At 57.6% G+C, this 115,343-nt stretch carries 101 protein-coding genes (2 of these 101 cut by a window edge); 70 read left to right on the forward strand and 31 right to left on the reverse strand.

Features of this window, described 5'->3' with window-relative positions; genetic code table 11:
- Nucleotides 1-168: the start of a hypothetical protein gene (locus PZA18_RS08965; RefSeq protein WP_284100487.1), read on the reverse strand. Its footprint begins 390 nt before the window's first position; only the first 168 of its 558 coding nucleotides appear in the window; its start codon is at nucleotides 166-168; its stop codon lies off the left edge, out of view.
- 9 nt (nucleotides 169-177) lie between these two features.
- On the reverse strand, nucleotides 178-1,608 hold the full coding sequence (locus tag PZA18_RS08970; RefSeq protein ID WP_284100488.1) for a coniferyl aldehyde dehydrogenase: 1,431 nt from the start codon (nucleotides 1,606-1,608) through the stop codon (nucleotides 178-180).
- 278 nt (nucleotides 1,609-1,886) lie between these two features.
- Here PZA18_RS08970 and PZA18_RS08975 point away from each other — a divergent pair, with 278 nt between their 5' ends.
- Complete coding sequence (locus PZA18_RS08975) at nucleotides 1,887-2,930, forward strand: AraC family transcriptional regulator (protein ID WP_284100489.1); 1,044 nt, start codon at nucleotides 1,887-1,889, stop codon at nucleotides 2,928-2,930.
- A gap of 6 nt (nucleotides 2,931-2,936) precedes the next feature.
- Nucleotides 2,937-4,118, forward strand: a complete 1,182-nt coding sequence (locus PZA18_RS08980; protein ID WP_284100490.1) for a vWA domain-containing protein — start codon at nucleotides 2,937-2,939, stop codon at nucleotides 4,116-4,118.
- A gap of 187 nt (nucleotides 4,119-4,305) precedes the next feature.
- Here the strand turns inward: PZA18_RS08980 and PZA18_RS08985 are convergent, their stop codons facing one another.
- From PZA18_RS08985 to sat, 3 genes are all read right to left on the reverse strand, one after another.
- Complete coding sequence (locus PZA18_RS08985; protein ID WP_284100491.1) at nucleotides 4,306-4,953, reverse strand: adenylate/guanylate cyclase domain-containing protein; 648 nt, start codon at nucleotides 4,951-4,953, stop codon at nucleotides 4,306-4,308.
- Entirely contained in the window at nucleotides 4,916-5,659 is a 744-nt protein-coding gene (locus PZA18_RS08990; RefSeq protein ID WP_284100492.1) for a substrate-binding periplasmic protein, read from the reverse strand. Before PZA18_RS08990 ends, PZA18_RS08985 begins: the two co-directional genes overlap by 38 nt.
- Before the next feature lie 100 nt (nucleotides 5,660-5,759).
- Complete coding sequence (gene sat, locus PZA18_RS08995) at nucleotides 5,760-6,977, reverse strand: sulfate adenylyltransferase (RefSeq protein ID WP_284100493.1); 1,218 nt, start codon at nucleotides 6,975-6,977, stop codon at nucleotides 5,760-5,762.
- 204 nt (nucleotides 6,978-7,181) lie between these two features.
- Between sat and PZA18_RS09000 the strand changes: the two genes are divergently transcribed.
- The 3 genes from PZA18_RS09000 (at nucleotide 7,182) to PZA18_RS09010 (ending at nucleotide 11,900) form a co-directional block, all read left to right on the forward strand.
- The gene (locus PZA18_RS09000) at nucleotides 7,182-8,033 is read left to right on the forward strand and encodes an HDOD domain-containing protein (RefSeq protein WP_284100494.1); all 852 of its coding nucleotides are present in this window, start codon (nucleotides 7,182-7,184) and stop codon (nucleotides 8,031-8,033) included.
- A gap of 183 nt (nucleotides 8,034-8,216) precedes the next feature.
- A complete protein-coding gene (locus PZA18_RS09005) occupies nucleotides 8,217-9,344 on the forward strand; it encodes an ABC transporter substrate-binding protein (protein ID WP_284100495.1) in 1,128 nt (375 codons plus the stop codon).
- Between the two features lie 69 nt (nucleotides 9,345-9,413).
- On the forward strand, nucleotides 9,414-11,900 hold the full coding sequence (locus tag PZA18_RS09010) for a heavy metal translocating P-type ATPase (RefSeq protein ID WP_284100496.1): 2,487 nt from the start codon (nucleotides 9,414-9,416) through the stop codon (nucleotides 11,898-11,900).
- A 167-nt stretch (nucleotides 11,901-12,067) separates the two neighbouring features.
- Here the strand turns inward: PZA18_RS09010 and PZA18_RS09015 are convergent, their stop codons facing one another.
- Nucleotides 12,068-12,415, reverse strand: coding sequence for a hypothetical protein (locus PZA18_RS09015; RefSeq protein WP_284100497.1), 348 nt, complete (start codon nucleotides 12,413-12,415; stop codon nucleotides 12,068-12,070).
- 391 nt (nucleotides 12,416-12,806) lie between these two features.
- Between PZA18_RS09015 and PZA18_RS09020 the strand changes: the two genes are divergently transcribed.
- The 4 genes from PZA18_RS09020 to PZA18_RS09035 all read left to right on the forward strand — a co-directional run bounded on the left by PZA18_RS09020 (nucleotide 12,807) and on the right by PZA18_RS09035 (nucleotide 17,996).
- A complete protein-coding gene (locus tag PZA18_RS09020; protein WP_284100498.1) occupies nucleotides 12,807-15,083 on the forward strand; it encodes a nitric-oxide reductase large subunit in 2,277 nt (758 codons plus the stop codon).
- Between the two features lie 91 nt (nucleotides 15,084-15,174).
- On the forward strand, nucleotides 15,175-16,614 hold the full coding sequence (gene nirK / locus PZA18_RS09025) for a copper-containing nitrite reductase (protein WP_284100499.1): 1,440 nt from the start codon (nucleotides 15,175-15,177) through the stop codon (nucleotides 16,612-16,614).
- A gap of 6 nt (nucleotides 16,615-16,620) precedes the next feature.
- The gene (locus PZA18_RS09030; protein ID WP_284100500.1) at nucleotides 16,621-17,427 is read left to right on the forward strand and encodes a formylglycine-generating enzyme family protein; all 807 of its coding nucleotides are present in this window, start codon (nucleotides 16,621-16,623) and stop codon (nucleotides 17,425-17,427) included.
- On the forward strand, nucleotides 17,424-17,996 hold the full coding sequence (locus PZA18_RS09035; RefSeq protein WP_284100501.1) for an SCO family protein: 573 nt from the start codon (nucleotides 17,424-17,426) through the stop codon (nucleotides 17,994-17,996). Before PZA18_RS09030 ends, PZA18_RS09035 begins: the two co-directional genes overlap by 4 nt.
- 188 nt (nucleotides 17,997-18,184) lie before the next feature.
- Here the strand turns inward: PZA18_RS09035 and PZA18_RS09040 are convergent, their stop codons facing one another.
- Nucleotides 18,185-19,189, reverse strand: a complete 1,005-nt coding sequence (locus PZA18_RS09040; RefSeq protein WP_284100502.1) for a hypothetical protein — start codon at nucleotides 19,187-19,189, stop codon at nucleotides 18,185-18,187.
- Nucleotides 19,190-19,760: 571 nt separating this feature from the next.
- On the opposite strand from PZA18_RS09040, the gene PZA18_RS09045 reads away from it, so the two are divergent.
- From PZA18_RS09045 to PZA18_RS09055, 3 genes are all read left to right on the forward strand, one after another.
- Complete coding sequence (locus PZA18_RS09045) at nucleotides 19,761-20,501, forward strand: ribonuclease T2 (RefSeq protein WP_284100503.1); 741 nt, start codon at nucleotides 19,761-19,763, stop codon at nucleotides 20,499-20,501.
- 89 nt (nucleotides 20,502-20,590) lie between these two features.
- Entirely contained in the window at nucleotides 20,591-22,141 is a 1,551-nt protein-coding gene (locus PZA18_RS09050; protein ID WP_284100504.1) for an ankyrin repeat domain-containing protein, read from the forward strand.
- A 185-nt stretch (nucleotides 22,142-22,326) separates the two neighbouring features.
- Entirely contained in the window at nucleotides 22,327-23,757 is a 1,431-nt protein-coding gene (locus tag PZA18_RS09055; RefSeq protein ID WP_284100505.1) for an alkaline phosphatase family protein, read from the forward strand.
- A gap of 53 nt (nucleotides 23,758-23,810) precedes the next feature.
- On the opposite strand, the gene PZA18_RS09060 is transcribed toward PZA18_RS09055, so the two are convergent.
- Nucleotides 23,811-24,725, reverse strand: coding sequence for a LysR substrate-binding domain-containing protein (locus tag PZA18_RS09060; RefSeq protein ID WP_284100506.1), 915 nt, complete (start codon nucleotides 24,723-24,725; stop codon nucleotides 23,811-23,813).
- An 88-nt stretch (nucleotides 24,726-24,813) separates the two neighbouring features.
- On the opposite strand from PZA18_RS09060, the gene PZA18_RS09065 reads away from it, so the two are divergent.
- From PZA18_RS09065 to PZA18_RS09075, 3 genes are all read left to right on the forward strand, one after another.
- On the forward strand, nucleotides 24,814-25,746 hold the full coding sequence (locus PZA18_RS09065) for a DMT family transporter (RefSeq protein ID WP_284100507.1): 933 nt from the start codon (nucleotides 24,814-24,816) through the stop codon (nucleotides 25,744-25,746).
- Nucleotides 25,747-25,960: 214 nt separating this feature from the next.
- On the forward strand, nucleotides 25,961-26,707 hold the full coding sequence (locus PZA18_RS09070; RefSeq protein WP_284100508.1) for a hypothetical protein: 747 nt from the start codon (nucleotides 25,961-25,963) through the stop codon (nucleotides 26,705-26,707).
- Nucleotides 26,708-26,792: 85 nt separating this feature from the next.
- The gene (locus PZA18_RS09075) at nucleotides 26,793-28,187 is read left to right on the forward strand and encodes a DUF1615 domain-containing protein (protein WP_284100509.1); all 1,395 of its coding nucleotides are present in this window, start codon (nucleotides 26,793-26,795) and stop codon (nucleotides 28,185-28,187) included.
- 143 nt (nucleotides 28,188-28,330) lie between these two features.
- Here the strand turns inward: PZA18_RS09075 and PZA18_RS09080 are convergent, their stop codons facing one another.
- Complete coding sequence (locus PZA18_RS09080; RefSeq protein ID WP_284100510.1) at nucleotides 28,331-31,699, reverse strand: tetratricopeptide repeat protein; 3,369 nt, start codon at nucleotides 31,697-31,699, stop codon at nucleotides 28,331-28,333.
- 132 nt (nucleotides 31,700-31,831) lie between these two features.
- Nucleotides 31,832-33,331 carry a multicopper oxidase family protein gene (locus tag PZA18_RS09085; protein ID WP_284100511.1) on the reverse strand — a complete coding sequence of 500 codons (1,500 nt, stop codon included), beginning with the start codon at nucleotides 33,329-33,331 and terminating at the stop codon, nucleotides 31,832-31,834.
- A 279-nt stretch (nucleotides 33,332-33,610) separates the two neighbouring features.
- On the opposite strand from PZA18_RS09085, the gene PZA18_RS09090 reads away from it, so the two are divergent.
- The 8 genes from PZA18_RS09090 to PZA18_RS09125 all read left to right on the forward strand — a co-directional run bounded on the left by PZA18_RS09090 (nucleotide 33,611) and on the right by PZA18_RS09125 (nucleotide 39,314).
- Nucleotides 33,611-34,825, forward strand: a complete 1,215-nt coding sequence (locus PZA18_RS09090; protein WP_284100512.1) for a GNAT family N-acetyltransferase — start codon at nucleotides 33,611-33,613, stop codon at nucleotides 34,823-34,825.
- A gap of 55 nt (nucleotides 34,826-34,880) precedes the next feature.
- A complete protein-coding gene (locus tag PZA18_RS09095) occupies nucleotides 34,881-35,675 on the forward strand; it encodes a type 2 periplasmic-binding domain-containing protein (RefSeq protein WP_284100513.1) in 795 nt (264 codons plus the stop codon).
- A gap of 66 nt (nucleotides 35,676-35,741) precedes the next feature.
- On the forward strand, nucleotides 35,742-36,278 hold the full coding sequence (locus PZA18_RS09100; RefSeq protein ID WP_284100514.1) for a chorismate--pyruvate lyase family protein: 537 nt from the start codon (nucleotides 35,742-35,744) through the stop codon (nucleotides 36,276-36,278).
- The gene (ubiA, locus tag PZA18_RS09105; RefSeq protein WP_308447358.1) at nucleotides 36,275-37,156 is read left to right on the forward strand and encodes a 4-hydroxybenzoate octaprenyltransferase; all 882 of its coding nucleotides are present in this window, start codon (nucleotides 36,275-36,277) and stop codon (nucleotides 37,154-37,156) included. Before PZA18_RS09100 ends, ubiA begins: the two co-directional genes overlap by 4 nt.
- A 121-nt stretch (nucleotides 37,157-37,277) precedes the next feature.
- Nucleotides 37,278-37,733, forward strand: coding sequence for a hypothetical protein (locus PZA18_RS09110; protein ID WP_284100515.1), 456 nt, complete (start codon nucleotides 37,278-37,280; stop codon nucleotides 37,731-37,733).
- Between the two features lie 6 nt (nucleotides 37,734-37,739).
- Nucleotides 37,740-38,117 (forward strand): DUF2784 family protein, encoded by a 378-nt coding sequence (locus tag PZA18_RS09115; RefSeq protein ID WP_284100516.1) that lies wholly within the window; start codon nucleotides 37,740-37,742, stop codon nucleotides 38,115-38,117.
- A gap of 177 nt (nucleotides 38,118-38,294) precedes the next feature.
- Entirely contained in the window at nucleotides 38,295-38,837 is a 543-nt protein-coding gene (locus PZA18_RS09120) for a peroxiredoxin (RefSeq protein WP_284100517.1), read from the forward strand.
- 9 nt (nucleotides 38,838-38,846) lie between these two features.
- Entirely contained in the window at nucleotides 38,847-39,314 is a 468-nt protein-coding gene (locus PZA18_RS09125) for a DUF2721 domain-containing protein (protein WP_284100518.1), read from the forward strand.
- On the opposite strand, the gene PZA18_RS09130 is transcribed toward PZA18_RS09125, so the two are convergent.
- The 4 genes from PZA18_RS09130 to gpmI all read right to left on the reverse strand — a co-directional run bounded on the left by PZA18_RS09130 (nucleotide 39,271) and on the right by gpmI (nucleotide 44,508).
- The gene (locus tag PZA18_RS09130; protein ID WP_284100519.1) at nucleotides 39,271-40,050 is read right to left on the reverse strand and encodes a HesA/MoeB/ThiF family protein; all 780 of its coding nucleotides are present in this window, start codon (nucleotides 40,048-40,050) and stop codon (nucleotides 39,271-39,273) included. The two genes, PZA18_RS09125 and PZA18_RS09130, sit on opposite strands and share 44 nt — an antisense overlap.
- A gap of 134 nt (nucleotides 40,051-40,184) precedes the next feature.
- Nucleotides 40,185-41,663 (reverse strand): S41 family peptidase, encoded by a 1,479-nt coding sequence (locus PZA18_RS09135; protein ID WP_284100520.1) that lies wholly within the window; start codon nucleotides 41,661-41,663, stop codon nucleotides 40,185-40,187.
- Between the two features lie 17 nt (nucleotides 41,664-41,680).
- Complete coding sequence (locus PZA18_RS09140; RefSeq protein WP_284100521.1) at nucleotides 41,681-42,979, reverse strand: peptidoglycan DD-metalloendopeptidase family protein; 1,299 nt, start codon at nucleotides 42,977-42,979, stop codon at nucleotides 41,681-41,683.
- Complete coding sequence (gene gpmI / locus PZA18_RS09145; RefSeq protein ID WP_284100522.1) at nucleotides 42,976-44,508, reverse strand: 2,3-bisphosphoglycerate-independent phosphoglycerate mutase; 1,533 nt, start codon at nucleotides 44,506-44,508, stop codon at nucleotides 42,976-42,978. The genes PZA18_RS09140 and gpmI overlap by 4 nt, the downstream gene beginning before the upstream one ends.
- A gap of 269 nt (nucleotides 44,509-44,777) precedes the next feature.
- Here gpmI and PZA18_RS09150 point away from each other — a divergent pair, with 269 nt between their 5' ends.
- Nucleotides 44,778-45,098: an ArsR/SmtB family transcription factor gene (locus PZA18_RS09150; RefSeq protein ID WP_284100523.1), complete on the forward strand. Its 321-nt coding sequence runs from the start codon at nucleotides 44,778-44,780 to the stop codon at nucleotides 45,096-45,098.
- 73 nt (nucleotides 45,099-45,171) lie between these two features.
- Here the strand turns inward: PZA18_RS09150 and PZA18_RS09155 are convergent, their stop codons facing one another.
- The 3 genes from PZA18_RS09155 to cutA form a co-directional block, all read right to left on the reverse strand.
- Entirely contained in the window at nucleotides 45,172-45,699 is a 528-nt protein-coding gene (locus tag PZA18_RS09155) for a TlpA family protein disulfide reductase (protein ID WP_284100524.1), read from the reverse strand.
- 66 nt (nucleotides 45,700-45,765) lie between these two features.
- The gene (dsbD, locus tag PZA18_RS09160) at nucleotides 45,766-47,544 is read right to left on the reverse strand and encodes a protein-disulfide reductase DsbD (protein ID WP_284100525.1); all 1,779 of its coding nucleotides are present in this window, start codon (nucleotides 47,542-47,544) and stop codon (nucleotides 45,766-45,768) included.
- Nucleotides 47,545-47,572: 28 nt separating this feature from the next.
- A complete protein-coding gene (gene cutA / locus PZA18_RS09165; RefSeq protein ID WP_284100526.1) occupies nucleotides 47,573-47,929 on the reverse strand; it encodes a divalent-cation tolerance protein CutA in 357 nt (118 codons plus the stop codon).
- Between cutA and PZA18_RS09170 the strand changes: the two genes are divergently transcribed.
- Nucleotides 47,928-48,353: an FxsA family protein gene (locus tag PZA18_RS09170; RefSeq protein ID WP_284100527.1), complete on the forward strand. Its 426-nt coding sequence runs from the start codon at nucleotides 47,928-47,930 to the stop codon at nucleotides 48,351-48,353. The two genes, cutA and PZA18_RS09170, sit on opposite strands and share 2 nt — an antisense overlap.
- An 8-nt stretch (nucleotides 48,354-48,361) precedes the next feature.
- Here the strand turns inward: PZA18_RS09170 and PZA18_RS09175 are convergent, their stop codons facing one another.
- Both PZA18_RS09175 and PZA18_RS09180 read right to left on the reverse strand, forming a co-directional pair.
- Nucleotides 48,362-48,643 (reverse strand): DUF167 domain-containing protein, encoded by a 282-nt coding sequence (locus tag PZA18_RS09175; protein WP_284100528.1) that lies wholly within the window; start codon nucleotides 48,641-48,643, stop codon nucleotides 48,362-48,364.
- Entirely contained in the window at nucleotides 48,640-49,290 is a 651-nt protein-coding gene (locus PZA18_RS09180) for a YggT family protein (protein WP_284100529.1), read from the reverse strand. The genes PZA18_RS09175 and PZA18_RS09180 overlap by 4 nt, the downstream gene beginning before the upstream one ends.
- Nucleotides 49,291-49,574: 284 nt before the next feature.
- On the opposite strand from PZA18_RS09180, the gene PZA18_RS09185 reads away from it, so the two are divergent.
- Nucleotides 49,575-49,790 (forward strand): hypothetical protein, encoded by a 216-nt coding sequence (locus tag PZA18_RS09185; RefSeq protein WP_284100530.1) that lies wholly within the window; start codon nucleotides 49,575-49,577, stop codon nucleotides 49,788-49,790.
- Between the two features lie 85 nt (nucleotides 49,791-49,875).
- Here PZA18_RS09185 and PZA18_RS09190 read toward each other — a convergent pair whose 3' ends face one another.
- Both PZA18_RS09190 and PZA18_RS09195 read right to left on the reverse strand, forming a co-directional pair.
- Nucleotides 49,876-50,547, reverse strand: coding sequence for a GntR family transcriptional regulator (locus PZA18_RS09190; protein WP_284100531.1), 672 nt, complete (start codon nucleotides 50,545-50,547; stop codon nucleotides 49,876-49,878).
- 919 nt (nucleotides 50,548-51,466) lie between these two features.
- Nucleotides 51,467-52,606: an ABC transporter substrate-binding protein gene (locus PZA18_RS09195; protein ID WP_284100532.1), complete on the reverse strand. Its 1,140-nt coding sequence runs from the start codon at nucleotides 52,604-52,606 to the stop codon at nucleotides 51,467-51,469.
- A 573-nt stretch (nucleotides 52,607-53,179) separates the two neighbouring features.
- Between PZA18_RS09195 and PZA18_RS09200 the strand changes: the two genes are divergently transcribed.
- The 3 genes from PZA18_RS09200 to PZA18_RS09210 all read left to right on the forward strand — a co-directional run bounded on the left by PZA18_RS09200 (nucleotide 53,180) and on the right by PZA18_RS09210 (nucleotide 55,463).
- On the forward strand, nucleotides 53,180-53,734 hold the full coding sequence (locus PZA18_RS09200; protein WP_284100533.1) for a glycine zipper 2TM domain-containing protein: 555 nt from the start codon (nucleotides 53,180-53,182) through the stop codon (nucleotides 53,732-53,734).
- Nucleotides 53,735-54,205: 471 nt separating this feature from the next.
- The gene (locus PZA18_RS09205) at nucleotides 54,206-54,796 is read left to right on the forward strand and encodes a DNA-3-methyladenine glycosylase I (RefSeq protein WP_284100534.1); all 591 of its coding nucleotides are present in this window, start codon (nucleotides 54,206-54,208) and stop codon (nucleotides 54,794-54,796) included.
- Nucleotides 54,789-55,463, forward strand: coding sequence for an alpha/beta hydrolase (locus tag PZA18_RS09210; protein ID WP_284100535.1), 675 nt, complete (start codon nucleotides 54,789-54,791; stop codon nucleotides 55,461-55,463). Before PZA18_RS09205 ends, PZA18_RS09210 begins: the two co-directional genes overlap by 8 nt.
- A gap of 351 nt (nucleotides 55,464-55,814) precedes the next feature.
- Here PZA18_RS09210 and nadB read toward each other — a convergent pair whose 3' ends face one another.
- Nucleotides 55,815-57,392, reverse strand: a complete 1,578-nt coding sequence (gene nadB, locus PZA18_RS09215; RefSeq protein ID WP_284100536.1) for an L-aspartate oxidase — start codon at nucleotides 57,390-57,392, stop codon at nucleotides 55,815-55,817.
- 499 nt (nucleotides 57,393-57,891) lie between these two features.
- Between nadB and rpoE the strand changes: the two genes are divergently transcribed.
- The 17 genes from rpoE to PZA18_RS09300 all read left to right on the forward strand — a co-directional run bounded on the left by rpoE (nucleotide 57,892) and on the right by PZA18_RS09300 (nucleotide 73,777).
- On the forward strand, nucleotides 57,892-58,497 hold the full coding sequence (gene rpoE, locus PZA18_RS09220) for an RNA polymerase sigma factor RpoE (RefSeq protein WP_284100537.1): 606 nt from the start codon (nucleotides 57,892-57,894) through the stop codon (nucleotides 58,495-58,497).
- Nucleotides 58,498-58,499: 2 nt separating this feature from the next.
- Entirely contained in the window at nucleotides 58,500-59,012 is a 513-nt protein-coding gene (locus PZA18_RS09225) for a sigma-E factor negative regulatory protein (protein WP_284100538.1), read from the forward strand.
- A gap of 15 nt (nucleotides 59,013-59,027) precedes the next feature.
- Entirely contained in the window at nucleotides 59,028-60,011 is a 984-nt protein-coding gene (locus tag PZA18_RS09230; RefSeq protein ID WP_284100539.1) for a MucB/RseB C-terminal domain-containing protein, read from the forward strand.
- Between the two features lie 268 nt (nucleotides 60,012-60,279).
- Nucleotides 60,280-61,803 (forward strand): DegQ family serine endoprotease, encoded by a 1,524-nt coding sequence (locus tag PZA18_RS09235; RefSeq protein WP_284100540.1) that lies wholly within the window; start codon nucleotides 60,280-60,282, stop codon nucleotides 61,801-61,803.
- Nucleotides 61,800-62,051, forward strand: a complete 252-nt coding sequence (locus tag PZA18_RS09240) for a glutaredoxin family protein (protein ID WP_284100541.1) — start codon at nucleotides 61,800-61,802, stop codon at nucleotides 62,049-62,051. Before PZA18_RS09235 ends, PZA18_RS09240 begins: the two co-directional genes overlap by 4 nt.
- 75 nt (nucleotides 62,052-62,126) lie before the next feature.
- Nucleotides 62,127-63,920, forward strand: coding sequence for a translation elongation factor 4 (gene lepA, locus PZA18_RS09245; RefSeq protein ID WP_284100542.1), 1,794 nt, complete (start codon nucleotides 62,127-62,129; stop codon nucleotides 63,918-63,920).
- The gene (gene lepB, locus PZA18_RS09250) at nucleotides 63,921-64,895 is read left to right on the forward strand and encodes a signal peptidase I (protein WP_284100543.1); all 975 of its coding nucleotides are present in this window, start codon (nucleotides 63,921-63,923) and stop codon (nucleotides 64,893-64,895) included.
- Nucleotides 64,896-64,919: 24 nt separating this feature from the next.
- Nucleotides 64,920-65,888 carry a signal peptidase I gene (gene lepB / locus PZA18_RS09255; protein ID WP_284100544.1) on the forward strand — a complete coding sequence of 323 codons (969 nt, stop codon included), beginning with the start codon at nucleotides 64,920-64,922 and terminating at the stop codon, nucleotides 65,886-65,888.
- A gap of 15 nt (nucleotides 65,889-65,903) precedes the next feature.
- Nucleotides 65,904-66,266, forward strand: coding sequence for a DUF4845 domain-containing protein (locus PZA18_RS09260; RefSeq protein ID WP_284100545.1), 363 nt, complete (start codon nucleotides 65,904-65,906; stop codon nucleotides 66,264-66,266).
- A gap of 8 nt (nucleotides 66,267-66,274) precedes the next feature.
- Entirely contained in the window at nucleotides 66,275-66,961 is a 687-nt protein-coding gene (gene rnc / locus PZA18_RS09265; RefSeq protein ID WP_284100546.1) for a ribonuclease III, read from the forward strand.
- A gap of 26 nt (nucleotides 66,962-66,987) precedes the next feature.
- Nucleotides 66,988-67,887, forward strand: coding sequence for a GTPase Era (era, locus tag PZA18_RS09270; protein WP_284100547.1), 900 nt, complete (start codon nucleotides 66,988-66,990; stop codon nucleotides 67,885-67,887).
- Entirely contained in the window at nucleotides 67,874-68,596 is a 723-nt protein-coding gene (gene recO / locus PZA18_RS09275; protein WP_284100548.1) for a DNA repair protein RecO, read from the forward strand. Before era ends, recO begins: the two co-directional genes overlap by 14 nt.
- A gap of 228 nt (nucleotides 68,597-68,824) precedes the next feature.
- The gene (gene pdxJ, locus PZA18_RS09280) at nucleotides 68,825-69,556 is read left to right on the forward strand and encodes a pyridoxine 5'-phosphate synthase (protein ID WP_284100549.1); all 732 of its coding nucleotides are present in this window, start codon (nucleotides 68,825-68,827) and stop codon (nucleotides 69,554-69,556) included.
- A gap of 4 nt (nucleotides 69,557-69,560) precedes the next feature.
- A complete protein-coding gene (gene acpS / locus PZA18_RS09285; protein WP_284100550.1) occupies nucleotides 69,561-69,956 on the forward strand; it encodes a holo-ACP synthase in 396 nt (131 codons plus the stop codon).
- Nucleotides 69,953-71,047: a beta-N-acetylhexosaminidase gene (nagZ, locus tag PZA18_RS09290; RefSeq protein WP_284100551.1), complete on the forward strand. Its 1,095-nt coding sequence runs from the start codon at nucleotides 69,953-69,955 to the stop codon at nucleotides 71,045-71,047. The genes acpS and nagZ overlap by 4 nt, the downstream gene beginning before the upstream one ends.
- Before the next feature lie 92 nt (nucleotides 71,048-71,139).
- A complete protein-coding gene (locus tag PZA18_RS09295; protein ID WP_284100552.1) occupies nucleotides 71,140-71,520 on the forward strand; it encodes a SpoIIAA family protein in 381 nt (126 codons plus the stop codon).
- A 619-nt stretch (nucleotides 71,521-72,139) separates the two neighbouring features.
- Nucleotides 72,140-73,777, forward strand: a complete 1,638-nt coding sequence (locus tag PZA18_RS09300; protein ID WP_284100553.1) for a hypothetical protein — start codon at nucleotides 72,140-72,142, stop codon at nucleotides 73,775-73,777.
- Between the two features lie 399 nt (nucleotides 73,778-74,176).
- Here the strand turns inward: PZA18_RS09300 and PZA18_RS09305 are convergent, their stop codons facing one another.
- Together PZA18_RS09305 and PZA18_RS09310 are read right to left on the reverse strand one after the other, a co-directional pair.
- Entirely contained in the window at nucleotides 74,177-76,654 is a 2,478-nt protein-coding gene (locus PZA18_RS09305) for an ABC transporter permease (protein WP_284100554.1), read from the reverse strand.
- Nucleotides 76,654-77,358 (reverse strand): ABC transporter ATP-binding protein, encoded by a 705-nt coding sequence (locus PZA18_RS09310; RefSeq protein ID WP_284100555.1) that lies wholly within the window; start codon nucleotides 77,356-77,358, stop codon nucleotides 76,654-76,656. The genes PZA18_RS09305 and PZA18_RS09310 overlap by 1 nt, the downstream gene beginning before the upstream one ends.
- Here PZA18_RS09310 and PZA18_RS09315 point away from each other — a divergent pair.
- From PZA18_RS09315 to PZA18_RS09350, 8 genes are all read left to right on the forward strand, one after another.
- Nucleotides 77,357-78,082 (forward strand): arylesterase, encoded by a 726-nt coding sequence (locus tag PZA18_RS09315; protein WP_284100556.1) that lies wholly within the window; start codon nucleotides 77,357-77,359, stop codon nucleotides 78,080-78,082. The two genes, PZA18_RS09310 and PZA18_RS09315, sit on opposite strands and share 2 nt — an antisense overlap.
- Nucleotides 78,083-78,155: 73 nt before the next feature.
- Nucleotides 78,156-78,908 (forward strand): SDR family oxidoreductase, encoded by a 753-nt coding sequence (locus tag PZA18_RS09320; RefSeq protein WP_284100557.1) that lies wholly within the window; start codon nucleotides 78,156-78,158, stop codon nucleotides 78,906-78,908.
- A 30-nt stretch (nucleotides 78,909-78,938) separates the two neighbouring features.
- Complete coding sequence (locus PZA18_RS09325) at nucleotides 78,939-82,769, forward strand: M48 family metallopeptidase (RefSeq protein ID WP_284100558.1); 3,831 nt, start codon at nucleotides 78,939-78,941, stop codon at nucleotides 82,767-82,769.
- 325 nt (nucleotides 82,770-83,094) lie between these two features.
- On the forward strand, nucleotides 83,095-83,658 hold the full coding sequence (locus PZA18_RS09330; protein ID WP_284100559.1) for a GNAT family N-acetyltransferase: 564 nt from the start codon (nucleotides 83,095-83,097) through the stop codon (nucleotides 83,656-83,658).
- A 174-nt stretch (nucleotides 83,659-83,832) separates the two neighbouring features.
- Nucleotides 83,833-84,516 (forward strand): class I SAM-dependent methyltransferase, encoded by a 684-nt coding sequence (locus PZA18_RS09335; protein WP_284100560.1) that lies wholly within the window; start codon nucleotides 83,833-83,835, stop codon nucleotides 84,514-84,516.
- A gap of 377 nt (nucleotides 84,517-84,893) precedes the next feature.
- Nucleotides 84,894-86,072, forward strand: a complete 1,179-nt coding sequence (locus PZA18_RS09340) for an alpha/beta hydrolase (protein ID WP_284100561.1) — start codon at nucleotides 84,894-84,896, stop codon at nucleotides 86,070-86,072.
- Nucleotides 86,073-86,573: 501 nt separating this feature from the next.
- Nucleotides 86,574-87,008: a hypothetical protein gene (locus tag PZA18_RS09345; RefSeq protein ID WP_284100562.1), complete on the forward strand. Its 435-nt coding sequence runs from the start codon at nucleotides 86,574-86,576 to the stop codon at nucleotides 87,006-87,008.
- An 81-nt stretch (nucleotides 87,009-87,089) separates the two neighbouring features.
- Nucleotides 87,090-89,387, forward strand: a complete 2,298-nt coding sequence (locus tag PZA18_RS09350; RefSeq protein WP_284100563.1) for a M14 family zinc carboxypeptidase — start codon at nucleotides 87,090-87,092, stop codon at nucleotides 89,385-89,387.
- Nucleotides 89,388-89,499: 112 nt separating this feature from the next.
- On the opposite strand, the gene PZA18_RS09355 is transcribed toward PZA18_RS09350, so the two are convergent.
- From PZA18_RS09355 to PZA18_RS09370, 4 genes are all read right to left on the reverse strand, one after another.
- Complete coding sequence (locus PZA18_RS09355; protein WP_407951178.1) at nucleotides 89,500-90,234, reverse strand: substrate-binding periplasmic protein; 735 nt, start codon at nucleotides 90,232-90,234, stop codon at nucleotides 89,500-89,502.
- Nucleotides 90,235-90,304: 70 nt separating this feature from the next.
- Nucleotides 90,305-91,117: a pyrroline-5-carboxylate reductase gene (gene proC / locus PZA18_RS09360; protein WP_284100564.1), complete on the reverse strand. Its 813-nt coding sequence runs from the start codon at nucleotides 91,115-91,117 to the stop codon at nucleotides 90,305-90,307.
- A gap of 92 nt (nucleotides 91,118-91,209) precedes the next feature.
- A complete protein-coding gene (locus PZA18_RS09365) occupies nucleotides 91,210-91,785 on the reverse strand; it encodes a hypothetical protein (RefSeq protein WP_284100565.1) in 576 nt (191 codons plus the stop codon).
- Between the two features lie 78 nt (nucleotides 91,786-91,863).
- Nucleotides 91,864-92,562 carry a YggS family pyridoxal phosphate-dependent enzyme gene (locus tag PZA18_RS09370; protein WP_284100566.1) on the reverse strand — a complete coding sequence of 233 codons (699 nt, stop codon included), beginning with the start codon at nucleotides 92,560-92,562 and terminating at the stop codon, nucleotides 91,864-91,866.
- A gap of 349 nt (nucleotides 92,563-92,911) precedes the next feature.
- On the opposite strand from PZA18_RS09370, the gene PZA18_RS09375 reads away from it, so the two are divergent.
- The 11 genes from PZA18_RS09375 (at nucleotide 92,912) to bamC (ending at nucleotide 103,988) form a co-directional block, all read left to right on the forward strand.
- The gene (locus PZA18_RS09375; RefSeq protein WP_284100567.1) at nucleotides 92,912-93,952 is read left to right on the forward strand and encodes a type IV pilus twitching motility protein PilT; all 1,041 of its coding nucleotides are present in this window, start codon (nucleotides 92,912-92,914) and stop codon (nucleotides 93,950-93,952) included.
- Nucleotides 93,953-94,175: 223 nt separating this feature from the next.
- Nucleotides 94,176-95,312: a PilT/PilU family type 4a pilus ATPase gene (locus tag PZA18_RS09380; RefSeq protein ID WP_284100568.1), complete on the forward strand. Its 1,137-nt coding sequence runs from the start codon at nucleotides 94,176-94,178 to the stop codon at nucleotides 95,310-95,312.
- A gap of 150 nt (nucleotides 95,313-95,462) precedes the next feature.
- A complete protein-coding gene (locus tag PZA18_RS09385; protein WP_284100569.1) occupies nucleotides 95,463-95,831 on the forward strand; it encodes a VOC family protein in 369 nt (122 codons plus the stop codon).
- Nucleotides 95,832-95,953: 122 nt separating this feature from the next.
- Complete coding sequence (locus tag PZA18_RS09390; RefSeq protein WP_284100570.1) at nucleotides 95,954-96,718, forward strand: histidine phosphatase family protein; 765 nt, start codon at nucleotides 95,954-95,956, stop codon at nucleotides 96,716-96,718.
- Nucleotides 96,719-96,741: 23 nt separating this feature from the next.
- Nucleotides 96,742-98,562, forward strand: a complete 1,821-nt coding sequence (recQ, locus tag PZA18_RS09395; protein ID WP_284100571.1) for a DNA helicase RecQ — start codon at nucleotides 96,742-96,744, stop codon at nucleotides 98,560-98,562.
- Nucleotides 98,563-98,579: 17 nt separating this feature from the next.
- The gene (gene tsaB, locus PZA18_RS09400) at nucleotides 98,580-99,263 is read left to right on the forward strand and encodes a tRNA (adenosine(37)-N6)-threonylcarbamoyltransferase complex dimerization subunit type 1 TsaB (RefSeq protein WP_284100572.1); all 684 of its coding nucleotides are present in this window, start codon (nucleotides 98,580-98,582) and stop codon (nucleotides 99,261-99,263) included.
- A complete protein-coding gene (gene rimI, locus PZA18_RS09405; protein ID WP_284100573.1) occupies nucleotides 99,260-99,697 on the forward strand; it encodes a ribosomal protein S18-alanine N-acetyltransferase in 438 nt (145 codons plus the stop codon). The genes tsaB and rimI overlap by 4 nt, the downstream gene beginning before the upstream one ends.
- Entirely contained in the window at nucleotides 99,694-100,635 is a 942-nt protein-coding gene (locus tag PZA18_RS09410) for a uracil-DNA glycosylase (protein WP_284100574.1), read from the forward strand. Before rimI ends, PZA18_RS09410 begins: the two co-directional genes overlap by 4 nt.
- Before the next feature lie 256 nt (nucleotides 100,636-100,891).
- Nucleotides 100,892-101,569, forward strand: a complete 678-nt coding sequence (locus PZA18_RS09415) for a glycerophosphodiester phosphodiesterase (protein ID WP_284100575.1) — start codon at nucleotides 100,892-100,894, stop codon at nucleotides 101,567-101,569.
- A gap of 316 nt (nucleotides 101,570-101,885) precedes the next feature.
- Complete coding sequence (gene dapA, locus PZA18_RS09420) at nucleotides 101,886-102,764, forward strand: 4-hydroxy-tetrahydrodipicolinate synthase (protein WP_284100576.1); 879 nt, start codon at nucleotides 101,886-101,888, stop codon at nucleotides 102,762-102,764.
- A gap of 33 nt (nucleotides 102,765-102,797) precedes the next feature.
- On the forward strand, nucleotides 102,798-103,988 hold the full coding sequence (gene bamC, locus PZA18_RS09425) for an outer membrane protein assembly factor BamC (RefSeq protein WP_284100577.1): 1,191 nt from the start codon (nucleotides 102,798-102,800) through the stop codon (nucleotides 103,986-103,988).
- A gap of 383 nt (nucleotides 103,989-104,371) precedes the next feature.
- Here the strand turns inward: bamC and PZA18_RS09430 are convergent, their stop codons facing one another.
- Nucleotides 104,372-105,004 carry a tetratricopeptide repeat protein gene (locus PZA18_RS09430; protein WP_284100578.1) on the reverse strand — a complete coding sequence of 211 codons (633 nt, stop codon included), beginning with the start codon at nucleotides 105,002-105,004 and terminating at the stop codon, nucleotides 104,372-104,374.
- Nucleotides 105,005-105,134: 130 nt separating this feature from the next.
- Nucleotides 105,135-105,503, reverse strand: a complete 369-nt coding sequence (locus PZA18_RS09435) for a cupin domain-containing protein (RefSeq protein ID WP_284100579.1) — start codon at nucleotides 105,501-105,503, stop codon at nucleotides 105,135-105,137.
- Nucleotides 105,504-105,691: 188 nt separating this feature from the next.
- Here PZA18_RS09435 and PZA18_RS09440 point away from each other — a divergent pair, with 188 nt between their 5' ends.
- Nucleotides 105,692-107,335: an electron transfer flavoprotein-ubiquinone oxidoreductase gene (locus PZA18_RS09440; RefSeq protein ID WP_284100608.1), complete on the forward strand. Its 1,644-nt coding sequence runs from the start codon at nucleotides 105,692-105,694 to the stop codon at nucleotides 107,333-107,335.
- A gap of 75 nt (nucleotides 107,336-107,410) precedes the next feature.
- On the opposite strand, the gene PZA18_RS09445 is transcribed toward PZA18_RS09440, so the two are convergent.
- Nucleotides 107,411-109,714 carry a glycogen debranching protein gene (locus PZA18_RS09445; protein ID WP_284100580.1) on the reverse strand — a complete coding sequence of 768 codons (2,304 nt, stop codon included), beginning with the start codon at nucleotides 109,712-109,714 and terminating at the stop codon, nucleotides 107,411-107,413.
- 561 nt (nucleotides 109,715-110,275) lie between these two features.
- Between PZA18_RS09445 and PZA18_RS09450 the strand changes: the two genes are divergently transcribed.
- From PZA18_RS09450 to flhB, 4 genes are all read left to right on the forward strand, one after another.
- Nucleotides 110,276-112,576: an NADP-dependent malic enzyme gene (locus PZA18_RS09450; RefSeq protein WP_284100581.1), complete on the forward strand. Its 2,301-nt coding sequence runs from the start codon at nucleotides 110,276-110,278 to the stop codon at nucleotides 112,574-112,576.
- A gap of 182 nt (nucleotides 112,577-112,758) precedes the next feature.
- Entirely contained in the window at nucleotides 112,759-113,028 is a 270-nt protein-coding gene (locus PZA18_RS09455) for a PhaM family polyhydroxyalkanoate granule multifunctional regulatory protein (RefSeq protein WP_284100582.1), read from the forward strand.
- A 213-nt stretch (nucleotides 113,029-113,241) separates the two neighbouring features.
- A complete protein-coding gene (locus tag PZA18_RS09460; RefSeq protein WP_284100583.1) occupies nucleotides 113,242-114,285 on the forward strand; it encodes a hypothetical protein in 1,044 nt (347 codons plus the stop codon).
- Between the two features lie 185 nt (nucleotides 114,286-114,470).
- On the forward strand, nucleotides 114,471-115,343 hold the 5' portion of the coding sequence (gene flhB / locus PZA18_RS09465) for a flagellar biosynthesis protein FlhB (RefSeq protein WP_284100584.1). It continues 267 nt past the right edge of the window; the window shows 873 of its 1,140 coding nt (coding positions 1-873); it begins with the start codon at nucleotides 114,471-114,473; the stop codon falls past the right edge of the window.

The following is a 115,343-nucleotide window of genomic DNA, read 5'->3' on the forward strand; positions in this document are numbered from 1 at the left end:
GATCGCCGCCATGGCCGAGCGGCTGGCCGCATCAAGCACTTTGAAACGAGCCGGGTCTACCACGGCGTAGACGGGGTCTGCCTCAAGTGGGCCATAGCCAAAGCGGGCAACCCCTAGCAAAGCCCCACCCAGCACCCCTGTTTTGATTAACTGTCTGCGCGTCAGCACGATAGCTCCTTAGCGCAACATGAACTTGATCATGGTTTCAATCGTCTTGCCGTAGGGTGGGCGTAGCAAAGACAGGCCATTGACTCTGGACTGGGCAAACACCCCCTTCTTCTTGGAAAACGTGTCGAAACCCTCCTTGCCGTGGTAGGCCCCCATGCCGGAAGGCCCGACACCGCCGAATGGCAGATCATCCTGCGCGACATGCACCACCGTTTCATTCAAGGCAACGCCACCAGAAATCGTGTGGCTCAGCACATATGAAATACGTTCACGGTCGTAGTCGAACAAATACAGCGCCAGCGGCCGAGGATGAGCGTTGACATATGCAATCGCCTCATCGAAGTTGCGGTAGGTCATCACCGGCAGTAGCGGGCCAAAAATCTCATCCTGCATGATTTTCATGGCGTCGCTGACACCCGTGACAATCGTCGGGGCCATCTTGCCGGTATGGCTGCAATCGCCTTCAACCAACGGGATGATGGTGGCACCTTGCGCCTTGGCATCAGTCAGATACCCCTCCAGCCGATGTCGATGCCGCTCGTTGATCACTGCACTGTAATCAGGATTCGCAGGCAGATTGGGATACCAGCCATTGACGGCAACTTTGGCAGCCTCGACAAACTCAGCCAGCCTCGCCTCTGGCACAAAGACATAGTCCGGCGCCACACAGGTCTGGCCAGCATTCAGGCACTTGCCGTGCAGAATCCGCTCTGCCGCCGTTTTGACGGAAAACTCAGGTCCGACCAGGGTTGGGGACTTCCCGCCCAGCTCCAGCGTCACCGGAGTCAGATGTTCACTGGCCGCACGCATGACATGCTTGCCGACCGATGTTGAACCCGTAAACAGGATGTGATCGAACGGTTGAGACGAAAACACCTGTGCGACTTCGACGCCACCATTGAAAGCCACCACCTGATCTTCGTGGAAGCATTCGCTCAACACCCTTGCCAGCAATTCTCCGGTGCGTGGTGTGAACTCGGACATCTTGAGCATGACCCGGTTGCCCGCTGCCAAGGCGCTGGTCAGCGGCCCGATGGCTAAATACAACGGGTAATTCCAGGGGACAATGATGCCTACCACCCCCAGCGGCTGGGCAATCAGCGTGTTACTGGCTGGCATGAACCACTTTGATACCGGCCGACGCTCTGACTTCATCCACTTCTTCAGGCTTTTCTCCGCGTGGCGAATGCCTTCGATACAGGGAAACAATTCCAGCACCCTTGTCTCGTGGGCCGACCGATGACCGAAATCCGCGCTGATGGCCGCACAGAACTCATCGGCATGGCGCAGCAGCGCTTCGCGCAAAGACACCAAAGCCTGCCGCCGCTCCTCGCGACCTGGATAAGGTGCAGCAGCCCAGGCTGCGCGTTGCCTGGAAAAAACCGCCTGCAGGCGCGCTACCTGCGCCTCGGCCTGGTGCGGTTGAAATCCGGGTTCCATGGTGTTTGCCCTCAAATCAAAATAGAGTAACGACTCTAAACAAACAAGATTGTACCAGCAAGCGTCTGCAGGCCGCTAATTGGTGGTCAGGCAACCAAGCAAGCGTCCGATCAGACAGGGTTTGCGGCGTTGTATTGCTACAACAGCGCACGGCAAATCACTCGGCCATCCCTACTTCTCCGTGTACGCACGCGTCAACAGAGCCTAGACATTCTGGTTTGCTGTTGCCGGCCACAGCAGTGTAATCTAGGCCATCAATCGGTCATTTCACGCCAATCATGCAATCTTCAGTCACGCCGGACCACTCAGAGCGGCAGGTTCGCATCCCTGCCAGCTACACCCGCCTGATGGCCCGCGAGCTGAAACTCGACAAGGACGGCATGGTTCGGCTGTTGGCAGGCAGTGGCGTCAGGCCGGATGACTTGCAACATGCCGACGCCACCCTGACGCTAGCGCAGCATGAGGTCACCGTCCGCAATGCCAAGGCGCTCAGCGGTGATGCCGGTTTGGGGCTGATCGTCGGCAGTGCACTGAGTCTATCCAGCCACGGTGCGGCCGGTTATGCCGCCACTACCAGCGCCGATCTGGGCGAGGCCCTGCGCACCGTCACTCGCTATTTGCCCTTGCGCGCCCCCTATCTCAGCGCACAGTTCGAAGTGACGGAAGATCTGGCCATCTGGCGGGTCGAACCTGCGATCGAACTGGGCGACAATCTGTTGTTTCTGCTGGAAGTGGTCTTTCTGGCCTTGCAGTCACTGCTGGAATTCACGGCTGGGGGATTACCCCCAGGCTGCAAAGTCACATTGGGGTTACCAGCCCCACGCTATGCCGAGCGCTATCGGCAGGTCTTCAGGATGCCGATTCAGTTTGGTGCCAGTCAGCATAGTCTGATTTTGCCAGCCGCCTGCCTGAACATTCCCTGTGCCAGTGCCGACGCCCCGTCTCATCGCGGTCTGCGCTTGCAATGCGAGCAGGCGCTGCAAGCCCTCAATCAACCCGGTGGTGGGCTGGCACAACAAGTGCGGGCTTATCTGGCCGAACGGCTGCAGGACTCGCCTTGTATTGATCAGGCCGCCCGGCACTTTCACCTTTCCAGCCGCACGCTGGTGCGCCGCCTGGCCGCAGATGCCACAACGTTTCAAACCTTGCTCGACGAAGTCCGGCGCGGCCAGGCCAGCGAGTTGCTGGCGGTCCGGCTGCCGATCGACAGCATCGCCGAACTGCTTGGTTATCGAGACCCCTCCAACTTTGGCCGGGCATTTCGCCGTTGGTTCGGCATGTCACCCAGCGCCTACCGTAATCAGCATCACCAGAATGGATAAGTCCCCATGTTGATCGACTTTTTTTATGAACTCCGCGACGCTGGTTTGCCCGTCGGTACGCAGGAGCTGCTCACTCTGCTCGAAGCGCTGGATCAGCGCGTAGTCAGCGGTAGCCTTGATGACTTTTATCATCTGGCGCGGCTGGTACTGATCAAGGACGAGAAACACTACGATCGCTTCGATCAAGTGTTTGGCCACTACTTCAAGGGGCTGGAGTCGCTGGACGAGGTGCTGCAGGCCGATATCCCCGCCGACTGGTTGCAAGCCTTGTTTGAGCGCCATATGAGCGATGAGGACAAGGCCAAGATACAGGCCATGGGCTGGGAACAGCTGATGCAGACACTGAAAGAGCGGCTGGCCGAACAGAAGGAGCGGCATGAAGGCGGCAATAAATGGATCGGCACCGGCGGCACCAGCCCGTTCGGTGCCTATGGCTACAACCCCGCCGGCATCCGCATTGGCCAGAAGGAATCACGGCATCGGCGGGCGGTAAAGGTGTGGGATCAGCGCGAATTCCGTAATTTCGATGACAGCGTTGAACTAGGTACCCGCAATATCAAAGTTGCCTTACGGCGCCTGCGCCAATTTGCACGGGATGGCGCCGAGGAGATTCTGGATCTGGACGCCACCATCCACGCTACCGCCGCCAATGCCGGCCATCTTGATCTCAAATTGGTACCCGAGCGCCACAATACGGTGAAGGTGCTGCTGTTTCTGGATGTCGGCGGCTCAATGGATGATCACATCAAGGTTTGCGAAGAGCTGTTTTCTGCCGCCAAGACCGAGTTCAAGCACCTTGAGTATTTTTACTTTCACAACTTCGTGTATGAGTCGGTCTGGCGTGACAACGCCCGACGGCATGGCGAGCGCTTTCCAACCTGGGATGTCATCCACACCTTCGGCAGCGACTACAAACTGATCTTTGTGGGAGATGCCACCATGAGTCCTTATGAGATTCTGTATCGGGGAGGGAGCGTCGAGCACAACAATGATGAACCAGGCAAAGTATGGCTGGAGCGGCTGCTAGACCAATTCAGCCACGCCGTGTGGCTTAACCCGGTACGACAGGAGATCTGGGATTACACCGAATCCGTGATCATGACTCGGCAAATGCTTGGCGAGCGCATGTTTCCGCTAACCGTCGAGGGCATTGAACAAGCCATGCGCAGTCTCACGCGTGGCCGCTAAACCCTGGAACCGGCAAGCAGGGCTTGCCATTTTCAGTAATAAGAATTATTCTCAAAAACGAAGCCAAGCCAACCCATTGGCTTCGAATTTGCTCCAGTCCAGATAGCGGGCTCGCAACCCGGACCTGTAGCCAGCCCGGCGGGAAGACGGAGCCCGCCCAGCCAGCCAGGGTCAAACTCGTATCGGCTCAGACCGTCACCAGCCGGAATACCTCTCGTCTGCCAAACAGGCGATCTGCGCACAATTCGAAACGATAGCCCGGTGGTGCGGCCGTCGCCGCCACCAGATCGGTCACCAGAATTTCCCCGGCCTTGGCGGTGTCTTCACCCAATTTGCTGGCGGCGTTGACCTCAGCGCCATAGACATCTTCATCACCAATCACCAACATGGGCCCAAAGCCCAGTCCCAGACATAACCTGACGCGGTTTTCCTCCAGCTGGTTCTGGTTGTAGGCATCTGCGGCCAATCCCATTGCAATCGCACAATGCAGCATGCTGTCGGTATCAGGAAAAATTACCAGCATGCTATCGCCATCGCGCTTCAGGCACTTGCCCTGATGCTGGGAAAACAATGCCTCGAACAGGCGTTCTGATTCGCAGATCACCTGCAGGAACTGGATGATGCCAAACTCCTCGACTTGTCTGGAAAAACCAGCAAGATCGGTAAACATCACCGCCCGTGTCTGGCCAAAACGCTGCCAGATTTCGGCGTCTATTGCGGCGAGGTCAGCGCCGGGCTGGGTACGCCGGCAGATTAATTCAGACAGGTGATACCGGGCAGTCGGAGCAGATGTGGGGCTATTGCCAGCGGGCGAGGATACGGGCGAGTGTGCCATCTTCTGTAATTCGCTTCAGTCCAACGGCAAAGCGCTCAGCTTTGCCGACAGCGTCCTTGGGAAACCCGACATAACGAGGCACCACAGCCAAGGGCTGGGACAAAATGCGCAGATCCTGCTCAGCGCCACGCTTACGGGCAAGATAAAGAAACTGGGCTTTATCGCCCACGATCAAATCTACTCTGCCTGCCAGTAACTTTGCCAGCAATTGCTCGGGGTTGGTCGCTCCATTGTCCTTTTTCAACGGCGCACGATCGAACGCATCGGTATAGGCATAGCCAAACACCGTACCGATCACATGCGGCGTCAGGTCTTCCAGCTTTCGGTATTCAATGGGGTGATCCGCCCGACTGGCAAATACGGTAATACCGGGGCGAATCGGACCGATCAGCCGGTACTGCGCCTGCCGCTCGGGCGTGCCAACAAACTGATAGGCCAGATCAATCTGTTTGGCATCCAGCATTTTCTTGACCCGCTCCCAAGGGTAGAGCCGGATCTCGAACGGCTGATTGATCGCCCGTAGCGCAGCGGCAACGATCTCGGTATCCATTCCGGCCGGGTTGCCCAGTTCATCGATAAAGCTGTAGGGCGGATAACTGATATCTCCGGCAACCGTCCAACCTGCCTCCACAGCAGCCGTGGCACGAAAGCCGGTGAGATAGCCCCCGAGCAGACCGAGCAGCAGACGACGGCGAACGGGTTCCATTGGCGCAACCTCCAAAAAGAAACCGGCAACGAGTGCCGGTTTCAGTATAGGTTGCTTCAGTCGAGATACTTCAGGACGGCTGGAAATCTACCGCCTGAGGTCAGCGGGCCGAGTGGCCACTCAACTTCACTTCCACCTTCTCGTGCTCTTCAAGGCTGGCGTAATACTCCCGCAGAATCTGCAGTACCTCGGGCCGGCTGAACTGCGGAGGCACCTCACCCCCTTCCGACAGCAGCTTGCGCAGCTTGGTGCCAGACAACAACAGGCGGTACTTCTCGTCGTGCGGGCAAGTCCGGGCTGAGGCCATGCCATCGCACTCACTGCAATAGAAGGTCCAGTCAATTTTCAACGGTTTGATTTCGAGCGCATTGGCAGGGATTTCATCAAAGATATGCTGCGCATCAAACGGCCCGTAATAGCTCCCCACACCGGCATGATCACGCCCCACGATCAGGTGTGAGCACCCGTAGTTTTGCCGGAACAGCGCATGCAACAACGCCTCGCGTGGGCCGGCATACCGCATGTCGAGCGGGTAGCCCGCCTGGATCACGGTGTTCTTGACGAAATATTTTTCAATCAGCGTCGAAATCGCCTTCGACCGGACCGGGGCCGGAATGTCGCCTGCCTTCAACTTGCCCAGCAGCGAATGCACCAGCACGCCATCGGTCGTCTCAATGGCAATCTTGGCCAGATACTCGTGCGAACGGTGCATCGGGTTACGGGTCTGGAAAGCCGCAATCGTCTTCCAGCCCCGTTGTACAAACTGTTCACGGGTTTGCGCTGGCGTCAGGAACTGATCGCCGTATTCTTCAGGGAAGCCCCCCGTAGTCAGCACCTTCACAGGGCCGGCAAGGTTCACCTCGCCCTGCTCCATGACCATCTTGACGCCCGGATGCTCCGGGTCGGTCGTACGGAACACCTGCTGACACTCGTGGGCCTTGTCGATCTGGTACTTTTCGGTGAGCTTGAGTGTGGCGACGATCTCATCGTTTTCCGGATCGTACAGCGCAACATCCTGGCCTACGGACAGGCCATCGGCCAGTTCGCGACGGGTAGACAAAGTAATCGGAATCGGCCAGAACAACCCATTGGCCAGGCGATACCCATCGCAGACACCCGCCCAATCGGCGTGGGTCATGAATCCATCCAGCGGAGTAAAACCGCCAATGCCCAGCATGATCAGGTCGCCCTTTTCACGCGAGCTGACCGGGATGCGGGGCAACCCCTGGGCGCGCTCGCGTTCCGCCACCAGGGCAGCGCCTTCTAGCAACAGGGGTTTCAGATCACCACCGCCGTGGGGAGACACGAGTTTACTCATGGCAGACAAAGCCTCGTCAAACAGTAAAGCGCCGACTATAACATTGGCTAAAGAACCATTTACTGGCCGTTTCTGCTATTCAAATAGCGTGCCGGAATATTGAAAGCGTCTGTCGATTCAAACAGTGTGAAACTGTCACAACCTGCACGACAGTCAGACAAAAAGGTAGCATTGATGGCATCGAGTGAAACGGGAGCGTCGCCAATGCTCCGCCAGATATCTGAAAACGAAGCACAAAACCTGCTGAAAAGCCTGACGATACCAGCAAGACCGCAGATTCTGGCCGACCTCGCCGCCGAGCAGGCCAGACCTGCAGCAGACCTGCGCAAGGTTGCCGAACTGATCAGTCAGGACGTATCCCTGGCGGCCGCAGTGTTGAAAATTGCCAACTCATCGGCGTTTGCCCGAGGGCAGGTCAGCACGATTCCCGAGGCGGCCACCTATCTGGGGCTGACGAATCTGGGCAATGTCGTAGCCAGCGTTTCACTTCGTAAAGCCTTGCCCAAACCACACAACTTCGATATCGGGCAATTCTGGACTCACACCCTTGGCATCGCCGCCCTCGCAGCATTGGCGGCCAGTCAGTTCCGCCTGTGCAGCGCCGATCAGGCCCATCTGTTCGGTTTGCTCAGGGATAGCGGCATGCCGGTGCTGGCCCAGCGTTTTAGCCACTATGGCAAAACGCTCCAGCAAGGCGCAGAGCAGCCGGACAACCTGCCTGCTCTGGAAGAGGCCATACATCGCGTGGGTCACGATGTGGTGGGTTACCTGCTCGCTCGTAGCTGGAATCTGCCGGTGACACTGCAACAGGCAATTCTGCATCATCATGCTTTCAGCCTGTTGCAGACGGAGGACGCAAGTCTGGAACCTCAGGCACTGACCCTGATCGCGCTGGCACGACTGGCCGAGCACCTGGTCATCACCCGCAGCAAACTCAGCCGCGACCCCGGCTGGTCTGCCGTGGGCGGGATTGTCGTGGGCTATCTGGGCCTGCACTCGGATGACATCGAGCACCTGGCGGAAGAAGCCAGTCAGCTTGAGTCGGTTATGGAATAAACACCACGGGGCCAGACCCTGCGAACGGGTCCTGTTGAAGCAATCCCCATGCGTCGCCTGCGCCATCTGTTCTGCCATCGGCAAAACGGATCCGGCGGTCATGGCCCGCCGAGGCGCGGTCACAAGACGATCGGCCACCTCGCGACGGACGCACCAATACAATTTCTGGAGACAGTAGCAACCATGCGCAACATCGCACTACGGCTGACCACAGCGGTCATCGCCGCAAGCTTCCTGCTTACGACGCCAGCGCAGGCCGCTGGCAAGGTTTATCTGGGCCGCGTGGGCGCCCTGAGCAGCAAGATCAAAGAGAAAGTGGAAAGCAGCAATGCCACGCTGACGAAGTTCTTCGAGGAGATCAATCGCAAAGGAGGCATCCATGGCAATCAGATCGAACTGGTTTTTGGTGATGACGGATTCGACTCGAATCGCCACGTTGAAGAGACCAAGCGCATCATCGCCAAGCACCAACCGATAGCTTTTATCGGTTCTTCCGGCTCGGGCGGACCGCAGGAACTGATCAAGCAAGGCATTCTGGCCGAAGCCAGAATACCGCTGATTGCACCGATCACCGGGGCAATTCCCTTGCGCAACGACCCCTATATCTTCCCGATCCGTGCCAGCTGGGTTGATGAGCTGCAAAAGCTGTCCCAACAGGTGCAGGCATTGGGCCATCAACGGGTTGCGGTGTTGTATCAGAACGATAGTGACGGCAAGTTCGGCGTGTTTGCTGCACGGCAGGAATTCAAGAAGCTGAACATGGACCTCGTGGCCACGGCCGCCTACGATCGCAACACCATGGACGTCGCACCTGCGGTCAAAACCCTGCTCGAAGCCCAGCCTACCGCCATCCTGCTCGCCGGGGTACAGGAAGCTTTGGCCGAATTTCTCAAGCAATACCGGCTGGCCGGGGGAACGGCCCAGATGTACACCATCTCGGTCGTCGATGCCCAGGAGCTGATCCAGGTTGCAGGCATCAACGCGGCCCGAGGCACCGGTATCAGTCAGGTATTGCCGTTCATTTTTGCTGACTCCACGCCGATTTCGAAGGAGTACCGGGCCTTTGCCAAGCGCAACAAGCTGAACATCGGCTACACCGAGTTCGAGTTTTATATTGCAGGCAAACTGGTGGCCGAAGCCCTGCGCAAAGCAGGGAGCGAGCCCACCGGGGAAAAGCTCATCAAGGCTCTCGAATCCCTCGATAACTTCAACGTTGGTGGATACCGCCTCTCCTTCGCCCCAGACCGCCACGCCGGCTCGAAGTTTGTCGAAGTCACGGTCATCGGCCAAAGCGGGCAGCTGGTGCGCTAGTTGTAACCTTCACCGCCAGGCTTGCGCGCAATCAAGCCTGGCTGGCCACTCTGCCCTACAATTGCGCCTATGCAAACCGATACCTCCTCTCCAAACAGCCAGTGTTTTCACTGTGGCCTGCCCGTACCGGCAGATGCCCAGACGCCACCGACCTACCCCATCCAGTACCGACAGCAAACCCGGGCAGCCTGTTGTGCGGGTTGTCAGGCCGTTGCCAGCACCATCATCGAATCGGGGCTGGATCAGTACTACGCCCAGCGAGACACCCTGCCCTCGCGGAGCGACCCTCTGCCCGCCGAGCTGACCAATACGCTGAAGCTCTACGATCAGCGCGAAGTACAAGCCAGCTTTGTGCGCGATGAAGGCAATGCCCGCGAAGCCGCGCTGATTCTCGAAGGCATCACCTGTGCCGCGTGCGTCTGGCTCAATGAGCGACACCTGACCAGCCTGCCGGGCGTATTGGAAGTCGGCATCAACTACAGCACCCATCGCGCCCGCATCCGCTGGGATGAAAACCAGATCAAGCTGTCCGACATCCTGGCGGCTGTGGCCAGTATTGGCTACCGCGCCCACCCCTACGACCCCGGCCGCCACGAGCAGCTGGCCCAGCAAGAGCGCCGTAGCGCGCTCAACCGCTTGTGGATAGCCGGCCTGTCGATGATGCAGGTCATGATGTACGCCGTCCCGGTCTATCTGGCCGGTGCCGGGACCATCGAAGCCGACATGGAGCGCCTGATGCGCTGGGCCAGCCTGATTCTGACCCTGCCAGTCGTCGTCTACTCATGCTGGCCGTTCTACCTCGGCGTCTGGCGCGACGCCAAAGCACGCCGGGTTGGTATGGATGCTCCCGTCACCCTGGGCGTGCTCGCCGCCTTCATCGCCAGCGTGCATGCAACGGTGGTCGGGCGGGGCGAGGTGTACTTCGACTCCGTGTCGATGTTTGTCTTTCTGTTACTGGGGGGGCGCTATCTGGAAATGGTTGCCCGTCGCAAAGCCGGCGCTGCAGCCGAGGCGCTGATCAAACTCATACCGGCCTTTGCCCACCGTCTGCTGGGCTTTCCCGCCAATCGCGAGCCGGATACCGTCACCGTTGCCTCGCTCAAGGCCGGCGACATCCTGCTGGTCAAACCGGGCGAGACATTTCCGGCAGATGGCGAAGTGCTGGAGGGCCGAAGCTCGGCCAATGAATCGCTACTAACCGGCGAAAGCCGGCCGATTGCCAAGACAGAAGGCGCCAGCGTGATTGGCGGCGCCATCAATCTCGACTCGCCCCTGATCATTCGTGCCACACAGGTAGGCCAGGACACCCAGCTCTCTGCCATCGTGCGCCTGCTCGACCGTGCGATGGGCGACAAACCCAGGCTGGCACAGCTGGCAGACCGGGTCGCAGCCCATTTTGTGCTGGTATTGCTGATCATTGCAGCGATTGGCTACGGGTATTGGCACGGTGTCGCACCCGAGCACGCCCTGCCGATTACCGTCGCGGTGCTGGTCATCTCCTGCCCTTGCGCCCTCTCCCTGGCAACGCCAGCGGCACTGACAGCGGCAACAGGGTGGCTGGCCGGAGAAGGCTTACTGGTAACACGAGGCCATGCGCTCGAATCGCTGGCGCATGTCACCGATGCGGTCTTCGATAAAACCGGAACCCTCACCCACGGTGAACCCCGTGTGCTGGCGACCTTGCCGCTGGCCATGCCGGAAGGCCCCGCCCGTGAACTCGCCGCAGCCCTGGAAGCCGCCTCTGAGCACCCGCTGGCCAAGGCTATTCGCCACGGCATAGAAGTCCCCGCCCTGGCAATTTCCGATGTTGCCAACCACCCCGGCGCCGGCATCGAAGCGTGCCTGGATGGTCAGCGATTGCGCATTGGCCACCCGCGCTTTGTGGCAGACGGTTGCGCCGAAGCGCCGCCGCCTGCCTTGTCAGGCTGGCAGACCGCCCACACCATCGTTGCACTGGCCAATGAAAGTCAGTGGCTGGCTGCGTTCGCACTCGGCGACGGCATTCGCCCCGAGGCGGCCGATGCCCTGCAACGCCTGCGCACCATTCACCCCGGCATCACCCTGCATCTGGTCAGTGGCGATGCCAGCGGCCCGGTCTTAGCCGTTGCAGGCGAGCTGGGCATCCCCCATCAACGGGCAGAGCAGACCCCGGCCGGCAAACTCGAGTATGTACAGAATCTGCAGGCGCACGGGCGTCGCGTCTTGATGGTTGGGGATGGCATCAACGATGCGCCGGTGCTGGCCGCCGCCGATGTTTCGATTGCCGTCGCCGGAGGGGCCGACCTCGCACAAACCACGGGTGATCTGGTTCTGATAGGGCATCTGGGTGCAATCGCCGATGGCGTCACACTCGGCCGCCGCACCCGCACTATCATCGCCCAGAATCTATGGTGGTCACTCGGTTACAACCTGGTCGCCATCCCCTTTGCCCTCAGCGGTCTCGTCACCCCCTGGCTTGCCAGCCTCGGCATGGCGGGCAGCTCACTACTGGTAGTTGTCAACGCATTACGGCTGGCCAAACCCGGCTATTCCACCACCAAGCCCAGGTCGGGCTAGGTTCTGTTGACGCAAGGTGTACAGTCGCGCCGGATCGAGTTTTGGGGCGAGGCAGGGTAAACGCGGTTTAGCGAGCGAAATAAGCGATCCCTAACGACGCTCTGCGCCTTGTTCCAGGCCGCTTTCCGGCGCAACGCGATCTACAAACCTTAGTCAACAGAACCTAATCACCCCATTCCATTCACAACCGTCACTCTGTCTCGTTTCCCCATCTTCAGCTCAAGCCAATAGCCTCCCATATGCCCCAGCCCGGGCCAGACGGGATTGGGTGCTACCAGCAATTTGCCGGAAATACGAACGACCGAACCGTCATCCTGCCAGGGTAGCAGCCGGCCTTTATAGGTCGAAATCCAGACTGCTGGCGCAAAAAGAACTGCAGGGTCCGGTGCAAAGTCATCCAGAGCCCATAGCTCCTGCTGTTCAATGCCGACGCGCAAGCGTCCGACCACCACAATATGCTGGCCATTTAGCGGTCTGGCCTGACTGAATAGCTGACTGACGGTTAGAGGGTTCATTCCGGCACCTCAAGTTCGTTGCCTTCAATCATCCCGATAATTCTTGCGGCCGCACAGAGCAGGCCATTTGTCCTGCCGCCCCGCAATGCGGACTACCCCATCCAGCACCCCGGCCTAGTACTTTAGGCCAGTTATTTATTCAGTCCATTCGTATCACTATTTCATCTGAAGCGGCCCGGTGCTGCGACGCCTTTACAACAGTTTGCACTTGCCAAGGCAGGGGTGGATGGCTTGTTTTTTTTGTATTTATTTAGCATTGACCGAAATCAAGCTTTTGAATTTTGTTGCTGCCCTCGCAACCAGACCTGCGTTTCCTCAAACCTGCCGGATCGATAATTTAAAAAACATTCAAATTTCTTCTTAACAGTTTTATCTGTAATGGAGCCTGGCAATGAAATCGAATCGACGCATCTGGCAAGGGCTGGCGCTGGTATTTGCGCTGTCCTTTGCCGCCCTGCTCTGGATGGGGCGGGAAATCTGGCTGGCGGCACCGCCGATACCGCAGCAGGTGCAAACAGCAAGTGGCAAACCGCTGTTCAGTGGTGAGCAGATTGATATGGGCCAGCGGGTATGGCTGGCATCTGGCGGACAGCAGCTGGGCACCGTCTGGGGGCATGGCAGCTATGTCGCCCCGGACTGGAGCGCAGACTGGCTGCATCGTGAAGCCGTCGCCCTGCGCGAATTGCTGGCGCAAACCGTGGCAGGCAAGCCATTCGCGCAACTCGATGCCGATCAGCAGGCCGTGGTGTCGAAGCGACTGGTCAGCGAAATGCGGTACAACGGGTTCAATGCCGATCGCAACGTGATTGTGGTCTCAGACCTGCGGGCCCAAGCCATCGCCAGTGTCGCCAGCCACTATCTGGCGCTCTATGGCGCCGACCCGTCGCTGAATGGGCTGCGCGAGCAATACGCGATGAATGCGAATCTGCTGCCGAATGAAGCCGACCGCCAAGCCCTGACCGCGTTTTTCTTCTGGTCGGCTTGGTCTACCGCAGCCGATCGCCCAGGTGAAGCACTGCATTCCTACACCAACAACTGGCCGCACGAGCCGCTGGTGAACAACACGCCAACCACCGCCAATGGCTTGTGGTCGGTTGCCAGCATCATCCTCTTGCTGGCGGGCATTGCCGCCATGGTGTGGTTCCACGCTGCGCGCGGCGATCACGATGAGTCGCCACGTACCCCGGACAAAGACCCGCTGTTCTCGCTCAAACCCACCCCGTCGATGCTGGCGACCCGCAAGTATTTTGTGGTGGTGATCGGCCTGTTTCTGGTTCAGATCGGCATGGGGGCCGTCACGGCGCACTTTGCTGTCGAAGGATCGGGCTTTTTTGGGATTCCGCTGGCGGAAGTACTGCCTTTCGTCGTCAGCCGTACCATTCATACCCAGTTTGGCGTGCTGTGGATTGCCACGGCCTGGCTGGCAACTGGTCTGTTCATTGCACCGCTGCTCGCAGGCTACGAACCCAAATATCAAAAACTGGGGGTCGATGTACTGTTCTGGGCACTGATCTTCATTGTGGTCGGCTCTACCGCCACCGGCTGGCTGGGTACCTTGCAACGGCGCGGCGTGGAGTTCGCGTTCTGGGTGGGTAACCAGGGGCTGGAATTCACCAGCATGGGCCGGGTCTGGCAGCTTCTGCTGTTCGTCGGCTTGCTGTTCTGGCTGCTCTTGATGGGCCGTGCGCTGATCCCCGCCATCCGTAAGGCGCAAGAAGGCCGTGGCCTGATTGCGATGGTCTTCCTATCAGCCAGCTGTATTGGTCTGTTCTACGCCTCATCGCTGGCATGGGGTCAGCACAGCCATTATTCGATGATCGAATACTGGCGCTGGTGGCTGGTGCACCTGTGGGTGGAAGGCTTCTTCGAAGTCTTTGCCACCGCCGTGATTGCGCTGATCTTCGCCCGCCTCGGCTTAATCAAGATGGAGAGTGCCAACCGCGCCATCGTGCTCGAAACCATTGTGTTTCTGGGCGGTGGCATTCTGGGTACCTTGCATCACCTGTACTTCACCGGTGCCTCGACGGGCGTGATTGCGGTCGGTGCCGTGTTCTCGGCCTTTGAAGTGGTCCCGCTGAGCCTGATCGGTCTGGAAGGCTGGCAAACCTACCGCCGCAGCAAAGCCGCGCCGTGGGTAGCCGCCTGGCGCTGGCCCATCCTGTGTTTTGTCTCGGTGGGCGTCTGGAACACGGTCGGCGCTGGTCTGCTTGGCTTCGCCATCAATCCACCCATTTCGCTCTACTACGTGCAGGGTCTGAACATGACGGCCGCACATGGTCACGCCGCCTTGTTCGGGGTCTATGGCATGCTGGGCATCGGCCTGATGCTGTTCTGTCTGCGCAGCCTGTCGGCCCGCGCTGCCTGGTCGGATCGCTTGGTGGGGGCAGCCTTCTGGCTGCTCAATATCGGGCTGGCAATGATGGTGTTCATGTCGGTACTGCCATCGGGCATCTATCAGGCGTGGGCCAGTGTCAGCGAGGGGCTCTGGTATGCCCGTTCGCCGGAAATCATCCATTCGGGGCTGATGCACGCCTTCGTCTGGGCCCGCGTACCGGGTGATGTGGTGTTTGCGCTGGGTGCCCTGTGCCTCGCCTGGTTTGCGATTCGCCTGCTGTTGGTACCACGTCCGATTGAGCCGGCGGTATCGCCCCTACCCAACCGGGCCTGACGTTAGCTGGTCCGCGCAAGGGCGTACTGGCGTCGGACCAGCCACTTTTGCCTGATCGCCGCGATCAGGTTTCCCTGTGGAATATTCAAAGATGAAAAATCTGCTGAAAGTCACTGCCGTCGCCACACTCACTGCCTTGGCCTCGTTAACGGTTTCTGGCGCGGTCAACAGCCAGAAAGCACCGGCAGCCGTCAAAGCCGAAAATCTGCCGGTCATTCACCAGACGCTGGTGGCGCCACCAGCGTTGCCCCCGCAAATCACCCGCAAGACACCGGCCCGGGTTGTGGTCGAGCTGACGATTGAAGAAGTCGAACGCGAAATCGCCCAAGGCTCCACCTACACCTTCTGGACCTTCGGCGGCACCGTGCCGGGCAAGATGATCCGGGTGCGGGAAGGCGATACCGTCGAATTGCATATCAAGAATCTGGCCAGCTCTAAGCTGCCGCACAACATCGATTTGCACTCGGTCACCGGCCCTGGCGGTGGGGCACCGCAAACACTGCTGGCCCCCGGACAGGAAGGCGTCTTCAGCTTCAAGGCGCTCGACCCCGGCCTCTATGTTTACCACTGCGCAACTGCGCCAGTTGGCATGCACGTCGCCAATGGCATGTACGGCATGATCATGGTCGAGCCCAAAGAAGGCATGAGCAAGGTAGACCGCGAGTACTACGTGATGCAGGGGGATTTCTACACCACCAGCGGCTATCGGGCGGGCGGTCTGCAACCCTTCGATATGCAGAAGGCCATTGATGAGAAGCCTACCTATGTGGTGTTCAACGGCGCCGACCGGGCACTGACCGGCAAGAACGCGCTGAAAGCCAATGCGGGCGAAAAAGTGCGGATCTTCTTCGGTGTCGGTGGCCCCAACCTCACGTCCAGCTTCCATGTGATCGGCGCCATTTTCGACAAGGTGTACTTCGAAGGCGGCAGCCGTTATCAGGAACACGTCCAGACCACGCTGGTACCGGCAGGTGGGTCGGCCATTGTCGAGTTCGTGCCGAAAGTACCGGGCAACCTGACCCTGGTTGACCACTCACTGACCCGTGCCTTCAACAAGGGCGCGGTGGGCCTGCTGGCCGTGACCGGACCGGACCGGCCCGACATCTATAGCAAGGGCATCATCAAGGCAAGCTCGGCTGCCGCGACCTTGCCTGCGCACGGTGAAGAAGGCGGTAACGCCGAACCGCCCCCACACGATAAGGCCCCTAGCCACAACATCGGCCAGGCTGTCTTCGAGAAGAACTGCGTTGCCTGCCATCAGGCCAATGGTCAGGGCGTACCGGGCGTCTTCCCGCCTGTCGCCAACTCCGACTTCATGCAGAAAAATCCGGAAGAAGCCGCACGTATTGTGCTGGGTGGCCGGGCTGGCGAGATTACGGTCAATGGCATCAAGTACAACTCGGTGATGCCGCCACAGGATCTATCGGACAACGAAGTGGCCGAGGTGCTCAACTACATCAACGTCAAATATAACAATGGCAAACCGGTACTGACCCCGGAACAGGTGAAGAAGCTGCGCGCCACCAAGTAAAAGACCATGCGGCACCCTCTTTACCTACTGGGCGGGCTCCTGCTCGCCCTTATCAGCCTTCCGGGCCACGGTGCAGACTATCTGCCTGTGCCCGGCGGGCGTTTTCGCAGCGCTTTACCGGTCGATGACAAGCCGGTCACCGTTGCGCCATTCCTGCTGCGCAGCCAGCCGGTTACCAATGCCGAATTCCAGGCTTTTGTCAGCCGCCAGCCCCAATGGCAACGTGGCAAGGTACCCAGCCTGTTGGCCGGTGGCAGCTATCTATCACATTGGGCGGACCCGGTTCGACCGGGCGACATCGCGCCGAACATACCGGTGACGCATGTCAGCTGGTTTGCCGCCAGCGCCTTCTGCGAGAGCGAAGGAGCCCGACTGCCGCGCTGGCATGAATGGGAACTTGCCGCCGCCGCAGACGCCCAGCGCGCCGATGCCCGGCAAGACCCCGCCTGGCGGGCCCGCATTCTGCGCTGGTACGAGCGGCCAGCCACTGGCAGCCTGCCCCCAGTGGGGCGCGATGCCAACCTGTGGGGCATTACCGATCTGCACGGCGCCATTTACGAATGGGTAGAAGACTTCAATGGCCTGTTTGTCACCGTCGATAGCCGGTCGCAAGGCGAACAGAAAACGCTGGAAACCTGTGGCGCGGCCGCGCTCTCGCTCGACGACCGCGAGAATTACGCCATCCTGATGCGGATTGCCATGCTGTCCGCGCTAGCGGGCCGCGACACCTTAAGCACCCTGGGCTTTCGCTGCGCCCGCGATGTCCCGGCTACACCGCCCGCAGCCGCCCCCATCAAACGAGAGACATCATGAAAATCACCCGTTTTGCCAGCCTGCTGGCTGGTCTGCTTGTCAGCAGCCAACTGCTGGCAGCCCCAACCCTGCCTACCGATTCATTGTTGCAACTGAAAATGCCACTGACTTCGCAACGCAACGAAGCCGTTGAACTACCCGCCCTTGCCGGCAAACCCCTGCTGATCACCATGTTCTACGGCAACTGCAAAACCGCGTGCCCCGTCATCCTGCACAGCGTCAAAGCCACCGTCGATGCCCTGCCTGCTGCACAGCGCGAACGCATCACCGCCCTACTGGTGAGCCTTGATCCCGAACATGACACCGCGCAATCGCTTGGCCACATGGCCCACGAACAGGGCATGAGTGCCGCGCCCTGGCTATTTGCCGTCAGCGATAGCGACACCCACACCCGGCAACTGGCCGCCTCGCTCGGCATTCGCTACCGCAAGCTCGAAAACGGCGAGATCAACCACTCTTCCAAGCTGATCGTCACCGACCGCCAGGGCCGCATCGTGGCCAGCAGCGACAAACTCGGCAACAAAGCCGATCCGGCCATCGTGGCTGCATTGCAGGCCCAGCTGAAATAAAGCGACTCACAAGGCGGGGGATGGGGCGGTAAACAGGGCAACCTCGGGCCGGAAGACAGCAATGGTCGCAAGGACTCTTGCCCCCGCCGCTACCCGCCGAAGAGTGTCACGGAACGTTGATAACAGATTGCCACGATCAGACGGGCGCATGAAGCAAGAGAATTGAAATGGAACGATCTCTCCTTAAATCAGGTTTGATCTTCCCTGGCGTCTAGATTAAATGGATGGAAACGGAACGGTATTTCATCGTGGGCAAAATAGCTGTCGGTGCTGTGGCACGTCAGATATAGCCGGCCAAGTCTAAATTCACCTTCATAGTGCGCAATGACTTTATTTGAAATTAACAAATCAAACGACACAACATTTCCAGACTGTCTTACCACTCCTTGGGCCAAATCAGGGCCCCATATCTTGTTCCTCGCCGAGGATAAACGCCCCTGTATAGATGCCTGACCCAGAAGCGTATCTGATTCAGGAGACGTCATCAATTCAGGGCCTAACCGATTATTTATAGCGCGGCAACATCTTACAAATCCATCCCGATAAAAACGGAGATAAATTCGAAAATCCCACTTTCTCATTGGCAATCGACCTGATTTGAATAATCCATTAAAACAAATATTGCTTAATTCGACACTTGCCAATAATGAACAGCTGGCGGTTGCCGGGCTATCCGCGCTTACCCGGCTGCGGAGACCTGCGCGTAAGTCAGCGACATAGCGCCCAACGTCCGGGTCATTCCACTGTTTGCCAATGAAATCACCCCAAAATTGTCCCTCATCCAAATTTCCGTACCGAATAGGTATATGGCAATTACAGAGCCGCACCCCCTTGGAACTGACTCCGGTCATTCCGAAGCGTTTGGACATCCCATTTTTGCCAGAAATAAAAAATATATCCCCTTTCACAAACCATCGATGATTCTCCTTTGCCACCCAAATTTCGTCATCCACAGCTATAATTAAAAAAGTTGGCGTGCGAGCATTCATCACACTCCGCTGCGCACTGATCCACCCACGGAAGTCCGGTGTAAAGAAACCCAAGTCCACCATATCTCCTAAACGCTTTGGCGGCGGATCGGGCCTGTCGCCCTTCCAACGGGTTCTATATAAAAAGTCGTAATACTCAATCGTTCTTTCCCACTGCATTTCAGGCGAAAGTAGCGTCTTGACCCTTTTTGCCATGGCAATCATCTAAAGCCCGCAATGGGCGAAAAATGTTCAGCGTCGTCATAAAGAAACTACACAGTGGGATAAAGCCAGCGCTTCGAGCTTTTTGCCAGATGTCACGTGGATGCCCCCGGCAAGCGTTCTGTTCTCTCAACATAGACCAGTTTGTTTTAAAAAACGACCTGGTAGGCCTCTACGAAAAATCGTAAGCCTTGCTCCCCGGCGTGCTGTGGCCGTTAATGTCATTCATCCGGCCGTAAAGAATTTGTCGTTTTAATTACGCAAATTCATCAAGAAACCGCAAAAGCCATTTCACACAACCCGCATACACTGCGGCTCGCAATAAGCTGTTTATTGCGTAGTCAAGAAGCCAAATTATTGGGTTGGTGAGTAGCCGTCCCCCTGGTCGCCACCTGCCACACCGGCCTGCCGGAAGGAATTGGGTCTGGTATTTAGTATTGGCATAAAACCACTGAATAGACTGCGGCAAAACAATTTTAATTCATGATGCTGCAGAAAATAATTTGCCATTTTAAATACCCGAACCAGACGCCTTCTGTTGCAGGCCCTTTTTTTGCCGCCGAGGAGAAGGATCGTGAAATTAAAATCAAAGACCATATTGTTTGCTGGTCTGGCTATTTTCAGCAGCTTTCAGGCTGTGAAGGCCGATTCATTTGATTACTATTTGTTTGCCGCATCCTGGCAACCAGGCTTCTGCGCAACGCATGCCGACAAGGCCGAGTGCCAGACGCTGACCAGCAGCAGCTGGACTGCCAGCCATATGAGCCTGCACGGCCTGTGGCCCAATCGCTATGGCGGCAACCATCCGGCTTACTGCGGGGTGTCGTCGCAGGTTGTCGGCATGGACAAAAACAACAGCCAGTGGTGCCAGATGGGCGACTATGGTCTGAGCAGCAGCTTCCGCCAGAGTCTGGCGCAGCAGATGCCGGGGGTGGATTCCTGCCTGGATTATCACGAGTGGTACAAGCACGGCAGCTGCGCCGGACAAGCACCCGTCGATTACTTTGCCACGGCCCAGTGGTTGACCCAGCAGCTCGGTGGTACCAGTTTCAACCAGTTTCTGGTGACAAATCGTGGCCGCACGGTCAGCCGCAACGCCTTGCTGAATGCGTTTGATGCCAGCTTCGGCAGCAATGCACGGCGGGCGGTTTCGCTTAAATGTACCAAGTCGGGCGGGGTCAGCTACTTTGCCGAAGCATGGATTGCCTTGAATGCCGACACCCTCGATCAGTTCCCTTCCGCATCAAGTCTGGTGATGGACGCAGGCCAGGCCGGCAATTGCCCGAGCAGCAATATTTATATCGCCAGGTTCTGACGCATCAGCGCCGCGCCGCCCGGCGCGGCAAACTTCGGGTATGGCAAGTTGCCGCTATGATGGGGAGTCCCCTGCCCCATGAAATCGACATGAAGTCAGCCCATTTTTGCCAAGCGCTATTACCGCTCGTCTTGTTGCCGGTCTGCACGTCAGCATCAGCCAGTAACGATGGCCGTCGTCCGCTACAAATCGAACGCCCGCTCAGCGAAGCCCCGTCCGCACAAGGGCCTTTCAACTTTCGCTACCCGTATGGCGCTCTCCAATTCGACATGGAAGGCCGCTGGTTTTTGCGGTCAGATTCGCTGCAGATACAGGTCGCGCGCCTGCAAGTGCGCTATGGCGGGGCGCAACGTTGCTCTGACCGTTGCGACCCCATCGTCGGTATCCGGCTGGCTCTGGTCAGTCTGAAGCCTTCCTCAACCGAAACCCGGCAGCCGGAGGTCCTGAGCTCTGCGCTCAGTCTGGAGCAACCGCTGTTATTCGGCAGGGATCGGGAACTCAGAAACTTCTCACTGATGGTGCCGATTGATAGCACTGCTAAAAGCGGTACGGCACTCGCCTTGAGCCACCTGCCTTTTGCGCGACCAGAGCTGCGCTTCAGCACCAGCAGTCTACCCTGGACGGCGGGACACTATCCCGGTTTACCTTGGGCAGCAGCCACCGGTTTACCGGTCAGCCAGCAACCCTGCGCGCAGGTCGAAAACCTGCATCAGGCAATTGCCTGGCGTTGCCCGGTTCAGCTCAAACGCTCGCTTGCAGAGCCAGCGACCCGCGAGGCCATCAATGAAGCCGCCACGCTGCCGGGGGAAGGTGGCAGCCCGCAAACGCCGTTGTTGCGAGCGGTTCATAGTGCGGATTCCGAATTGGTGCAGGCACTGCTGCAGGCTGGTGCGAATCCGGACGTGCCGGCAGGCAATGAGCAGCTACCCCCCCTGCTTGAAGCGGCCTGGGACAACAAGGTCGCCATTGCCCGCCAGTTGCTGCAAGCCGGCGCCAAAGTAGATCAGATCGACAGCAGCCCTGGCCGCGAAGGCCGCACCGCGCTGCACTACGCCAGCATCGACGGCCTGGGCGAACTGGCGCGCCTCCTGCTCAAGCACGGCGCCAACCCGCTGCATCAGGACAGCAAGGGCTGGAGTCCCTATAGCACAGCGCTCTACTACCCATTCCGACTGGAAGTGCTCAAAGCGATGCTGGCAGCGGGCGTCTCACCTGATCAGCGCATCGTCATGCCGGCGCAGTTCGGCAATGCCGCCGTCCCTGGGCTGCTGCTGCCGATGGCAACCGAGAACCATGCGGCCATCAAAGCCCTGCTGGCGGCAGGCGCCAACCCGGGTCAAGCCGGCCCGTATAACTACCCGGTAGGAAATTTTGCGGCCTATTGGGGCCGCTGCAAGGTGCTGGCTACCTTGCGTGAAGGCGGCGTCGATCTGTTGCGCCCCACGCCTGCTCAATCTGCCCATCCCGGTGAAACCTATCTGATGCATGCAGCGGAAGGGGGAAGTCGTGAGTGCATCAAATACCTGTTGCAGCTTGGCGCCAAAACCGATGAACGCGATGCGGCTGGGCGTACGGCGGCCGATCATGCCAAGCAATATGGCCACGACTGGTTGGCCTTTCTGCTGAAGTGGTGGTACTGAACAGGCCCACCCCGCCTCGCCCTCGGCTTGCTCCCCTCCCGAATCCGTCCTATCACTCCGATAGCCAAAGAGAAGACGTTTTGACGACAGGGCAGCTCGAAGATCCTTGATTTCCGGCCGTGTAACAACGCGTCAGCCCCCAACAAGGAGATGGAGCGGCCCGCCATAACCAGGAGGAAGCAACCATGGCAGGCATGCAGGATATTGATCACGTAGTCGTACTGATGCTGGAAAACCGGTCTTTCGACCATATGCTGGGTTTCTTGTATGGCCCGAATGATCCGGCCCTGGCAGGACAGACCTTTGAAGGCTTGACCGGCAAGGAAACCAACCCGGATAAAAACGGCCAGCCGGTTCAGGTTTTCCGCATCACCCCCGACACGCCCAATGGCTACTTCATGCCGGGTGCCGATCCGGGCGAAGGCTACAAGGCCACCAACTCGCAGCTGTTCGGCAATATCAACGCCCCCAGCGAGCCCCCGCCCCCCGGCCAATCCAATCTTGGCTTCGTCAACGACTATGCCTACACGCTGGGCTGGGAATCGCAGAAACCCAGCTGGACCATCAAGGACGGCACCACCGCCAACGACATCATGGGCATATTCACCCCGCAGATGTTGCCCGTGCTCTCGACGCTGGCCCGGTCTTACGCGGTCTGCGACCATTGGTATTGCTCGGTACCAACCGAGACGCTGCCCAATCGCGCCTTTGCGCTGGCCGCCACCTCACAAGGCCATCTTGACGACAATACCAAGACTTTCACCTGTCCCAGCATCTTCGGCTTGCTGAGCAAGGCGGAAGTCCCCTGGGCCATTTATGGCTACGATGCCCCGCCGCTGACCCGCCATAACTTCCCCGACACTACCGATGCCCCCGAGCAGTGTTTTGGTCTGTTCAGCGACTTCCAGCAAGCCGCCCAATCCGGCCAGTTGCCAGCGTTCGTCTTTCTGGAACCCAGCTGGAGCGAAACCGGCAACAGTCAGCACCCCGTCGGCGACGTTGCGTTGGGCGAGCAGTTGATCTTTGACGTCTACAACACCCTGCGCAACAGCCCGCAATGGAGCCGGACACTGCTGGTCATCACCTACGACGAACACGGCGGTTGCTACGACCACGTAGACCCACCCTGGAACGCGACGCCGCCGGACAGCAGCGTGGGCGAATTCGGCTTCGACTTCCGCCGCTTTGGCCCTCGGGTGCCCACGCTGTTGATTTCACCGCTGATCAAACCCAACACCATCTATCGCACCCGCAGCGACACGCCGCTTGACCACACCTCGGTGCTCAAAAGCATCGAACGGCGCTGGAACCTGGCCAGCCTGACCGCCCGCGACGCCGCAGCCCCAGATTTCTGGGATGTGCTGAACAGCCACGCTGTACGCACCGACAACCCGCTGGCGCACGTTACACCGCCGAATTCCAATGGTGTTCACCCCAACCCGACCAAGCCATCCCACCTGCAACAGGTCCATGCCGATCTGGTGGCGCGGCTGCCGGTGCCTCGCGCACACGAGTACCATCGCGACCGTGGCGCGCTGGAAACATCTGAGGACTACGACGATTACATCCGTGAACGCACCCGCGCCTGGCAGAACACCCGTCATCTACGCCGATAAGCGGTGAGTCCAAACCCGGTTGAGCATGCTTTTGCAGATCATGGAAAGGAAGCTCAGCCGGGCCCGCTCCCTTCACCAAGACCACTCAAAAAAACCAGCAGCTGTCGCACCGGGCCGCTTGTCTCTTCGCCCGAACGCACGCACAGGCGCATCTCGCGACTGACCCAGGTGTCGTCGATGACGATCATCGCCAGATCCAGCGCCTCGGCATAGCGTTGCGCCACCGGGCTGGGCACCAGCGCCACCCCTACACCGCCGGCCACCAACTGGGCAATCGCCGAGAAGTTCGGCGCATGTGCCCTGAAGTTGATGGTCTTGCCCGCCAAGCCCGCCATGCGCTCGATAAAGCCCTGAATCGACCGCCCCCCACTCAGGCCGACAAAAGCGTGCTCCACCGCCTCGACAAAGCTGCAGTGCCCCAGCTGCGCCAGCGGATGCGAACGCGCCGCCAGCAACACCAGCCGGTCTTGACGGAAGGGCAAGGTGGTCAGATCGGTAGGATAAGCACCGTCTATCACTCCGACATCCGCTTCCCCGGCGCGCAGGGCGGCCAGTACGTCGCGGCTCGGGCACTCTTCCAGCAGGATGTCGATCAGCGGGTTGGCCTGCATGAACTCGGCCAGCAGGCCGGGCAGGCTGGAGCTGTTGGCAACCGTATTGGCCCGTAGCGTCAGCCGGGTACGGCGTTGCGCCTGCAGCGCGTTCAACCCTGTCTGCATCGCATCAGCCGCCGCCAACACTTGCCGGGCCTGCTCGATTGCCAGCCGCCCGGCTGGGGTGCAGACCATTCCCTGCGCATTGCGCTCGAACAGCGTCAGTTCCAGTCTGGCTTCCAGTTGCTTGATGCGATGACTGGCCGCCGACAGCGCCAATGGCAGGCGGCTGGCCGCCAGCGAGAGACTCCCGCTATCGCCAATCGCGACAAGCAGGCGCAAGTCGGCAAAATCAAACCGCAATGGCTTCGTCATCTACGAAGACCCTCTTGAATAATGGCGCATTCTGCTAAGGAGGCATTCAGCGCAAAATAATGAAAATTCGACATTTGGAGTGTGCATCATGAGCAAAGCCCTGGTCCAACAATTCGTGGCACGAGAAGGGCTGAGTCAGTATCTGCTGGATGGCCGGGTACTGGCCATGCTGGCGGCTGCCGGTTTTTCGATGAAAGCCATCTTCGTCAAGCTCTCTTATGCTGCCTATCCAGTTGACCCGATCACCCTGCTAGCCCTCAGGATGGTGCTGGCCCTGCCACTGTTCCTGCTGCTGGCCTGGCGTGAACGGGGCGCTGGCCCACTCGGCCGGCAGGACATCTGGCTGTTATTGCTGATCGGCTTTCTGGGTTACTACCTATCCAGCCTTACCGACTTCATCGGCTTGTTCTATATCAGCGCCGGCCTGGAGCGGCTGATCCTGTTCACCTACCCAACGCTGGTTCTGCTGTTTGGCGCCGTACTGCTCAAGCAGCCTATTCCCGCCAAAGCCTGGCCGCCGATGCTGGTCTGCTATATCGGCATCTTCGCGGCAGTTGGGCATGATCTGCAGCAACGCGCCGATGGCCACACCGTACTGATTGGCGCAGCCTGGGTCTTTGCCAGTGCTGTCAGCTATGCACTGTATTACCTGGGTGTGGGCAAGCTGGCCAAGCGGATCGGCTCCACCCGAATGGCAGGCTGGGCGGGCGCCGCCTCCAGCGGTATGGTGCTTGCGCACTTCGCCGCAGTAGGCGATTTCACTGTGCTGCCCAAGCTGCCTGGCATCATCTGGGGTTATAGCGCCGCCATGGCCGTGTTCAGCACCGTACTCCCCATTGCCCTGCTGGCAGCGGCAATTCGACGGCTGGGCGCAGGCGTCGCGGCCGGCTATGCCACGCTGGGGCCCGTGCTGACCATCGTCTTTGCCTGGTTGTTACTCGGGGAATCCTTCACCTGGATGCAGGCGCTGGGGCTGGGCCTGGTGATGGGCGGAGTTTCTTGGCTCGCCCGCAGCAAATAGGTTCTGCTGACATTGGATTGGTAGCACACGTGTCGCCGGAAAGCGGTCTGCAACACCGGGCCAGGCCGCTTTCCGGCGAAATCCTCCGGGGCGGGGCGACGCCCTGCCAGAGCCTCCACCTCGGCAGAAAAATGCAGCCGTTTCCGGTATAAAGGCAACATTTCATCCAACAGATTGCCCCGCCTCGGTTTCTGCTAGGCGGGCTTGCCTTACCATGCCTTTTTTCGGACTCGGACTACATATCCTCATCGCGCTGTATTTCGGTATTCATGCCCTCAGACGCGGCCACAATCTTTTCTGGCTGATCGTTTTATTCAGCTTCCCCCTGCTCGGCAGCATCGTTTACTTCATCGTGATCTACCTGCCGGAACTACGGAACAGCCGTGGGGCGCAAGTTGCCAAGCGCACGCTCAACCAGCTGGTAGACCCGAAGCGTGAGCTGCGCGACGCCACCGAGGCATTCGAACTCACCGCCACCGCAGCCAACCGGGCCCGGCTGGCCGCTGCGCTGCTGGCTTCGGGTGCCGCAGCCGAGGCCGCTGAACACTATCGCCAGTGTGCAGCGGGCCCCTTTGCCAAAGACGCCTCCTTCCTGACCGGTCTGGCCCAGGCCAGCATGCTGGCTGGCGATTACGCCACCGCAGCCAGCACCCTCGAAACGCTGTTCGGCCACGCCCCGGAGACCCGGCGTCAGGCAGCCACCTCGCTGATATACGCCCGTAGTCTGGCCGAGCTGGGACGCGAAGAAGCCGGCCCAGCCTTCGAAGCCGCAATCAAGTCCGCCACCGGCCCCGAGGCCAAATGCCGCTACGCCCAGTGGCTGGAACAGCGCGGCCAGACCAGCCAGGCTATCGCCCTGTATAAAGAGGTGATTGCCGACAGCCGGCACTGGCACCATCACGCCAAGTCGATCAACAAGGAATGGCTGAATCTGGCCGAGCAAGGCTTGCGCGGCAAGTAATTTCCGGCAAGGCAGCATCTTGGCTGCCATCAGCCTCTGCGCGCCGGTCTGGCGCGCAGATTTCTCAATATCCCATGCCCGAATCATGCGCCCCCCATCCCGATTCCGCCCCTTGCAGCAAGCCGTAGCGCTGGCGCTGCTGAGCCAGCTGTTTGCCTGCGCCAGTCCTGGCAAAGCCACGTTTACACCGGTCGAGGCAACGCCTGCCCAACCATCGGTTGTGGTCACGCCACCGGCACGACTGCCGGAGCCACCACCGCCCGCCAACCTGCCCAAGCCAGTCAACAGCAATCCGCCTGTCGATACCGCCCCGGTCAGCGTTACCCCGCCGATCGTTGCACCGGCCATCACGCCGCCCGCTCCCGTACCGGCCTGGCAGAACGATAAAGAGGGCCGGCGCCTGCTCGATGCCCTGCTGCCACGGCAAATCAAAGACCGTGCAGGCTGGAGTGACGATATCTTCAATGCCTTCGCCACGCTGAAGATCCCCTATACCGCCGAGTACTTCTGCGGTGCGCTGTCTGTCATTGAGCAGGAATCAAGCTGGCAGGCCGATCCGGTCGTGCCGGGTCTTGGCAAGATGGTATGGAAGGAAATTGGCGAACGGGCCGAGCGCTACCATGTACCGCTGGTGTTGATTCAAGCCGCCATGAGCAAAAGCTCGCGCGATGGGCGCAGTTACAACACCCGCATCAACGCACTGCGCACCGAGAAGGAAATGAATGCTCTGTTCGAGGAAATCGTTGCCGAGCTGGGGCGCAGGCATCTGCCGAGCATTTCCAACCCGATCCGCACGGGCGGACCCATGCAGGTTGGCGTCGAATTTGCCCAAGCCCATGCCAAAGCCTGGCCGTACCCTTATCCGATCGGTGACAGCATCCGCCATGAAGTCTTCAGCCGTCGTGGCGGACTGTATTTCGGCATTGCTCACCTGCTGCATTACCGTGCCGACTACAGCCGCCAGATCTACCGTTTCGCTGACTTCAACGCCGGGCGCTATGCCAGTCGTAACGCGGCTTTCCAGCTGGCGGTCGATAAATTGGCGAGTAGTAGCACAGCAACGACGGCACCCGCCCCCAAAGTGGTCAGCAAATCTGCCAAGGGCTCAAAGCCAGCCGCCAAACCTCAGCGCCTGACCCCGGATGGCGACCTGCTCCGCTATGAACGGGGCGCCCCCAGCCGCGAAGCCAGTGACACCCTGTCCGCATTGCTGAAACTGACACCGCAGCTGGGCATGAGCCGGTCAGACATCGAACGCGACCTGCAAAGCGAAAAGACCGAACGCTTTGGCCAGACCCTGCTCTACCGGAAAGTCTATGAGCTCGCCGACAAGGCAGCAGGCAAGCCCTTGAGCCGCGAAGCCCTGCCACAGATCAAGCTGTCTGGCCCGAAAATCCAGCGCAAACTGACAACCGCCTGGTTTGCTGAGCGCGTGGATGGACGCTTCCGCCTGTGCATGGCACGGGTGCCAACGATTTAGGCTCTGTTGACGTTTTGCTTCCCGAAACAAAATGTCAACAGAGCCTAATGCGATAGGGGGATTTGAAGATCAGGCGCTGTTGCTGCGCCCAGGTCGGCGCCAAACCGGGTTTGGCGCCGACGCACGTTCAATGACCGCACCGTCTAGAACGGATGCCAATCCAGCCGAACGGCAAAGAACTGATTGTCATCCTTGCGGAACAGGCCTGTGGTGAAGGCCGATACCCCCAGGCGCTTGTCGGGAGACGACCAGGACAACACGACGTTACCGGTCCAGCCCGAAGGCTTGTAGCTCTCGGTGAGATTGGCTTCGCTGGTATAGCGACGCGTCAGATAGGTCATCTGGGTTTCGAGTTTGAAGCGCTGGCCCGGCAGCCAGGTCGAACCCAAGGCAAAGCGATGGCGCGGCAGATTAGGCACTTCGAAGTCTTTGAAAATCCCCGAGGTATTGACGCCCTTCGACCGGACATAGCCAATATAAGCACTCAGATTGGGACTCAGCACGACATCGGCCGTTGCACCCGAAGTCCAGATCCGCCCCGCGCCGATCGAGATCGGGCTTTCCAGGTATTCGACATTACCCAGCCCCGGAATCTTGCGCCGCTGCAGAATATCGAAAGCCGCAGTCGTGGCGGTTTGCCCCTCGGCCGGCTCCCCACCGCTGAACAGCAGGTTTTTGACTTCCTTGTAATCGGCAAAGAACTTGGCAAAGGCAAAGCGGCCGTAGTCGGACTCCCACTGCAACCGGAAGCGCTCAAGGCGCCCGCCCGGCAGCACCACTTCATCATCAACCGGAATCCCGCCATTGCTGATGGGTGCCAAGGTGGCGGGGCCCCAACCACGCCGCCAGGTCTGTCCTGCCAGCCGCAAACGACTATCCTGCCCAAACGCCGCCACAGCACCAACACTTGGCAGCCAGCCATCGTCGTCAACGTCCCAGCGCTTATGGAAAGTCGCCACCAGTTTGTCATTCTGGAAGGTGCGATTACTGTTTTCCCTGCGGGCATCGATGCTGCTGTATGCCAAGGCACCATCAACCTCCAAACCGCTCAGGCGCAAGCGATCACTCATGTAGTACAGGCTGTTTCGTCGATCAAAATCACGCGTTTCAAGGTTGCGGGTGGTAAAGACCTTTCCCCCGGCAAGCGGCACCGTACCTATGGAGACGGACTCCCGAGTCTGATCGGCCCGTTCGTGCTCGGAGCCAAACATCAACTCATGGCCACCCAGTCGCATGACGTGTCGCCATTGCACATCCTGCTGCGTTGGCGCCTGCTGCGCACTGCGGTTGAAAATCCCCACCGAGCGCTGGCTGTCGTCATCCCAACGCCCCCAACCGAGCTTGAACCAGGTCTGAGCGGTCGGACTATGCCGCCAGTTGATGCCCGCATCCAGCCGATCGACTACCGAACGGCTGGGGCCAATATCGCCTTGCGGGTCGGGCACGATCATGTCGCCATCGGTTCGGTTGGCAAACAGGAAGGCGCGCAGTTCGTAAGTGGGCTGCATGCCCAGCGCCAGAGTGTAGTTGGCCAGATGGCCATCCAGCGGCAGCTGTTTCGGGTCCACCTTCAGATATTCGGCATTGGTAAACCAGGCAAGCGGCATGCTCGCATTGCTCATGCCATAGGCAGAGGCGCTGGTGCCATAGGCCCGGAACTGCCGGCCCAAGGTGACATTACCAGTCAGCGAAAGATGGGAACCCGGCGTCACTACCAGCGGGCTGAGATCGCTCGGTGCGCCAAATGTCAGCGGGTCGGCCAGATAGGCACGTAGCAAGGATGAATTCTTCAGATACTCGCCACGGTAGCGGTTGGCGAGGAAAAACTCGCTACCCGCCCATAGTGGGTCGTAAGAACGCTGGGCATAACTCATGGCCCAACTCTCCAGACCGAACGCAGCAAAACCGCTTCCCAGGTTGGCACTCCCTTGCTGGTCAACGCCCAGTGGGTTCAACGATTTGAGGAAGGGCAATCGCTGCATGGCCCCCTGTGCCTCGTCGATGGCTGCAGAGGGGGCCATGCGGTCCTGCTCGATCAACGCTGCCAGCTGGTAAGGCAGGGGGTCATTCGGGTCCAGCTCTTTGGCGCGCGCCAGGGTGTCAAGCGCTGCTTTCTGTTTACCTTGCCGATAGTAAGCAACGGCCAGATAAGCATAGGCACGGGCATACAGGGGTTCGACCAGCGTTGCGGCGAGCAGGTCAGTCTGGGCGGCCGCATTCTGCCCCTGCTTGAGTCGTGCCACGCCACGGCCGGTGAGTGCGACATAGTCATCGGGCTGCGCTGCCAATGCCGCATCGAACTGGGTGTGGGCCTGCTGCCAATCACTGCGCAGGGCCTCGACATTACCAAGCTCTCCCCGCAGACCGGGGCTATCGCCACCAGCCAGCGCCGCCATCAACTGCTGGCGAGCCGCCGGCAGATCTTCGCGTTCGACCTCCATCGCCGCAAGACCACGGCGGCCGCGTGGATCATCCGGCCGGCCAGCCAGAAACGCAGAGTAAGCCGCACGAGCCGCTGCCTCGCGCCCATCCAGTCGGGCCAGATCACCACTCACCAGCATCAATTCCGGTTCCGCCGGAAAGCGCTGAACGGCTGCCGCTACCAGCTTGCGGGCTTCGGCGGGCTGGTCGGCGGCCAGTAGCAGGCGGGCCTGAACCGCCGGAACCCGCCCCTCGTTCGGGAAGCGGGCAGACGCTTCATCCAGCCAACGCTGGCTTGCCTTGATGTCGCCCGCCAACGCCGCCAGCTCGGCACGCAACAGGCCCGGCACCGCGCTACGCCGGGCATCTGCTGGCAGAGCCTCGAGCGCTGTCGCCGCTTCAGCCATCCGACCTGCTTGCAGATGCGTGGCGACCGCCTGCAAGGCCAGCGTTTCCGCATGGGTATCCTTGAAGCGGGTTTCCGGGTATGCGGCGAGATCAATCTGGCGGTAGTTCACCCATTGGATGCGCTCTGCCGGCCGCTGCAGCTGGATCTTGACCGGCGCCTGACCCACTGCGGCGACGGCGGCTTCGCCGCCACCCACCGACACCCGGCCGAACGCGTTCGAGAATTCAACGCGGCCATGCAGTACGGTCAGTGTCGAACGCCCGTCATCATCGACCTGCATTTCCCAATCCGTGCCAGAAATCGCAGCCAGTGCCGATGGCGTCTGCATGCGTAGCTGGCCACGGGTTTCCTTGGCCTGACTCCAGGCTCGACCCCGCTTGAGGTCTAACACCGTCCCCTCTTTGGGCACCGCCTTGAGTTGGAAAATAGCATTCTGGGCGAGCTTGACTTGGGCACCATCCGCAAAGAGCAGGCTCATGCTGGCCAGATCGCCAGTGCGGACGTGGCTCTCCGCAGGCAGTCCCAGCTTGACCTTGGCCACACGCCAGGCGGGATCGGAATCCGGGCGCCAATCGCCGCTGCCCGTCATCGACACGATATGTGCCAGATCCGCAGCCAATGCCGGCAAGCAGGCGGCTAGCGCACAGGTGAGCAGCGAGAGGCGAAGTGTTTGTCGGGGCATTGAAGATGCTCCATTGGTTATTCGGTTTAAAAAAACCGAATACTACAGCTTAGGTGTACCCGTCGTGATGGCAAGCCGGTACTATTACCAAGCAAAAACCGGGCCTCGCTGCGTTGGCTTGGCAAGCAGTGCCTAAGCCGGGGTTGGGGCGGCATTCACCATCAGATTCGCCATCATGCCCAGTGACTCGTGTTCCAGAATGTGGCAATGCAGCATGCGCAGCCCCGGATGATCCTGGCGAACCTTCAGTCGCACCCGCTCGGCATGCGCGACGTTGATGGTGTCTTGCCAGGACAGGAACGGCGGTGAAATGGCGTCGCCCTGACGCACTGTCGCCACCACCTGAAACTGCACACCATGCAGATGGAAGGGATGATCCATATTCGAACCATTGATCACCTCCCACAGTTCGGTTTCACCCACCACACTGACGAAATCAATCCGGTCGTGCTCATAGCGCTTGCTGTTGATCAAAAAGCCGAAGTCTTTAGGGCTGCGTACCTCGCCCATTTCTTCGCTGAAGACGATGCGCTTGCTGCTGGTGGGCTCGGGCAAGGGCGGAATTTCGCGCAGTTTCTCTGGCATGGCCGGCGTTGCGACCTTCTCACCGGTCAGTACAACGTCCGCCAAGGGCAAGGCACGCTTCTGCTCCGGGGTCGCCATTCTGCCGCGTTTGTAGGGCTCGGCCAGCAGGGTCAGCTTGTTGCCTTTAGCCGCCATCGGCATTTCAATCAGCAGTTCCACGCGCTGCGCTGGCGCCAGCAACCATTCGCGCACTTCGTAAGGGGCCGCGATCAGTCCTCCGTCTGTCCCCACGACAAACAATCGTGCGCCAGGTAGCGCCAGGCGCAAATACCGGGCACTGCAGGCATTCCAGATACGAATCCGATTCAGGCTGCCCGGCGCCATTGCAACAGCAGGTCGCCATTGGCCGTTGATCAGGACGAATTGACCTTCCCGCCCATCGGCCCAGTCGGCCAGAGTGTTGGCAGGAATCTGCGCTGACTTGTCCAACCGCAGATCGCTGATCAGCAGCCACTGTTCGGGCAGATGGGCAAGCGGGTCTTTGGGGTCTCGCACGACAAAGGCGCCGGCCAGACCGCGAAACACCTGCTCTGCCGTGTCGTCATGCGGATGCGGGTGGTACCAGAAGGTGCCGCTGAAATCGGCCGGCAAGGTGAATTGGTAGAGGCGGCTCCCTCCCGGCTGTACTGCGTCATGGGGGGAGCCATCCTGATCTGCCGGCACTGGCAGACCATGCCAGTGGACCGTTGTGGCTTGTGGCAGGTGGTTTTCGAATTCGATTTCGACCCGACTGCCGGCCGCAATCTCGATGGCTGGACCGGGTAGCTGACCGTTATAGGCCCAAGCCTGGGTTTTATGGCCCCGGACCAGTTCCAGCGTGGCCGGAGCAGCAACCAGCTTGGCCTTGAACACCCCAGCTTCCTTGGTCTGATTGGCCAGCCGTGGCAAAGCCCGCAGCGGTTGCCCGACCGGCAAGCGGATGTTCGCCGGCGGCACAAAGGCATTGCCGCCTTTGATCACCAGTTTGGCGTGGTGATCCATTTCCATTCCGAACGCCTGGGCGCAGGCCAAGGCCAGACCGCTCAGCAAGAAATTGCGTCGATTCATGTTGTCTGATTTCCCGATGTAGATATTGTTCAAGGCTCTCCGGCAAACAAGGTAGCCAGGTGCCACTGGCCCGCCAAGACTCTGCCGATAACGCTATTCTCAAATTACTGGCCCCCACGCAGGCGCATGCATGCGTTGCGTCGTTGACTCGGTTCGACTCGCAAGCCACTTCCAAGAACGACCTCCGACGGCTGCGCAGGTTCCATATGACCGATGAACTTGTCATAGCACACCCCCTCCAACTACGGTTCAGACCTTTGCCCAAGCAAGAAAGCCGATATGAAGCTGATTCCGACCAAACTGAAGAACCGCTTGCGTGCCCGCAAGCAACTGCGCAGTGCAACCGACTATCACTTTGCGATTTCCAGCCGCATCCAGTTGCTGGATCTGGCGCGATGGCGCGCCGTGGTAGGCGAACAGAGTTTTTTCTTCTCGCCCGAATATCTGGCAATGCTCGAAGCCGCCGGCCCGGAGGGGCTGGAGCCACGCTATGCCTTGATCGCCGATGACGAGCGGCCCCTGGCGGTGGTGTGCATGCAGATTGTACGAGTCAGCCTGGCCCAGCTTGGCGATCATCACGGTGACAATCCCGGGTTGAAAAGCAAAGTGGCTCAGCGTGTGCTGGTTGGCGGCAATCTGCTCAGTTATGGCATGCACGCCGTCTGTTTTGCCGAAGGCGCTGATCGCACAGCCCTGTGGCCTGCGGTAGCAGAAGTGCTCTATCGGGTTCGACGCGAAGAAAAGCTATCTGGCCAGACCAATCTGGTGGTGATCAAAGACTTTGGCGAAGCCGAAAAGCAGGAAGCGGCCGCCTTGGCAGGGCTTAGCTATACCGCCATTGAAACCGAACCCAATATGGTGCTGACGTTACCCGACCACATCAGCACACATGCCGATTATCTGGCCAGTCTGACCTCCAAATACCGCAGTTCGATCAAACAACAGGTGATGAAGCCGTTCGAAGCCGCCGGTTACACGCTTGAGGTGCTCGACGACGTCGCCAGTGCCGCCGACACGCTGCAAGCCTTGTATCTGGCGGTGCATGAAAATGCCAGCCTGCGCCCCTTCACATTGGATGCCAGTTACTGGCCAGCGCTCAAAGCCACCGCAGGCCCACAGGTGACCTTCCATATTGCCCGCAAGGAGGGAGGTATCGATGGTTTCGTTGCCACCTTGCGCGACGGACCGGTCGGCTACGTTTACCACATCGGTTTTAATCGCGACGTTGCCAACCAGGGCGTGCCGCTCTATCTGCGACTGCTGCACGCCGCGCTGGCACAGGCCATCGACTACGGCTGCCGGCGCATCTCTTTTGGTCGCACGGCGCTCGAACCCAAAGCGCGGCTAGGCTGCCAACCCGAGCCCACTCATGTCTGGCTACGCCACCGTCAGCCCTTGCTGAATCAGGTGATGCGGCCCTTGCTGCGTCGCATTCAGCACGAAGAGGCCCCCGAGTATCAACCATTCAAGAAGACAAGCGGCCAGGTTGAATAACGCGCCGGCGTCTATACTTGACTCGTCATGCAATCTGATTTGGCACGAGTTGAATATGAAACGACTTGCCAGCCTCCTGCTTATAAGCCTGGGCGCTTCCAGCGCCTGGGCTGCCAACCTCAGCATCAACTTTCCGGTCAGTGAAGATGGGCGCCATCAGTTTTTTCAGGAGCTGCTGGTCGAATCACTCAAGGCTGCCGGGCACAATGTCAGCCTCAATGGCGTCGATATTCCCCGCCACAAGCGTTCCTACCTTTTTCTGGAAAGCGGCAAGATTGATCTGCTGTGGATGCTCCCGAGCGCAGAGCGGGATGCTCGCTTTACCCGGATCAACCAGCCGCTGACACGCGGATTGATCGGCACGCGCATCCTACTGATCCCGCCAGGAGAAGAAAGCCGCTTCGCGTCGATCAACTCTCTGGAGGATTTCAAGCGGACCGGCATGGTGGGGGGTTTTGGCGGCGGGTGGGTAGATATCGCCATCTGGAAGGCCAATGGACTACCTACCTATGAGCACAATGGCGAATGGAATGATCTGTTCCGCCTGGTTGCCTCGAAGATGCGCGGTATCGATTACTTCCCACGCGGCGCCAATGAAATCGGGCGAGAAGCAGCCATGCATAGCAATCTGATCATTGAGCCGCGCCTGATGCTGACTTACCCGGCAGACTTTCATTACTACATCGCCCGCAACCGGCGCGATCTGATCGACGCCTTGAACACCGCCTTGCCGCAAGCCATGAAAAATGGCGTCTATGACCGGCTCTACAAGCAGCATCTGGAGCCCATTGCCAGAAGCCTGAATCTGAGCGAGCGCCGCAATATCAAGCTTGAACTGCCGGCCAGCTGACAGCCCAGCCGCAGCCAGCCAGGCCGCATCTGGCATAATCGCGGCTTTGCCCACTGTCTGCGCCCCATGTATACACGACGCCTCTGGCGCCAGCCGCTTTGCCAGGCGCCTCGCCGTCTTCACCCCTGGCTACAGCACCAGGCGTCGCTGACGGCCCGCCTGCAGGCCCACTTTCCCGATGTCCACGTCAGATTGCTTCATCAGGGCTGGTCTCGGCCGCACGCTGATGAGCTTGGCGAAATCGGCATGCAGCGGCCTCAGCGCACCCTTTGTCGCGAAGTTCTACTGCTCTCTGGTGACACGCCACTGGTGTTTGCCCACTCGGTTGCCGGCCATGATGCCTTGCGTCATGGCTTCCGCCTGCTATCACGGCAAGGCACCCGCCCTCTCGGAGCAACCCTGTTTGCCAAGCCACAGATCACCCGCCATCCGCTCAGCTGGTGCCGTATCGACCGACGCCATCCCCTATGGCGCAAAGCTGCGCAGGCCGCCGGCCCCCTGCCTTCCGTGCTGTGGGCGCGGCGCTCGTTATTCTCGCTGGGAACTGCACGACTACTGGTAACAGAAGTCTTTTTACCGGCAATCCGCCGGGAGGTTGCATGAATCGATCTGCATTGCTCGAACGCTTGTCCCTATATGAAAAACTGATGCGGCTCGACCGCCCCATCGGCATTCTGCTGCTGCTGTGGCCAACCTTGTGGGGGCTGTGGATTGCAGCCGCAGGCGTACCAGCCTGGCTGACGCTGTGGATCTTCATCATGGGCACGGTGCTTATGCGCTCTGCAGGTTGCGTCATCAACGACTACGCCGACCGTGACTTCGACCCGCACGTTGAGCGCACCAAAGACAGACCACTGGCCGCTCGGCGGGTCTCGACCAAGGAAGCCTTGCTGCTGGCCGCCGGTCTCACGCTCTGCGCCTTCCTGCTGATTCTTCCCCTGCCCCGGCTGGTAATCTGGCTGTCGATTCCCGCCGCGGTGCTAGCGGCCAGTTATCCGTTTACCAAGCGTTTTCTGGCCATCCCGCAAGCCTATCTGGGCATTGCTTTCGGGTTCGGCATCCCCATGGCGTTTGCTGCTATCCAGTACCAGGTTCCGTTGATAGCCTGGTGGCTGTTGCTGGCCAATGTTTTCTGGACCGTCGCCTACGATACCGAGTACGCGATGGTCGATCGTGACGATGATCTGAAAATCGGTATCAAGACATCTGCCATTACCTTTGGCCGCTTTGATGTCGCAGCGGTCATGCTGTGCTTTGTCCTGTTCTTTGCCAACCTGCTGGCCATCGGTATCTACCTGCATCGCGGCTGGTTTTACTATGCTGGGTTGGCAATCGCCGCGACCCAGGTGGTCTGGCAATACCGCCTGATTCGCGGACGCCAGCGCCAAGCGTGCTTCAAAGCCTTTCTGGCCAATAACTGGATTGGAGCATCGGTATTTGCGGGGCTGGTCTGCGACTACGGCCTGATGCGCTTTTACTAGGCGCTGTTGACGTTTTGGAATAATTATCTAATTTCTAGAAAAAACTTAGCCTTCAACACGCCAATCCGGACAGCCCATTACTCCTTTTCGACACCTTTCTTACACAGACCAATCTGGTGACATGATGACAACCAAGCAGTATCTGATCCTCGACGAGCCTGGCGCAGAAGACGACGTTTCTTGCATTATCGACGCCAACAGCCCGGAAGAAGCCTTCGATCACTTCGTAAAGTCGGTGTATCTGAAAGACACCTTGCTGACCAGCTACCTTCTGAGTGGTCGCGAAGATGGCCTGGGCGCTGTGTTGTATTCCGATAAAAATGGCCCATTCCTGAACGAAGTGCGGCGCCTGCGTGTCAAACGCGATTATGCCGAACAGCAATTCCAGAAGAACGTCAAAGAGTATTTTGGCGACGAGGCCGTGGCCGAGCAGTTCATCAAGTTGTGCGACGACCCGGAAGCCCATGCAGGCAAGACCGCCATTGAGTTGCTGCCAGAATCTGCACTCAGTCTGATCGCCCGCAATTTCTATGATGATCTGCCAATCATCGAGTTAAGCGCGATCCCCAAGCTCTAAACAACAATGTCAGATCTGGTCCAGTCCCTGCATGCCCTGCTACTGATGTTTGCTGCCATCCTCCCGCCCGTGGCGTGGGTCGGTGCAACCTTGCAATGGCGAGGTGTCCGTCATTTCGGCCTTCGTGTTCTGCACATCGGGGTAACTGGCTTTATCACTATCGAAACGCTGATGGGGTTGTTGTGGCCGATAACTGCCTGGGAGCGCTACCTGCTGGCAGCCATTCTGCCGGGCGGGATGATTTCCCGCTGGGCGGATACCCTGTTCGGCCTGCAGCTGTCCGCATGGGAGTTCGCTTTGGCTTACACAGGCTGGCTGTTCGTCAGTATCGTGACCTGGGTACTGGTACCACCACAGTCTCCCAAACAAGCCTCCCGCGTCTGAATACCGCGACCAGTGCGGGCACTTGTTGCCAGTCTACAAGTCAGAGTAGAAGCCGGAGCCGCGCAACCGGGGGCCAAGTCCTGTTGACGTTTTGTTTCAGGCCGAAGACAAAACGTCAACAGCCCCTAGCCCGAATAGATTGCTTATATCCCCCCCACAACCATTTCGGAGTTTGAAGTGACATTTCCATTCGCTTTACGCTTGATTGCACCATTGGCCGCCGCCGTTCTGGTGAGCGCCCCGGCACTGGGTGCCGTGACCGTCGGGCAAGCTGCCCCTGCTTTTGCGCTGTCTGACCAGAATGGCAAAACCCGCAGCGCTGAAGAGTTCAAGGGCAAGTGGCTAGTACTTTATTTCTATCCCAAGGCAGATACCCCCAGCTGTACCGACCAGGCTTGCGGATTTCGCGATGAATTTGCCCTGCTGAAAGTTCTGGGCGCAGAGGTCATGGGCGTCAGCACCGACAACGCTGCCGACCTCGCACAATTCGCGCAGAAAAACCATCTGCCGTTTCCGTTGCTGGCAGACAAGGATGGCAAAGTCTCCGAGCTATTTGGCACCTTGATCAATCTCGGCCTGACCAAGCTCTCGAAGCGCCACACGTTTCTGATCGACCCTGACGGCAAGATTGTGCGTCGCTACACTGATGTTAACGCCAAGGGAGATGCCAAGCAGGTTGTGGAAGATTTGCGCCAGTTAACCAAAGCCAGCAAGCCCTGAGTCGAACTCATGGACTTTTCGATCAGCGTACCTGCCTTGCTGTTCCCGGCCATTTCGCTGCTGTTACTGGCTTATACCAACCGCTTTCTGGCGTTATCGAGTGTCATTCGCACTTTGTACCGCGATTACCAGACAACGCCAGATGCCAAGATCGTGCGCCAGATCTCCAATCTGCGACGACGCGTCCAGTTGATCCGGGGCATGCAGGCGCTTGGCGTGGCGAGCATGCTGTTGTGCGTGCTCGACATGTTCCTGATTCTGGCCAGGCTGGAAAGAATCGCACCCGGCGTCTTTGCCATCAGCCTGGTACTGATGCTGATATCGCTAGCGCTGTCGATCATCGAGATCTGGATGTCCGGCGAGGCACTGAATATTCTGCTCTCCGACATCGAAGGCGCTTTGGCCGAGCATGCAGAAGCCGCTCTGCCACTGACTAAGGACGCTGCAGGCAAACCGGACAATCCGGATCGCGCTTGAACTTGAGGCTACGCCATTGCATGGAGCGCGCATCCAGCGTCAGCAAGCGCCCCACTGGCGATTCGCCGATACCTGCCAGCAGCTTCAACGCCTCTGCTGCCTGCATGCTGCCAATAATGCCAACGAGTGGCGCAAACACTCCGAAAGTGGCACATGGCCCATCGTTGGCTTCGCCCCCGTCATCGGGGAACAGGCAGTGGTAGCAGGGGCTCTCTGCATGCCGCAGGTCAAAGACACTCAGCTGGCCATCAAAACGCACCGCCGCCCCAGACACCAAGGGCTTGGCCATTCGGGCGCACGCCGCGTTGAGAGCGTGTCGGGTTGGGAAATTGTCGCAACAATCGACCACTACATCCGCCGCCGCCACCAATGCCTGCAAAGGCTCGTCTGAAACGCGACGAGCCAATGCTTCTACTTGGACCTCCGGGTTCAGCCGTGCAATTTCAGCCGCCGCCGACTCCACTTTGAGCCGTCCCAAATCCGCTTGATGATGCGCAATCTGTCTTTGCAGATTGGTCAGCTCTACGGTGTCATCGTCGCAAATCGTCATGCGCCCCACCCCGGCCGCAGCAAGATACATCGCTACCGGCGAGCCTAGCCCCCCCATGCCGACAACCAGAACGTGCGCAGCCCCAATAGCCTGCTGACCTTCAATACCCACCTCAGGCAGCAGGATGTGCCGGCTGTAGCGCAGCAGGCTTTCATCGGAGAAATCAGGTAGCTCACAAACAGACATAAAATTTCCTTGTTGCAAAGAAAAACGCCGCAGAATGCGGCGTTGGTGAGTTTCCAGTTTGAGTGTGGAAGCGAAAGCAAGAGCGCCTCCCGCATCCCCTCAAAAAAATAAATCTGGCTATTAATGTCGCAAACTTATTTGGCTGACGCCGTCGCAGCCGCTGGCTGAGCCTGTGGCTTGGCCAGCAAAATCTGCTGTACCTTCAAAACATTAAGTGCCTGTTGCAGCTGGTAATCCACGCGATCAGCTTCGGCCGCGTCATCTCCCTTGCCGCGCTTCTCGCCTTTCTTGGCGGCAGGCTTGGCAGGTGTCAAGGCAGCTGGTGGCGTTACTGCATCGGGCTTTTTATCGTCAGCTTTCTGAGTTGCCTTATCGGTCTTTTCGCCATTCGGATTTTCCAAATGGTGCTCAAGATCTGCCTCGCGCAACCGGTAAGCATCCGGGTTTACGCCGTTGACGGTCGCTTCCTCGGCGATGATGTCCGGTGTAATCCCCTTGGCCTGGATCGAACGACCGCTCGGTGTGAAGTAACGCGCCGTCGTCAATTTAATGGCGGATGTTGGCCCAATCGGCAGAATCGACTGCACCGAACCCTTGCCAAAACTCTGGGTCCCGACAACAACGGCGCGCTTGTGGTCCTGCAAAGCCCCCGCCACGATTTCAGACGCCGAGGCACTGCCTCCATTCACCAGCACCACCATCGGCACCGTTTTGGCTTCCTTCGGCAGGCTCTTCAGAATATCGGCCCGGTTATTATCACGCTGGTAGTTTTCACGTGTGGCGTTGAGCCGAACTTTCGAGTCGGGTGTACGACCTTCGGTATAAACGACCAAAGAACCTTCCGGCAGGAAGGCAGCGGAAACGCCAACCGCGGTATTCAGCACCCCACCCGGATCATTGCGCAGATCCAGCACCAGCCCTTTCAGGCCCTTGGCTTCCTTGCTCAGATTTTCCAGCGCTTTTACCAAGTCTTCCGTGCTGTGCTCCTGGAACTGGGTAATCCGTACATAACCGAACCCAGGCTCCAGCATGCGAGCCTTGACGCTCTGCACCTTGATGATGGCGCGTGTCAGGGTAAAGGTCAGGGGCTTGCCTTCTCCCTTGCGCAATACTGTCAACGTCACGGGGGTATTGGGTTTACCACGCATCTTGGTGACAGCTTGGTTCAGACTGAGGCCACGAACATTGGTGTCATCAATCTTCATGATGTAATCACCAGACTTCACACCCGCCCGGAAAGCCGGAGTGTCTTCGATCGGGGTGATGACCCGCACCAAGCCATCTTCCAGATTGACTTCCAGCCCCAAACCTCCGAATTCACCGGAAGTGGATACGCGCAGCTCCTTGAATGCTTCGGCATCCAGATACGAACTATGCGGGTCCAGCCCTGCCAGCATGCCGTTGATTGCCTCGTTAATGAGCTTCTTGTCATCGACGGGCTCGACATAGTCTTGCTTGATACGGCCGTAAACTTCAGTAAAGGCCCGCAATTCAGTAAGCGGCAACGGCCCCGTCGTCTCTTTCTGTGCGATGGCGGTAAAACCCACCGACACGACCACTCCGAGGCTGACGCCGGTACTGAGCCATAGCAGTTTTTGAAAACGTGGATTCATTGTGTCCTCTGTCGCGCCTACTTCACCCACGATAGTGGATCAAGCGGTTTGCCTTGATGTCTTAATTCAAAGTATATCCCCGAATCTGCGCTGCCGCCGCTGTTTCCCGACGTTGCGACCGATTCGCCGGCTTTGACCTTTTCACCCACTTCCTTGAGTAGGCTTTCAGCCGCGCCATAAATCGTCATATAGCCGTCGCCATGATCGACGATCAGCATATTGCCAAAGCCTCGCAACCAATCTGCGAATACAACCTGCCCCGACGCCACCGATTTGACGGGCAGACCCGCTCCGGCTTTGACAAACACACCTTTCCAGACTGTACCTTCACTGCGGCGTGCGCCAAATTTGCCAACTAGCGCCCCTTTCAATGGCAAGGTCAGTCGGCCTTTGAGACCTGCAAATTCAACACCATCTGCCGGCGCTGCCTCTGGTGTGCTCGCAGACCCTTTGTTTTCGACCGGCTTTTCTGATTTAGTTTCCACGGGCCGACTATCGGGCTTGGTTTCCGGCCGGGTTTCAACTTTAGGATCTGGCTTGGTATCGGGCTTGGAAGAAGCGGATGGTTTGGCGGGCGATGGCTTGGCCGCCTTGGCTTCACGATCACGGATCAGTTTGTTCAGGCGCTCGATCAGGTTGGTCAGCCGCTTTTCATCGGATTGCAAACGCGCAATCTGGCTACGGCGCGCATCGATCTCGGCGGCAATCCGGGTCAAGGTGGTCTGGCGGGCCAGATGTTCCTGCTGCAGCTCTCCCTTATGCTTCTGTTTCTCTTCCGCAATCTGTTGTAACTCTGCCGTCTTGAGTTTCAACGTTTCGGCAAGCGGGGTAAGTTGACTCAGACGCTCTTCCAGCTGCTTGCTGATGCGTTGGTGGGCTTGAGCAAGGTAGCGGTAATAACGCAAATCACGTGAGATCTTGTTGGGGTCTTTTTGCTGCAACACCAACTTCAGCGCTTCATATCGCCCAGCCCGGTACTCAGCTCGAAGCAAACGGCCAATGCGATCACGGCTTGAGTCAATATCCGCCTTCGCCCTGCTAATGTCTGTCCTGACTCGGGATAACTCAGACTCGGCCTCCAACTGCTGCGAATGCAGGCTGGCCAAGGCCCGGTTTGCTTCGCTGATCGCCTTTTCAGAGGACTTCAGCGCATCAATCGCCTCTTCCCGGCTCGCCTCACTCTCGGCCAATTCATGCTTGAGGTTGTCGATTTCTTCTCGCAACTTGCCGAGATTTTCCTCAGGCTGCCCAGCCGCCAACAAAGGCAGGGACACGCCCGCTATCAGGCAAGCCAACAGGTAGTGTGCGATCTTCACTCGAAGCGGATCAGCGAATGACCGGTCATGTCCGCAGGCTGGGATAAGCCCATCATGGCCAGCAGGGTTGGCGCGACATCCTTCAAGGCACCTTCACCCATTGGGGCAAGGCTGGCAGGTCGTCCGATATACAGGAATGGCACCAGATCTGTCGTATGTTGGGTATGGGCCTGCCCCGATGCGGCATCAAACATCATTTCGCAATTACCGTGATCGGCCGTAATCAGCACCTCGCCGCCTGCAGCCTGCATCGCTTCGACGCAACGACCAACGCATTCATCAAGCGCTTCGACGGCCTGCACGGCGGCTGCAAAGTTCCCGGTGTGCCCAACCATATCGCCGTTGGCGTAATTGCAGATGATGGCTGCGTATTGGCCAGACTGAATGGCCTCAACAATCTTGTCGGTGACCACCCGGGCACTCATTTCCGGCTGCAGATCGTAAGTTGCCACTTTTGGGGATTGCACCAGAATGCGGTCTTCCCCAGGAAACTCTTTCTCTTCGCCACCACTGAAGAAGTAGGTGACATGCGGGTATTTCTCGGTCTCGGCGATGCGTAGCTGCTTGAGCCCCAATTGTCCCAGGTGTTCACCAAAACTATTGCGGACTTTCTCTTTTTCGTAAGCGACCGGATAGGGGTAGGCCTCGGCATAACGCGTCAACGTAGCGTACATGGCCAGCTTGGGGCGAATGGGTCGGGCAAATCCTTCAAATTGCACGTCATTGATTGCCATCGAGATTTCACGAGCCCGATCTGCACGGAAGTTCATAAACACTACAACATCGCCATCCTGCAAGGGGCAATGCTCGCCTATTGCTGTAGCCTGCACAAACTCGTCGTTCTCGCCGCGCTCATAAGCCATCTGCAGCGCAGCCAGTGCGGTGTCGGCATGAAACGCTGACTTTCCTTCAACGATCAGGCGATATGCGGGCTCCACTCGCTCCCATCGCTTGTCGCGATCCATCACAAAATAGCGCCCGACAACCGATGCGATGCCTGCACCGGGGCATGCATCACAAACGGCTTGCAGCCGTTGCAAGTAAACCTCTGCGCTGCGAGGCGGGGTATCCCTGCCATCCAGAAACGCATGAACCGCAATACGTGCAACACCCGCTGCATGGGCGTCCTTGATCAACGCATGGATATGGTTTTCATGACTATGCACGCCACCATCCGACAACAATCCGAACAAGTGCAGGGTGTTGTGCCCTTTGCTGGCCTCAATTGCCTGGGCAAGAACGGAATTACGCCTCAGGGTTCCCTCTGCGACGTCACAATCAATACGGCTGATATCCTGCTGCAGAATACGGCCAGCACCAATATTAAGATGGCCGACTTCCGAGTTCCCGAACTGGCCATCCGGCAGACCCACAAAACGCTCTGATGCATTAATGGCAGTGTAGGGATAACGTGCCGTGAGTTTGTCCCAATTCGGCTTTCTGGCATGCAGGATCGCGTTGTCATCACCATCCAGTCGGTGACCGAATCCATCAAGTATCAGTAGTAGTACAGGGCGAACAGTCGTCATGAGTCAGAAGGGCAAGTTAGCTTTGATTACCGGAAAATTGAGGCAAGTCCGAACGGTGCTGGCCAAGATGGTATCGCTACCGACATTTGGCATGACGCCTATCTGGGCAATTGCCAATAGGAAGACAAGCAACAAAAGTGCATAATAATATGCTTTACACTAACCACCGTTGCCGCAATGCAACGAAGCGGCTAACATTCTATCAGCATCTTTTGGCAGGCTGCTCTCTGGAGAGCCGGTCTTAGTCTTCCCGCCTACGCTACCCCCCAATGGATTTGCAACCAGATCATTTTTTGATTAATGACGACGAACAGATTGCCCAAGCATCGCGTGCGATGAAGGCAATGTCGCATCCTCTCCGACTCAAGATTCTCTGTGTGCTGGGCTTGGGGGAGTTATCTGTCCAGGAAATTGTGGAAATGGTTGGGACTACCCAAAGCAATATTTCCCAACATCTTGCAAGCTTGCGGGAAAACGGTGTGCTCCGAACCCGTAAAGATGGCAACCGCGTCTTTTACCGGGTCGGAGATACCAGAACCTTGGCAGTTGTCGGCATGATGCGGGATGTGTTCTGCGGCTTTATCGAATGAGCCTGACCCACTACACCGATAGTCACTGAACAGCCTCAATGCTTCACGCGCTTGAGGCTGTTTGTTTTGGCGGTCAGCTCACAAGCGGTTTCAGATAAGCTTCGAGCTTGGCCTTGGTCAATCGACCAGCTACGACAGCAACCTTATTCCCCTTCGCATCAAAAATCAGCGTAAAGGGTAACCCGCCAACGCGATTTCCCTCGGCCCGCATCAGGTCTAGCGCATCTTGTTCTCCCAATAGAATCGGGTATTCGATCTTCAGTTCTTTCACGAACTTTTGCACTTCCGCCGGGTTGTCGATCGCTATGCCGACAAATCCGACCCGCTTTTCATACTGCTTGTGCAATTCCATGAATTCGGGCATTTCCTCACGGCAGGGTGCACACCAGGTAGCCCAGAAATTCAGCACCAATGGCTTACCTTTCCACTGGGACAAATCCTGCTTCTTACCCGCCAAGTCGGCAAACTTCTGCTGCCAGATTTTGGTCGCAGCGGACGAATCGGTCTTAGTCGCCGCTTTGTCCCGCAGTACAACGGCTGCCGTTGTGCCCAGTCCCATTGCAAAAGCCCCGACAGCCAACATCATCAAGATTTTTTTCATTCTTCAATCACAGTCCAAGTCCGTTACACACTTAGTTCGCCAGAATGTGCCAAAAGCACCAGTCCATCAAAGTCCTGCAGCGCGCAAGCTGGTTAAAAATGCTTCCGGCTCTTCAAAGCCAATGACTCGCTTGGACTGCAGCTGTCCCGCTTTGTCGTAAAACAGGGTGCCGGGTGGGCCAAACAAGCCGAAGCGAGCCAGCAGCGCCTTATCGGCATCGGAATTCGCAGTGACGTCTGCCTTGAGCAGCACGGCTGGGCGTAATGCCGCAATCACTTTGGGGTCAGTAAAGGTAAACCGCTCCATTTCCTTGCAGGACACGCACCAGTCGGCATAAAAATCGAGCATGACGGGCTTGCCTGCCGATCCGGCAATCGCAGCATCCAGCTCGGCCACACTGCGAATCGGCTGAAAGTGGAGCTCTGCCTCAGGCTTTACCATCCCTCCCCCGCCAAGCACTTTCAGTGGCTGCAGAGGATCGCGACTGCCGGCCAACAGGCCGACCACCAGGGCCAAACCGACCACAAGGCTCATCACTCCAGCAGCCTTCCACAATCGGCGCCAGCCCGAAGCTTGTGGTGGCAGACTATCCAACGCTTTCAGATAAACACCCGCCGCAATGGCCAAGCCCGCCCATGCCAGCATGGACAGCCACCCCGGTAACACTGGCTGGGCAATCCAGATCGCCACGACCAACATGATGGCACCAAACACATTTTTGACCGACGTCATCCATGCCCCGGCACGAGGCAAGGCATGGCCGCCCAACACCCCGACAACCAGCAATGGCAAGCCCAGCCCTAATGCCATGACGTAAAGAGCCAACCCACCACGCACCACGTCGCGGGAGGCCCCGATATAGCCCAGCGCTGCGGCCAAAGGGGGCGCCACGCACGGTCCTATGATGAGTGCCGACAAGGCCCCCATGAACAACACGGAAAGCCACTTGCCACCGCTGAAGCGATTGCTGGTGTCATTCAACCTGGATTGCAGTGCTGACGGCAGCTGCAAGTCGTACAGGCCAAACATCGACAAAGCCATCGCTACAAAGAACAAGGAAAAAGCCAGCAACACCCAAGGCTGTTGCAGCGCCGATGACAACATCGAGCCAGATAGTGCCGCCATCACACCTGCGGCCGCATAGGTAATTGCCATACCCTGCACATAAACAAAGCTCAGAGAGAATCCCTTGAGCTTGCTCACTGCCTTGCCTTGGCCAACGATGATGCCTGACACAATGGGAATCAGCGGATACATGCAGGCCGTAAATGCCAGCCCAACACCGGCCACAAAGAAAAAGCCCAGCAATGCCAGCAAATTCCCTTGGCGGAATAGCTGATCTGGCGCTGACTCCTGGCCTTTCCCTGTCAGCACCAACACAGGCGCTTTGGCGACAGTACTACCGACTTTGGAGGCGCCAGCCTGCCAGTTCAGCTTGATGGTCTGCGGCGGATAGCACACGCCAGCATCGGCACAGCCTTGCAACTTCAGGGACAATACGCCACCCGCTGGCAGTTCCGACTCGGCCCCCAGCTTGATTTCCACCAGATGCCGATAGGTTTCGACCTTGCCAAAGTACGGGTCTTCTTTCACCTTGCCGGGAGGAAACTGCGGGATCAGTTTGGTCGCTCCCCCCTCCACAGTAAATTGGAAGCGGTCCTTGTAAAGGTAGTAGCCCTCCGCAATCTCTACAGAGACGTGCAACGTTTTGGTATCCAGCCAGCCGAGAGTCGGCTTGAATGCTTGCTCGGGCGAGAGGAGTTCCGCCTCCGATACCGCCATGGCCCACATCGACCAGAATGAAATTAGCGTTGTCATGCACGCAAGCAGGAATTTTCTTGCCACAAATGTCTCCAAGGGCGATGCAGTCAGGTCAGATGGATGTGGGAGTAACCAGGGAAAACGTTTCGGCCCTTACCCAGTCGAAATACGCAGGCAAGCCGTCCACCAAGGGCAGCACAATCAGCTCGGGCACCTCATAAGGGTGCTGCTGCAGAATCAGAGACTGTAGTGCCGGATATGCACGCCCGGTGGTCTTGATCAGCAGAGGCAGTTCGGTTGCTGCTTCTACCTTGCCTTGCCAACGATAGATAGACCGTACAGGCGGCAAAACATTCACGCAGGCTGCCAATTGTTGCTCAACCAGCTGATGAGCGATGAGATCGGCGCAGGTGGCATCCGGCACATTGCAGAGTACTAAGATTATTGATTCAGAATCAGGTGACGACATGCGATTTTTATCTTTCATTCCTTTGGCCATTCTGGCCTTACCCGTCGCCGAGGTAGTGGCGTCGATTGCCCTGGCATCGCAGATCGGTGCAGGTGCTTTGGCGCTATGGTATTTGGCTAGTGCCCTGATCGGCATTGTGCTGCTGCGCCAATGGCGCATGGCAACAGCCTGGGCGCTATATAGCTCAATCAAACACTCGGAAGCCCCGATACGTCGCCTGCTGTGGGTGGCACGGGGTCTGATTGCCGCCTTGCTACTGGTTTTCCCCGGACCAGTCAGTGATGTCATCGCTCTATTGCTGCTACTGCCATGGAAACTCGGCAACACCACCGAACGGCAGGTGACTTCGGACATCATCGAGGGTGACTTTTCCAGAGTCGACCCCGCTCCAGTTAAAGCAAATCGTTTACCCTCGCTAGACTGACCCAGCCTTCATTCGGCAAACAGCGGTGCGGCACTCGCCACACCGCTGATCTCGACCAGCTTCTTTCTCGACAGTTCCCCCGAGACGATATTCACTCGGTGGCGTGGCACACCAAATTGGGCGGCCAGATAAGCCACCAACTGCTCGTTGGCCTTGCCATCAACAGGTGGTGCAGCCAGACGCAGCTTCAGGCTCTCGCCGTGCAAACCGGCAACTTCCGTACGCTTGGCACCCGGCTGGATGTGCAGGCTGAGGCGAACTCCACCTTCTACGACACGCCACCAGGTCATTGTGCAAACCAGAGTTGATTGAATAGCGTCAGCTCAATTCGCGTCAGCACGACTTGCAACAGCAACTGGATAGCAAGAATCAAAGCAACCGGACTCAGATCAACACCGGAGATCGTCGGCAGCAACTTACGAATCGGGCGCAGGAAGGGCTCTGTTAATCGGCTGAGCAGCGGAGTAAGCGGGTTGTAGGGACTTACCCAGGTCAGAACAGCCTGCACCAAGGTGGCCGCAAACAGGATATATAACGACAAGCGCATCAACTCCAATAAAGCCAGAGAGGATATACCTAGAGCGGCGATCGGATTGAGAAGGTTCACCGGCATCGGCATCAGCAGGATCAGGCAGATCTCCATCAGCAGTGCCGTAACATAGGCCAGTAACAGGGTAGCGGAGTCATAGCCAGCCACACTGGGCACCACTCTGCGAACCGGCACAACTATAAAATCTGTCAACTTGATGACAAATTGTGCGACCGGATGCCCGAAAGGTGCTCGCGCCACCTGCCAGTAAAAGCGCAGCAGCAGGCAAATCGCAAAAAACTCTGCCAAGTTCTTGATCAGAAAGTTCAGGGTATCAACGAGCATAAGCGTTCGATTCTCCAGTTGGTATTTTTTGTGTAGCGCGCATCCTACCAACCCCTCCTTCAAGGGCAAACCCTGCGCTAATCGTTTCATGCACAGGTGACGTGATCTGTGCTTTGCCAAAATCTGTCGGCTTGGCGCATTATGCCCCCGCCCGAGCGCTCAACTGTCACCCGCCAATGCAGAACACTTTGTTTCCCGGTCCCGGTGCCGCCCGGCTCAAGGAATTGATGAAAGTTGCCTGTCAGTCGGGAGACGCTGAACATCGGGAGTACCGACGAGGTCATGGACAAACTTGGTCCACAGACTCCCTATCACCCCATCCAAACAGCAAAACGGAGAAACGATTCATGAAAAAAATTTCTGTATTGGTCACTGCCCTCTGCGTGGCAATGCTGGCGGGCTGCGCTTATAAGCCTGGGCAAGAGCTGGACCTTAAGGAAGAGCCAGAGTTTCAAACGGGCAGTAATTTAGCCAGAAAATCACGCCCCGCCGCGCAAAAGGTAGATCCGAAGTCTATCGAATTAAGGGGCGTGCCCGAGCCTGCCAAGGGTAGTTCTCTTTGATTTGCACACAAACAAGACAGCAAAACAAAAAGCCCGTCAAAACGACGGGCTTTTTGTTTTTCATGGTCTCAACACCATCAATCCATTAATGGCGACCTTTGCCATCTAGGATACGCACCGCCTCAACTGCGATCGCTTTCTGATAGTTGCCGTAGGAATCAACCAAGGCAACTGCACCATCAGCATCCCGAGAGACAAACCGTGCCATCAACTCGGCAAAGAAACCATGCGCCCGCTTCAGTTCACTTTTCCCGGCCCGCAAAACCATATAGGAAGTACGGCGTGCCGTTGGCAGCAAGTCGTACAGCACCTGCTCGGCATAACGATTGCCAGCAAATGCGGTCATATTGTGAATAAACTGCGAACCCGTGTCGTAGAAACTCTCGACATCACCACTGTCTGCCGCCCGTTGCAAGTCCAGCACCAGCTGATGGAAAGGTGGCAGATCATCCGGCCGCCAATGGCGCGCCATATTCCCTGCCACCCGTTGCAGCAGCAATAGCCACAACTCATATAAAGCCTCGACGTCAGCCGTTGTCAGCCTCGACACCACTGCACCACGTCTGGGCAGGATCTCGACCAAGTGCCTGCGCTGCAGAATCAGCAACGCTTCCCGCACTGATCCACGGCTGACCGAAAGCTCGGAAGCTATTCGAAGTTCCTGAATTCTCTCGCCCGCAGGAAGATCCCCCACGACAATCTGATGTCCAAGGTACTGCGCAATCTGCTCGGTAAGCGGATCATTTGCCTTAAACACTTTCTCCCCCAATCACATGTAGTCAATTTTTGACGGTCGCTTAAGGGGCCGATTATAACTTAACGAAAAAAAAGGAAAAGTCTTGAATGAAAATATCTATAATTTAAGCAATCTCTAATAATCATTCAGCTTTTTTGGAACAAGTACACCCCCCACCCAGCAAAGCCAAGCTACTGCCGGAAAATTTGGAAAATTCCATATAAATCAATAAATTACCAAAATTCCAAAACGGCATCACAGGCCATACACAAGTACGAACCTAGCCGATTCAGCGCTCCTTGACGGCTGCCGCGCCAATAAATCACCAGTAGCGCCGCACCCACACTCCCATCCCTTGACCGTCAAAACTCACCGCAAGCGCCAGGAAACCCCAAGTAACTTCAAACAGATACATTAGTCTTTCCTTAATTAGCCTGCGATTGCTGACTTCCAGCCACTCAAACTGGATCATCGCCCCTTAGTACCCATGGTATTCAGCACAAGTCATGGCCGCGCCCGGCAATCAATTCAGGAGAAGCACCGCTTGGCGGCCAAAACTGCTGAACCAATCGCTGCTGATTGATCATTTGTTCTACGTTCACAACAAACTGAGATAGGCCAAATCTACTATCTATTCAACGCACCCAAACATTTTGTTCCCCTCCCCTCTACTTCTCATCCGGCATATTAACTTTATATAGGCATGCAACTATCGCTATTTATCCGTTTGGATCATGCAGCCAGTACATGCAGCACTAGCAAGCTTACATAGGCCATTCATCATTCTGCTTGAATAATCTGCATTGCCAGCTCCACATTAATACATCTTTAGGCCTAAATGACCCAAGATCAGTCAAGGATTAAGAACTTGTCGCGTTGAAATGACACCAGCCGCTCAAGAGCGGCTGGTGTGAAAACACTCAGGGCTACATGCTTACCGTCAGTTACGGAACCCCCCACCCTTCTGGATAACCGTGAGGTCTACAAATTTAGATTGGCTGTGATTGTGTGACGAGAAGCTCACCTTGAATCCACCAACGTCGTAACTATCAATCTTCTCCAAAGCAGCCATCAGACTCTCACGCGTCGGATTCAGCCCTGCCTTGCGCAATCCTTCTACAAACACTTTCGCAGCAATGAATCCCTCAAGGCTGGTAAATGACACTTGTGCTTTAGGCTGGAATTTCTGCATGGCTGCACGGTACTCGCGTACCACAGGTTGCACCTGCTCAAACGGGAATGGCATCACCTGGCTGATAACCACCCCGGCACCTTCATCCCCCAATTCTTCTGCCAGGGGCCGGCTACCCACGAAGGACACGTTATAGAACTGGGCAGAGGCGCCATGAGCCAGCATTTCCTTGATAAAGGCTGCACACGATTTATAAGCGCTGACCATGATTACTGCTTCTGGCTTCACGGCGCTCAATTTCGCCACCGCATCTTTCACATTGGTTGAGTTACGCTCAACCGTTGCAGTAGCAGCCAGCTGCATCCCTCGCCTTTCAAGCGCCTGCTCGACACCACTTAACCCAGCCTTGCCATAACTGTCATTCTGGTAAAAGACCGCAATGCGTTTCAGATTCAAGCCCAAAGAGTGACGCACAATTTTCTCAGTCTCGTCGCTGTACCCGGCACGGATATTGAAGATATAGCGATTGAACGGGCTACGCAGTGCATCTGCTCCCGTAAATGGAGCAAAAAATGGCACCTTCGCCTCGGTAAACACTGGCTGGGAGGCCAAGCTGGTTGGCGTGCCCACATAGCCAAACAATGCGAATACTTTGTCTTGTTCAATGAGCTTTCGGGTATTGCCAGCGGCTTTTTCCGGCTCATAGCCATCATCCAGGCTAATCAGCTCGATTGTCCTGCCATTTACACCCCCTGCAGCATTCACCTGAGAGAAGTACGCATTCGCGCCATCGCGCATCTCTGTGCCAAGCAATTTTGCAGGTCCAGTCAGTGCAGCGGATTGCCCAATGACAACCTTATCGGCTGTTACGCCATTCTCTGCCCAAGCCAGAGTGCCAGCCAGTGCCGAGGCAGCCAGCAACATACGAGATATAAGTAGTGCGTTCATAAGATACCTCCGTTCAATCCATAAGAAGTCACTGATTCTGATTTGTTAAACTTAATCCTCAGAAAATCCGATTACAAGAATGCAATAGCGGTAAACACTGACTTCCGGACGGGCGGTATACACACATCAAGCAAGCGCTTGAAATTTATTAAATCGTTGTACTATCAGTGAAATATTGCCAATCAAAACCTCCAAGAACTGCCAGACAAGTTCTGTGGGTAAGTCAAAACCATCACACCACAAAGAAGCAAGTATTTTGAATAAGCCTATACGCAGCGCCGCTATCAACTCGAATTTTGGCGTTAACAGGTATAGCGCTGCGGTCATGGCAGGGGGAGACGATCCTGCCAAGATACGGATTGAGATACGGTCACAAAGCGTCGAAAGATCGGGGCTTGCACTTCCTCGCCATGCAGCAATTTCCTGCCATCAAATTCGGATCGACCATATTGCCAAGCAACCCAATAATTCAAATGTCATTGTTCAGTTTCGATTCAGCCTCAATCCGGATAATCCGTTTTCATAGAACGCACCAACCGGTGCCTGTCGAGATGACCGTAAGGGAGAATTGAAATGATGAACAAGTCGATGCTGATTGGGATGATTGCAGGTGGCGTAGCCGTAGTATCCGTGGGAGCTGCTGCTGGTTATAAAGCACTGAAAGGCCCAGAGTTCGCAGATGTGGTGAGCGTGGACCCGGTAAAGGTGGCGCAGAAGCAACCACATCAGGAATGCCGTCAGGTGAAGGTCACTCATGTACGCCCAGTAAAAGACTCAGACCGGATCACCGGCACCGTAATTGGTGGCTTGCTCGGGGGAGCGCTTGGCAATCAGGTTGGCGGTGGGGACGGCCGCAAGCTGGCTACCGTTGCAGGGATTGTTGGAGGGGGTTATGCCGGGAACCGCATACAGAAAAGCATGCAGGATAGTGATCGCTACACCACCACAGAAGAGCGCTGCAAGACCATCAATGAAACCGTGGAAAAGGTAGTGGGTTACGATGTGAAGTACCGTCTGGATGGCAATGTCGGCATGGTCAGAATGGATCATCTGCCTGCCGATCGAATCCCGGTCAAGGATGGACAGTTAGTACTCAATCAATACACGCCCGTACAACATCTCAACTAACCACTGCAGTGAGGCTCTGTTGACGTGTTGCCTTCAGATCGCGTTCGCTGGATTTGGGCCTGATGCACGGCAAGAAGTACCCTGATTGGCCATAAGTCAGGCGATTTTCTTCTGGACGTACAGGCTGTAAGGCTTGCGATGCAAGCCTTACAGCCTGACAGTCAACACCGCAACAGACTCCAGTCCGGCGAAATCCTCCGTCCCCGCAAGGGAATGCCCTAGCAGTAAGCCACTCTGCGGCAACCGTAACGCAAAGCCGGGGTCGAACTTTGGGCTAGCGCGTCATTAGGGTTCGATTATTTCGCTCGCTCAACTATCCTCGCCCTATCCCCAATTCGTCCCGACGCGACCGGAAGCAAAACCTCATCGGAACCTCGCTCAATCAGATCTGCCACCCCGGCTGGCGTGGGTATGTGCTGACAATCCCCCCACTCATCGCTTACGCTGACACCCTTGCAAAAAGGGCGATCAATGAACACTTCTCCAATCCGTTGTGGCTGGGCCAATCCAGCCAACCCGTTGTACCTCTCGTACCACGACGACGAATGGGGCGTTCCGTGCCACGACGACCGCCATCTGTTTGAGATGTTGATACTGGAAGGCGCACAAGCAGGATTGTCATGGGAAACCATCCTGAATAAGCGGGAAGCCTATCGCGCAGCATTTGACCATTTCGATGCCGAGAAAATCGCGCACTACGACGGCACACAACAAAGCCTGCTCCTACAAAATGCTGGCATCGTCCGTAACCGCTTGAAAATTGCGGCCGCCATCGCCAACGCCCAGGCTTATCTGAAACTAAGAGATTCCGGAATCAGCCTGGACCAATATCTATGGCAATTTGTCGATGGTCAGCCCATTCAAAATGCCTGGTCGCAATCCACTGCCAGCCCCACATCGACACCACTTTCCGACGCCATATCGAAAGATCTGAAGAAACGCGGCTTCAAATTCGTGGGAACAACCATTATCTATGCCTATATGCAGGCAGTCGGTCTGGTAAACGATCACTGCATCGACTGCTTCCGTCACCAACCCGTCCGGAAACTTGCCAATGCCTGAAATTCTTGCCGCCGTCGAGCAACAAACTAGTCCCAACCCCGAATGGAGTGTCATCTGGATGCACGGCCTGGGCGCGGATGGCTATGACTTTGCCTCCATCGTCCCAGCCCTCCAACTGCCCGACACTCCGGGCATCCGCTTCGTCTTTCCGCATGCCCCGATGATGCCGATCACCTGCAACAATGGTTATGTCATGCGCGCCTGGTACGACATCATCCGTTTCGATGACATCAATCGCCACGCCGACGAAGCCGGCATTCAAGACTCGCTCACGGCTATTCGAGCCTTGATTGCGAGGGAAAACGAGCGGGGAATTCCATGTGAGCGCATCATCATTGCTGGATTCTCGCAAGGCGGTGCCATGGCTTATACCGTCGGCTTGACCCACCCACAAAAGCTGGCTGGCATCATCGCCCTCTCCACCTATATTCCAAGCCTTGCGCTGCTCGCATCCCAGCAATCGGCAGCAAATCGCCAGACGCCGGTATTCGCCGCGCACGGAGACTTCGATCCCGTTGTGCCGATTCAGCTCGGCGATCTGGCAAAGAACCACGTTGCCTCACTCGGCAATCCTTTGGAGTGGTATCGCTACCCGATTCAGCACGGAGTCAACGACGCGGAAATCCTGGCTATCGGTCAGTGGATCAAGGCGCGCCTTGGCGCATAGCACATAACAGTTATTGGCACCAAGACACAGGCCGGCATTTGCCGGCCTCTTTTCTGCACCACTTGCAACTCGAACAGCGGCGCCGCTTAAGCTCTGCGGACGTCTGGTTTTCGGTCGCGCCGGGCCGAGTTCTTGGAAGACGCTAGGCAGGGTAAGCGCGGTTTAGCAGGCTAAATAAACGAACTCTAGGACGCCATGCCCCCGGTCTTGCGGGGACACAGGATTTCGTCGGATTTGGGCCTGATGCAAGGCGAGAAGCGCGCCGCTTAGTGGACTAAGCAAAAGATCATTTACGCGGCAGCAGGCCCAAACCCGACGAAACGCGATCCGAAAACAAAACGTCAACAGAGCCTAAAGCTCCGGCGTCAGGATGGTCGGCCCGGAAGGCTCAACCGGCGTCGGGTAGTCCCTGCTGAAATGTAGTCCTCGACTCTCGTGCCTCGCTTGGGCGCAGCGAACGATCAAATCTGCCGTCTGCACCAGATTACGTAGCTCAATCAGGTCATTCCCGACGCGGAAATTGCTGTAGTAATCGTCAATCTCGTCTGTCAGCAACTTGATGCGGTGCTGCGCACGCTCCAGTCGCTTGTTGGTACGAACAATTCCGACGTAATCCCACATGAAACGTCTTAACTCATCCCAGTTGTGCGAGATCACAATCTCCTCGTCCGGATCGGTCACCCGGCTTTCATCCCACTCCGGTACTGCGCAGGTAGCGGCAGGCTGGCTAGCCAAAATCTCCGCCGCCGCAGCGCGGCCCAGCACCATGCATTCCAGCAGAGAATTACTTGCCAGCCGGTTCGCACCATGCAAGCCGGTATAAGCCACTTCCCCAATGGCATACAGATTGGCCAAGTCCGTGCGCCCCTGCAAATCGGTCACCAGCCCCCCGCAGGTGTAATGCGCCGCCGGCACGACAGGAATCGGCTCGCGCGTTATATCTATACCTAGTTCCAGACAGCGCTGATATATGTTAGGGAAATGTTCGGTAATGAACTTGGCGGGCTTGTAAGAAATATCCAGATACACGCAATCGACGCCATGCTTCTTCATCTCGAAGTCGATGGCGCGCGCCACAATGTCACGCGGCGCCAGTTCAGCCCTTGAGTCATGGTCCGGCATGAAGCGGGTTCCATCCGGCAAGCGCAAAATCCCCCCCTCACCGCGTACCGCTTCGGTAATCAGAAATGACTTGGCGTGAGGGTGATACAGGCAAGTCGGGTGAAACTGGATGAACTCCATATTTGCCACCCGGCAGCCGGCACGCCATCCCATGGCGATCCCATCGCCCGTCGCAATGTCCGGGTTCGTCGTGTAGAGGTAAACCTTGCCAGCCCCTCCAGTCGCCAACACCACGTGATCGGCCACCATGGTTTCGACCTTATCGGTTGACTTATCAAACACATAAGCCCCGAGACAACGATTCTCCTGCTGCCCCAGCTTGCGGGCGGTGATCAAATCAATGGCAATGCGATGTTCCAGCAACTGGATATTAGGATGCGCCCTCACCTTGCTAGCCAGCGTTGACACAACCGCCTCACCCGTTGCGTCCGCCGCGTGAATGATACGGCGGTGACTATGCCCACCTTCCCGGGTCAAATGAAAGCCCGTCTCATGCTGTTCATCACGGGTAAATGGCACACCAAGCTCAATCAACCAGTCAATTGCCGATTTAGCGTTTTCAACAATAAAGCGGGTGGTTTGAGGATCGGTAATCCCCGCCCCTGCCACCAAGGTGTCTTGAATATGCGACTCAATCGAATCATGGTTATCCAACACCGCCGCAATCCCACCCTGGGCCCAGTTACTGGAGCCATCCGACAGCTCACATTTGGTAACCAATGCGACTTTCTTGGTATCGGCCAGATGTAGCGCAAGCGTCATTCCTGCCAACCCAGACCCTATGATCAAGACCTCATAACGGTGCATCGTAAATCCTTGCCAATCGTAAGATGGGCCGACTATAGCAGAGCAGACAATTTCGATTGAACCTTTAGCCTCGCTGACAATCAGAATCACCCAGAGGCAATCAATTGCAAAAAGGCCACACTGCGACGTTCCAATTCACGTTTTGAATCGACTTGGCGCTAAACTGCCGGCCTGCGTCGCCAAGGCATATAGACAGACAAAGCTTTCAGCTGCCCAACTCTTACTAGAATTGATGATGAGGCGGCGAAGCAACAAACCGCAGGCCTACAAAGACAGGACACATCGCCAGCCGGCAATCCCACTGCCGGATCAAGCCAGGGAGGCAGGCGATGTCGTCATAACGATAATCAAATCAGCGGAGCCACTAACTCTGGCCCGCCCCAACCGTCGCGCGAAGATCTTTACACCGCCGTGTTGCCATCACGCCGGTATAAAGGCCGGTTCTTGTCTTTGCCAGGCAATAGCGTCGCGTTCAGATCGGTGCCAAGGGGAGCAAGCGATGGCAAGTGATCGGGATATCGATCAGGAATTGGTCGTCCGCGTGCAACGCGGCGACAAGAAGGCTTTCGAGCTTCTGGTGAACAAATATCACCGGAAGATTGCAAGACTACTCTCACGGATGATCCGTGATCAGGCGGAAATCGAGGATGTAACACAGGAGGCCTTTATCAAGGCTTATCGTGCAATCCCTTCATTTCGCGGAGAGAGTGCGTTTTATACATGGCTATACCGGATCGCGATTAATACTGCCAAGAATTACCTGGCATCCATGGGCCGTCGCCCCACGCTCTCAACCGAGTACGAGGATGACGAGGGGGAAACTCTGGATGCCGCAGCGCAGATTCCTGATCTCAATACGCCAGAGACAGAACTGATGAACAGGCAGATTGTCTCAACGGTAAATGAAGCCGTTGAGGCGCTGCCTGAAGAACTCAGAACCGCCATCACCCTGCGTGAAATGGAGGGGCTCAGTTATGAAGACATTGCAACAGTCATGAACTGCCCCATCGGAACGGTGCGGTCTAGAATTTTCCGGGCGCGCGAGGCAATCGCGACACAATTGCGACCTTTGCTCGATACGGTCAGCACAAACAAAAGGTGGTAAGCATGCAAGAAAAACTTTCGGCACTCATGGACAACGAATGGGAAGATCATGAGCTCGACGCCATGCTCAAGACTCTCTGCAACGAAGACGGTCAGCGCTACTGGCAGGAATATCACGCCATCTCTGACGCCCTACGTACCGAGCCAGCGATGTCGTCAGACTTCATGACTCGCTTTTCCGCCAAGCTGGATGCCGAGCCCGTCGTCATAGCACCGAACGCCATCCGTCAGCGTAGCGCCACCTGGCAGCCCAAGCGACGCTGGATAGCCTTGTCGGCCGCCGCCTCGGTCATGGTGGTGGCAAGCGCCGCATGGATCGTCAACCGCCAGTCCACAGACATCCAGCCTACCCTCGCACCAGCATCGGTTGTCGCAAGCGCGCCTGCCGCGAATGAAGTGAGTGTGGCGCCCTATCTGCTGGCTCACCATGAAACTCTTGGCAACCCCAGCTGGAATGGCAGACTTGCGATGAAGGCAGGCCTTGAAGTTCGCCGTCCTGCTGTCAAGCAACAATAACCGAGGTTTTCGTCGATGATGTTACGATCCGGCCTATGTGGCCTGGCGTTGGTGGTTTCTGTTGCCTACGCCAGCGAAACGACCACGGCGCAAACTGGCCAGCAGCTCAATCCATTTGAGGCCGCCAACGTCCTGCGCCGCATCAATACCGCAGCTCGCAACCTCAATTACAGCGGTGTCTACCTCTACCAGCAGGCAGATCACCTGGAGTCTTTGCGACTGGTTCACTACGCCGATGGCAATGGTGAACAGGAAAAGCGTGAGTCTTTAGATGGCCCGCCCAGAGAATTCATCCGCAACAATGACCAGATTGTTTGCTATCGCCCCGATACCAAGCCAATTGCGCTGGATCGGCGCACTGCCAACAAGTTTTTCCCCGGCATCATTCCAGACCAGATTGCCGATGTCGTGGCCAACTACAACTTGCGGCAGCTTGAAAACGAGAGAGTAGCAGGCTATGAAACTCAGGTCTTGATACTCGAACCTCGCGACAAACTGCGGCACCCACATAAGCTCTGGATCGAACCCAGCTCCGGCCTGCTGCTAAAAACCAGCATGCTAAACAGCCAGAAGGCTGGAATTGTTGAACAATTCACCTTTACTCAGTTGCAAATTGGCGGGTCCATCGACAAGCGCGCGCTACGTCCCAGCATAGGCGGTCGCGCCAGCCTTGCTGAGTTGGCACAACCCAAGGCTGACCAGGCGCCCGATTCAAACTGGGAAGTAAGAAATGTCCCAACCGGCTTCCGCCTGATCAAAGAAGTACGGCGCCAATTACCGGGCAAGAGTCAGCCCGTCGTGCAATACGTATATAGCGATGGCTTGGCTACCGTTTCAGTCTTCATCGAACCCTTGGCTGCAGGCGCTACGTCCGGCCAAGCCAAACAGGGATCCCTCAACGTATACGCACGCCAAAGCAGCGGATACCAGATCACCGCTCTGGGCGAGGTGCCAGAACAGACCGTCCAGATGTTCACCCACGCCTTCATCTTGCGCTAACCCCCCCGATACTTGAAAAGCCGGCCAGGTGCCCAAAACATTAGGGCGCTTGGCCAAGTTCTGTTGGCTGCGAATCCCCATTCAGCCCCCTTGCACTCGTCAGTGCAAAGCATGAGGTGTTTGGGAGTGGATCACATGCGACCACAACCATCAAAAAGCGGGAACTTCACAGCTTTTGGCTACTCAAAGCACTCATATCGCGCAATATCGACGATTTTTTATTTACACATAATCCCTTTTGCTACATACGAGAGAAGGAATTCAAACCATGATGAAAACGGTACTGACTGCAGCCTTGTTTGCCATCGGCCTTTCAAGCTGCAGTGAAGCGGCAAGTCCGTCCAAGGTTCAGAACGTACCCACGCCGGCCCCCGCAGCGGCACTCCCCGCAGCAGCCAGCGCAACGCCACTGGTTACAGGACTTCCAGACTTCACCGCGCTGGTAGAGAAAGAAGGCAAAGCCGTTGTAAACATCAGCACCACACAAGTTATCCGCCGCAATCAGCGGCTTCAGCGATTTGAAGACGACGACGATGGATTTGACATTTTTCGTCGCTTCGGCTTCCCAGCCCCGCCACGTTCGCAACCCCAACCTCGCACAGAACGCGCGCAGTCACTTGGATCAGGCTTCATCATTGAATCAGATGGTTACATCCTGACAAACGCTCACGTCATTGCCGATGCAGATGAAATCAAGGTCAAGCTGGCAGACAAACGTGAATTCAAGGCAAAAGTGATTGGCTCAGATGCCCGCACTGACGTCGCCGTACTCAAAATCGATGCCAAAAACTTACCCACCGTTGACCTTGGCTCAAGCCAGAAGCTGAAGGTCGGCGAATGGGTCGTTGCCATTGGCTCGCCCTACGGCCTGGAAAACACCGTGACAGCCGGCATCGTCAGCGCAACCAAGCGTGACCTGCCCGATGAAAGTTACGTTCAGATGATCCAGACCGATGCCGCCGTTAACCCAGGCAACTCTGGCGGACCACTTTTCAACATGTACGGCGAGGTTATCGGTATCAATGCCCAGATTTACAGCCGCTCCGGCGGGTATATGGGCCTGTCCTTTGCTATCCCGATTGATGACGCCAAGCTTGTGGTCGAGCAACTGCGCGACAAAGGCAAAGTCACCCGAGGCCGCATTGGCGTCGGTATTCAGGAAGTCTCTCAAGACATGGCAACCGCACTTGGCCGGGACAACACAAATGGTGCCTTGATCAGCAATATCGAAGCCGATGGCCCGGCCGCCAAAGCCGGCTTGCAAAATGGCGACATCATTGTGAAATTCAACGGTCAGGGTATTGGCAAGTCATCCGACCTGCCTCGGATCGTCGGATCAGCCAAACCTGGCTCCAGCGTACCGGTCGAAGTCTGGCGCGACAAAGCCAGCAAGACCTTTACAATCAAAGTGGGCGAAATGGAACAAGCCTCGGAAGGCCGCTCCGCCGAACGTGAGTACCGCGGCAAGCAGCAGGAGAATGCTTTCAGCAAGCCGGGCCTGACTGTAGAACCAGCAGACCCACGCTTACTCAAGCAACTGAATCAAAGGCAATTTGACATCAAATTCGCCCTGCAGGTCCGCAATGTTGATGGCCCCGCAGCACGAGCAGGCATCCAGCCTGGTGACCTGATAGTTGGTGTTGGTAGCGACGAGCTTAAGTCGTTGAAGCAGCTGGAGGACGCCTTCAGCAAGGCCAAACCCGGCAGTGCTGTTGCCCTGCGGCTGATTCGCGGAGGACAGCTGTCACTATATGTTGCAGTGACCCTTCCCAAAAAAGGCGATGAAGAGTGAGCCTACCCAGACTCACCCTTTACGGCAGAGAGTACTGTAGCCTGTGCCAGGATATGCTGGCACAGCTACGTTCCCTGACAGATTCCCTGCAGTTTGAGTTGAATTGGGTGGATATTGACGATGAAGACGCTCTGGAAGACAAGTATGGACAACTCGTACCAGCCTTGGTTGGCGAGCGCGAGGAAATTATCTGCTTCTACCACCTCAACCGACGGCAGTTAGATGCCTATCTGGGGAAAATCCGCTAGAATCCGTGGTTTGTGAAAGTGGGCACGCACGACGTGCCCATTTTTCTTTGTCGCCTTCGTACTCACGCGCATCCTATGAAACACATACGCAACTTCTCGATCATTGCTCACATTGACCACGGCAAATCCACCCTGGCGGACCGTTTCATCCAATTCTGCGGCGGGCTGGAACTTCGCGAAATGAGCGAACAGGTTCTTGATTCGATGGATATCGAGAAGGAGCGCGGCATTACCATCAAAGCCCAGACCGCCGCCCTGCAATACAAGGCTCGGGATGGGGAAATCTACAACCTGAACCTCATTGACACCCCTGGCCACGTTGACTTCAGCTATGAAGTCAGTCGATCGCTAGCAGCCTGCGAAGGTGCTCTGCTGGTCGTTGATGCCTCACAAGGGGTTGAAGCCCAAACAGTAGCCAACTGCTATACCGCCATTGAACAGGGTGTAGAAGTTGTTGCGGTACTTAACAAGATCGACCTACCTGCCGCCGAGCCTGAACGCGTCATTGAAGAAATCGAAGATATTGTCGGTATCGAAGCCACCGATGCGGTACGCGCCTCTGCCAAAAATGGCATCGGCATCGAAGACATTCTGGAAGCAGTGGTCGCAAAAGTCCCTGCGCCAGAAGGTAATCCAGAAGGCCCGCTCAAAGCACTGATTATCGACTCCTGGTTCGATAACTACGTCGGCGTCGTCATGTTGGTGCGGGTAGTGGACGGCGAGATCAAGCCCAAAGACAAGCTTCTATTCATGTCAACCAAGGCACAGCACCTGTGCGAACAGGTCGGCGTGTTTACCCCTAAGTCCATGCAACGTGACGCTTTGAAGGCTGGCGAAGTTGGTTTCGTCATTGCTGGCATCAAGGAACTCGCCTCCGCCAAAGTTGGCGATACCATTACCCACGTCAAGCCTGCTGCAACTGACCCTCTACCGGGCTTCAAAGAAGTCAAATCGCAGGTCTTTGCAGGCTTGTATCCCGTAGAGTCTCACGACTATGACGCATTACGCGATAGTCTGGAGAAACTGAAACTCAACGACGCATCCCTGCATTTTGAACCGGAAGTTTCCCAAGCACTCGGCTTTGGCTTCCGCTGTGGCTTTCTTGGCTTGCTGCATCTGGAAATTGTACAGGAGCGGCTGGAGCGTGAATTCGACATGGATCTCATTACCACTGCACCGACAGTGGTTTACCAGGTCCTGATGAAAGATGGCGAATTACTCGAAGTCGAAAATCCTTCTCGCCTACCTGATCTATCCAAAATTGACGAGATTCGTGAACCGATTATTACTGCCACAATTCTGGTACCACAGGACTATGTTGGCGCAGTCATGACCCTATGCAATCAAAAGCGGGGTGCACAACGTAATATGCAATACATGGGCAGGCAGGTCATGCTGACCTATGACTTGCCAATGGCCGAGGTTGTCATGGATTTCTTTGACAAACTCAAGTCTGTCAGCCGTGGGTACGCCTCACTTGATTACGATTTCAAAGAATTCCGGGCTGATGACCTGGTGAAACTAGATGTGCTCGTTAATAGCGAACGAGTCGATGCATTGAGTTTGATCGTTCACCGTGCAACCAGTATTTATCGTGGTCGTGAATTGGTTTCAAAAATGCGCGAGTTAATTCCGCGCCAGATGTTTGATATTGCCATTCAGGCGGCAATTGGTGCACATATTATTGCCCGGGAAACCGTCAAGGCTATGCGCAAAGATGTATTGGCCAAATGTTATGGTGGCGATATTACTCGAAAGAAAAAGCTGCTGGAGAAACAGAAAGCCGGTAAAAAGCGCATGAAGCAGGTCGGGAATGTTGAAATTCCACAAGAAGCTTTCCTAGCCATTCTGCAAGTGAGTGACAAATAAATGAACTGGAATTTGGTATCCATAGCTGCTGCAGTGGTGGGACCGGGACTGATTATCGCGTCCCGCAAATCCAGCAAGCCCATTTTTGATGCGGAACAGCTTACTACCACAGCATTTATCGGATACTTCATGCTCCTGGCTGGCGGCTGGGGGGTGTCTTCGCTCTTTTTTAATGCCAGTGACACTTTTTTTGTCATGACCCTGGTGCCTGCACTAATGGCAATCGCCGCAAAAACTCGCGGCTATCAGGCAAAAGCCAATACCAAACCATTGCCAGATTGGGCGGCCTTTGCATTGGCAAATTTTGCAGTATTACTGGCGATTGGGGTTCTAAAGCAATTTATCGTCGAACCTCTGCGCGTTCCTTCCAGCTCAATGCGGCCCAATTTGATTGTGGGTGACTTCATTCTGACCAGCAAGTTTAGTTATGGTATACGCCTGCCATTTTCCAATCAGGTCATCTTACCGATTGGCAATCCGGCAAGGGGCGATGTCATGGTATTCAGATACCCCAACGATCCAACCACCAACTTTGTGAAACGTGTAATTGGCTTGCCTGGTGACACGGTCGAATATCGGGAGAAACGCCTGACTGTCAATGGTAAAGCCGTCCCAACCCAATCTGACGGCGAATACAGCTACATTGGTGACAGTGGTCGCCCCACGACTTCCAAGCAGTTTCTTGAGCAGCTAGGCACCCACCGTTACCCAACACTCAATCTGCCCTTGAATCCGACGCTTAATCCGCTCGCTGTTCAAGACTTTCCGGGCCGGGAAAAAAATTGCAAATATTCTTTTGAAGGTTTTGCCTGCACCGTACCGGCTGGACATTATTTAGCCCTGGGAGATAACCGAGATGAAAGTGCAGATAGTCGTTATTGGGGATTTGTCCCAGAAAAATACATCGTCGGCCGAGCATTTTTGATCGGCTGGAGTATTGGCGACTTCAAACGCCTGGGTCATCAGATAAATTAAAATAACGTCAATTACACAGCTATCATGAATTGGATATACATTTTTATTGGTGCGATTTTCATCGGCGCCGTATTGGCAATCCAGGGCCAAAAAAGTGAGCGCAAAGGCAATGAGCCTCCTCCATTAGTCCAAAGTGGCTATCTGGCAATCGTAATCGGAATTTTTGGTTTGCTTGCCCAGGTATTAACTCTTAGTGCTGTTTTATTGATATTCGTGGTGGCTTCTGGAATCATTGCCGCTATAGAGAAATTCATGTTAGCCCCCAAACGGGCGGCAAGCAGCCCCCAACCAGATTGGGTTGAATACGGGTCAGGTTTATTTCCGATTCTTTTAGTTGTCTTTCTATTACGCTCATTCCTGATTGAACCTTTTCAGATTCCATCCAGTTCTATGCGCCCTGGCTTGGTTGTTGGGGATTTTATTCTTGTCAACAAATTCACCTACGGAATTCGAGTACCGGTACTTAACAATATTTTGATCTCAGTAAACAAGCCTGCCCACGGCGATGTAATGGTATTTATTAATCCAAAGAACACCTCCCAAAACTATATTAAACGCGTCATCGGACTGCCTGGTGACAAGGTGGAATACAAGAATAAGCAGCTTAGCATCAATGGCAAACCCGTCCCTCGAGAGGAAGGGCCTGCATATTCCTACATGGAGCAGGATAGAGGCTTGCAGGCACTGACCACTCATAGCTTCTATGAGAATTTTGAAGGGAAACATTATGCGACCCTAATCAGGCCAGATGCGCCAACCTACGATCTTGGGCAAGTTCAGAGCTTTTCAAATCGTGACAACTGTCAATACAATGACGATGGGTTTAGCTGCGTTGTTCCATCCAACCACTACTTTATGATGGGTGACAATCGGGATGGCAGCCTCGATAGCCGCTACTGGGGATTTGTCCCTGATGATCACATCGTAGGCAAGGCTTTCTTTATCTGGCTCAGTCTGGCCGATTTCGGCCGAATTGGCACCGTAATCCGTTGACAGGAGTTATTCAAAGTGCGCAAACAGCTTGGATTCAGTTTCACTAATTTTATCCTGATCGCCATTGTTGCAGCTTTTCTGGTTCTGACTTTCTTTAAAGTCGTTCCCGTTTACTCGGAATATTTCTCGATCAAATCGGCGATCGGTAAAGTTTCAAAAGAAAAGTCTGGTGCCCCAATGGCAGATATTCGACAGGCATTCGATCGCTATGCAGAAATTGAGTACTTCAAATCTGTAAAGGGAGAAGACTTGGAAATCCTTCAGGAAAATGGTGCCGTTAGCATCAGCGTTGAATATCAAAAGAAGGTGCCACTGGTTGCGAATATTAGCCTGCTGTTCGATTTCCGAATCGAAGACAAAGGCAAAGGCGGAGAGTAATCATACAAGTGAATCTAGACATTTCTCGCCTACTGCAGCTTCTGGGCCATCAATTTTCAACGCCCAGTTTGCTTCAGCAAGCATTAACACACCGAAGCTTTGGCCAGCCGCATAACGAGCGGCTGGAATTTCTTGGTGACGCCATTCTCAGTGCAGTATCCGCGCGTTTGCTTTTCGATGCTTTTCCACGTATGTCAGAAGGAGAGCTTTCGCGCCTTCGTGCAAGCCTTGTCAAAAAGGAGTCTTTGGCCGAGCTTGCTTCTGAGCTTGGCTTGGGCAGCCTGATGTGGATGGGCGAAGGAGAAGTGAAAAGTGGCGGACAGAAGCGCCCATCTATCCTTGCAGATGCTTTGGAGGCCATTTTTGCGGCAGTGTATCTGGATGCTGGCTACGAAGCTGCATATCAAGTCATAAGCCGGGTCTTGCGCCCCAAGATCGAACAGCTGGATCCGGAGACGCACGGCAAAGACCCCAAGACCCGTTTACAGGAATGGCTTCAGGCCCATCGCCACCCGTTACCAGAGTATTTGATACTCCATCAGAAAGGCGATGCGCACGACCAGCAGTTTGAAGTTGAATGCCGACTGCCAGGACTATCCATCGTCAGTCGAGGACATGGCCCTAGCCGTCGCGCTGCGGAACAGGTTGCGGCGGAGGTTGCTTTGTCTTCACTCCCCAGAAGCCCCAAGCGTTAATACTTGCACGTTGCTATCGGATTTACATGACAGACCCCACTACCCCTTCTTATCGCGCCGGATTCCTGGCTATCGTTGGCCGCCCCAATGTCGGCAAGTCGACCTTGCTCAATCAATTGGTTGGACAGAAGCTCAGCATCACGTCGAATAAGGCACAGACCACACGTCATCGTATTACGGGTATCCGTACCGATGCTGACGCACAATGGGTGTTTGTTGATACTCCCGGCTTTCAGACCAAGTATCGCAGTGCTTTGAATCAAGCAATGAATCGGGGCGTAACCACCACTTTGCAGGACGTGGACGTAGTGCTCTTCGTGATTGAAGCCTTGCGCTTTGATCAGAAGGACCGGGACGTACTAAAGCTTTTGCCGAAGAACCGACCTGTCGTACTGGTTATCAATAAAGTCGATGAGTTGGAAAAGAAAGACGCCCTGCTACCGTTTATCGAGAAAATTGCCAAAGAGTTCGACTTTCAAGCCATCGTCCCTGTGTCTGCACAGAAGGAGATGCGGCTAGATGTACTGCTTGATGCCATCCGCCCACTATTGCCTGAAGGTGAGCTGATCTACCCGGAAGATCAAGTTACAGATCGCAGTGAACGATTTCTTGCCGCAGAGTTGATTCGGGAAAAGATCTTCCGATTGCTCGGCGACGAGCTGCCCTATTCAACCACGGTTGAAATCGAGAAGTTCGAACTCGAAGGGGCAATGAAGAAGATCTACGCATCCATACTGGTTGATCGTCCCAACCAGAAGGCCATTCTTATCGGCAAGAATGGCGAAAAGCTCAAGCGTATTGCCAGCGAAGCGCGTACAGACATGGAAGTCATGTTTGACTGCAAGGTGTACTTGCAAGTCTGGATCAAAGTCAAAAGCGGTTGGGCTGATGACACCCGATTGATTCGCCAATATGGCTACGAGTAAGCGGGTCGAATCCGCCAGCACCTTTCTGCTCCATCACTATCCCTACCGGGAAACCAGCCTCATCATTGATGTATTCAGCCGCGAACATGGCCGCCACAGTCTGGTGGCCAGAGGTGCCCGGCGACCACGAGCCGCATTGAGGGGCCTTTTGCTGGCCTTTCAGCCCTTGCTGCTGTCGTGGTTTGGCAATAACGAGCTAAAGACCCTGCACTCTGCTGAATGGCAGGGAGGCGTTCCACAACTCACCGGCCGCGCTCTGATGTGCGGCTTTTATCTGAACGAACTTCTCATCAAGCTTCTTCCTCGCGAAGACCCGCATCCCGAAATCTTTGATGCCTATGAGAAGGCGATCAAAGCACTTGCTCGCGGCGCCAGCAGCGAACTAGAACCCACCCTTCGTTGCTTTGAACTTGCACTGCTGGCAGGTCTGGGTTACGCACCGACCTTGCAACTCGATAGTACCGGCAAACCGATTGAAGCATCCCGCAGCTATTGCTTTGTGCCAGAACAAGGGGCGCACGCAGAAATCCGTATTGAGACAGGGGTGACGATTGCAGGGCAATCCTTGCTCGACATGGCGGTTGGCGATTACCGTTCACCCTTGACTCTACAACAAAGCAAGCTTTTAATGCGCAGCCTGCTTACTCAGTTACTGGGTGATGCACCACTGTATACACGTCGCCTGTTGCAAGACCTGCAGAGCCTGTAAGCACTACTACCCTCCCGACAGGTCAACCGCCAACGATACCGGCAAGTGGTAGATATTCAGTACCCGAAGATCTTTAGCAGCGAGTGAGTCATGGGGTCACTGCCCGAGCGAACTTTGAGCCAAGGCGATCAAGCATGCCGATCAGCACACGCAGGTGATGGCGGCATCGGCCTCTCCGCCGCCAGACTCGCACAGCCCAGATATTCAGAATCAACAGAGGAGACACGGATGATTGCCCTTGGCGTCAACATTGATCATGTCGCTACACTGCGGCAAGCGCGCGGCACCATCTATCCCAGTCCGACCCAGGCTGCACTTATCGCAGAATCCGCTGGAGCAGACCTCATTACCTTGCATTTACGGGAAGATCGACGCCACATTGTCGACAACGACGTCTTCGTTATGCGGGCGGCTTTGCAAACCCGCATGAACCTGGAAATGGCCGTTACCGACGAGATGCTCGAAATCGCCCTGCGCGTAAAACCTCAGGATGTCTGTCTGGTGCCAGAACGGCGCGAGGAACGCACCACTGAGGGGGGACTGGATGTTGTGCGTCACTACAATCGTGTCAAGGATTTCACGCGAACCTTGCAGGATGCGGGCATTCGGGTCTCCCTTTTTATCGCCCCAGACGAAGAAGCGCTGCGTGCAGCGCATGAGTTGGGTGCCCCAGTAGTCGAATTGCATACCGGCGCCTACGCAGAATCGCATGGCGAAGCCATGCAGCAGGAGCTTAGCCGCATCAAGGCCGCCGCTACGCTGGGGGATGACCTTGGCTTAGTCGTCAATGCGGGACATGGGCTCAACTATCACAACGTCCAACCGATCGCCGCCATACCAAGTATCCGAGAACTCAATATCGGCCACGCCATTATTGCCCAGGCAATCTGGGTAGGTCTGGCGGACGCTGTTCGAAGCATGAAAGCGCTCATGCGCGAAGCGCAGCAAATGCGGGGGTAGTTGAATGATCTACGGCATTGGAACCGATCTAGTAGAGAACGCCCGCATTGCGGAGCTTTATGAAAAATACGGCGACCGCTTCCTCGGGCAAATCCTGACCGAGGCGGAACGGGCGGAGTTTGTACAGGCCAAACAACCCGTTGCCTTTCTGGCCAAGCGATTCGCCGCCAAGGAAGCCTTCGCCAAAGCACTGGGAACGGGGATACGGCACCCGGTTTCATTTGGCAAGATCGGTGTCGGCCACGAGAAAGGGGGGCGCCCCCTGCTGCAATTTGATGATTCAGTGCGCGATTTGATGGCTGAACGTGGCGTCAGCCGGGCTCACTTGAGTATTTCGGATGAACACAGCATGACCGCTGCGTTTGTCGTACTGGAAGCAAGCCAGGGAGTATCAGCGTGAGCATTCCGAACATCCCCCTAGGCCCTGTCATGGTCGATGTGCAGGGATTCGCACTGACCGAGGAAGAACGGCACCGACTGATTCATCCTCTGGTAGGTGGCGTGATTCTGTTCTCGCGCAATTTCCAGTCTCCGCAGCAAATTGCCGAGCTATGTAATGCCATCAAGCAACTTCGAACCCCTGCCCTACTGATTGCCGTCGATCACGAAGGTGGGCGCGTGCAGCGGTTCAGAGAAGGCTTTACCCGTATTCCACCAATGCAGGCAGTAGGAGAGGTATACGATCAATCAGCCGATGACGGTTTGGCACTGGCTACCGAAATTGGCTGGATCATCGGCAGTGAACTGGCCGCCTATGGCATCGACTTCAGTTTCACACCCGTTCTGGATGTGAACCATCAGCGTTCCGGTGTCATCGGCAATCGCAGCCTGCACCAGAATCCTGCCATCATCACCTTGCTGGCACGCGCCCTGACGGAAGGGCTGCAACAAGCCGGCATGTCCGCAGTCGGCAAGCATTTCCCTGGTCATGGCTACGTCGAGGCAGACTCCCACCATGCTATTCCTGTAGATGAGCGCAGTCTGGCGCAAATCGAGCAGGCTGATTTGGTTCCGTTTCGCTCGCTCGCCCAACACGGTATGGCGGCCGTCATGCCCGCCCATGTGGTCTACCCGCAGGTAGATCAACAACCAGCCGGCTATTCAGCGATCTGGCTTCAACAAATCCTGAGGCAGGCACTCCAGTTTGATGGCGTGATTTTCAGTGACGATCTATGCATGGAAGGTGCTGCAGGCGCCGGAAGCATCACCGCCAGAGCCGAATTGGCGTTTCAGGCAGGCTGCGACATGGTATTGGTTTGCAACCAACCTGCGCTGGCCGATGAATTGCTGCACACGCTGGCACGTACCCCAGACAAACAGAGCCACACGCGTCTGGAACGTATGCGGGCCCAGCCACGTCTAAGCTTGCAGCAACTACAACAAGATGCGCGTTGGATGGTGGCCCACCAAAAGATTACGGCGCTATCGCAGAAGCTGGCGGGGATGGATAGCGGCATAACCGTTGGCGAAGCACCTCCTCCCTGCGCCTGAAGCCCCGCGACCCTCTGGCCGGCAAGCCTCGCTGGCGGAGGGTGCAATGAGTGGTCTATACATAATAGTAACTTCGGAAAAGGAGTTAAGGCATGATCAACCTCGCACACCAGCCCAACTATGTTGCCGTGACCGTCGCGGGTGAATTCAACTTGGCTGACTATAAGGAGTTCGAGGAAAACGTCCTGTATCAGATCAAATTTCATGGTCCAGCAAGTTTGCTGTTTGATTTGACGGAAATGCTCGACTACACACTGGATGTGGTGTGGGAGGAGATTCGTTTCAGCCGCGCGCATCGTCGGGACTTCGGCAAGATTGCCGTCGTTACCAATGACCAGTGGGTCACCTGGTCGGCTTGGATTGCCAGACTATTTGTGGATGCTGAGGTACAAATCTTCAGCGACACCACGGAAGCCGAGATCTGGCTCGATTCCGAAGCAGAGCTGGCAAGCCAACAAAATCCGTCCAGCTGATTGCCGTCGCGGAGTATCCAGTGCAAGCCAGACTCTCCGCCGGTCACGAGGTACTTTCGACCTCGCGGGGCCATATGTAGATGGCCACCTAGGCTCTGTTGACAATTTGTTTTCAGCCGCGCCGGATTTGGGCCTGCTGCAGTATTGACTGTCAGGCTGTTGGCTTACGTCGCCATGCAGTACAGCCTGTGCGCCCAGACGGGAAACCGCGTGGCTTACCACCAAGCGGCACGCTTTTCGCCTTTCATCCGGCCCAAATCCGACGAAACGCGATCCGAAAACAAAATGTCAACCGAGCCTAGCGCCAACAAGTATTTCATGCGATGTTGGCATTCCGGATGCAAGTGGCAGGAACTGCGTATAACCATAAAGCTGCGTCTTGATTGAGGGCTTGAAATCGCTTCTTGTTGAACTGCCTTCAAATCCTTGACAAGCCTAGCCTCACGTTGAATATGACACATACCGATTGGTAATTTGTCATAATCCCCACACTTACCTTATTTCTTTGGCGGCAACTGGCTGCCGGCGGGCATCGATGCGGGAAATACTGAATTCGATCAATTCCTTGTTCAACCGAGAACAAGATCCTTTCGAGAGTCCCAAATCTGCGGCCTCTTGGATGAAGAAGATCCGCCTGACCGAGGTATCAGCCCAGCTGGGCAAGGTACAAGAGGCGGTACATCGTTTTGCTCAAAAAGACCACCCCCTGAATCTGGCAGCCCTGCAGGCACTGCTGCTGATTGACGAACAGGCACAACCTGCCTTCGATCTGGTTCGGCAGCAATATATTCAGAACCCGAGAATGTCGAAGCAGATTGAAGAAAAGCTATGGCAAGACATTGTCGGCTTTTCGCGCGATATGCTGGCGGCCTACCAGCGCTTTGTTCTGCTGGAGGAACCCAAGCCCGAAGAGGCTTCGGAGTTTCAGAAGCTGACAGCGATCATGCTGGCCCGGGCGTTGCACTACATCAGCATTCAGATGAAGTGGCATTTTTTCCGGTTTTCAGCGCCGGACCCCAAACTCTGGAGTGCCGCCCATCAGATCTATCGGCTGTCTGAAGTCAGCGATGTCGATAGCGATCCCTTTTCGCTCTACCCTGCCCTGTCCTCGCCCACAACCTCCTGCGCGGATGAGTACGTGCAGATCATGATGTTGGCGACCCTCAACAATGGCAATTTCAGCTTTCGGCAGTTTGACTGGGCCGATAGATGGCTGGATTCCTGGTCGCGCCATATTCAGATCGAGCGCAAGTACCGCGCCAATGTCCACCAGTTTTGTCTGAATCTGCAGGAGCCCGCAGGCCCCAGCAAGATTCACGATCAAGTTGATGGCGAAACGATGCGCTATTGGGGGGTGATCGAGTTGCTGGCTGAGATGACCAAGATCATCAAGCAGCTGGAGGCCGGCGAAAGTCCGCAACGCCTCGGCTTGGGCGACGACTGCCGCATGCCGGGTTGCCTGGACTTCATGAAGCAGCTGGAAATCCTTTGGTCACGCGAGCTGACCCATCAGATTCACCGCAGCGAGCGCCACAAGGTCAATAAATTGGTGGAAGTGGTGCAGGGCCTGAACAATATCTTTCAGGCAATCCGGCAGGATGATGACCGCATCATGTCTGTGCAGACGATGAAGCGCACGCCTGAGAGCGCCGAAGTCATGGACATGAAACTCTATGGCTTCGTGACCGACCGCACAAAGCAACGCATGGCGGAAATGCAGAACAAGCACTCGAGCTATGCACCTCGCCATCTGGAAACCGTGTCGTGGGTGCTTGAGAACCAGAGTGAAGGCGGTTTCGGCGCTGTATTGCCAGTCAATGGCAACGACTGGGTGCGTCTAGGCGTGCTGGTTGGCATGCGTAACGACGCCAACAGCAACTGGATTCTGGCGGTGATTCGTCGGCTTAACCGGATTGATACCGAGCATCTGTACGCCGGGCTGCAGATCCTCTCTACCGCCTCGGTGTCTGTCACCATGCGGTCGGAAGACGAGCATCGCCGCCCATCTGCCTTGTCGATGAGCGCCGATGGCCTGGATACCTTCGGTGCGATTGTGCCGCGCTTGGGCCTGTACATTCCGCACCAAACCGAAGGCAAACGCATCAATACCATGCTGATCCAGGCAGCAGACTACTCAATGGATCGCTTCTACCACGTCACCGCCCGCGATAAGCATTTCACGGTGAAGTTGGGTGATATGCTGGAAAAAGGACCGGACTGGATCTGGTCTTCGGTCGATCTCCTGCGCAAAGACTAGGTTCTGTTGACATAAGGTTTACAGTCGCGCCGAGCCGAGTTTTGGGGCAGGGCTAGGCAGGGTAAGCGCGGTTTAGCGAGCTAAATAAGCGAACCCTAACGACGCACTGCCCCAAAAATCGACCCGGCCCGCAGGGTTTCACCGGAAAACGGCCTGGACCTGTGTTGCAGAGCGCTTGCATAGAATGACTATGCGGCGCGCTCTGCGCCTTGCTCCAGGCCATTTTCCGGTGAAACGCGATCTGCAAACCTTACGTCAACAGAACCTAGGTTCTGTTGACGTTGAATTTCCAGAACGGCAATTCAACGGCGGCAGACCCGGAGGCAGTACGGCGATTCTGCTACCAGCGGGCAGCAAATCGCCGTTTTACATTCCCCGTACGACTGCGCTGACCAGACACTATGAGTGGTTCAGGGCGCGTAACGGGGGCGTCGCCAGTACCTTGCGCAGCAAAGGCCAGGCGGCAAGCAGCACCCCGGCAGCACCGCCGACCAGCCCCCCCACGGGCAAATACCAGTTGAAGTTCCACCCCAGCTCAAACAGCTTGCTGGCAGCCAAAGCACCCGTCAGCAAGGCAGCCAGACCGGCCAGCACTCCTGCTACCCCGCCTACCATCAACAGCTCGGTACTCATGGCCTGCCACACCACCCTGCTCGAAGCGCCAAGCGTTCGTAGAATCGCGGCCTCCCGTCTGCGCTCATCCTGCGTTGACAGTGTTGCGGCATAGAGCACGGTTAATCCCGCCAGCAAGCTGAATGCAAACACATATTCAATCGCCTCTGCGGCCCGGGTCAGCATGGAACGAACCTCATTCAGAATCACGGTGACATCGATAATTGTCAGGTTCGGATAAGTTCGTACCAAGCCATTCACAAATGCCTGCTTGTCGGCCCTCACATGAAAGCTGGTGAGATAGCTGGCAGGCACCCCGCCCAGCAGGGCGTGGCTGCCCACGACAAAGAAATTGGGCTGGAATGAATCCCAATTCACCTTGCGCAGGCTGGTAACAGGTGCTTCAAAGCGTCGGCCATCAATCATGAATACCAGCCTGTCGCCCAGTTTGATGCCCAAGCGCTCGGCCAGACTTTCCTCAACCGAAAATTCTGGCACCGCGTCATTTAGCGGTCGACCAGCGACCAGGCGATTGTCCTTGCGCAGCGAGTCTCCCCAGGAGAGATTGAACTCACGCTCCGCCAGATTACGCGCCCGCTCATCCTTATAGCTGTCTGGCTTCAGCACCTTGTCTCCAATCGACAGCAAGCGTGCCCGGATCATCGGCGCAAAAGTCGGGGCAGTCATACCGTTGGCGCGGAAGGCGGAAGCAATCGGTGCCCGCTGATCTGGCTGGATATTGATTCCAAAACGATTGGGTGCATCGGGTGGCAGCGATCGCGCCCAAGCGGAAAGCAAGTCTCCACGCACCACCACCAGCAGCAACAACGCCATTATCCCCAGGGATAACGCCACAATCTGCGCCACCGACATAACCCGGCGCCGGGCCAGATTGGCCACGCCAAAACGAAACCCCGGCCCCAACGGCAAAGCCAGATGCGTGCTTAGCCACAACAGCAGCCAGGCTCCTGTCGCAGACAACAAGATGGTGCCGCCCATTCCGGCGAGCGCCAGGGCAGCCAGCAGGGCATCGCCAGCCTGCCAGCCAATCAGGCCGCACAGAACCAGAGCTCCCAAGCCCCAGGCCACGCGCTCGTTGGCGGCGGGTGCCAGATCACGCCGGATCACTCTCAGTGGCGACACCTTTTGCAGACGCAACAAAGGCGGCAAGCAGAAGCCAAACAGCAACGTCACGCCAACCGTAAAGCCACTCAATGCCGGCCACCAGGACAATGGCGGCAAGTCGGTCTTCACAAAGGTTGCCAAGCTGCTGACCAAGGCAAAATGCGCCATTACCCCAACACCGAGCCCCAGTGCACCAGCCAGCAAGGCAAGCAACACATACTGCCGCAGGAACAGGCTGACAATCAGGCGCTGGCTGGCCCCCAATGTGCGTAACAACGCTACCGGATCAAGATGCCGCTCAACATAACGGCGCGCTGCCAGCGATATGGAAGCAGCTGCCAGAAAGACACTGACCAGCGCTGACAAGCGCAGAAAGCGCTCCGAACGTTCGAGCGATGTTCTGACTTCAGGCCGAGCCTCCCGCACGTCCTCGATACGCTGGCCGCGCTGCAGTTTTGGCGCCGCCCAGGCCCGATACGCCTTGATGGCATCAGCAGGCCCGGCCAGCAGCAAGCGGTAGCGAATCCGGCTGCCTGTCTGAATCAAGCCCGTGGACGCCACATCGGCCGCCGGGATCAGCAGACGGGGCACAAAATTGTAGAGATCCATCGCCGCATCCGGCTCCCGCTGGATCGCCTCGACAATCCGGAACGAGCGTTCACCCAGAACAATGGTGTCCCCGGGTTTGAGGCCGAGGCTATCGAAAAGACGTTGGTCGCCCCAGGCCGTACCGGGGCTTGGCGCCGCCACCGTTTCGCGGTAGCTGTCCGGCCGTCCCAGCCGCACTTTGCCACGCAGCGGATAATTGGGCGTCACGGCCTTGATGGTGGTCAGCTGTGCCTTGTCGCCGATCTGCACCATGCTGGGAAAAATCGTCGTCTGCGCCAGCGCGAGGTTCAGACGCTTGGCCTCGGCGCGAAAAGCATCAGGAATCGGCTGATCGGCACTCATCACCAAGTCTGCTGCCAGCATCTGGTCAGCTTCCCGCTCCAACGCCCTTGCTACACGATCGGTAAACAAACCGACGCTGCTCATCGCCGCAATGGCCACCACCAGGGCCACCAGCATCACCGTCAGTTCGCCGGCCCGTAGATCGCGCCGCAACATCCTGGCGGCCAAGCTCCATCCTGCGGCAACCATTACACGCCCTCCCGTTCGACGACCTTGCCACCCGCCAGCCGCAACCGGCATTGGCAACGCTGGGCCAGACGGTCATCATGCGTGACCAGCACCAGCGTCGTGGCATGCTCGCGATTCAGGTCAAACAGCAGATCAATAATTGCCGCCCCCGTCTGCGTATCCAGATTGCCGGTTGGCTCATCGGCAAACAGCAGGTCGGGCGTGGTGGCAAATGCCCGTGCAATCGCCACCCGCTGTTGTTCGCCGCCCGACAGCTGCTTGGGATAATGCCTCAGCCGCTCCCCCAAACCCACCCGACGCAGGATCGCCTCGGCCTCGCGCCGGGCATTGGCGCGGCCAGCCAGCTCCAGCGGTAGCGCGGCGTTATCCAAGGCGGTCAGCGCACCAAGCAGCTGGAAGGACTGGAACACAAAGCCGATACGCTCCGCACGCAATTTGGCCCTGCCATCCTCGTCAAGCCGGTTCAGCGACTGGCCAACCAGCGTAACCTCGCCCGACGTAGGCATATCCAGCCCCGCCAACAATCCAAGCAGAGTAGACTTGCCCGAGCCCGAGGCACCGACAATCGCCAGGCTGGCTGCGGGCGGCAACTCGAAGCCAACCGAGTCTAGAATGGTCAGTGTGTCAGTCTGCATACCGACTTGCTTGGTCAAACCTTCAGCCCGCACAATCGGGCCCTTTGCAAATTCTGGGGTCATAGACATGTTGGAAATGCGTTGGGTATCAGGTTCTGTTGACTTTGGTCTGGCGATTATGAAGCGCCTGGGTCAACAAAGCCTTGGGGTTATTTGTCTGGCTTGGGCCCTGGCTGCCGGAGCAACCGAACCCACCCAGTCCTCGATGACGCTGGTAGCCGCCAAAACATCACATGAAGCAAAAATCCTGGTATTCGGCGATAGCCTGTCGGCAGGCTATGGCATCCGTGTCGAGCAATCCTGGCCCGCGCTGGTACAACAGCAGCTGGGGCCGAAGGTTCAGGTTATCAATGCCAGCCAGTCTGGCGAAACCACTGCCGGAGGACTGACGCGCCTGCCAGCGCTGCTGGCCGAGCATAAACCCAGTATCGTCATCATTGAGCTGGGTGCCAACGATGGCTTGCGGGGACTACCCATTGACGCAGCCCGAGCCAATCTCGACCGAATGATCACCCTAAGCCGCGACACCGGAGCCAGAGTACTGCTGCTGGCCATGCGCCTACCGCCCAACTTCGGCCCCGCTTACACGGCCAAGTTCCGCAATATGTACGATCAGCTTGCCACCCAGCACAAGTTGCCCCCACCACCGTTCCTGCTGGATGGTCTGGCGGATCGCCCCGACCAGTTCCAGGCAGACCAGCTGCACCCCACGGCGCAGGCGCAGCCACAGCTGGTGATCAATATCATGCCGACGTTGAAGCGCATGCTTGAACCCGCCAAAAAGAAGAAGTAACGGTCACAACCGCCACCCGGCAAGCCTCGCGGCATCTGGCTTCCTGGCTCATTCATTCCGACCCGAGACCCGTATGACATCCCGAAGAATCGCTTTGATCACCGGTGCCAGTGGCGGCATTGGCGCCGCCACGGCCCTGCGCATGGCCCAGGCCGGGTTTGATCTGGTCTTGCACTACCACCAAAACCGCCAGGGCGCCGATGACCTCGCCAGGCAGTGCCGGGAGCGGGAAAGCCAGGTCTGGCTGATGCAAGCCGACCTGCGGGAAGAAACCGCCATTGAACACCTGTTTGCCGAAATAGATGCGCACTGCGGGCCGCTCCATGCCCTGATCAACAATGCCGGGATCGTGCAACCGCAGATGCGGGTCGAGACCATGAGTGCTGCGCGCCTGACGAATACCTTTGCGAGCAACGTGCTCAGCGTCTTTCTGTGCAGCCGCGAAGCCGTCAAGCGCATGTCCACCCGACACGGCGGGCGCGGCGGGGTAATCGTCAATGTCTCGTCTGCTGCGGCGCGGCTGGGGTCACCAGGCGAATATGTGGACTATGCCGCTGCGAAAGCCGCCATCGATGCGCTGACTAAAGGCCTCTCCCTCGAAGTGGCGAGCGAAGGCATCCGGGTAAATGCAGTACGGCCGGGCTATATCGACACCCCGATCCACGCCAAAGCCGGCGACCCGCGACGCCTGGCCCGGTTGGCACCGAATATTCCGATGCAGCGCTGCGGCCAAAGCGAAGAAGTCGCCCATGCCATTCACTGGTTGGCCTCCGACGAGGCATCTTATGTGACTGGCGCCTTCATCGACTGTGCAGGTGGCCGCTAGCCAGCCCCCTCATACTCAATCTGCGCCAGCATGCCTGAAATCTACCCTGCCAGCCCTCCCGACATCCCCGACCAACTGACCCAGGCCAGCCCCGGCTACCGGATAAAGGCCTGGCTGGCCCTGTTGGTTCTGGCTGGATTCGTGCTGCTTTATCTGGGTTTGACCAGCTGGTTCTGCTGGACCAGCTACCGCTTGTTCCTGCCGCTGTTCAAAGGGGGAAGCACCAGCTTTGTCAGCATCGTCGTGGCCATCTGTGCGGCCTTTTTCGGCTTTTTCATGCTCAAGGGCCTGTTGTCGGTCCGGCATTCCGGGAAACGTGAAGGCATCGAGGTCACCGCCCAGCAAGAACCAACACTGTTTCGCTTTCTGGAGCGACTGGCCTCCGAGGCAGGTGCCCCCAAGCCACACCGGGTCTTTCTATCGGCACGCGTCAACGCTTCGGTCTCTTACGACCTTTCGATCGTCAATCTGCTGTTTCCTACCCGCAAGAATCTCGAAATCGGCCTGGGCCTGGTCAATGTCTTGACCCTCAGCGAACTCAAAGCGGTGCTCGCCCACGAGTTCGGCCACTTTGCCCAGCGCTCGATGGCGGTCGGGCGCTGGGTCTACATTGCCGAGCAGATCGCCAGCAACATCGTCGCCCAGCGTGATGCTTTCGATCATTTTCTGAACAGCCTGCGTCGCTCCGACATCCGAGTTGCCTGGGTGGGCATGTTGTTGTCGTTGGTGGTCTGGTCGATCCGCTCGGTGCTGGATAGCGCATTCAGGCTGGTAACACTGGCCCAGCGTGCGCTGTCCCGGGAAATGGAAATGCAGGCAGATCTGGTGGCCGTGGCGCTGACAGGTTCGGATGATCTGGTACACGCACTCTATAAAACGGCCAGCGCCGAAGATGCCTGGGAGCGGGCGATTGCCTTCGCCAATGGCGAAATCGGCCGGGGCCGCGCCACGCGCGATCTGTTTGCGGTACAAGCCCGCGTCATCCAGCACATGCGGGTAATTTTGAATTCGCCGGTCTACGGCAAGCTGCCGCCCATGAAGAAAGCCCCGGAACAGCATCGGGTGTTCAAAGTCGATCTGGCGCAGCCTTCGCAGATGTGGTCCACCCATCCGCTCAACCACGAGCGCGAGGAAAATGCCAAGCGTATCTATATCCCCTCGCCTCACGACAGCCGCAGCGCCTGGAGCCTGTTTGCCGACGCCAACGCCCGCCGCGAGCAGTTGACGGATCTGCTGACCCACAACGCCACCGATCTGCCTCCCAAGGCCAGCCTCGAACAATCCCTGCAGGCGCTGGATGTACAGTATCGGCGGTTGTTCCTTAACCGCTTTTATCGCGGCGCCTATCTGGGCCGTTCGGTCGTGCGATTTGCCCGACAAGCTAGCGACCTGTACGGACCATCGCTGGAGACGGCGCTGGCGGACCTTGCCGGGCTGTATCCCGAATCGCTGGCCCGCGATCTCGACAAACTACGTCGGCTGGAACGGGAGTGCGCACAGCTCGAAGCCTTGCGCGATGGCTTTCTGTCCGCCCCTGGCGGCACCATCCGGCACGGCGGCAAAACTTTGCAAAGAAGAGACCTGCCCAAAGCCATCGAATCCTTGCGCAAGGCCAAAGACCGGGTACAGCAACGCATCTGGGATCATGACCGGCGCGTCCGCACCGCACACCGCGCCGCCGCACGACGTTTGGGCCACGGCTGGGAAGCCTATCTGGTAGGGCTACTGAGCGTGTTGCATTACGCCGATCACAGCGATGCCAATCTGACCGATGCACGCGGCTTGCTGGCAAACGTCGTCAGCGTGGTAACGGTTTCCGGCTCGGTTAACAAGAAAGGGCGGGCGCGGGTCCTGGCCTGTGCCAAGGAAGTCTACGCCGCGCTTTGCAGCATTTACGGCCATCGGCAGCAAGTGCGGCTCGACAGCCAGCTGCTCAAACGCATGGATCTGGAAAGCTGGGACAAAGCCCTGGGGGAGCTGCAGCTGATTGCCCCTGACGCGTACAACCTGGGCGACTGGCTACAGGTGATTGACCAATGGGTCAACACCACATCGAACGCACTCTCCACCTTGCGCACGGCCACGCTTGAAGAATTGCTGACCACCGAAGCGCTGGTGGCCAAGGCGCTGCATGACCAGCAGGCGATCGCGCCTGCACCGGCCCCCAGCCAGGTGCCGGGCGACTTCCCCACCCTGTTGCCCGGTGATGAGCGCGAGCGCCAGACCCGGCTCGACTGGTGGTCACGTTTTCAGACCGCAGATGGCACCTGGGCCACCTTCGCCCGCACCGCTGTCGCCTGCTCGATTGTCGGCATCGTGCTCGGGTTTGGCGACTCGGTCGGCAACAATCAGGTCTACCTCTACAACGGCCTGACCCGTCCGGTGATCGTGCAGATTGACGCGCAACAGGCTGAATTGAGTGCCGGCCAGATGACCCTGCTGGAACTCAAAACCAACCGAGCCGTTCAGATTTCAACACGAACCCTGGAAGGGCACCCGATCGAACAGTTTGAGGCGCCTCTCGAAGCCGGTAACAACCACTATGTCTACAACGTTGCCGCCGCCAGCCCGCTGATTGAATGGACCGCCAGTTACGGCACCACCACCGAAACCGCCCCGCTCCAACTTGGCGCACCACGCTGGACCACGACCAGTGTTGATTTCCCGTTTGTCCAGCCACCCGATTCGATCCAGACCAAACAGGGCGGCACCACACGCACCGTATTGAGCGGAATGGCTGACGCCAGCCCTGCTGCCATGCTCGACACCCTGAAAAATACTGATGATCAGGCCCGGTTGATTGCCACTCGCGCCCGCTGGGATGACATCCGCACGCCGAATACCCTTTACTGGTTGCAACGGGCCAGCGAACTGCCGCAGTTTGAATCGCTGATGCGCAGCAGGCTGCGCGAACAGCCGGCAGAAATTCCAACCTGGCGGATGCTGCAAGATCTGCTGCCGACGCGACAAAGACAAGCAATCTGTCAGGAGCACCAGACCCGGGCCCAGGCCAACCCGCAACACGCCGGCTGGCATTACCTGACTGCACGCTGCCTGCCGGATGCCGCCTTGCGGGACGCCGCCTTCATCGATGGCGCTACACGCTGGCCACAGCATGGCTGGTTCAGTTATGCCGCCGGGGGCGTTCTGGCAGAGCGTGGCGATTGGCAAGCAGCCTTGCCACTGCTGGAAAGGGCAGCCACCCAGGAACCCGCATTGGCAGATTACGCTGCCGTGGCTGCCGCACGGGTGCGCCGAGCCTTGCTCGGCGAATCGGCCCCCCTCGCTGACCTGGCCCACCATTCACGCGAGCTGCAAGGGCTGCTGCGCCTGGAGTCGGGCAGCCTGGAGCCAGCCAACCCCTGGCGAGCGATCAGCCAGCTGAAAGACGGAAAGCTGACTGAAGCCCTGGCAACCGCCGCCAACACCGAACAGCTGGAAGCGATGGTCATTCGACTTGCTGCCGCGTCAGAAGGCAGCAGCCCCCTCCTGCTTAACAAGGCATTGCAGCTACCGATCAACCAGGGCATCACCGCGCAAACGCTCTGGCCTGCCTACGCTCTGGCATTACGCCATCAGGCCAATGTCGCCCACTTTAAGCCGCTGCTTGCCCGGATGCGAGGTGAAGAGCCCGGTCGTCTGCTACAGTTCGTCGAAGCCCTGACTGGGCAGCCCGATCTAGCCCTTGCCAACCGGCTGCTGCAAAACCTGCCACCCGAGCTACGGGGACAAGCAGCCAGCATGGGCTTGATCCTGCTGGGAGATGCCGCCCCCGCCGCATGGCGCACCGAAGCCAGGCGCCTGCTGTTTGCCAGTGAGCGGCCATATTTTCGCGACACATCCACTACCACCCCACCTTAGGTTCTGTTGACGTAAGGTTTACAGTCGCGCCAGGCCGTGTGTTGGCGCGGGGCTATACCCGCAAGGAGTAGGCCGTGGATGGTAAGGGGCTAAAGCCCCAGCCACCACGCACGGCAGGGTAAGCGCGGTTTAGCGGGCTAAATAAGCGACCCCTAACGACGCCACGCCCCGGAGGGCTTCGCCGGAAAATGGCCTGGAACAAGGCGCAGAGCGTGACGCATAGGCATTCTATGCAAGCGCTCTGCAACGCAAGGCCAGGCCCTTTTCCGGCGAAACGCAATCTGCAAACCTAACGTCAACAGAACCTAGGCTCAAGACAGACACCATGCCCGCCCCACCCCCAATCCACATCCGCGCTGTACAGGAATTCGAAGAACCTGCCTACGCCGCCCAAGTCGAGCAGATCTTTGGGGACAAGGCACGGGTCCCGCTGCTGGCAGAGCGTCTAGACAGAAATGAACTGATGGAAGGTCGCCGGCTAAGAGCCACCCTGCCGCAGCCACAGCGTTTACGGATGGCTGCTTATGCCGGCGATGCCCTGGTCGGTTGGAGTAGCGGGTGGTATGAGGTCGGTGGTACGTTTTACATGGCCAGCTCGGCCGTGATGCCCGAATGGCGCCGACAGGGCATTTACAGCCGACTGGTTCAGGCAATTATCGAAGAAGTAAAAAGCCAGGGTGGTGCCCAGATCCGCTCGCGTCACGTTGCCAGCAATAATCCGGTTCTGATTGCCAAGCTGAAGCTGGGTTTCATGATTACCGGCACCGAATACTCCGAAGAACTGGGCCTGCTGGTATTGCTGAATCACTATCTATACCCGGGTCGCAAGGGATTATTTGTTGAACGGACGACGCCGTTTTCCCGGGAAAACCGATTTGAAACACGATAAGTTCGCTGCTTTTTTTCTCGCAACCGCCACCTCAGGCTAGACCCTGTTGACGTTTTCATGCAAGCGAGTGATTTTAAATGGGGAATTTAAATACGGGTTTATAAATCCCCTTTTAAATCAGGAAATTATTTCAAAACATCAGCAGTGCCTAAGCCATACATGGAAAGTATCAACATGCTAGATACCATCAAGGCCGCAGATCAAATGTATGCCAATCACCTGCGCAAGGGCGCTGATGACCCATACCACACGATATTCCCGAAGTTCTGCCAACGCTGTAGCGCCATTCCTGATGCCGCCATCCTCGAAGTGGGTTCGCGGGAGGTCAGTGGAGTCAGCCGGCGCCCCCACTTCGCTGCTGCCCGTTATGTCGGCATGGATATCCACGAGGGGCCGGGTGTAGATCTTGTCGGAGACGCCCATCAACTCAGCAGCATTTTTCCCGCTAATCATTTCGATGCCTTGTTTTCGATTTCCGTATTCGAGCATCTGGCGTTTCCATGGAAAGCGGCCATGGAGATCAATACGGTGCTGAAACCAGGCGGCATCGTTTACATCTCCACCCACCCGGTCTGGCCGCCCCATGAACTACCGTGGGACTTCTGGCGCTTTCCGCTAGGTGGGTTGCGTCTGTTATTCAGTGAAGCACTGGGTTTTCGTGTGCTTGAAGCCACAGAGGGCATTCCAGGTCGCGTTCACTCAATGGTTGATGATCCTCCCACGCGAGATCTGCCCTATTTCGAGCTGTCCTTGGGGGTGGCACTGATTGCAGAAAAAATCGCGGATTACGATCGGGAAAAGTTGCGATGGGATCTCCCGATCGCATCGGTGCTGGATTCGCTATATCCAAAACGCTGAGCGGTGGCGTGGCATTCACAACGCTGGTCTGGAGAAAACAGGCACCTGTCAGATGGTGTCTGGCCCTCCCACTGCTGGCGGGCACCTCTCGGACCCTGCGGAGATAACCGCGTGGTGCCGAGGCACAGTGTTGCCCTGAACCTGATTTCAGTCAGACCGGAGCCCGTTTAGCGCAGAAACCAATGGATTTGGCGCGGTAGATTGATTGGTTTAGGCTCAGTTGATGCTTTCAATCAAGCAATTGATTTTAAATGGGAATAATGAGCTTTAAATTTCCCTAATCCTATTAAAAATCAATCAGCCTTTTAAATGTATCAACAGGGACTAAGGAGTGATTCACAGGCTCAGTCCCAATACTCAACCCGTTGCGACCGGAAATGAAACATCGACAAAGCCTAGCGATGCCGGCGATCTACCTGCTGGCCTGCTTGCCACAAGCTGCCTGCACCAGCCTGCCACAGCCCTCCCTCACCAGCATGGCACAAGCCGTCGATGCTCCAGCCTTCGACAGCCTGCCTCGGCAGCTGCGGGAAGCCATTGTCGCCAGCCAGACCGCCCTACGCCCACAATCCCCCAGTCATGATGCAGAGGTCATCCGACAACGCGGGCCCATTTTTGCCGACGGAGATACCCTGACCTTCAGCTATCGGGGGCTGGCTGATAGCGTCAGCAGCTGCTGCGTGATCCGACAGTCCCTGCAGCAACTGGCACCCGATCTTTGGGCGGGCAGTGTGCGGATTCGCGGGTTGCAGCAGGCGCGGCTCGATATCAGTCTGCTGCCACAAATCAACGGTCAAGCGCAAACCACCACCACCTTGCAGTGGCGTGGGCCCGAGACCAGCGCCGATCCGCTGGCGGCCGATCCATTGCGTGGCCGGCTCAGTCTTTATCGGCTCGCCAGCACGGCCCTGGCCGCCGAGCGCAATGTACGGGTCTATGAGCCCCCTGGCCCGCATACCGGCCCATTGCCAGTGGTATATCTGACCGATGCCGAGTGGCTATTGCCACCCCTGGCTGCGTTGGTCGAGCCACTGATTCTGCAAGGACAGCTGCCGCCGGTCCTGCTGGTGGGGGTGGATGCCGCCTCCCCCAAAGCCGGTGCAGATCCACGCGGGGAGGAATACCTCTGGTCACGGCATTCACCACAGTACGCCCGGCATGCCGAGTTTTTCGTGAAGGAACTGAGCCTGTGGGCCGAGCAGGAACTGGCAGCTTCCCCGCTTCCTGCGGATCGTGTCGTTGCCGGAGTATCAAACGGTGCGTCATTTGCTGCCTCAATCAGCAGCCAGCACCCACGCCACTTCGGGTATGCGCTGGTGCTATCGAGCGGGGTTTTGCCCCCTTCGCCCCTGCCAGTCGGCCGGGAAGCTCCGGCTTACTATCTTTATGCCGGTCGGCTCGAACCGGAGTTCTTTACCCAGACCGCAGCGCTTGCCCACCTTCTGGGCATTAATCAAGTCAGGTTGAAATGGGTCGATGGCGTCAGCGGCCACCAGCTCGCCGCCTGGTTACCCGCCTTGGTCGAGGGACTGCGTTGGGCACTCGCACAACGTTGAGTTGATGTGCCAGACACACAGCCTTTGCCGTTTGCTAACGATTTTTAAAAATTTTTTTCGGGGTGCTTGATCTGCGTCAGAGCAGATTTTTTCCCGAAAATACTCTCAACTTACAGAACTGAAAGCTCTGCTCATTCGATCGACCGATCTAGCCGATCAGACTAACCCGACCCAACCAATCTGTTGCAGCGCTTTCGACCGAAGGTTGAAAAATCTGAATAGGCGATACCCGGCAATCGGGCCGTATTTCCGCTTTATGACAAAGGCGTGACCTTTTAGCCTATCTCCCTTTTTTTCTCGACTTGCCATACCGCTGGTTTGGACAAAGTTCCTCTCACCGCGCCGCTAAAAAAACCCGACGAATCAAGCAGTCCTGACCGTGCAAGACCCGCCGTTTTATTTGCAGTGCGCAATGAATTTTTTTAAACAGCGTTGTATGGTAGTGGCGTTGCCAAGCGAAAGCAGACGATGCCCGCCCCCGGATTTTGCCGATTCCTTCTCATGGTTTTTCTGGTCAGCTGGGGCAGCGCCCATGCCAACGCAGGGTTACGCGAACCGGAAGCCCCCGCAGGTTGCAACATCGAACAGGCCGCCCGCACGCATCGCGAACTACGCCATCAACCGGGGCACTTTGATGGTGCCAGCCGCCATGACGCGGTGGACCGGTGGAATGGCCCCCTGCACAGCGCCATGCAGTGTCTGGCCAAGGCATTTGGCCAAGGGGGGCAGGATATTTTACGGCTCCGGCAATTGATGGGGCCGGTAGACAAAATCATTAACGCTCAGGATGCGCAGGTCAGGCCGCTCAAAGACGGCTTTGCGCCCAACGCCCGCCAGTTCTGGATCTACCACTGGCGTGGTGAACACGACTATCTGGTTTTTGCCATTCGCCAGCGTTCGGTCTTGGCCGTGCGCTGGTACTACGCCGGTGAATAGAGGTGCGCCGGTGGCGCGTGCAGTCGTGCGCGTACACAACACCTCCGACTACGGAGAAGTCGTTCCAAAAAAAGGAGAATCATGAAGCAAGCAGCAATTCGTGCCGGAAAGCGGCTCAGCACAAGCGGATTTGGCAAGCGCAGCCTGGCCAGCCTGTTGGTATTTGCCGCATTGAGTGGCACCACCTTCGCGCATTCCGTTGCAGCCTCGGCGGAGGAAGGTCGTACGTTTGTTCGCGCCTATTTCAAGGATCTCAATCATGCCCACAAGATCGTGCATGATCGCTACGAGACCATGGAATCGAAGTACGAGAAGGGTTATGTGATCGTCAACGCGACCGAAGCCGAGATCAAGGAACTCGAAGCCAAGGGTTATCGCGTTGAAGCAGACTCCCAGTGGGTACACCAGATGGCCGCTGAAATTGTCAGCGAGTCGTCGGGCAACAGCTTTGCCGCCGCCGGTATTCCTAACTTCTCCTGCTACGAAACCGTAGAGGAATCGTTTGCCGCCGCCCAGGCCATGGCATCGTCCCGCCCTGATCTTGCCACCTGGACCAAGATCGGCAGCTCCTGGGCACAATCGCAAGGCTTGGGTGGATACGATATCCGCGTCCTCAAGCTCACCAACTCGGCCAAGGGTGGCAGCAACAAGCCCAAGCTGTTCATCAACAGTGCCATCCATGCTCGCGAATATGCCACCGCACCGTTGGCCTTGGCTTTTGCCAAAAAGCTGTTCAACGGCTACGGCGTCGATGCCGACGCCACCTGGATACTGGACCACCACGAAGTTCACCTGTTGCTGCAAACCAACCCGGACGGTCGCAAGCAGGCTGAAACCGGCATCCTCTGGCGCAAGAACGCCAACACGGCTTATTGCGGTGCCACCAGCAATTCGCGTGGTGCCGACCTGAACCGTAACTTCACCTTCGGCTGGAATACCACCAATGGCAGCGGCTCCAGCGGTAGCCAGTGTAACGATACCTATCGCGGCCCATCTGCCGGTTCCGAGTCCGAAACCAAGGCGATTGAAGCCTATGTGCGTTCGCTGTGGACAGATCGTCGCGGCCCGAACCGCACCGATGCGGCCCCGCTCGATACCAGCGGTATCCACCTCGACATCCATAGCCACGGTCGCCTCTTGCTGTGGCCGTGGGGCACCAACGGTGCGGTAGCTGGCAACGATACCCAGCTGACAACGCTGGGCCGCAAGTTTGCCTTCTTCAACAACCACACCCCGCAGCGCTCGCTGGATCTGTACGAAACCGACGGCACCAGCGATGGCGTCAGCTACGGTGAACTGGGCGTTGCCGCCTTCACCTTCGAGTTGGGTACTGCCTTCTTCGAGAAGTGCAGCTACTACAACGACACCATCCTGCCAACCAACCTGCCAGCGCTGGTTTACGCGGCCAAGGTCGTACGCACCCCCTACATCACCCCGGCTGGGCCTGATGCTCTGAGCGTAGCGGCATCCGGTACGGCTTCGACCACGGGCGTACCGGCCGGTACCCAGGTGACACTGACCGCTCAGGTTGATGACACCCGCTACAACAACAGCAACGGTACCGAGCCGACCCAGAACGTGGGCGGCGCTGAGTACTACGTGGACAAGGCACCTTGGGAGTCTGGTGCCGTTGCCAAGTCGATGTCGGCCAGCGATGGTAGCTTCAACAGCAACAAGGAAGGCGTTACCGCCACCATCGACACCACCGGCTGGTCTTCCGGCAAGCACATGGTGTTCGTACGCGCCAAGGATGCCAGCAATAACTGGGGTGCCGTCAGCGCGGTATGGGTGAATATCGGTGACGGTGGCGGCGGTACAGCCCCAACTGCCAACTTCACTTCGACCGTCAGCAATCTGACCGCCAGCTTCACTGACACCAGCACTGACGACGGCACCATCGTTTCGCGCAGCTGGGACTTTGGTGATGGCAGCAGCTCGACTGCCGCCAACCCAAGCCACACCTATGCGGCAGCAGGTACATACAGCGTCAAGCTGACAGTGACTGACAACGAAGGCAAGACCGGCACCACCACTCGCAGCGTGACCGTCAGCAGCGATGGCGTAACCGTTCTGGTCAATGGCCAGACCGTAAGCGCCTTGTCTGGTGCCAGCAGCTCGTGGAAGTACTTCAAGGTCATCATTCCATCCGGCGCCAGCAACCTGTCGATCAAGACAAGTGGTGGCACGGGCGATGCCGACCTGTACACCCGAGTCGGCGCCCAGCCAACGACCTCCAGCTACAAGTGCCGTCCTTATGCATCGGGCAATACCGAAACCTGTACCGATGCCGCACCTGCAGCGGGTGAGTACTACATCGGCCTGCGGGGTTACAGCGCCTATAGCGGTGTCAACCTGTCGGTGAACTTCACCGCACCTTGATCGCCCAGCCCGCCCACAAGCGGGCTTTAACGAGCCAAGACGCGACAAAGCCGGCATTTGCCGGCTTTGTCGTTTTCAATCGTGGCGCACTATTTACATCCCATGCCCCCGATCAGGAATCCTCGACGATCTTCTGGATCTCACCCTTCTTGCGCCCTTTGGCAATGATCTGATTCAGCTTTGGAATCCACTTGGCGTGCGGACTATCGCGCAAGGCCGCAAAGCGGATCTGCTCTCGCTGCATCGGTTTGGGCAGAATCACCAGATCATCTATCTCGGGCAACGATACATCGAGGTTTTTCAACACTTCCTCTGCAGTGGCGCGCCGGCTGTGCAGCAGCACCACATCAACCCGCCCCATATGCAGCTTGCGCAAGCGGATGACAAACGAGTCCGGGTCTTCTTCAACGCGGAATAGCTTGTCCCGCATCGCCTCGAACTCTCCGGTGTAGCGGCAGCCTCGAAATGCCGACAACACCTTGCCTTTCAGATCCTTCAGACCATCGACTTTGAGCTTGTCCGCCTTGCGCGCGACCATCCAGATATTGGTGGCATACACCGGCTCGGAAAACACCAGGGTGCCCGTTTCATCGGCATCCTTGGGCATTCCCCACAACAGACCCTCACCGTGCAGGGCCAATGCGGCTGCCCGCTTCCAGGGGTAAGGCCGGTAATCAAAGCGTGCGCCCAGACTGCGTTCGAAATAGCCCAGCAATTCGCGGTTGAAAGCCGTCATGGGCAGCATCTCGCCGTCCGGCCCGGTACGCTGCCGCACAATCAGCGGTACCGGCGAGCTATCCTCTTCCGCCCACACCGGAGCGCAGTGGCTCAGCCACACTGCCGCCAAGACCGTCCAAATGGCCCCGCGCCCCCGAGATCGCCTTGCAACACGTTGCCACTGAGCCCATCTCATGATTTCAGCGCTGCCCCGCAAACTGCTCGCCCAACTCAGCTGCCCGCTTTGTTGCAGCTGCGACGGCATCGACGATAGCTTGCTCAACCCCGGCAGACGCCAACTGGGCCAGACCGCGCTCGGTAGTACCACCTTTCGATGTCACCCGCTCGCGCAAGGTACCCGCACTCTCCTCGCTCTGCAGGGCCAGGGCGACGGCGCCCTCAAAAGTCCGGTAGGCCAGCTGTCTGGCAACCTCGGGGCTGAAGCCTTGTGCCTCGCCAGCAGCCTGTAGCGCTTCGATAAAGTAGAAAACATAGGCCGGCCCACTGCCCGAAACGGCCGTCACCGGGTCCAGCTGCTGCTCGTTGTCGAGCCAGACCACCTCTCCCGCTGCAGCCAGCACTTGGCCGGCCACCGCACGGCCAGCGGCATCGACGGCCGGGTCGGCATACACACCGCTGATCCCTTTGCCAATCAGCGCTGGTGTATTCGGCATCGCCCGTACAATCCGCCGATGTCCACCCAGCCACCCTGACAGCGCCTCGACCCTGACGCCTGCAGCAATCGAGATCACCAGCGCGTCGGCAATATCCGATGCAATATGCGCGGCCGCTTCTGCCATTTGCTGTGGCTTCACCGCCAGCACGACAACTTCGGATGCCGGCAACCTGTCATCAGCCGCCAGGGTATGAACTCCGAACTGCCGGGCCAGCTCGGCCCGCTTGTCGGCAGAGGGTTCCAGCACTGCAATATCAGCAGGCTGCAGACCTTGTCGTAACACCCCCCCCAGCATGGCGGTGGCCATATTGCCCCCACCGATGAAAGTCAGTTTCATGCGTTTTCCCCGTTTTTATTCGACACAAGATTGGCAAACCTGCTCTCGGCTTGCCATATGGACAAGCTCCGCCAAGGGCGGGGTAATGGCACCTAGGGCGCCACCCCAAAACTGATAGCGTGGCTATGCTTGGTCAGCAGATGCTTGAGCAGGTTGTAATACAGGCGGTCGAGGTCGCGCTGGCCGCTGATCGGCAACTGCAGCGCAGCATCCAGTTCTTTGCTGCGTAATTCCAGCCTTTGCAGCTGATCACCTTCCAGCGCGTATTCGAGTGACGACACAGCCGTCAATGGCATCGACACCGTGGCCGGCACCCCCCAGCCCTGCCAGGACAGGCTGACCGAGTCACTGCTGACATGCACGATGGTCCGCCAGAACCAGTAGCGCTTATGCCAGGCAAAGCCGACCAAGCCTACCAGCATCAGCCCGCCCACTACTGCAGTCACCGGTTCGCCGATGATGGCAGCCTGAATCAGAAAGCCCATTGCCAGCACCGAAACCACCAGCACCACCAATCCCGGAAACAGGCGATTCAGCGAGTGCTCGGGCAAGCGCTGCCAGGTAGAGGCAAGCTCAATGCTATCGCTACCCGGTCCTTCGAGAACCCTCACCCAGCGCGCCAGCTGGGCGAAGGTCGGGGCATTTGAATGAGGTACAAACTGTTGCATAAACCAGAGTCCCGTCAGGGTGAATGTGAGTTGATGCGCGGTTTCTGCAAACCGGCATCGAGAAAGTGCCTTACCCGGTCAGGGATGTTGGCTGCGCGCACCGAAAATGGCGGTACCCACTCGCACCAGCGTAGCGCCCTCCGCAATGGCCAGCTCCAGATCGGCCGACATCCCCATTGACAGGGTATCCAGCGGATAACCAGCCTTCTGCAGCTGCTCGAACAGTTGACGCAGGCTGATGAACTGCTGACGAAGTCGCTGCAGATCGTCTGTAGGCTCGGGAATGCACATCAAACCGCGTAGCGTCAGGCGTGGCAGCTCAGCGATTTCGGCAGCCAAGGACACGGCGTCCTCAGGCTGACAGCCGCTCTTGCTGGCCTCTCCGCTGACATTGACCTGCAGGCAGACGTTCAGTGACGGCAAGTGCGTCGGCCGCTGGCTTGACAGACGTTCGGCAATTTTCAGCCGGTCAATCGAATGCACCCAATGCGCACGCTCGGCCACGGCCCGGGTCTTGTTGCTTTGCAACGGACCAATGAAATGCCAGATCAAGCCGGGCAAATCGGCCAAAGCATCGGACTTGGCAACCAGTTCCTGCACATAGTTCTCGCCAAAAGCATACTGGCCGGCAAGATACAGCTCCCGCACCGCGCTGGCAGGAAAGGTCTTGCTGACAGCCAGCAGACTGACGGCCCCCGCCGATCGGCCTGCCGTGCGCTCGGCAGTGGAAATTCTGGACAGTATGGTCTGCCTTGCATTCTCTAGTGTTGTTGTCATAATTCCCCGCAGCGCGCTTCCAGCAAGGCTTTGCGTCGTATCGCCGTCATCCCGGCAGCGTATCGGAACCGGACAATACGGCATTCAGGCAAGCCTGCGCCAAAGCGTTGTCATATTTTTACGTCTAATATTATTACCAGCCGAACCCAAATGCGGGGTTTCCAGCCCGTTGGGCGATAGTCGCCATATCGGACCGCAAGGCATGCCGCCCACGGTCTTTCGAGCCGGGTTCGGCTCGACGCCAACACCGGCATTTATATGATGACTCGTCACGCAGTCTGCCACCCAGTGTCGATTCGACCTGCTGCGACCAGCAAGGCGCACAGCTCGAACCCCGGAGGATTATAAAGTGGAAATTTCCGAACTTCTGGCCTTTGGCGTCAAGAACAAGGCGTCTGACCTTCACCTTTCGTCAGGCTTGCCGCCAATGATCCGCGTTCACGGTGACGTGCGCCGCATCAACCTGCCGCCCATGGAACACAAAGACGTACACGACATGGTGTACGACATCATGAACGATGGGCAACGCAAGGTATACGAAGAAACCCTGGAGTGCGACTTCTCGTTCGAAATCCCCAACCTGGCGCGTTTCCGGGTTAACGCCTTTGTGCAGAACCGGGGGGCTGCAGCGGTATTCCGGACCATTCCGTCGAAAGTGCTAACCCTCGAAGAACTGAACTGCCCCAAGGTTTTCAAGGATATTGCACAGAACCCTCGCGGCATCGTGCTGGTGACCGGGCCAACCGGCTCGGGTAAATCGACCACGCTGGCCGCGATGATCAACTACATCAACGAAAACGAGTTTGGCCATATTCTGACGGTAGAAGACCCGATCGAATTCGTGCATGAGTCGAAAAAGTGTCTGATCAACCAGCGGGAACTCGGGCCACACACCCTGAGCTTTGCCAACGCGCTGCGTTCGGCACTGCGGGAAGATCCGGACGTGATTCTGGTGGGTGAAATGCGGGATCTGGAAACCATCCGGCTGGCGCTGTCTGCAGCGGAAACCGGTCACCTGGTGTTCGGTACCCTGCACACCTCATCTGCCGCCAAAACCATCGACCGTATCGTGGACGTGTTTCCGGCAGCCGAAAAAGAAATGGTACGGTCGATGCTGTCCGAATCGCTTCGCGCCGTAATCTCGCAAACCCTGCTCAAAACCAAGGACGGCAACAGTCGGGTGGCGGCGCACGAGATCATGATCGGCATTCCGGCGATCCGTAACCTGATTCGGGAAAACAAGATCGCCCAGATGTATTCGTCGATCCAGACCGGCCAGCAATATGGCATGCAGACACTCGATCAGTGCCTGACTGATCTGGTGCGACGCAATATCACCTCGGTGGTCGAAGCACGTGGCAAGGCATCCAATCCGGATAACTTCCGCTAAAACCAGACATCCATCCCTGGCGGGTTTTGCCCGCCAGGCCCAATGAGTTGCCGACAGAAGCCGGTTCAAAACCTTTCGTGAGCAGTCCTCAGCAGGGGTTGGCAGATACCCCATGCAAGCGACCTCTCAGTAAACGCCTGAAAGGGTTTAAGCCATCGGCATATCATCAGCAAGGGTAAAGGCGTATGCTGTGCGCCCTTCAAATCATGCCAGGAGCGCAATCATGGAAAAGGAACAAGCCACTAAATTCATGCACGATCTCTTGCGCCTGATGCGGGCCAAGAATGCGTCAGATCTTTTCATTACGGCCGATTTTCCGCCCGCAATGAAAATCGACGGGAAAATGACTCCGGTTTCCAACCAGTCTTTGAGTTCGCAGCACACCAAGGAACTCGCCCGCGCGATCATGAATGACCGGCAGGCTGAAGAATTCGAAGCCACCAAGGAGTGTAATTTTGCGATCAGCCCTGGCGGTATCGGCCGCTTCCGGGTGAATGCCTTGGTGCAGCAGGGTCGTATTGCCTTGGTATTGCGTACCATTACCACCGAAATCCCGAAATTTGACGATCTGGGCCTGCCGCCGGTGCTCAAGGATGTTGCCATGACCAAACGGGGTCTGGTGATTTTCGTTGGCGGTACCGGTTCAGGTAAATCAACTTCCCTCGCTGCGATGATCGGCTTCCGTAACGAAAACAGCTACGGCCATATCATCACAATTGAAGACCCGGTCGAATACGTACACGACCACAAGAATTGCATCGTGACGCAGCGGGAAGTCGGCGTGGATACCGACAGCTGGATGGCCGCCCTCAAAAACACGTTGCGACAAGCGCCGGATGTCATCCTGATCGGTGAGATCCGCGACCGCGAAACCATGGACTACGCGATTGCCTTTGCGGAAACCGGCCACCTGTGCATGGCAACCCTGCACGCCAACAGCGCCAACCAGGCCCTCGACCGTATCATCAACTTCTTCCCCGAAGAACGCCGCGCTCAGCTGCTGATGGACCTTTCGCTGAACCTGAAAGCCTTCATCTCGCAACGTCTGATTCCTCTACGTACCGGCAAGGGCCGGGCCGCAGCCGTGGAAGTGATGCTGAACTCCCCCCTGATTTCGGACCTGATCTTCAAAGGCGACGTGCACGAAATCAAGGAAATCATGTCGAAAAGCCGTGAGCTGGGCATGCAGACTTTCGACCAGTCGCTGTTCGAGCTGTACGAAGCCGGCAAGATCAGCTACGAAGATGCGTTGCGCAATGCAGATTCGGTCAATGACCTGCGCCTGAAGATCAAGCTGCAAGGGCAGGAGGCAAAGGGGCGCGACATCCTGCAGGGGCTGGACCACCTCGACATTGTGTGACGATTGGCTATAACTAGGTTCTGTTGACGTAAGGTTTGCAGATCGTAAACCTTACGCCAACAGAACCTAGTCGCCAGCTCGCCTTGGCCTCGCAAATGCGAGGCCAAGTCATGTCTGGGGCGGATAAATCAACTCACACGGAGAAATCACATGGCAAACGCAGTCAACTGGTTCGAGATCCCGGTCACCCAATTCGAGCGTGCACAACGCTTTTACGCCACCGTATTGGGCCGCGAGGTTCCTCTGTGGGAAATGAACGGCATGAAGATGGGCATGTTGATGGATGGGCAGGAAGGCGTTGGCGGTTCGATCATCCAATTTGAGGGGGCCGAGCCTTCAAAGACCGGCACGCTGGTTTACTTGAATGGCGGAGAAGACTTGAGCGTGATGCTGAGCCGTGTGGAGGCGGCGGGCGGCAAAGTCACCATGCCCAAGACCCAGATCACCCCAGAGATCGGTTACATGGCAGTGTTTGAAGATTGCGAAGGTAACCGCGTCGCCTTCCATTCCCCCAAGTAAAGGCCGGGGGCAGTTATCCCAACCATCAGACGGCGCGCCAAGCGCCGTTTTTCATTGATGAGGACGCCACGTCTGGCCGATGCGCCGATCGTCGCTCGCGCCAACACCGCCCGAGCGGTAAAATGCCCCTTTCCCATGCCGTCGTTGGGGTCCCGCTCTGTGCTTTTCCGCCAGCCCTGCCAGCCACCGCTGGCCACTTGCAAGGGTTTGCGGCACCCACAGCAGCCCCCCGCCTGATCCCCATGCCCCATACCACTCTCTGGCTGATTCGCCATGGCGAAACCGACTGGAACCGCGCACGTCGCTTTCAGGGCCATACTGATACCCCGCTCAATCGCATCGGGCTGCAACAGGCCGAGCAACTGGCGCTTAGCCTTGCCCTGCACCACCAGCGCGAGCGCTTTGCCGCGCTATACGCCAGCGACCTCGCGCGCGCCACCCAAACCGCAGCCGCCGTAGCGCGCCAGACCGGCCTGGCTCTGGCGACCGATGCCGCCCTGCGCGAACAGCATTACGGGGTACTGGCACGGCTGACGCCCGAGGAAATGGCCATTCAGCAACCCGAAGCCTATGCCCGCTGGATTGCACGCGACGCCGATTACGTGTTACCCGGCGGAGAAAGCCGTAATGGCTTTTCAGTCAGGGTGCTGGCAGCCCTCAAGGCGATTGCCAACCGTCATCCGGCCAGCCAGGTGCTGGTGGTTGCACATGGCGGTGTGCTCGATTGCGCCTATCGCGCCGCCACCGGCCAAGGCATGGCCCCCACGCGCCTGCATGATCTGCTCAATGCCAGCATCAATCGTGTCCGTTTTGTCGGTGATAGTCTGGATGTGGTGGCCTGGGGCGACGTCAGTCACCTGCAGGTCGAAACGCAGGATGAAGTGTGAATCTGGCAACCCTCCAACCCACCATGTCCAAGCGCCCCAGCTACCCTGACGCCCTGTCAGTCCTGCGAGAAGTTTTTGGCTACCCGGCGTTCCGGGGCAGCCAGGCCGCTATCGTCGAACACGTTGCCAGTGGGGGGGACGCGCTGGTACTGATGCCAACCGGCGGCGGCAAATCGCTGTGCTATCAGATTCCTGCACTGTTGCGGCCAGGATGCGCTGTCGTGGTGTCACCACTGATCGCCCTGATGAAGGATCAGGTCGATGCGTTGATACAGCTGGGGGTAGAGGCTGCATTTCTGAATTCAACGCTGGATGCCGACGCCGCCCGTGACGTCGAGCGGCGCATCCTCTCCGGCGAGCTGGATCTGGTTTACGTCGCGCCAGAGCGCTTGCTGACCCCACGTTTCCAGAGCCTGCTCGAACGCGCGACCATTTCATTGTTCGCCATCGACGAAGCCCACTGCGTCTCGCAATGGGGCCATGATTTCCGGCCGGAGTACATCGGGCTCTCGGCTTTGCACGAGCGCTTTCCAGACATCCCCCGCATTGCGCTGACCGCCACCGCCGACCATGCCACCCGTGCAGAAATCATCAGCCAGCTGGGGCTGGAAGGCGCACGAGAATTCCTGTCCTCGTTCGATCGGCCTAACATCCGCTACACGATCATCGAGAAGAACAACGCCCGCAAGCAATTGCTGGAACTGATCCGACGCGAGCACAGCGGCGATGCCGGCATCGTTTACTGCCTGTCGCGCAAGCGTGTGGATGAGACCGCCGCCTGGCTACGTGAACAGGGCATCATGGCCTTGCCGTACCACGCAGGTATGGATGCAAGCAGCCGTGCTGCCCATCAGGCCAAATTCCTTCGTGACGAAGGTATTGTCATGGTCGCCACCATTGCCTTCGGCATGGGTATCGACAAACCCGATGTGCGCTTTGTCGCCCACCTCGACCTGCCCAAGAGCCTCGAAGGCTATTATCAGGAAACCGGCCGTGCGGGTCGGGATGGCCTGGCCTCATCAGCCTGGTTGGCCTATGGCCTGAATGATCTGTTGTTGCTGAAGGAGATGATCGAGTCCTCGGGCGCTCCCGATGCCCAGAAGCAGGTTGAGCGCCAGAAGCTCGACGCCATGCTCGGGCTGGCCGAAACCACGCGCTGTCGCCGTCAGGTGCTGCTCGGCTACTTTGGTGAAACGCTGGAGAAACCGTGCGGCAATTGTGATAACTGCCTGACCCCCCCGGAAACCTGGGATGGCACCGAAGCCGCACGCAAAGCCCTGTCAGCGGTGTACCGCACGGGTCAACGCTTTGGCGCCGGTCAGGTCATCGACGTGCTCCTGGGCAAAGAGACAGACAAGGTCAAACAGAACTTCCATCAGAAGCTGTCAACTTTCGGTATCGGCAAGGAGTTGAGCGAAACCCAGTGGCGCGCGGTATTCAGGCAGTTGATCGCCGGCGGTTATCTGCAGACGGTGCCGGACGGACACGGCGCATTGATGCTCAGCGAAGTGGCCCGCCCCCTGCTCAAAGGTGAAACCACACTGACGCTACGCAAGATTCGTGAACGTGCCGCCGGCAAGATCCGCACCGGCAGCAGCGGTGCCCCCGAGTTTGCCAATGCCGAGGAGGAGGCCACCTGGCAGCGTCTGCGCCTCTGTCGCAAGCGGCTGGCGGACGAGCAGAATGTTCCGGCCTACATCATCTTTGCAGACTCGACATTGCGGGCGATGCTCGAACACCGGCCCGCCACACTTGCCGAGATGGCCCGAATTTCCGGCGTAGGCCACGAGAAGCTGGGCCGCTACGGTCTGGCCTTTCTTGATGCCCTGCACGCCCTCGACTAAACCCCCATTTTTCGATCATGAAACTACTCGCGCTCGACACCTCTACCGACCATCTGTCGCTTTCGCTGATTCTCGATGACCAGCAGATTGACCGCGCCTGGCAGGTAGGCCAGCAACACTCCGAACTGACACTGCCCTATCTGCGCCAACTACTGGCCGACTGCCAGCTCAGCCTGAGCCAGCTCGACGGCATCGCGGTTGGCATCGGCCCCGGCTCATTTACCGGTTTGCGGATTGGCTGTGGCATCGTGCAGGGACTGGCATTCGGCATCGACCGTCCGGTTGTCGGCATCAACACGTTGGCTGCACTGGCGACCGCCACCACCGGTCCACGCGCCTTCGTGGCAATGGACGCACGGATGAGTCAGGTGTACTACGCCGCGTTTGAGCGTGACGCCAACGGAGTGCCCCATGAGGTCATTCCAACCGGGCTGGCCAACCCGGAGCAGGTGCTGCTGCCCGAAAATCAGGACTGGCATGGTATCGGCAATGGCTTCGCCGCCTATGGTCCAGCCCTGCAACAGCGTTTGGGTACGCAGCTGGCCAGCATCACCCCCGATCGACTTCCGCTAGCCTGTGACATCGCGCGCCTGGCCCGGCATGAGTTTGCCGCCGGCCGGGCTGTTGCCGCCGATGCGCTGGAGCTGCTGTATGTGCGCGACAAAGTCGCCCAGAAAACTCACGAACGGGCCAAAGCATGAGTATCAGAATCGCTACCGATGACGATCTGCCGCTGTTAGCGGCGATCGAAGCCCAGGTGCAGCACTCCCCCTGGACCGAACGGCAATTCAGCCAATCCATCTGGCTTGGTCACCACACAATGGTGATGGAACAGGAAGGGCAAGTGATTGGCTTTGCCGTCATCATGCAGGTGCTCGACGAAGCCACGCTTCTGAACATCGCGATTGACCCCAGTCAGCAAGGTAAGGGATTTGGGCGCCTACTGCTGGCGGAAGCGATTCAGCATGCGCGGCGGAATCTGGCCAAGGTTCTGATGCTGGAGGTCAGGGAGGGCAATCAGTCCGCCCGGACGCTGTATCAGCGCGTCGGCTTCAAGGAAGTCGGTTGCCGCAAACAGTACTACCCGACCCCCAATGGCCATGAAGACGCCATCCTGATGGACCTGGCACTGTGACCCGACACGACATCATTCTGGAAGAGCTTGGTCTGGCCCCACTTTGGATCAGACGGGAGCTGCTGCAAGCATTGGCAGAGCAGGAGGCCGAACAGGCCGAGGCAGCAGCTTTCGTCGGCCACGATGAAGCCCACCCTCCTCACCCCGCCGATACACTGGAACCCCCCCCGGCCGAAGCCCGCATGGCGCCTGCTGAGGAGATGCATCGTAGCGCGCCAGTGATCCCCATCAACCGCCCGAGCAGCAAGTCCGGAAGCCACGCAGCCCCCACAAGCCCAGCCAACACAGAAATTGACCCAGAAGAACAGAGTCGACAGCAGCGCGCCGCCCGCATCGCGGGCCTGAGCTGGGACGAGCTGCAAGCGGAAATCAGCCAGTGCCGGGCATGCGGACTATGCGAAGGCCGCACCCAGACCGTCTTCGGCGTTGGCCAACCTGGGGCCACTTGGATGGTAGTCGGAGAGGCGCCAGGCGCTGAAGAAGACAAACGCGGTGAGCCATTTGTCGGCCAAGCCGGCAAATTGCTCGACCAGATGCTGTTTTCGGTATCCGCCAAGCGCAATCAGGAGGTCTACATCGGCAACGTGCTCAAGTGCCGACCACCGGGCAACCGTAACCCGCAACCCGGCGAAGTTGCACTCTGCGCACCTTTCCTGCTGCGGCAGATTGCCCTGATCCAGCCCAAACTGATCATTGCCTCCGGTCGCTTTGCGGTGCAGACCTTGCTCAGCAGTACCGCCCCCATCAGCGCACTACGCGGCAAAGTCCATCAATACGGCGACACTCCCGTCGTGGTCACCTACCACCCGGCCTACCTGCTACGCAACCTGCCGGACAAAGCCAAAGCCTGGCAAGACTTGCTGCTGGCCAGACGTACCGTCAACCCAGCCCGCGCTTTGCCACCGCAACAAGCCACGGACGAGGACTCATCCGATTAGGTTCTACGGTTGAGTCTGCGGAGTGCGCCTCGCCAGAAAACAACCCGAACCAAAGCGAAGCGCACACCGCTCGCAGCAAGGCTTCTACAGCTGAGCATCCGACCCAACTGGGTTCTGCTACTGGCGATGTCTATCAATAGGCAAGCGCTGCTCCCCTTCCATTAACCGTAAGGCCCACGCAAGAAACCGCGCAGCGACCGGGCAAAATCCGGTAACAGCGCCTACGATGAATCATCGTTCACCCGGAAGTGGCCTTATGTATCTGCTTGCTCATCGTGGAGCGCATGCCCAGCTCCACGAAAACACCCTTGAAGCGTTTCTGGCTGCCGCCAAACTGGGGTTTGACGGCATCGAAACCGACGTGCGTGTCTCGGCCGACCAGGAAGCCGTGCTGATTCACGATCGCGTCGCCCCGAATGGCATCCCGGTTGCCGCGCTGACGCGACGTGAATTGTCGGACGCTTGCGGCTATCCAGTCCCAACCCTGACCGAAGCGCTGGATGCCATCCCCAGCCTGCTCTGGAATATCGAAATCAAGACACCGGCCGCTGCCAGCATTGCCTTGCCGATCCTGCAGCGCTACGAAGCCCGGCACCGGCTACTCATCACTTCTTTTCACCACGATGTCGCCCTGGCTGCCGCCAGAGCACTCAAATCGCCATGTGGCTTTCTGAATGCGCACAAGCCTGTGGCCATCAACACCTTGCTGCATGCCGCACTACCTGTTGCCAATCTGCGTACCCTCGTCTGGCATTACGAGGTACTCGATCAGGAAATCGTCCGCCAGACCAATAACCTTGGCTTTCGCAACGCCGTTTACGGTGCAGGAACGCCGTTCGAACATGATCTGTGCCGCGAATTCGGTGTCCATGCCTTGATTACCGACCACCCCGAACACTGCGGCCTGAGCGCCGCCGGCGCCAAGCACCATTAGGCTCTGTTGAGTTTGAATTACGGCGCGCTGCAATTTCGGCCCTCTGCAGGGAACTTCAACCGAAACGGCTTCTCGAAGCCCAGCCTGCTGCGGTTCAAGCGCTCATCGCGGCAGGCCAAACCCTATTGACATAGGTTTGCGACATCGCCCAATCCAAGCCACCGTGCTTAACCGGAAAATAGCCATCAGCCTGCAGCGCAGCATGGTTTCTGCTGCCCTTCAGGCCCTTTGCCGACAAACGCGATCTGCAAACCATATGTCAACAGACCCTAGTTAGTTCAGTTAGAATGCGCCTTTTCGTTCGGAAGACGGGATCATGTTGACAGGCAGCCTCGTAGCTATTGTGACGCCGATGTTCGAAGACGGTAGTCTTGACTTCGACTCGTTTCGCAAACTGATCGACTTCCATATCGCAGCAGGCACCAAAGGCATCGTCGCCGTTGGCACCACCGGTGAGTCCGCCACGCTGGATGTGGAAGAGCACATCAAGGTAGTAAAGGTGGCCGTCGAGCACGCCGCCAAACGGGTACCCATCATTGCTGGCACCGGCGGCAACTCAACGCGAGAAGCCATTGAACTGGCCAAGCTGGCCAAGGGCGCCGGCGCCGATCTGTCGCTCTCCGTCGTTCCCTACTACAACAAGCCCACGCAGGAAGGCATGTATCGCCACTTCCGCACCATCGCGGAATCCGTCGATCTGCCCGTTCTGTTGTACAACGTTCCCGGCCGTACCGGCGCGGACATGAGCAACGACACCGTACTGCGGCTGTCTGAAGTGTCCAATATTGTTGGTATCAAAGATGCCACCGGCGATCTCGCCCGGGCTGCCGACCTGATCCGCCGGGCGCCTGAAGGTTTTGTGCTCTACAGTGGTGACGACGCCACCACACTCGCCTTCATTCTGCTGGGCGGACATGGCACGATTTCGGTCACCGCCAATGTCGCGCCTCAGGCCATGAGCGAGATGTGCAACAAAGCACTGGCTGGTGACATTGCCGGTGCCCGCGCACTCAACGACCGCCTGCAGGGCCTGCACAAACAACTCTTTATCGAATCGAACCCGATTCCAGCCAAGTGGGCGGTTGCCAGGATGGGTCTCATGCCCGGTGGTCTGCGCCTGCCATTAACCCCGCTTTCCGCCCATAGTCACGATGCCGTCATCGGCGCCATGCGCCAGGCAGGCATTACTGCCTGATGGCTCGACGTTTACCCAGTATTTGATACCGCTATGCTCAATCGCATCACCGCACTCCCTTTCAAGACCATCAGTTCGCTGACATTGCTTGCCTTGCTGGCCGGTTGCAGCAACGTGAAGATCCCGTTTATCTCCTCGGACGACAAAGCCGACGCGAATGCCTCGTATAAATCAGCCCGGGAATCAGTTGTCTCCCGCTCGCTGGAAGTGCCTCCAGACCTGACCGCGCCAGACTCATCCGGCAATTACAGCATTCCGGGCCTGACTGGCGTCAAACTATCTGGCCAGGCAGCCAAAGCCATCGAAAACAACACTGTCGCTCCCAGCCTGACTGGCGTGCGGATTGAGCAGGCTGCTGGCCAGCGCTGGCTGGTGGTGGATGCCCCCGTAGAGAAAGTCTGGCCACAGGTTCGCGGCTTCTGGGATGAGGCCGGCTATGCCCTGACGGTAGATAGTGCCGTACTGGGCATTGTCGAAACAGACTGGGCAGATGTCCGGGCGCGAGTGCCGCAAAGTGGCCTGCGAGGGCTGTTTGGGCGCGTGCTTGACCAAGTCTACTCCAGCGGCGAAATGGAGAAATTCCGCACCCGTGTTGAGCGCAGTGCAGATGGCAAATCAACCGAAATCTATCTAAGCCAGCGCAAGATGGAAGAGGTATATAGCGATCGGCAGCAAACGACCACCATCTGGACCCCCCGGCCTTCGCAGCCAGAGCGCGAAGCTGAAATGCTCAAAAAGCTGATGTTACGAATGGGGGTAGGAGAAGAGACTGCAGCCGCTGTCGCAGATGCCACAAGCAAGCCGGCTACCACCATCAATACCGCCACTGCCAATGCCCGGATGGAACAACAAGCCGATGGCAAACGCCAGATTGTGCTGGTTGATACCTTTGACCGCGCCTGGCGGCGTGTTGGACTGGCACTGGACCGGACTGGTTATGTTGTAACCGACCGCGACCGCGCCATGGGCACCTTCTATGTCAAAGCCATCATCGCTCGCGGAGGTGCCGAGGAAGAAGGCTTCTGGTCGAAGCTAGCCTTCTGGCGGGATAAGTCAGCCGGCACCGATCCGAAAGCAAGCGGCACACAAGTGCCGGAGTATCTGGTGATCGTTTCCAGCAAAGAAAACCAGACCTCCGTCAGAATCGCCAATAAAGATGGCACCCCTGCGACGGCAGCACCTGCCATCGAAGTGCTGGACCAAGTGCTAGCGCAACTGCGTTGATCGCCACGGCCCAAGCCAAAAACCGGAGGATTCCCCCTCCGGTTTTTTTATGTCTGCTGAAAAGAAAAAAGGGCGGGTTTCAACCCGCCCCTTGCGTATGGCCATCGTAAGCAGGTACTCACGAAGCATGGTGGTTTACAGTGACATGCCCAATGTCGCCACAACATCGAAACATGCCTTATGGCTTCGACATCCGGTACCTGCCATCCCTCCGCATCTGTTTGGGGAAGAGTGCGGGCCTGCCGATGGCTCTGCCAGTTTTTTCTGTGAAATTGTTGGCAGCACGGACCAGCATAGCTGCATTGGCGTGATCTGACACTGCACAAGTAAATCCGGCAAACCTGTACTAATTGCCTCAAGCTGGTTTGCTGTGGCGGGCAACGTCAGCGCATCGCCTTGATTCGGGCGGCAATCTCACGCGCACGCCAGGGTGCAGCAGGATCCCCCCCGCGAGCGGCTGCACTGAACCAGTAGTATGCTTCGATCAGGTCTTGCGTGACACCATCACCGTGTTCATAAAGTGAAGCCAGCAAATACTGGGCGCCCGCGTGACCCGCTTCTGCAGCCAGACGATACCAGCGAGCTGCCTTTGCGTAGTCCTGCGGCGCCCCTCTACCCAGAAAATACTGGGTGCCCGCAGCCACCTGAGCCTCAACATGGCCAAGCGCTGCCGCCTCTTCGAAACGCCGGGTTGCCTCGGTTAGCGACTTTTCCACCCCTTCTCCGCGCTCATACAGCATCGCCAAGGCGTTCGAGGCCGGGGCAGAACCTTGAGCGGCCGCTTTTTTCAGCCATTCGACGGCAGAGGGAAGATCAGTCGATCCCCCCTCGCCTCTGACCATCATCATCGCCAGATTGAATTGATCCAGGCGACTGCCAGCTCTGGCGCCGTGCTCCATTAGCCGACGTGCTTCCACCAGCTCGTTACGTTGATAGGCCAGAGTACCTGCAGTTTCTGCATACACCCCTCCACACAGTCCGGCCAGACCTAGCAAACAACCCAGCACCTTTCGCATGACAGTTCTCCTGAAAGCTGATGCCTATTGGTCGCCGTTACGCTATCTATCTTTCGGTGCCAAGCAAGCAGGCCCCAAAGTGACGAGCGTTACCGGCCGATGGCGACTGCGGTCGATTCAAGCTGGCGTCTTAGACTGGCGCACTGCCCTCATACACCACAAAGTACTTGCGAACGGCTTCCACAACTTCAAAGCGACCACGGAACCCCGCTGGAATCACAGCCGCTTCACCAGGACCGATCTCGCTGAAGTTTCCGGCTTCATCGTGAATGCGTACTTTCCCTTCCAGTACACAAAAAAACTCATGCTTGTCGGCGGCAAACTGAATGCGCCAGGCACCGGGTTCGCAGCTCCAGATACCGCAACTTAAACCCGCCTGCTGGTACTGGGTCCAGGTATTGCGTTGTGGGTTGCCACTAACAAGACGCTCGCTGCGGGGGTGATCCAGCACCGGCTCGACTCGATTTTCCGAAAAGACGACTATCTTGGTTGCTGGCATGGCATTTTCCTCGTTATGAGCACTTTGCCATTATCCCACGCCGAGCCGGGCCATATTGCAAATCAAACGCTTGTTTGACTGCCAATCCGCTTTATCGGCATCATTCAGGCGATAATTGGTAGCAAACCCGACATATATCGGGGCTCAAAACAATTCAGTGAAAGGAATAAAGCGTGGAACGCGAATTCATGGAATACGATGTCGTTATCGTTGGCGCCGGCCCTTCCGGCTTGAGCGCAGCGATCCGCCTGAAGCAAATGGCGGCCAAGGACGGAAAGGAAATCGGTGTCTGCGTGCTCGAAAAGGGTTCGGAGGTAGGCGCTCACATCCTGTCCGGCGCCGTCATCGACCCCATCGCGCTCAATGAGCTGTTTCCTGACTGGAAAGAACGCGGTGCGCCGCTCAATACGCCCGTGAATGAAGATCGCTTCCTGATTCTGGAAGAAGACGAAGCGTGGCGTATTCCCAACATGCTGTTACCGCCCCTGATGAACAACCACGGTAACTATATCGTCAGCCTTGGTAATGTCTGCCGCTGGCTGGCCCAGCAGGCGGAAGAGCTGGGCGTGGAAATCTATCCCGGTTTCGCAGCCGCCGAGGTGTTGTATCACGACGACGGCTCGGTGAAGGGGGTAGCCACCGGTGATATGGGCATTGCCAAAGATGGCAGCCACAAGCCCGAATATGCACGGGGAATGGAGCTGCACGCCAAGTACACGCTGATTGCTGAAGGTGTTCGCGGCTCGCTGGCCAAAGAAATCCAGTCTCGCTTCAACCTGCGTGATGGCGTTGATCCACAGAAATTCGGTATTGGCCTGAAAGAGTTATGGCAAATCGACCCGGCCAAGCACAAACAAGGCCTGGTGATCCACTCCCAAGGCTGGCCACTGGGTGGCGTGGCGGGAGGCGGCTCATTCCTGTATCACCTGGAAGACAATCAGGTGGCGGTGGGCTTTGTGGTTCACCTTAACTACGCCAACCCCTGGCTATCCCCTTACGACGAGTTCCAGCGCTTCAAGACCCATCCCGCGATCCGCAGCTTCTTCGAAGGCGGCAAGCGAATCGCCTACGGTGCACGTGCCATCAACGAAGGCGGCCAGCAGTCGATTCCGAAACTGGTCTTCCCTGGCGGTGCACTGATTGGCTGCTCGGCAGGCTTTGTCAACGTGCCACGCATCAAGGGCAGCCACAATGCCATGAAGACCGGGATGCTGGCTGCCGAAGCCGCCTTCCAGGCCATCTGTGGCGAAGGCCGCAACGGCCATGACGAGCTGACAAGCTACCCTGAAGCCATGCGCAAGTCCTGGGTTTGGGATGACCTGGATAAAGTACGCAACGTCAAACCAGCCCTCACCAAGTTCGGCATGTGGGGCGGCACACTGTATGGCGGATTTGATATGTGGTGCCATTCGCTCGGCATCCGTCTGCCCTGGACTTTCCGCCACGGCAAGGCCGACCACGAATGCCTGCAACCGGCAGGCGAATGCGACAAGATCAGTTATCCCAAGCCGGATGGCGTGGTCAGCTTCGACAAGCTGTCGTCGGTTTTCATCTCGAATACCAACCATGAAGAAGACCAGCCCAGCCACCTGACGTTGAAAGATGTGTCGGTGCCGGTTGCCGTCAACTGGACCAAGTATCAGGGACCGGAGCAGCGCTTCTGCCCGGCAGGCGTGTATGAATACGTCGGTCTGAGTGAAGGTCAGCCCAAGCTGCAGATCAACGCCCAGAACTGCGTACATTGCAAAACCTGTGACATCAAAGACCCGACTCAGAATATCAACTGGGTTGTCCCGGAAGGGGCAGGCGGACCAAACTATCCAAATATGTAAGGCATAGGTCAGCCGCACAACGAACAACGGCGACACAAGTCGCCGTTGTTCGTTTCTTGCCTCAAACGCCCAGCACTACTTGGCGATCAGTAGCAATACTCCTCTGCCGCACAGGCCATATACCGTCGATTCGCCTCCCATCAGCACTTCCTGCCCCGGCTCGCGCACCTGGGCCGGCCCTTCTGCCCAGTTACAGCTGTCGGTTACGCGATACCAGCTGCGACCCGCGCCGGGCCACGGCAACCGAAAGTCCACATTGCCACTCCAGCCGTTGTATGCAACGAAGATGGCCGCAGCCGGATCAGCCAACTCACTGCCGTCAATCCTCCAGGCCAATGCCCGGTTGTTGGTGTCAGAGAAGTAGGCGCTATCCGCAACAGAACCATCCGGCTTGAACCAGCGTAGTTGCTCCATGCCATTGCCGTTGCCATCGCCAGCCGAATAGAAATCAGCTGGGCGCAATGCCGGGTGCGCCTTGCGAAACGCCAGCATGGCCTGAGTAAAGCGATTGAACTGACTCTGCTCGGCCGTCCAGCTCCAGCTTAGCCAGTTCGCCGAGGAGTCGAGGTTGTAAGGGTTATTGTTGCACTGAAGGGAGCGCAGATATTCATCTCCCCCCACCAACATCGGCACCCCGGCGGAGACCGCCATCAGCATTACGGCATTGCGCGCCGCCTTGCGTTGATCAGCCGCCACCCCGGCCTGATCCCAGCTATGGTTGTGATCCTCTCCACCATCCGAGGGGCCGTATGGCCATGCCTGGGTGTTTTGCTTGCTGTTGCAGCTGTAGAGGTCTTTCAGGGTGAAGCCGTCGTGGGCGGTGATGAAATTCACCGAATGCCAGGGTTTGCGGCCATCGTCCTGGTACAAATCCGCCGAGCCTGCAACGCGCATGGCCAACTGGCCCGGCGTCACCGGCTCGACGCCCAGTTTGTTCTGGCTTTTTCGGATCGTATCCCGGTAGAGACCATTCCACTCCGCCCAACCAGACGGAAAGCCGCCCACCTGATACGAATTACCGCCGATCGCCCACGGCTCGCCGATCAGATCCACCCCTGCCCCACCCTGCGCCGGCCGTGGCATCAGCTCACGAGCAATGCGATTCAGGGCATTGCCGGCGTCAAGCTTGTCGTAGTTAAAACAGCCATGTTCGCAGCTATTCCCCAGCACCGTGGCCAGATCAAAGCGGAAGCCATCCACGCCGAGGTTGTCGCGCCAGTGCGCCAGCGAATCGACGATCAGATCCTGCGCTACTCGATTACGGGTGTTGTAATTCCCGCCCACGCCGGTGTTGTCCCAAGGGGACTGGCGATCATTGGTCAGGGAGTAATAGCTCGGATTATCCAACCCACGGAAGCTGAACAGGTTGTAGGTGGTCTTATCGCCAGCCGTCCAGGCCCCTCCTTCGCCCGTGTGGTTGTAGACGACGTCGATGTAAACCTTGATTCCCTGTGCGTGAAAGGCATTCACCATCTGCTTGAACTCACGACTGGGGCCGCCTGGTGACTTGTCGTAGGCGTAACGGCGATCCGGCGCAAAGTAGTTGAGAGTCATATACCCCCAATAATTGTCGTCTACGGTACTGGTTGGATAGACATCAATCGCATCGTTCTGGGTCTCCTGCACCGGCAGGAACTCCACCGCCGTCACGCCCAGCGAGGCCAAATACGCCGCCCTCATCGCAGCCCCCTTGTAAGTGCCCCGATAGGCCGCAGGAACGGCGGGATCATTCCTCGTCAGCCCCCGCACATGCGCTTCATACACCACGTCGTCCTTGAACGCTCGGATCGGCTTGCTGCCGGTCGGCGTCGCATCCGGCTTCAGTACGATGCCCTTGGGTGCAACCAATCCACTATCGACCTTGCGGTATAAAGCACCACTGGCATACGCCGTGCCACTCTGCATCGACGGCGTCACCGGGTCGTGGCTCAGCTCCAGCGCATAGGGGTCTGTCAGCAGCTTGTTCGGGTTGAAGCGATTGCCCTGCTCATCCACATCAGAAATGAAACCGATATCTGAACCCTTGCTCCAAAGCGGGTTATAGGGCCAGTTGGGTCCCCAGGCCCGATAGCCATAGTAAACGGTACCGCTCGCCCCCAGCTTTCTCAGCATGTCGGTGGAAATGGCCGTACTCCAGACGCCATTGACATCCCGGGTCATCAACAGACGGGTGATCTCGTGCTGGCCCGTCGGCGCAGCATACAGATACAGCTCGATACGGCTGGCACGCGACGAAAACACCTTGAAGCCGATGTTGGTCTGGCGGGCGTCATAGCGAGCGCCAAGCTGGTTGGGGTTGATGGCAGCATTGGCTGGCAGGGCGCACAGGGAAGCACCCGCCAGCAGCGCGGCAAGCAGCGCTGGGCGAAAGGGCAGCATGTTGTCTCCGAATCAGGAATTATTAATTTTGACGCCGTAACAGCCGGTAGGGGCCGAGACCAGGCGCTGTTGACGTTTTATTTTCGGATCGCGTTTCGTCGGATTTGGGCCTGATGCAAGGCGAAAAGCGCGCCGCTTAGTGGTAAGCCACGCGGTTTCCCGCCTGGCAGTCAACACCGCAGCAGGCCTAAATCCGGCGAAACCCTCCGTCCCCGCAAGGGGGATGCCGTGGCTGTAAGCCGCTTCGCGGCAACAGCCACACAAGGCCGGGTCGATTTTTGGGGCATGGCGTCGTTAGGGTTCGCTTATTTAGCTCGTAAACCGCACTCACCCTGCCTAGCCCCAAAACTCGGCCCGGCGCGACCGAAAACAAAACGTCAACAGAGCCTAGGTGAGCCCCGATTTGTAATCCAGTTGTCCGAAACTACAGCTCACCGAAAGGGCAGGCCGAAGCGACCCGAACTTGCCGGAATGCGCCTTTGTACGGCTTTCCGCAGTATTTGGGTCAAACGTCCGGTCTATAATGGCAAGCATTCTCAAAAAGGAAGGTTGGAGCCGCAGATGGATGAAGAACTGCGCAAGAGCGCACTCGAATATCACCAATTTCCCAAGCCCGGCAAAATCCAGGTCGCACCGACCAAGCCGCTGGCCTCACAACGTGATCTGGCACTAGCCTATTCCCCCGGCGTTGCTGCTGCCTGCGACGCCATCGTCGAAGACCCCCTTAACGCCTACAAGTACACCGCACGCGGCAATCTGGTCGCAGTCATCTCCAATGGCACAGCCGTGCTCGGTCTGGGCGACATCGGCCCGCTCGCCGGGAAGCCGGTCATGGAAGGCAAGGGCGTGCTGTTCAAGAAGTTTGCCGGTATCGACGTGTTTGACATCGAAGTCAACGAAAAAGACCCGGACAAGCTGATCGACATCATCTGTGCGCTGGAGCCGACCTTTGGTGGCATCAACCTCGAAGACATCAAGGCGCCAGAGTGTTTTTACATCGAGAAGAAATGCCGTGAACGGATGAAGATTCCGGTATTCCACGATGACCAGCACGGCACTGCCATCATCACTGCGGCAGCCGTTCTGAATGGCCTGCGCGTGGTCAACAAGGACATCAGCAAGGTCAAACTGGTGACCAGCGGCGCTGGCGCAGCAGCGATTGCCTGTCTTGACCTGCTGGTAAAGCTCGGCATCGACGTCGCCAACATCATCGTTTGCGACTCGAAGGGCGTCATTTATGAAGGGCGGGAAGACCAGGCCCGCATGGACGAGTCCAAGCTGCGCTACATCAAGGACACCCCGAATCGCACCCTGAAAGATGCGATTGCCGGCGCGGACATCTTCCTTGGTCTATCTGGCCCCAACCTCGTCTCGCAGGATATGGTGCGGTCGATGGCTGCGCACCCACTGATTCTGGCACTCGCCAACCCTGAGCCAGAAATCCTGCCCCCGCTGGCCAAAGAAGCCCGGCCAGACGCCATCGTCTGTACCGGTCGCTCCGACTATCCGAATCAGGTCAACAACGTCCTCTGCTTCCCCTTTATATTCCGGGGAGCCATGGACGTTGGGGCAACCACCATCAACGATGAAATGAAGCTGGCTTGCGTGCGGGCGATTGCCGATCTGGCCATGGCCGAGCAGTCAGACGTGGTGGCAGATGCCTACAGCGGCCAGACGCTGAAGTTCGGTCCCGAATACATCATTCCCAAGCCCTTCGATCCACGACTGATTGTCAAGATCGCCCCTGCCGTCGCCAAAGCGGCTATGGATAGCGGTATCGCCACCCGACCAATCACCGATCTCAACGCTTATCGCGATGATCTGCTGCAATTCGTCTACAAGTCCAACTTGTTCATGAAACCGGTATTCAGCGCGGCCAAGCAGTCGAAGAAGCGGGTGGTCTACGCCGAAGGTGAAGACGAGCGCGTCCTGCATGCCGTTCAGGAAGTGGTAGACCAAGGCCTGGCCTTCCCCATCCTGATCGGTCGCCCCAATGTCATCAATATGCGCATTGAGAAACTGGGCCTGCGCATCCGCCCGGGGGTCGATTTCGAGCTGGTCAACAACGAATATGACCCGCGCTACCGCGAATACTGGACGCTCTACCAGCAACTGATGGCGCGCCGTGGCGTATCGCAGGAATTCGCCAAGCGCGAAGTCCGCCGCAAGACCACGCTGATTGGCGCGCTGATGATCCGCCGTGGCGAAGCCGATGCCATGATCTGCGGCACCTATGGCCACTATCACTCGCATCTGGACTTCGTGGAGCAGGTGCTTGGCCGCAAACCCGGCACCAACACCTGGGGAGCGATGAATGCGCTGATGCTGCCCAAGGGCAATGTCTTCATCACCGACACTTACGTCAATCAGGACCCAACCGCCGAGCAACTGGCGGAAATCACCCTGATGGCCGCCAGCACGGTCCGTAACTTCGGCATCCAGCCGAAAGTAGCGTTGCTGTCACACTCGTCGTTCGGCACGGTCGATTCACCGACCTCGCTCAAGATGCGCAAAGTGCTTGAGCTGCTGCGCGAGATGGCGCCTGATCTTGAAGTCGATGGCGAAATGCACGGGGATGCCGCCTTGTCGTCGATTATCCGCGATCAGGTCTTCCCGAACTCCGATCTGAAAGGCGAAGCCAATGTGCTGGTCATGCCGACGCTGGATGCCGCCAATATCTCGTTCAACCTGCTCAAGGTCAGCTCGGGCGATGGCCTGACCATCGGGCCGATTCTGCTGGGTTGTGCGCGGCCGGTGCATATTGTCACCCCCACCGCCTCAGTCCGACGTCTGATCAACATGACGGCACTTGCCGCCGTCGAGGCTTCGCAACTGACCTCGCCGGTTTCCTACGAAATCTGATCCGCAGCAGATCGTGCAATGCAGCAAAAACAAACCGGGCTCAAGCCCGGTTTGTCGTTTTCGCGATAAGCCGTGCAGCCAACGCAGGCTTGCGCCATAATCGCCCGGTTTTGGTGCCGGGTCGAAACCTGCAACAGCGGACCACCCTGGCAATCTCCCCCTGTGCCAACGAGGAAATGCCCATGAGTGATGACTTCAAGTCCAGCGACCCATTTGGCTTCTTCCGTAATTTGTGGAAGCCCATGGAGTCGCAGATGCAGAACTTCATGCCCCCGCTGACCGAAGAGGAGCTGGACCGACGCATCACCGAGCTCAAAACCATCGAGCACTGGCTGAATATGCAGCTGGGAATGTTGCAGATGAGCATCAAGACACTGGAGCTGCAGAAAACCGGCCTGTCGGCCATGAAGCGGATGGACAAAGAACCGCCCGCCAAGCCGCCAGGCAAATGAACGCCGTGAGTCGGCCAGCATCCTTCAGGCGCTGAAGAACCCGCCTATCTCCAAGACTGATCAGGGTTCTGAAGCATGCCAGCTGCCGCAATACATTGCGGAAGACAGATCGGCCGGACTTTTTGACGTTTTTAATCTACGGGCGAACAGCCCGGTTTTTTCAATCACGTTTTTACCTTGATCAAGACAGATCGAATTACAGGAGAATCCGTCGTGCGACAACTTCTGATCGCCAGCCTGACAAGCGCCGCCTTGCTCGCCATCCCTGCCCACGCTGCCAAGAAGCAGCCCGCCGCTGCGCCGGCAGCTCAGCCTGCCAAGGCTCCGCAGATTGAAATGTCGCTGAAGGATATGACACCGCTGTTCATCGACTTCTACGATGCGGCGACAACCCCCGTAGTAGTACCGTCACCGCCAGCCGCCCCCAAGCCACCGGCAACCGCATCAGCACCCGCACCAACACCGGCGCCGCCTGCAGCACCGGTCAAAGCCATGCCCAACGCTGAACAACGCTTCAATGCCTGGAAGAAGTACTACAACTTCACCGTGCAAGAAAACGACGAAGCCCTGCGCAAAGAGCTTGACGCCAAGTTCGATCGTTACGCCGCAGTCATGAAGCAGATTGAAGGCGGCTACGACACCATGGAGCCAAAGCCCGACGCCCTGAACACGGCACTGGCTGCGCAATATCTGCCAGAAAAAGGCATGTCGATTGGCTTTGTCACCTACGTTGGCCTGTTCGAAGGCAAGGTGATGTCGAAGATCGAAGAAGGCAAGCAGAAGATCTACCTGCCGCTTGAAGTCACGCCCGAACAGCGCGCACTGCCTCTGGCCCGTATCCTGGCTGACAATATGCAGAACACCATCGTCGCCTGGCCTAATGGCAACCCACGCAATCTGGCCGAGTGGGTAGTGGCCGAAGGCGTGAAGGCGCACGTCTTGCAGAATGTCGTACCCGGCAAGACCCAGGCTGAATACATGGATGTACCGGCAGACTGGTTGGCCAATGCCCAAGGGAAACAGGCAGACATCTTCAAGGAAATGGTGCCCCTGCTGAAAGATAGCGGCGCTACCATCGAGACCTATCGTAAGGACAAGCTGAACGAAGCCCGTCTGGCAGGCTGGGTTGCGGTTGAAGCATTCCTGAAGAAGAAGGCCCGCCTGGCAGACATGATCCGTCAGAGCCCTGCCGACATCATCCGCCTGACCGATATGGCGCTGTTACGTGGCGCCGTACAGGCCAACAAGAAGAAGTAATCACCTCGACTGGCCGGTAACTGGCGCAACGGTGCCCCTGACACCGCACTGCGCCAGCTTTCGGTCTAGTTTGAAGTAATCGCCCCGCAGCGAGACAGCCGTCTCGCCCGCGGCCGGGTGCAGCCCGGATTCCCCTCCTTCGACGTACCCAGCAGTTTTCAGTCAGCCTCCCAAAGGGAAATGCCGTGGCCGAAGACAGTGATCTTGAACGTACCGAAGACCCCTCGCCCCGACGGCTGGAAGAAGCCCGAGAACGGGGCCAGATTGTCCGCTCTCAGGAGTTGGTAACCTTCGCCGTGCTGATGACCGGCGTTGTCGGCATCATTTATCAAGGCCCGGATATTCTTACGGCCATCAAGCAGATGATGGTCGATCAGCTCAGCTTCAACCGGGCACGCATCGCCGACCCCACCCAGATGGCCCTGCAGTTGTTACGGGCTTCGCAGTCCGTTCTGACTTCACTGTTACCCGTGTTCATGATGACCGTCATCGCAGCCATTGTGGCCCCGCTGCTGGTGGGGGGATGGCTATTCACGTTCGAGCCACTGGTACCCAACTTCGGCAAGCTCAACCCGGTCAACGGCTTGGCACGGATGTTCTCGGTACATGCGCTGTCAGAAATGATCAAGGCCATTCTCAAGTCCAGCCTGATTGGCGGTGTGGCCATCGCCGTGCTTTGGCGACAGCGGGATGAGGTTCTGACTCTGATTTCGATGCCACCGATGATGGGCATGGCCTATGTGTTCGAGCTGGTGCGATTCACCCTGCTATTGGTGGTCGGCTCGCTGGCGCTCCTGGCGGCGTTGGATGTTCCTTACCAGATGTGGGAATACAGCCGTGGCCTGCGTATGACCAAGGAGGAAGTCCGTCAGGAAGCCAAGGAAGCGGAAGGCGATCCGCAACTGAAAGGCCGCATCCGCGCCATGCAGCGCGAAGCGGCCCGCAAGCGCATGATGGCGGAGATTCCGCAGGCCAATGTGATCGTCACCAACCCGACTCACTATGCCGTCGCCCTGCGCTATGAAGAAGGCAAGAATGCAGCCCCGGTGGTCGTCGCC

Source organism: Parachitinimonas caeni (assembly GCF_030129945.1).
GTDB lineage: Bacteria > Pseudomonadota > Gammaproteobacteria > Burkholderiales > Chitinimonadaceae > Parachitinimonas > Parachitinimonas caeni.

Bases quoted from the DNA above. Each gene is read 5' to 3' on its own strand.
- cutA (WP_284100526.1), bottom strand. From the start codon at position 47,929: ATGTCGTCACCTGATTCTGAATCAATAATCTTAGTACTCTGCAATGTG.
- tsaB (WP_284100572.1), top strand. From the start codon at position 98,580: ATGAAACTACTCGCGCTCGACACCTCTACCGACCATCTGTCGCTTTCG.
- PZA18_RS09015 (WP_284100497.1), bottom strand. From the start codon at position 12,415: ATGAACCCTCTAACCGTCAGTCAGCTATTCAGTCAGGCCAGACCGCTA.
- lepB (WP_284100543.1), top strand. From the start codon at position 63,921: ATGAACTGGAATTTGGTATCCATAGCTGCTGCAGTGGTGGGACCGGGA.
- lepA (WP_284100542.1), top strand. From the start codon at position 62,127: ATGAAACACATACGCAACTTCTCGATCATTGCTCACATTGACCACGGC.
- PZA18_RS09050 (WP_284100504.1), top strand. From the start codon at position 20,591: ATGAAGTCAGCCCATTTTTGCCAAGCGCTATTACCGCTCGTCTTGTTG.
- PZA18_RS09135 (WP_284100520.1), bottom strand. From the start codon at position 41,663: ATGAATCCACGTTTTCAAAAACTGCTATGGCTCAGTACCGGCGTCAGC.
- PZA18_RS09090 (WP_284100512.1), top strand. From the start codon at position 33,611: ATGAAGCTGATTCCGACCAAACTGAAGAACCGCTTGCGTGCCCGCAAG.
- PZA18_RS09195 (WP_284100532.1), bottom strand. From the start codon at position 52,606: ATGAACGCACTACTTATATCTCGTATGTTGCTGGCTGCCTCGGCACTG.
- PZA18_RS09130 (WP_284100519.1), bottom strand. From the start codon at position 40,050: ATGTCTGTTTGTGAGCTACCTGATTTCTCCGATGAAAGCCTGCTGCGC.
- PZA18_RS09000 (WP_284100494.1), top strand. From the start codon at position 7,182: ATGCTCCGCCAGATATCTGAAAACGAAGCACAAAACCTGCTGAAAAGC.
- PZA18_RS09440 (WP_284100608.1), top strand. From the start codon at position 105,692: ATGGAATACGATGTCGTTATCGTTGGCGCCGGCCCTTCCGGCTTGAGC.
- PZA18_RS09390 (WP_284100570.1), top strand. From the start codon at position 95,954: ATGCCCCTTTCCCATGCCGTCGTTGGGGTCCCGCTCTGTGCTTTTCCG.
- PZA18_RS09085 (WP_284100511.1), bottom strand. From the start codon at position 33,331: ATGAATCGACGCAATTTCTTGCTGAGCGGTCTGGCCTTGGCCTGCGCC.
- PZA18_RS09340 (WP_284100561.1), top strand. From the start codon at position 84,894: ATGAAACATCGACAAAGCCTAGCGATGCCGGCGATCTACCTGCTGGCC.
- proC (WP_284100564.1), bottom strand. From the start codon at position 91,117: ATGAAACTGACTTTCATCGGTGGGGGCAATATGGCCACCGCCATGCTG.
- PZA18_RS09115 (WP_284100516.1), top strand. From the start codon at position 37,740: ATGTCAGATCTGGTCCAGTCCCTGCATGCCCTGCTACTGATGTTTGCT.
- PZA18_RS09345 (WP_284100562.1), top strand. From the start codon at position 86,574: ATGGTTTTTCTGGTCAGCTGGGGCAGCGCCCATGCCAACGCAGGGTTA.
- PZA18_RS09095 (WP_284100513.1), top strand. From the start codon at position 34,881: ATGAAACGACTTGCCAGCCTCCTGCTTATAAGCCTGGGCGCTTCCAGC.
- PZA18_RS09430 (WP_284100578.1), bottom strand. From the start codon at position 105,004: ATGCGAAAGGTGCTGGGTTGTTTGCTAGGTCTGGCCGGACTGTGTGGA.
- PZA18_RS09200 (WP_284100533.1), top strand. From the start codon at position 53,180: ATGATGAACAAGTCGATGCTGATTGGGATGATTGCAGGTGGCGTAGCC.
- nadB (WP_284100536.1), bottom strand. From the start codon at position 57,392: ATGCACCGTTATGAGGTCTTGATCATAGGGTCTGGGTTGGCAGGAATG.
- PZA18_RS09205 (WP_284100534.1), top strand. From the start codon at position 54,206: ATGAACACTTCTCCAATCCGTTGTGGCTGGGCCAATCCAGCCAACCCG.
- PZA18_RS09305 (WP_284100554.1), bottom strand. From the start codon at position 76,654: ATGGTTGCCGCAGGATGGAGCTTGGCCGCCAGGATGTTGCGGCGCGAT.
- PZA18_RS09185 (WP_284100530.1), top strand. From the start codon at position 49,575: ATGAAAAAAATTTCTGTATTGGTCACTGCCCTCTGCGTGGCAATGCTG.
- PZA18_RS09040 (WP_284100502.1), bottom strand. From the start codon at position 19,189: ATGATTGCCATGGCAAAAAGGGTCAAGACGCTACTTTCGCCTGAAATG.
- lepB (WP_284100544.1), top strand. From the start codon at position 64,920: ATGAATTGGATATACATTTTTATTGGTGCGATTTTCATCGGCGCCGTA.
- rimI (WP_284100573.1), top strand. From the start codon at position 99,260: ATGAGTATCAGAATCGCTACCGATGACGATCTGCCGCTGTTAGCGGCG.
- PZA18_RS09055 (WP_284100505.1), top strand. From the start codon at position 22,327: ATGGCAGGCATGCAGGATATTGATCACGTAGTCGTACTGATGCTGGAA.
- PZA18_RS09150 (WP_284100523.1), top strand. From the start codon at position 44,778: ATGGATTTGCAACCAGATCATTTTTTGATTAATGACGACGAACAGATT.
- PZA18_RS09385 (WP_284100569.1), top strand. From the start codon at position 95,463: ATGGCAAACGCAGTCAACTGGTTCGAGATCCCGGTCACCCAATTCGAG.
- pdxJ (WP_284100549.1), top strand. From the start codon at position 68,825: ATGATTGCCCTTGGCGTCAACATTGATCATGTCGCTACACTGCGGCAA.
- PZA18_RS09370 (WP_284100566.1), bottom strand. From the start codon at position 92,562: ATGACAACAACACTAGAGAATGCAAGGCAGACCATACTGTCCAGAATT.
- PZA18_RS09225 (WP_284100538.1), top strand. From the start codon at position 58,500: ATGCAAGAAAAACTTTCGGCACTCATGGACAACGAATGGGAAGATCAT.
- PZA18_RS09125 (WP_284100518.1), top strand. From the start codon at position 38,847: ATGGACTTTTCGATCAGCGTACCTGCCTTGCTGTTCCCGGCCATTTCG.
- PZA18_RS09175 (WP_284100528.1), bottom strand. From the start codon at position 48,643: ATGACCTGGTGGCGTGTCGTAGAAGGTGGAGTTCGCCTCAGCCTGCAC.
- PZA18_RS09380 (WP_284100568.1), top strand. From the start codon at position 94,176: ATGGAAAAGGAACAAGCCACTAAATTCATGCACGATCTCTTGCGCCTG.
- PZA18_RS09030 (WP_284100500.1), top strand. From the start codon at position 16,621: ATGCGGCACCCTCTTTACCTACTGGGCGGGCTCCTGCTCGCCCTTATC.
- PZA18_RS09350 (WP_284100563.1), top strand. From the start codon at position 87,090: ATGAAGCAAGCAGCAATTCGTGCCGGAAAGCGGCTCAGCACAAGCGGA.
- PZA18_RS09325 (WP_284100558.1), top strand. From the start codon at position 78,939: ATGCCTGAAATCTACCCTGCCAGCCCTCCCGACATCCCCGACCAACTG.
- PZA18_RS09155 (WP_284100524.1), bottom strand. From the start codon at position 45,699: ATGAAAAAAATCTTGATGATGTTGGCTGTCGGGGCTTTTGCAATGGGA.
- PZA18_RS09110 (WP_284100515.1), top strand. From the start codon at position 37,278: ATGATGACAACCAAGCAGTATCTGATCCTCGACGAGCCTGGCGCAGAA.
- PZA18_RS09080 (WP_284100510.1), bottom strand. From the start codon at position 31,699: ATGCCCCGACAAACACTTCGCCTCTCGCTGCTCACCTGTGCGCTAGCC.
- rpoE (WP_284100537.1), top strand. From the start codon at position 57,892: ATGGCAAGTGATCGGGATATCGATCAGGAATTGGTCGTCCGCGTGCAA.
- nirK (WP_284100499.1), top strand. From the start codon at position 15,175: ATGAAAAATCTGCTGAAAGTCACTGCCGTCGCCACACTCACTGCCTTG.
- PZA18_RS08975 (WP_284100489.1), top strand. From the start codon at position 1,887: ATGCAATCTTCAGTCACGCCGGACCACTCAGAGCGGCAGGTTCGCATC.
- PZA18_RS09310 (WP_284100555.1), bottom strand. From the start codon at position 77,358: ATGTCTATGACCCCAGAATTTGCAAAGGGCCCGATTGTGCGGGCTGAA.
- PZA18_RS09235 (WP_284100540.1), top strand. From the start codon at position 60,280: ATGATGAAAACGGTACTGACTGCAGCCTTGTTTGCCATCGGCCTTTCA.
- PZA18_RS09300 (WP_284100553.1), top strand. From the start codon at position 72,140: ATGAAGAAGATCCGCCTGACCGAGGTATCAGCCCAGCTGGGCAAGGTA.
- PZA18_RS09170 (WP_284100527.1), top strand. From the start codon at position 47,928: ATGCGATTTTTATCTTTCATTCCTTTGGCCATTCTGGCCTTACCCGTC.
- era (WP_284100547.1), top strand. From the start codon at position 66,988: ATGACAGACCCCACTACCCCTTCTTATCGCGCCGGATTCCTGGCTATC.
- PZA18_RS09005 (WP_284100495.1), top strand. From the start codon at position 8,217: ATGCGCAACATCGCACTACGGCTGACCACAGCGGTCATCGCCGCAAGC.
- gpmI (WP_284100522.1), bottom strand. From the start codon at position 44,508: ATGACGACTGTTCGCCCTGTACTACTACTGATACTTGATGGATTCGGT.
- PZA18_RS09445 (WP_284100580.1), bottom strand. From the start codon at position 109,714: ATGCTGCCCTTTCGCCCAGCGCTGCTTGCCGCGCTGCTGGCGGGTGCT.
- PZA18_RS08985 (WP_284100491.1), bottom strand. From the start codon at position 4,953: ATGGCACACTCGCCCGTATCCTCGCCCGCTGGCAATAGCCCCACATCT.
- PZA18_RS09450 (WP_284100581.1), top strand. From the start codon at position 110,276: ATGGATGAAGAACTGCGCAAGAGCGCACTCGAATATCACCAATTTCCC.
- PZA18_RS09020 (WP_284100498.1), top strand. From the start codon at position 12,807: ATGAAATCGAATCGACGCATCTGGCAAGGGCTGGCGCTGGTATTTGCG.
- PZA18_RS09335 (WP_284100560.1), top strand. From the start codon at position 83,833: ATGCTAGATACCATCAAGGCCGCAGATCAAATGTATGCCAATCACCTG.
- PZA18_RS09035 (WP_284100501.1), top strand. From the start codon at position 17,424: ATGAAAATCACCCGTTTTGCCAGCCTGCTGGCTGGTCTGCTTGTCAGC.
- PZA18_RS09415 (WP_284100575.1), top strand. From the start codon at position 100,892: ATGTATCTGCTTGCTCATCGTGGAGCGCATGCCCAGCTCCACGAAAAC.
- PZA18_RS09455 (WP_284100582.1), top strand. From the start codon at position 112,759: ATGAGTGATGACTTCAAGTCCAGCGACCCATTTGGCTTCTTCCGTAAT.
- PZA18_RS09295 (WP_284100552.1), top strand. From the start codon at position 71,140: ATGATCAACCTCGCACACCAGCCCAACTATGTTGCCGTGACCGTCGCG.
- PZA18_RS08990 (WP_284100492.1), bottom strand. From the start codon at position 5,659: ATGGAACCCGTTCGCCGTCGTCTGCTGCTCGGTCTGCTCGGGGGCTAT.
- PZA18_RS08980 (WP_284100490.1), top strand. From the start codon at position 2,937: ATGTTGATCGACTTTTTTTATGAACTCCGCGACGCTGGTTTGCCCGTC.
- PZA18_RS09210 (WP_284100535.1), top strand. From the start codon at position 54,789: ATGCCTGAAATTCTTGCCGCCGTCGAGCAACAAACTAGTCCCAACCCC.
- PZA18_RS09315 (WP_284100556.1), top strand. From the start codon at position 77,357: ATGTTGGAAATGCGTTGGGTATCAGGTTCTGTTGACTTTGGTCTGGCG.
- PZA18_RS09365 (WP_284100565.1), bottom strand. From the start codon at position 91,785: ATGCAACAGTTTGTACCTCATTCAAATGCCCCGACCTTCGCCCAGCTG.
- bamC (WP_284100577.1), top strand. From the start codon at position 102,798: ATGCTCAATCGCATCACCGCACTCCCTTTCAAGACCATCAGTTCGCTG.
- ubiA (WP_308447358.1), top strand. From the start codon at position 36,275: ATGAATCGATCTGCATTGCTCGAACGCTTGTCCCTATATGAAAAACTG.
- PZA18_RS09060 (WP_284100506.1), bottom strand. From the start codon at position 24,725: ATGACGAAGCCATTGCGGTTTGATTTTGCCGACTTGCGCCTGCTTGTC.
- PZA18_RS09230 (WP_284100539.1), top strand. From the start codon at position 59,028: ATGATGTTACGATCCGGCCTATGTGGCCTGGCGTTGGTGGTTTCTGTT.
- acpS (WP_284100550.1), top strand. From the start codon at position 69,561: ATGATCTACGGCATTGGAACCGATCTAGTAGAGAACGCCCGCATTGCG.
- PZA18_RS09070 (WP_284100508.1), top strand. From the start codon at position 25,961: ATGCCTTTTTTCGGACTCGGACTACATATCCTCATCGCGCTGTATTTC.
- recO (WP_284100548.1), top strand. From the start codon at position 67,874: ATGGCTACGAGTAAGCGGGTCGAATCCGCCAGCACCTTTCTGCTCCAT.
- PZA18_RS09435 (WP_284100579.1), bottom strand. From the start codon at position 105,503: ATGCCAGCAACCAAGATAGTCGTCTTTTCGGAAAATCGAGTCGAGCCG.
- PZA18_RS09010 (WP_284100496.1), top strand. From the start codon at position 9,414: ATGCAAACCGATACCTCCTCTCCAAACAGCCAGTGTTTTCACTGTGGC.
- PZA18_RS09065 (WP_284100507.1), top strand. From the start codon at position 24,814: ATGAGCAAAGCCCTGGTCCAACAATTCGTGGCACGAGAAGGGCTGAGT.
- recQ (WP_284100571.1), top strand. From the start codon at position 96,742: ATGTCCAAGCGCCCCAGCTACCCTGACGCCCTGTCAGTCCTGCGAGAA.
- PZA18_RS09075 (WP_284100509.1), top strand. From the start codon at position 26,793: ATGCGCCCCCCATCCCGATTCCGCCCCTTGCAGCAAGCCGTAGCGCTG.
- PZA18_RS08970 (WP_284100488.1), bottom strand. From the start codon at position 1,608: ATGGAACCCGGATTTCAACCGCACCAGGCCGAGGCGCAGGTAGCGCGC.
- PZA18_RS09320 (WP_284100557.1), top strand. From the start codon at position 78,156: ATGACATCCCGAAGAATCGCTTTGATCACCGGTGCCAGTGGCGGCATT.
- sat (WP_284100493.1), bottom strand. From the start codon at position 6,977: ATGAGTAAACTCGTGTCTCCCCACGGCGGTGGTGATCTGAAACCCCTG.
- dapA (WP_284100576.1), top strand. From the start codon at position 101,886: ATGTTGACAGGCAGCCTCGTAGCTATTGTGACGCCGATGTTCGAAGAC.
- PZA18_RS09330 (WP_284100559.1), top strand. From the start codon at position 83,095: ATGCCCGCCCCACCCCCAATCCACATCCGCGCTGTACAGGAATTCGAA.
- PZA18_RS09100 (WP_284100514.1), top strand. From the start codon at position 35,742: ATGTATACACGACGCCTCTGGCGCCAGCCGCTTTGCCAGGCGCCTCGC.